Raw genomic sequence first — 115,343 nt, 5'->3', positions numbered from 1 at the left:
CCACGAGGATCACGCGCACGCGGACCCCCGCGGCGCGCGCCCGGGCTGCGGCGACCTCGACCGACGCGAGGCAGCGGCCGACCAGCTCCTCCTCGTCGCGCGCCGGGATGACGACCGTGACCGCGCGGATCCGCGCGGCCGGCTCCGCCGCCGCCGCCGACCCGCCCGTCATCGCAGCCCCGTGCGGGTCGCGACCGAGCGCGGATCCGCCGACAGCACCTCGAGCAGGAAGTCGTCCTCCTCGTGCCGCGCCAGCACGTGCAGGCCGGGGACGGCGGCCAGCCGCGCGTGCACCTCGTCGCCCGTGCGCCGGAAGTCGCCCTCCGGGTGCCGCCAGTGGCAGGCGACGAGCGTGCCCGTGGCGCCGAGGGCGTCGGGCAGGGCGGCGAGCACGCGGTCGAACGCGGCGTCGTCGAGGTAGTAGCCGACCTCGCTCATCACGACGAGGTCGAAGGCTCCGTCCGGCCAGTCGGCGCCCACGTCGCGCACCTCGAGGCGCACGTGCGGGGCGTCGGCGAGGCGCGCCCGGGCCCGCTCGACCGCGGTCGGCGCGACGTCCACCGCGAGCAGCTCGTCCACGCGCTCGGCGAGGCCCGCCGTCGTCACGCCGATGGAGCAGCCGATCTCGAGCGCCCGGCCGTACCGCTCGTCCGGCAGCGCCGCGAGGGTGGCGAGGCGCTTGCGGCGCTCGTACCAGCGCGTCTGGACGCGCCACGGATCCTCCGCCCGGGCGTACGCGGCGTCGAAGCGCTCGGCGGCGGTCGGGGTCGCGGGCGCGTCCTCGCCCACGATCAGCACCTCCCGGTCGCGGTCGGCGTGCCGGAGGAAGCCGGGCCGCAGCACGGCCGCGTCCTCGGGGGCGTCGGAGAGCGGATCCACCTGGCTGGCGTGCGCGCGGATCGCCGCCCGCTTGGCCTCCCGCGCGGGCTCGTCGAGCGGCAGGGCGCGCATCGCGGCCCACGGCACGCGCGGGTCGGCGGGCGTCGCCCAGTGCCACATCCAGACCGGGTACTCCACCAGCCGGATCCCGCGCGCGGCGGGCAGCGCGCCCACCAGCTCGGCGACGACCTCGCCCGTGACGCGGTGGTCCCGGTGCCCGTCGCCGCGCCACGGCGCCGCGACCCAGGTGCCCGGCGCGGCGTCGGCGAGGAGCGCGGCGAGGTCATCGCGCACGGCGTCGCGGCGCTCGCGGATCCCGCCGTCCGGGTGGCCGAGGAGCACGAGCCGGGCGTCGGGCGCGACGGCGTCGAGGGCGGCGCGGGCCTCGTCGCGGCGGAGGGCGACGAGCTGGTCGGGCGTGCGCGTGGGGGATCCGGGGTGCGAGGCGGCGCCGTCCGTCACGATCACGAGGGTCACCGGCACGCCGCGCGCGGCCGCGGTCGCCATGAGGCCCGCGGCGCCGATGGACTCGTCGTCGGCGTGCGCGGAGACCACGAGGAGCGCGGCCATCCCCGCGAGGTCGGGGGCGGCGAGCGCGTCCCAGCGCGGATCCGCGTCCCAGGCGTCCGCGTCGGTGCCGGGCTCGCGCGCGTCGAAGGCGACGCCGCCCGCGGGGCTCGGGGCGGGCGCGGACACCTGCTCGGTGCCCGTGGGCGCCCCGGAGGCAGGGGCGCCGGCATCCGCCGCCGTCGCCTCCGCCGTCCGCCGCCTGGCCCCCTCCGCGAGCGCGCCGCCGAGCGAGGCGTCGTCGCGCTCGGCGTGGTGCTGCCGCACGTACAGCTCCAGGTCGGCCACGCGCTTGGCGTGATCCGCGTCCTGCGCGAGCGGCGCCGGGCCGAGCGCGTGCGCGACGTGCGTCAGCGTCTCGTCCACCGCCCGGGCGACGACGGCGCGCACGCGCTTGGCGAGAAGGCGCCCCTCCTCGCCCTCCGCGAGCCCGCGGTCGACCAGCAGGGACGCCTCGGCGAGGGACGCGCGCGCGCCGTCGAGCGTCGCGTCGACCGCGCCCAGGTGCATGAGGAGCAGGCGGTCGGCGCCCTCGCGGGAGGCGGCCCGGAGCAGCGTGCGCGCCAGCCCGACCGCGCCGCCGTACCAGCAGGCCGCGACCTGGATCCCGCCCCAGTGGAACCCGGGCCGCTCGAGGTACCAGCCGGGCGCGCCCACGCGTCGCGCCGGCACGTCGCGCATGCGCAGCGGCCCGCTGGGGACCTCGGTCAGCCCGCGGGCGACCCATGCGCCGGGCACGACCTCGACGCCCGCGTGCCGCAGGTCCACCGCGAAGAGCCCGCGCGTGCCGTCGGCGACGGCGGCGGTGATGAGCGCGTGCGTCAGCGACCCGGCGAGCGAGCACCACGGCTTCGTGCCGGACAGCAGCACCGCGTCGGACCCGTCGGCGTCCGCCACGGCCGTCAGCGGATCCCCGCCGCCCTCGGCCGCGAAGACGCCCCACGTGCGCGCCTCGGGTCCGTCCTCCCCGTCGGCCGGGAGCCCGGAGCCGCCGCCGCCCGCGGCGTCCCGCTCCTGGTCGAGGATCGCGAGCGCGTCCAGGTGCGGCTCGACCGTGCGCGCGATGCCCAGATCCGCGGCGGCGAGCGTCGCGAGCGCCTCCCACAGGTCCGCCGTGCCGCCGGATCCCGGCCGGGCACCGCTCTCGCCCAGCGCGACCGCGAGCGCCAGCGCCCGTTCCGTCGTCCAGCCAGGCCCCGGGGGCGTCGCCGCGAGCGCCTGGCGCACGAGGGCGACCGCGGTCCCCGGAGCGTCCTCGCTCGGCGGCACCGCGCCGGAGGCGAGGCGGACGCGCGGCGGCACGCTCGCGTCGAGGGCGGATGCGGGTAGGGGAGCGGATGTCACGAGAGGGGCGCCGAATCGTCGAGGGGTCGTCCGGGCGGGGCCCGGTCGTCCCTCGAACCTACAAGCGTCCGCGCCCGGCTGCCGGCGGGCGGCGTGGCCCGCGCGGATGTGGCAGTCTGGCGGCCTCGGATCCCCCGGCCATGCGGGTGTGGGAGCCTGACGGCAGGGCTGGGGCGCGATCCGCACCGGCCGCGCACGACAGAGGGGACCCACCATGGACCAGCACATCGACCCGCACGCCGACGACGCCGCACCCGAGGGCGCGACCGCCGAGCCCACGCCCGAGGCCGTCGAGGAGTTCGAGCGCCTCGCCGTCCTCCGCATGGGAGGACAGGACATCGAGGGCGCGCTCGACGAGCTGCCCGACGCGGACGCCCGCGAGGTGGCCGAGGTCGCCATAGACCGCGTCGTCCGCGGCTACGACCACCTCTAGGCGGGATCCGCTCCGGGTCCGCTCCGGGCGCCGGCCCGGCCGACGCGCCCCTAGCGCCCGGTGAGCCGCGCGATGAGCTCCCGGTACCGCTCGGCCGTGCGCTCCACGATCTCCTGCGGCAGGACGGGCGGGGTGCCGGTGCGATCCCAGTTCGCCGCGAGCCAGTCGCGCACGATCTGCTTGTCGAAGCTGTCGGTGCGGTTGCCGGTCGCGTACGCCTCGGCGTCCCAGTAGCGCGACGAGTCGCTCGTGAGCACCTCGTCGGCCAGCGTGGTGACGCCCGTGCGCGGGTCGATGCCGAACTCGAACTTGGTGTCCGCGAGGATCACGCCGCGCTCCTCGGCGATGGCCGACGCACGGCGGTACACGTCGAGGGACAGGTCGCGGAGACGCGCCGCCTCCTCGTGCCCCACGAGCTCCTCGGTGCGCGCGAAGGTGATGTTCTCGTCGTGCTCGCCCTGCGGCGCCTTCCACGCGGGCGTGTAGATCGGCTCCGGCAGGCGGTCGCCCTGCGCGAGCCCGGCCGGCAGCGGGATGCCGCACACCGTGCCGTGCTGCCGGTACTCCTCCCAGCCGGATCCCGCGAGGTAGCCGCGCACCACGCACTCGATGGGCAGCATCTCGAGCACCCGGCAGAGCATCGCGCGCCCGCGCACCTCGTCCGGGATGCCGATGCGGTCGAGGGTGGCGCCGTCGACCAGGTGGTTCGGCACGTCGAGCCGGTCGAACCACCAGAGGCTGAGCTGCGTGAGGAGCTCGCCCTTGCCGGGGATCCCCGGCTCGAGCGCGAAGTCGTAGGCGCTCACGCGGTCGGTCGCGACCACGAGCACGTGCGGCTCGCCCTCGAGCGCGCGGTCGTCGGTGTCGTCGATCGCGGGGCTGAACAGCTCGCGGACCTTGCCCGAGTACGCGTGCTCCCAGCCCGGCAGGTCCCACTCGGCGGCGTGGCCCGCGGGCGTCCCGGCGCTCATCGGATCACCTGCGCGGCGATGTCGGTGCGGTGCTGCGACCCGTCGAGCGACAACCGCCCGACCGCCTCGTAGACGCGGGACCGCGCCTCCGCGAACGAGGGACCCGTCGCGACGACGCTGAGCACGCGCCCGCCGGTGGCGACGAGCCCGGCGTCCGACTCGGCGGTGGCGGCGTGCGCGATGCTCACGCCCTCGACCCGCTCCGCCTCCTCCACGCCCCGGATGACGCGGCCCGTCCGCGGCGCCTCCGGGTAGCCCTCGCTCGCGACGACCACGGTGACGGCGACGTCGTCGGAGAACTCCGGACGCGCGACCCCGCCGAGCTCGCCCGAGGCCGCCGCGAGGAGCAGCTGCGAGAGCGGCGTGACGAGGCGGGGCAGCACGACCTGCGTCTCCGGATCCCCGAAGCGCGCGTTGAACTCGATCACCCGGATGCCGTCCGCGGTCAGGATGAGGCCGCAGTAGAGCAGCCCGATGAACGGCGTCTGCTCCGCCGCGAGCGTCCGCACGGTGGGCAGCGCGATGGTGTCGATGACCTCGTCGACGAAGCCCTCCGGCAGCCAGGGCAGCGGCGAGTACGCGCCCATGCCGCCCGTGTTCGGTCCCGCGTCGCCGTCGCCCAGTCGCTTGTAGTCCTGCGCGGGGGAGAGGGGGACCACGTCGTGCCCGTCGGAGAGGAGGAAGAGCGACACCTCCTGCCCGGCGAGGAACTCCTCGACGAGCACCGTGCCCTGGCCGAGGTAGTGGCGGGCGTGCTCGAGCGCCAGCGTGCGGTCGGCGGTGACGAGCACGCCCTTGCCGGCGGCGAGGCCGTCGGCCTTGATGACGTAGGGGGCGCCGTACTCGTCGAGCGCGGCCTCGACCTCGTCGATCGTGCCGGCCTGGGCGGCGCGGCCCGTGGGCACGCCCGCCTCCTCCATGATGCGCTTGGCGAAGGTCTTGGATCCCTCGAGCGCGGCGGCCGCCCGGCCCGGCCCGAAGACGGGGATGCCGCGGGTGCGGAGCGCGTCCGCGACCCCGGCGACGAGCGGCGCCTCCGGTCCCACGACGACCAGCTCGACGCCCTCCGCGAGCGCGTGCTCCGCGACGATGGCGGGGTCGTCGATGTCCATCTTCACGACGGGCACGACGCGCGCGATCCCGGCGTTGCCGGGCGCCGCGACGATCTCATGACCCGCGTCCTCCCGGAGCAGGGCCGTGACGATGGCGTGCTCGCGCGCACCGGAACCGAGTACCAGGATCTTCACGCCCCCACCCTATCGACGGGATCCCGCCGGTCCGGGCCCCTGAGGGCGGCGGCGGGCGCACGGCATCCGCCCGTCGGGAGGACAGGGGAGGGGGAGCCGACCCTCCGCGGGAACGGGTGGGGTCGGCTCCCTGCCGCGCCGGCGTTCTTCGGGTCCGCCGGCGGGCACGTCGTCCGTCCCCTCCCGCCGCCCGGGGAGGCGACGGGAGGGAGGACGTCCTGCCGTGCCGGGCGGGTCGTGTCACCGCCGGGCACTTCCATACACGGTAATGGATGTCCCCCAAAGGACGGACACGACGCGACGCCCCAGTAGGAGGGGTGCGGCGACCCCGGGCGGGCCGAGGGGCCGCGCCGCTCTGGCATCCTGGGACGATGGCCAAGGCGCGCATCCACCCCACCGTCGGACAGCCCGCCGTGCGGGCCGCGCTCGCCCGGGGCGCCGACGCCGACCGGGAGACGCGGGCCACCGCCGTGCGGTTCCTGCTGCAGTCGCTGGCGGATCTCGCGCCCGGCGGCACCGTCGAGGTGCGCGTACCGCCCTTCGGCGCCGTCCAGTGCATCGAGGGCCCGGGCCACACGCGCGGCACGCCGCCGAACGTCATCGAGACGGACCCCGCCACGTGGATCGCGCTCGCCACGGGCGGCACGAGCTGGGACGCGGGCGTCGAGGCGGGCGCCGTGCGCGCGTCCGGGCTCCGCGCCGACCTGCGCGGCCTCCTCCCCGTGCCGTGGGAGCTCCCGGCCGACCGCTGAGCGTCGCCTGCGCGGCCGCGGTTCGCCCCGCGTCCGCGGCGCGGGGGATGATGGACCCATGACCGACGCCCGACCCCAGCCCGACGACGAGCGCCGCACGGAGGTCCTCGTGCGGCGGTCCCCCCGCTACTTCCGCTTCATGGGCGTCGGAGCGGTCCTCGGGATCGTCGTCGCGATGATCCTCACGCTGACGTTCCCGCCGAACCCGGAGTTCTCCGAGGCCCAGGTGCTGGCGTTCCTCGCGCTGTTCGCGGTCGTCCTCTTCGGCGGGCTCGCCGCGCTCATCGCGCTGGCGCTGGATCGCGCGGCCTCGCGCCGCTCCCGCGTGCTCACGGCCGAGCGCGAGCAGGGCGAGCCGGGCGCCTGATCCGGCGCCCGAGCCACGGGCCCGCCGCGCCGATCAGCTGAGCTGCGTGCGCTCCAGCCAGGACAGGTACTCCGGCGTGACGTCGCCGGTGATGTACTCGCCCGTGAAGCAGCTCATCTCGAGGTCCTCCACGCCGGTGGACCCCTCGAGGATGGCGTCGCGCATGTCCGCGACCTCCTGGTAGATGAGGTGGTCGGCGCCGAGCTCGGTCGCGATCTCGGGGATCTTCCGCCCGTGCGCGATGAGCTCCTGCCGCGACGGCATGTTGATCCCGTACACGTGCGGGTAGCGCACGGGGGGCGCCGCGGACGTGAACGTCACCTTGTTGGCGCCGGCCTGCCGGGCCATGTCCACGATCTCGCGGCTGGTCGTGCCGCGCACGATGGAGTCGTCGACGATGAGGATGTTCTTGCCCTGGAACTCCGAGCTCATGGCGTTGAGCTTCTGCCGCACCGACTTCTTGCGCTGCGCCTGCCCCGGCATGATGAAGGTCCGGCCGACGTAGCGGTTCTTGTAGAAGCCCTCGCGGTACTCGATGCCGAGCGTCTGCGCGACCTGCATGGCCGACGGGCGCGACGAGTCCGGGATCGGCATGACCACGTCGATGTCGCCCGCCGGGCTGTGCTCCGCGATGGTGGCGGCGAGCCGGTTGCCCATGCGCAGGCGCGCGTCGTAGACGCTGATGCCGGACATGACCGAGTCGGGCCGCGCCAGGTACACGAACTCGAACGCGCAGGGGATCAGGCGCGGCCTCGGGTGGCACTGGCGCGCGTGCATCTCGCCGTCCATGGTGATGAAGACGGCCTCGCCGGGCGCCACGTCGCGCACGATCTCGTAGCCGAGCGACTCCATGACGAGCGACTCGCTCGCCACGACCCACTCCATCCGACCGCCGGCGAGCTCGCGCCGGCCGAGGGTGAGCGGGCGGATCCCGAACGGGTCGCGGAACGCGAGCAGCCCGTGCCCGGCGATCATCGCGATGGAGGCGTACGAGCCCTCGACGCGCTCGTGCACCCGCTCGACGGCGGTGAACACCTGGTCGGGATCCAGCGCCATGCCCGACACCTGCGACTGCAGCTCGTGCGCGAGGACGTTGACGAGCAGCTCGGTGTCCGAGCTCGTGTTGGTGTGGCGGCGATCCACGTGGAACAGCTCCTGCGCGAGCTCGCGGGTGTTGGTGAGGTTGCCGTTGTGCACCAGGACGATGCCGTAGGGCGCGTTCACGTAGAACGGCTGCGCCTCGTCCTCGTCGGCCGCGCTGCCCTTGGTGGCGTAGCGCACGTGGCCGAGGCCCATGGTGCCGAGGAGCGATCGCATGTCGCGCGTGCGGAAGGCCTCGCGGACCTGGCCGCTGAGCTTCTTCACGTGGAAGGTGTTGCCCTCCGCCGTGGCGATGCCGGTGGAGTCCTGACCGCGGTGCTGCAGGAGCAGGAGGCTGTCGTAGACGAGTTGGTTGACGGGTTCGGACGATACGACGCCGACGATGCCGCACATGCTTCGGCTGACTCCTGAAGAGTAGAAGAGGTGGGGGAGCGGCCAGTCTCCCACACGGGAGCGGCGCGCCCGGCCGCTACTCTGTCCCGGTGACCACCAAGAGCTCGTATGCAGAGGCCGGCGTCGACACGGAGGCCGGCGATCTCGCGGTCCAGCTGATGAAGGAGGCCGTGTCCCGCACGCACGGCCCCGAGGTCATCGGCGGATTCGGCGGCTTCGCGGGGCTGTTCGACGCGAGCGCCCTCACCCGCTTCCGCCACCCGCTCCTCGCCACCTCGACGGACGGCGTCGGCACCAAGGTCGCCATCGCGCAGGCCATCGACAAGCACGACACCATCGGCCAGGACCTCGTGGGCATGGTCGTCGACGACATCGTCGTGGTCGGCGCGCGTCCCCTCTTCATGACCGACTACATCGCCTGCGGCAAGGTCGTGCCCGCGCGCATCGCCGACATCGTCGCCGGCATCGCGCGCGCCTGCTCCGCCACCGGCACCGCGCTCGCCGGCGGCGAGACCGCCGAGCACCCGGGCCTCCTCGGCCCGGACGACTACGACGTGGCGGGTGCCGCGGTCGGCGCGGTCGAGGCCGACTCCGTGCTCGGATCCGACCGCGTCCGCGACGGCGACGTCGTGCTGGCCCTCGCCTCCAGCGGCCTGCACAGCAACGGCTTCTCGCTCGTGCGCCACATCCTCGCCACCGCCGGCATCGGCTTCGGCGACACCTCGGCCGAGCTCGGCGGCGTGGTCGGCGAGGTGCTGCTCGAGCCCACGCGCCTCTACACGACCCCGCTGCTCGACGTGCTCGCGCAGCCGGAGCTCGGCCCCGGCGTCCACTCCATCAGCCACGTCACCGGTGGCGGCATCGCGGCGAACCTCGCGCGCGTGCTGCCGCGCGGGTCGTTCAGCGAGCTCGAGCGCTCCACCTGGTCGCCGCCCGCGGTCTTCCGCGCGCTGGCCGGCATCGCGGGCTCCACGCTCGAGAGCGCGGAGGGCACCTGGAACCTCGGCATCGGCATGATCGCCGTGGTCGACGCCGCGGCCGCGGACGGCATCGCGCACGCGCTCACCGCCGCGGGCATCCCGACGTGGGAGGCCGGCCGCGTCACGATCGGCGACGCCCCGGCGGGCGCCGGCTTCGAGCAGGGCGCCAAGGGCGTCGACGGCGGGGCCGTGCGCCTCACCGGCCGCTACCGCGACTAGATCCGCGTCGCGCCCCGTGCGTCGGCTCTCGCGGGTCCGCCGCGGGACGACGCGGACGCGGACGCACATGAGCGGACCCGCCTCGCGAGGAGGCGGGTCCGACGCTCATCCGGCGGGGCCGGAGGCGGGATCAGGCGCGCTTCTGCTCGTCGCCCGGGACGTAGGCGTCCGGCTCGTCGGCGTACTCGTCCCACTTGGCGGCCTCGGCCGCGTACTGCTCGTCGACCGCCCCGTGGGTGGTCAGCTCGCGCTCCAGCTGCGTGTAGTCCACATTGGGACTGAACGACTTCAGCTCTCGCGCGATCTTGGTGTGCTTAGCTTTTTGACGGCCGCGCCCCATGCGAGACCCCCTCACGACTCAGGCCCCGACGGGCGGTGACAACGCTGGATGCAGCGGACAGGGATTGGAGAAAACCTAGGGGCTACCCTAACATGTGGCCCTCGTCGTCCCGGGCGTGTCCCCCTCGTCCGAGAGCGTGCACGGGCATCGTACGACCTCGTCCCGTGATCGGCCTCCGCCGGGGAGCGGGCGTTAGCCTGGTCGTCCCATGAGCTCCGAACCGGCAGAGACCCAGGTCGTGGTCATCGGCGCCGGACAGGCCGGCCTCTCGGTCGCGTACCACCTGCAGCGGCTCGGCCTCCGCATGGGGACCGACGCCGTCGTGCTCGACCGCGGGCCGACGACGGGCGGGGCCTGGCAGCACCGCTGGGCGGCGCTGCGCCTCGGATCCGCGCACCGCGTCGCCGACCTGCCCGGCATGTCCGAGCTCGGCATCTCGTTCGCCACGGCCGACCGGCGCCTCCCCGCGCGCGACGTCGTCCGCGACCACTACGGCCTGTACGAGCGGCACTTCGACCTGCGGGTCGCCCGCCCCGTGGAGGTGCGCGCCGTGCTGGACGCGGACGTGCCGCCGCCGGCCGCGTCGCGGCGCCGGGCCGCCCATCCGTCGGACTCCGCCCTCCCCCTCCTCGTGCGCGCCACCGACGGCGACCGGGTCTCCCGGCTGGTCGTCAACGCCACGGGGACATGGGGCGCGCCGTTCATCCCCTCGTACCCCGGGCTCGCGACCTTCCGCGGCCGGCAGCTCCACACATCCGGCTACCGCGCGGCGGCCGACCTGCGCGGGCTCCGCGTGCTCGTCGTGGGCGGTGGCACCTCCGCCATCGGCTTCCTCCTGGAGCTGGAGGGCGTGGCCGCGCGCACCCTGTGGTCGACCAGGCGCCCCGTCGACTTCCTCGAGGCGGGCGAGCTCGACGTCGAGGCCGCCGTGCGCGCGGTGGACCTGCAGGACCAGGCCGCGCGCGCGGGGGAGGCGCTGCCGAGCATCGTCAGCGGGACGGGCGTGCCGCGCACGCGGCGCATCGTCGCCGGGATCCGGCGCGGGGTGCTCGACAGCCGCGGTCCCCTCGCGCGCTTCGAGGAGGACGGGGTGGTCTGGGCGGACGGCGGGCGCGACCAGGTCGACGCCGTCATCTGGGCCACCGGCTTCCGGCCGGAGATCCGGCACCTCGCGCCGCTCGGCCTGCGCGAGAAGGAGGGCGGCGTGCGGGTCGAGTCGGGGGTGTCGGCGCGGGATCCGCGGGTGTTCCTCGCGGGCTACGGTCCGCAGGCCTCGACGATCGGCGCGAACCGCGCGGGACGCCGCGTCGCGCGGCAGGTCGTCGCGGCCCTGGGCTGAGGGCCGGCCGCGGGCTGCGTCGGACGACCAGCTCGGCGGGTGGGGGCGGGGGCCCGGCGCCGTTCGCGGGTACTCGCGACGCGGACCCCCGCGACACGGGCCTCTCGGGCCGACCCGGTCACCGCGATCCGACCGCCTGGCGCATGCGCGCAGGGGGTCGGGCCGGTCGGCACAACCTCTCGGGGGAAGAGTTCGTGCACTAACCACCCTAACCGCATGTCCTCCATTCGGAGGACACCCGCCGTCGTCGGGGAGTCGCGGCTACGGCGTCTCGCGGCCGCTCGTGTGCTTCACCGGCGTGACCGGCGGGCCGGGCCGGCGGATGGCGGGGCGCACGGGCTCGCCGCGGCGGTCCTGCCCGGGGACCGGACGCGACCGGCGGCCGTAGATGAGCTCGGACGAGTCGAGCAGCCACGGCACCAGCGCCAGCGTGACGCCGTGCACGAGGAGCAGCTTCTGGCGGATCCGGCGGGCCTTGTGGTTGTGCAGCAGCGTCTCCCACCAGTGGCCGACGATGTAGACGGGGGTGTAGACCGTGATGATCTCGCTGCCGTGCTCCGCCCGCCGGGACTTCAGGTACTTGATGAGCGGGAAGCTGATGTCGCGGTACGGCGAGGCGACGATGCGCAGCGGCATCTCGATCCCCATCTCGACCCACTGGCGCTCCAGGAGCCGGGTCGCCTCGTCGTCGACGGAGACGTGCACCGCCTCGATGCTGTCGTGGTTCGCCGCGATGGCGTAGTCGAGGGCCTTGAGGACCGGCTTCTGCATCCGGCCGACGAGGACGACCGCGTGGTCGCCCGTGGAGCCGAAGACGGTGACGGGATCGACCTCGATCTCCTTCTCCACGTCGCGGTAGTAGCGGTTCACGCCGAGCATGAGGAGGAAGAGCACCGGCATGATCGCGAACACCAGCCAGGCGCCGTGCGTGAACTTCGTGATGGTCACGACGATGAGGACGAGCGCGGTGAGCAGCGCGCCGAACGCGTTGATGGCGAGGCCGCGGATCACCTCCCCGCGGTTGGCGCAGCCCTCGCGGAGCATGCGGGTCCAGTGCACGACCATGCCGGTCTGCCCGAGGGTGAACGACACGAAGACGCCGATGATGTAGAGCTGGATGAGCTGCGTGAGGTTGGCCTGGTAGACGACGAGGATGAGCGTCGCGCCGAGCGCCAGGAGCAGCATGCCGTTGCTGTAGACGAGGCGGTCGCCGCGGGTGAGCAGCGACTTGGGCGCGTAGGCGTCCTTGGCGAGCACGGACCCGAGCAGGGGGAAGCCGTTGAACGCGGTGTTGGCCGCGAGCAGCAGCACCGCGGCGGTGGTCGCCTGCAGCAGGTAGAACATCACGCTGCCGTTCCCGAACGTGGCCCCCGCGACCTGCGCCATGAGGCTCTTCTGCGGCTCGGTGGCGCAGCCGGCCCAGCCGATGAGGTCGCACGGCTTCTCGCCGTAGTGCACCTGCGCGATGAGCGCGAGGGCCGTGAGGCCGACGAACAGCACGATGGCGGTGCCGCCCATGATCACGAGGGTCGCCTGCGCGTTCTTGACCTTGGGCGTGCGGAACGCGGGCACGCCGTTGGAGATGGCCTCGACGCCGGTGAGCGCGGAGCAGCCGCTCGAGAACGCGCGCAGCAGCAGGAGGATGAACGCGACCTGCGACAGGCTCGGGGTCTCGACCGTGTACGCGGCAGACTCCGCGACGGGCGGGTCGCCGAGCGCCGTGCGGACGAGGCCGACCACGATCATGAGGCCCACGCTGGCGATGAAGAGGTAGGTCGGCACGGCGAAGGCCTTGCTCGACTCGCGCACGCCGCGGAGGTTCACGGCCGCGAGGACCGCCACGAAGAAGACCGCGATCTCCACGCGGAAGGGGGCGATCTCCGGGATCGCGCTGATGATGTTGTCGACGCCCGAGGCCACCGACACCGCCACCGTGAGGATGTAGTCGACGAGGAGCGCGGACGCGACGACGAGGCCGGCCTTCTCGCCGAGGTTCTTGTGGGCGACCTCGTAGTCGCCGCCGCCGGACGGGTACGCCTTGATGAGCTGGCGGTAGCTGAGCACCACGACGACCAGCAGGATCACGACGCAGGCCGCGACCCACGGCGCGAAGCTCAGGAAGGCGAGGCCGCCGAGCGTGAGGATGAGGAGCAGCTCCTGCGGCGCGTAGGCGACCGAGCTGAGCGGGTCGCTCGCGAAGATGGGGAGCGCGAGGTGCTTGGGGAGCAGCTGGCCCTCGAGCTTGTCGCTGGCGAGCTTCTCGCCGATGAGCAGCCGCTTGGCGGGACTGCTCTCGGGAGCCTGGGGGTCCGGAGTCACGAGCGGCAACGATACCCCGCGACGCGCCCGGGCCGCGACGGCGCTGGGCGCGGCCCGTGACCCCGCTGGATCCCCGTCGCCCCGCGGACTACCGGACCGTCGCGACGGGGCCCGTGGGGAGCGTGCCCGCCGGGTCGTCCGGGGTGGCTCCGCGCCCCCGACCGCGGGGGCGGCGCGCGGGCACCGGCAGGTCGAACAGGGGGAGCGTGCGCTGGACGATGGGGCCGATCAGGAGGGCGAAGGCGAGCGTCCCGATGCCCACGTTCCCGCCGAGCGCCCAGCCGATCGCGAGCACGACCAGCTCGATGCCCACGCGCACGCGCCACACCGGCCAGCCCGTGCGGCGGTGGATCCCGGTCATGAGGCCGTCACGGGGACCGGGGCCGAAGTGCGCGCCGATGTAGAGGCCCGTCGCGAATCCCAGGAGCACGAGGCCGGCGGCGAAGAGCGGGACGCGGATCCAGAGGCTGTCGACCGCGGGGATGACGGCCAGCCCGACCTGCGCGCTGTAGCCGACGAAGAGCACGTTGAGCACGGTGCCCCAGCCGGGACGCTGGCGGATGGGGATCCAGAGCAGCAGCACGAGCGCGCCGATGATGTTGGTGACGACGCCGAACGGCAGGCCGCTCTGCAGGGCGACGCCCTGGGACAGGACGTCCCACGGCGAGACGCCGATGGCGGCCTGGAGCATCATGCCGATGGCGAAGCCGTAGAGGAAGATGCCGATGGCGAACTGGACTGAGCGACGGAGCATGTGGGAGATCCAATCGTGCCCGGGGGTTGCGGGACAAGAGGCCAATCGACAGGCTGTGGCCTCATGACCCTCGCTGGATCCGCTCCCTCCGCCGTGCTCGGCCCGACCGCCCTCACGGCGCTGCTGGGCGAGTGGGCGCGACCCGGGGCGCCGGCGTACCAGGCGCTCGCCGACGGGATCCGGCACCTCGTGCTCGACGGGCGCGTGCCCGTGGGGGCCCGGCTGCCCGCCGAGCGGGAGCTCGCGGCCGCGCTCGGCCTCAGCCGCACCACGGTCGCGGCGGCCTACGCGGCGCTGCGCGCGACCGGCCACCTCGCGAGCCGCCGCGGCTCGGGCAGCGTGACGCGGATCCCCCGGAGCCCGCTCCGCGCGGAGGGCGACGGCCGCGAGGTGGCGGACATGAGCCGCGCCGCCGTGCCCGCGGCGCCCGCGCTCGCCGACGCCGCGATGCGCGCCGCCGCCCGGCTGCCCGCGAACCTCGAGGGGCACGGCTACGACGTCGACGGCCTCCCGGAGCTGCGCGAGGCCGTCGCGGCCCGCTACCGCGCGCGCGGCCTGCCGACCGAGGCCGACGACGTCATGGTGACGGTCGGTGCGCAGCACGGGATCGGCCTCCTCGCCTCCGTCCTCGTGCACCGCGGCGACCGCGCGCTCGTCGAGCAGCCGAGCTACCCGCACGCGATCCAGGCGCTGCGCGACGCGGGCGCCCGGCTCGTCGGGGCGGGCGTCGGCGCCGGCGGCTGGGACGAGGACGTGCTCGAGCAGACGATCCGCCGCACGCGGCCCGCGGTCGCCTACCTCATGCCGGACTTCCACAACCCCACCGGCCGGACGATGCCCGAGGACCAGCGGGCGCGGATCGTGGCGCTCGCCGAGGCGCACGGCGTCACCGTGGTCGCGGACGAGACGACGGCCGAGCTCGACATCGACCGGCCGACCGCGCATCCGCCGCTCGCCGTGCACGGGTCCCCCGGCGCGGTCGTGCTCGTCGGGTCGGTGGGCAAGACGGTGTGGGGCGGGCTCCGCGTCGGCTGGATCCGGGCCGGCCGGCCGCTCCTGCGCGACCTGGCGCGCGCGCGATCGTCCCGCGACCTCGGCACGCCCGTGCTCGAGCAGCTCGTGGTGGCCGACGTCCTCGGTGGGATGGACGGGATCCTCGCCGAGCGCCGCGCGCGTCTGCGGGAGACACGCGACCACGTGGAGGCCGAGCTCGCGCGGCGGTTCCCCGGCTGGGAGGTCCCGCACGTCGACGGCGGGCTCGCGGTGTGGGTCGGGATCGGCGCGCCCGTGAGCACGGAGCTCGCGCTGGCCGCCCGGTCGCGCGGGCTGGCGATCACGGGCGGCGGCCGCTTCGGTCACGACGGCGCGTTCGAGCGGTTCCTCCGGATCCCCATCACGGCGCCGCCCGCCGCCACCGACCGCGCGCTCGACATCCTCGAGGACTCCTGGCGCGGGCTCGCGCCCTCGGCCGGCCGGCTCGACGGGGGCCGCGAGCACGACGTCGTGGACCGGTCGGTCCTGGTCTGACGGCCGCGCCCCGGCCCTGGGGACGTGGCCGACGACGAGCGGGCCGATCCCGGTACCGTGCCGGCGTCCGCGCGTCCCCCGAGGGCTGTCCGTCTCGACGTCCGCGTCGGCGAGCGACGTCCCCGCCGGGTCGCGAGCCGCACGAGCCTGGAGGAACGACATGCGCATCCGTCCGCGATCCACCACCGCATCTACCCCGGCGGCCTCGGCCGCCTCCCGCCCCCGATCCCTATCCCGACGCCGGGCCGCCGCCGGCGTCGCGCTGGCGCTCGCCGGCGGCCTCACCTCGTCGGCCGTCCTCGCCGCGCCCGTCGCGGCGTCGGCCGAGGAGGCGTCCGTCGTCGTCGCCCCGGCCTCCGCCGACCGGGTCGCCGCCGCCGCGCACTGGACGCCCGAGCGTCGCGCCGCCGCCCTCGCCGCCAGCCCCGCGGTCGCCGGGGGCTCCGTGTCGTCCGCCCCCGCGACCGCATACACGGAGTCCGCGTCCGACGCCGCCTCCGACTCCACGCCCGTGCCCCACCCGGACCAGCCGTTCGTCGGCGTCCTCTTCTACGTCGACGGCGGACGAGATCGCGCCTGCACCGCGAGCGTGGTGGCCACGCCCGACGGCGACGCCATCGCGACGGCCGCCCACTGCCTGGTCGACCGCCGGACGCACGCCGCCTCCGCGCTCGCGACCTTCGTGCCCGGCGCCCAGGGCGCCACGGCGCCGCACGGCATCTGGCCGGTGCGGATCGCCGCGGTGTCCTCCGCGTGGACGACCACCGGCCGTGCCGCGGACGACGCGGGCTTCGCGCGCGTGAGCGGCCCGGCAGGCGAGGTCCTCGGGGCCGAGGTCGGCGCCGCGAAGCCCGTGTTCGGATCCACGCTCGTGCCGGCGACCGGGCTAGCGCCGCGACTCGCGATCCTCGGCTACCCGAGCGCGGGATCCCCGACCGCGGCGCTCGAGGCCTGCGCGGGACGCCCGCAGCGCGACGCCGGCGGCCAGACCTCCCTGCCGTGCGCGCTGGGCACGGGCGCCGCCGGATCTCCGGTGGTCACGGCCGCGGGCGAGCAGCGCGCGGTCGTCGCGCGTCCCTCCGCGGGGCGCGGCGTGCTCCTCGCGACCTGGGGCGCCGGCGCCGAGCGGGCGCTGGCCTCGCTGCGCGGACGGTAGCGACCGCCTGGGCGGCGGCCCGGTGTCCGGCCAGCGCCGGCTTCGGACCGCTGCCTGGGGATCGCCCTTCGTGCACGAAGGAGTTGGGCGAGCGCGAGCATACTGAACCCGTGACCATCGACCTCCCTCCCATCAGCCGTTCCTACATCAGCCGCCCGTACCCGCTCGGCGCGACCGTCGTCGCGCGTGACGGAGGGCTGCCCAGCGGCCTCAACGTCGCCGTGTACTCCGAGACCGCCGAGGCGGTGGAGGTGTGCGTCTTCGACGACGACGGCACCGAGACCCGCACGCGCCTCTCCGAGCGCACCGGCCACGTGTTCCACGGCCTCGTCGAGGGCGCCGGCATCGGCACCCGCTACGGCCTCCGCGTCCACGGCGAGTGGGACCCGTCCCGCGGCCTCCGCCACAACCCGGCCAAGCTCCTGCTCGACCCCTACGCCATCGCGATCGAGGGCCACCCCACCTGGGGCGAGGACGTCTTCGCGCACACCTTCGACGACCCGGACGCGATCAACGAGGCCGACTCCGCCGCGTCCATGCCCCGCTCCGTCGTGGCCGACCGCCGCTTCGACTGGGAGGACGACGAGGCCCCGCGCACCCCGCTCGACGAGACCGTCGTCTACGAGGTGCACGTGAAGGGCTTCACGCAGCAGCTCGAGTCGGTGCCCGAGGAGATCCGCGGCACCTACAAGGGCCTCGCGCACCCGAGCGCCATCGAGTACCTCACCGACCTCGGCGTCACGAGCGTCGAGCTCCTGCCGGTGCACCACTTCATGCAGGACTCGCACCTCGAGGAGAAGGGCCTCCGCAACTACTGGGGCTACAACTCCATCGGCTTCCTCGCGCCCTACTCCGATTACAGCTCCGCGGGTGACGGCGGCCAGCAGGTCGCCGAGTTCAAGGAGATGGTGAAGGCGCTGCACGCCGCCGGCCTCGAGGTGATCCTCGACGTGGTCTACAACCACACCGCAGAGGGCAACCACATGGGTCCGTCGCTGTCGCTCAAGGGCATCGACAACGCCTCCTACTACCGGCTCGTGGAGGGCGACGAGGCGTCGTACTTCGACACCACCGGCACCGGCAACAGCCTCAACGTCGGCCACCCGGCCGCGCTCGCGCTGATCATGGACTCGCTCCGCTACTGGGTCGAGGAGATGCACGTCGACGGCTTCCGCTTCGACCTCGCCACCACGCTCACGCGCCAGGACGGCGACGCCGAGATCCACAGCGCGTTCCTGACCCTCATCCACCAGGACCCGGTGCTCGCGCCCGTGAAGATGATCGCGGAGCCCTGGGACACCGCCGGCTACCAGGTCGGCGGCTTCCCCGCGGACTGGTCGGAGTGGAACGGGAAGTTCCGCGACGACGTGCGCGACTTCTGGCACAGCGGGCAGAACGTGCTCGGCGCGCTCGCCCAGCGGATCACCGGCAGCCCGGACGTGTACGAGTCCGACCGCCGCTCGCCGCTGTGCAGCGTGAACTTCATCACGGCGCACGACGGCTTCACGCTCGCGGACCTCACGGCCTACGACGAGAAGCACAACGAGGCCAACGGCGAGGACAACAACGACGGCGAGAGCGACAACCGCTCCTCCAACGCCGGCGTCGAGGGCCCGACGGACGACCCCGAGGTCAACGCGATCCGCGACCGCCAGCGCCGCAACCTCCTCGGCACGCTGCTGCTGTCCTCGGGCGTCCCGATGCTGCTCGGCGGCGACGAGATCGCGCGCACGCAGGGTGGCAACAACAACGCGTACTGCCAGGACGACGAGATCTCGTGGTTCGACTGGGCGAACGCGGACCGCGAGCTGCAGGACTTCACGCGGAAGCTGATCCGCCTGCGTCGCGGCAACCGGGCGCTGCGTCCCATCTGGTTCCGCGGCGACGACGTCGAGGGCCAGGAGGAGGCCGTGCGCTTCATCCGGGCCGACGGCGCGACGCTGGAGCCCGAGGACTGGACGGACCCGAACGCGTTCAGCATCGGCGTGATCATGAAGGGCAAGGACAGCGACGCGTTCTTCGTCGCGTTCAACGCGGCCGAGGGTCCCGTCGAGTTCCAGCTGCCCGAGGGCCTCGGCGTCTCGTGGCACCTCGCCATCTCGTCGGACTCCGAGCAGAACACGGACGAGGACGCGACGAGCATCCTCGTGCGCGACCGCTCGTTCACCGTCCTGCGGGCCGCGCGCTCCTAGCCGCACCCGCGGGATCCATCGACGCGCCCTCGGGAGACCGGGGGCGCGTCGGCGCGTCCGGGGGCGGCGCCGGGCGGGCGTAGCGTGGGGAGGCCCCGTTTCCGCTCCCGGGGAGATCGGACCCCGTGTGACGTCATCGCCCGCCCCCCGGCCGCCGTCGACCCGCACGCTCGACCTCGAGGCCGCGGTGCGCGCGAGCGTCGGGCTCCTCGTGCCGCTCGTCGTGCTGCTCGCGATCGACCGGCTCGACCTCGCGCTGTACGCGTCGTTCGGGGCCTTCACCGGGCTCTACGGGCGGAACGAGCGGTACCGGCTGCGGCTCGCGAGCGTGGGAGCCGGGGCCGCGATGATGCTCGTCGCGATCACGACGGGCGTGCTGCTGTCGCTCGCCGACGCGCCGCTCGCGCTCGGTGCCGTGGGCCTCGCGATCGTGCTGGGCGGGGCGTCGCTCGTGTCCACCGCGATGAGCCTGGTGCCGCCGCATCCGCTCTTCCCCGTGTTCGGTCTGGTCGTGTGCGCGGCCGTGCCGGTGGACGGCGCGCAGGCGCGCGACGCGCTCGTGACGGCGGTCGCCGCGATCCTCTTCTCCGCCGGCGTCTGCATGTCCGGCTGGCTGCTCCGCCGCTGGGTGCCCGACGCGCACGCGCACCGGTTCCGCGCGCTGCCCCGGATCCCCGTGCGCGACGCCGCCGTGCACCGCGACCCGGCCGCGTGGACCGCGGTGGTGGCGAACGTCGTCGGCGCCCTCGTGGCGGGCGCGATCGCGGTGGCGCTCGGGCTCGGGCACCACTACTGGGCGGTCGTGACGCTCGTCGCCGTGCTGCCGGTCGTGCGCGGGCCGCTGTCGTTCACGCGCGTGGCGCACCGGGTGCTCGGGACGCTCGCCGGGTCGGTCGTGGCCGCGGGGATCCTCGCGCTGCACCTCCCGGCGCCCGCCGTCATCGCCGTCGCCGTCGCGTGCCAGTTCGCCGCCGAGCTCGCGGTCGGCCGGCACTACGGGGTGGCGCTCGTCTTCATCACGCCGCTCGCGCTCGTGATGGGCGGCCTGGGCCGGACGCTGCCGGTGCTCCCGCTCGTGGCCGACCGGGTGGTCGACACGGTCGTGGGTGCGGCGGTCGGCGTGGTCGTGATCCTCGTGCTGCGGGCGCTGGCGGCGCGGCGTCGGCGGGACGCGGGAGAGGCTGGCGAGACGAGCCCGGCCTAGCCGACGACCGTGGAGCTCCAGCCGTAGATGCGGCCGTTCGCGCCGAAGAGGTTCCAGCCGTCGGCGCACGTGACGCTCGCGGGGTCGATCTCCGGCGGCCACCAGGTGTCCTGGATGGTGGTCATCTGCAGGTCGGTGCAGCCGCCCGGGGCAGGAGCGGCCGTCGCGGTCTGGACGGCGACGATGGTGCCCGCCTTCGACTCCGACTTGATGCGGATGAGCGTGCCGTCCTCCGGGATCCACGTCGGCGCGGACGCGCCGAGCGCCGTCTGGGCCTCCGCGGTGGTGGCGTAGATCTCGGTCGTGGGCGTCTGGAACTGCGACTGGACCCCGCATCCGGACAGGAGCACCGCGCTCGCGATGGCGGCCAGGACGGTCAGGGTCGGTCGATGCATCCCCCTAGTGTGCCTCGTCAGCGACGGCGGCGGATGCGGATGGGCCCCTTGGCCGTGGAGGGATCGACGACCGAGCCCTTCTGGGTGATCTCCACCTCGCCCGCCTCGACGAGCCGCCGGGCCGCACGGCGGGCCGGCTCCATGAGGTCGCGCCAGTCCTCGGGCGACTCCGCGCGGGCGACCTCCGACGGGCAGATGGTGGCGCCGCCGGCGCGGTGCGCGAGGAGGTCGAGGATCCGTCGCTCGAGCCGCTCGTCGACGTCGGTCACCCCACGACGTCGGCACGCGTCGCTGCAGTAGCGCACCTCGTCCCAGTCGCGCTCCCACTTCCTCCGCCACTCGATGGTGCGGCCGCACGAGACGCAGGTCTTGGGCTCGGGGACGCGGTCCTTCGTGCTCGATGCCCGGTGCGCCATCCCTCCAGCATGCTCCGTGGAGAGGGGCGTCGGCTGGATGCGGTGACGCATTGCCGAAAACCCTTCGCGAGCGGGGATTTCCCGACCCCGGGTGCGATACTTCCCCCACGGGGCGGGTTCCCGGTGCGGGCGATCAGCGGCCCGCGCGACCGCCGCACCCGCGGCCCGCGTCCCACAAGGAGCACCCCCTGCATCTCCTCTCCGTCTTCAGCCTCCGCAACCGGGCCCTGATCGCGCTCATCACGATCGTCATCGGGGTGTTCGGCGGCATCGCGCTGACGACGCTCAAGCAGGAGCTCATCCCGTCGGTGACGTTCCCGCAGCTCGCGGTCGTCACGGCGTACCCGGGCGCCTCGCCCGCGGTCGTCGACTCGGACGTGTCAACGCCCATCGAGCGCGCGATCCAGGCGGTGCCGGGCCTGGAGTCCTCCACGGCGACCTCGCGCACCGACTCGTCCGTCATCTCCGCCTCCTTCACATACGGCACCGACCTCGCGACGGCCGAGCAGAAGATCGACCAGGCCATCAACCGGATCCGCACCACGCTCCCCGACGGCATCGACCCCGTGGTCATCGCGGGCAGCATCGACGACCTGCCGGTGATCCAGATCGCGGTGACCAGCGACCTCAGCCCGCAGGACCTCACGGCCGCGCTCGAGCGCTCGACCCTCGCCGACATCCGCAAGCTCGCGGGCGTGCGCGACGCGAGCCTGCTCGGCACGGTCGGGCAGCGCGTGGTCATCACGCCGGATCCCGCGGAGGTGCAGGCCGCGGGCCTCTCCAACCAGGCGATCCGCGACGCGCTCGACGCGAACGGGTCGCTCCTGCCCGCGGGATCGGTGACGGAGGACGGCACCACGCTGTCGGTCCAGTCGGGCACGCGCCTCGGATCCACCCAGGACCTCGCGTCGCTGCCGCTGCTCGGTGCCGCGGGCGGGCGGCAGCTCACGATCGGCGACGTCGCCACCGTGGAGCTCGGCCAGGACCCGACCACCGGCATCTCGCGCGTCGACGGCCAGCCGTCGCTCACCATCGCCGTGACGAAGACGCCCGCGGGCAACACCGTGGACGTCTCCCACCTCGTGACGGAGCTCCTGCCGCAGCTCTCGGACGACCTGGGCAGCAATACGAAGTTCACGGTCGTGTTCGACCAGGCGCCCTTCATCGAGCAGTCGATCTCGAGCCTGACCACCGAGGGCCTGCTCGGCCTCGTGTTCGCCGTGCTCGTGATCCTGGTGTTCCTGCTGTCGATCCGGTCGACCATCGTCACCGCGATCTCCATCCCGGCGTCCGTGCTCATCACCTTCATCGGGATGCTCGCCTCGGGCTACACGCTCAACATCATCACGCTCGGCGCGCTCACGATCGCGGTCGGGCGCGTGGTGGACGACTCGATCGTGGTGATCGAGAACATCAAGCGGCACCTCTCCTTCACGCCCGACCGGCTCGAGGCGATCCGCGCGGCCGTGCGCGAGGTCGCGGGCGCGGTCACGGCGTCCACCGCCACGACCGTCGCGGTGTTCCTGCCGATCGCGCTCGTGGGCGACATCACGGGCGAGCTGTTCCGGCCGTTCGCCCTCACGGTGACCATCGCGCTCGCCGCGTCCCTATTCGTCGCGCTGACGATCGTGCCGGTGCTCGCGTACTGGTTCCTGCGGCCCGAGGGGGAGTCGCGACGGGCGCTCCGGAAGGCAGCCGCCGCCGCGGCGGCCGAGACCGCGCGCACGGGCGCGCACGTCGCCGTCCGCGGATCGGTCGACGCCCGCGGGGGATCCGGCCGCCGGGCGCGCGGATCGCACGCCGCCGCCGGCGCCGCCCCCGCCGAGGGCGACCGCGAGGGCGGCGACGCGCCCACGCGCCTCCAGCGCGGCTACCTGCCGATCCTCGCGTGGACCCTCAAGCACTCGGCGGTCACGCTCGTGCTCGCGATCCTCGTGCTCGGCGGCACCGTGGCGCTCATCCCCAGCATGAAGACCAACTTCCTCGGCGACAGCGGGCAGAACACGCTGACCGTCTCGCAGGAGCTGCCGAGCGACACGAGCCTCGAGGCGCAGGACACCGCGGCGACGGAGGTGGAGCAGGCGCTCATCGGCGTCACGGGCGTCGAGACCGTGCAAACCTCGATCGGCGCGGACAGCACCTCGCTCACGTCCGCCTTCGGGGGCGGCGGCGGCATCACGTTCGCGCTGACGACCGACCCGGACGCCGACCAGGACGCCATCCGCGAGGGCGTGCGCTCCGCGGTCGACGGCCTCACCGACGTGGGCGACGTGTCGCTCGCGGCGGCGTCGGGCGGGTTCTCCTCGAGCGACATCGAGGTGCAGATCACCGCGAACGACGCCGACGACCTCAAGGCGTCGGCCGACGCGATCCTCGCGGCCGTGCAGGACATCCCGTCCATCGAGCAGGCCACGAGCAACCTCTCCGAGACGCAGCCGTACATCGCCGTGACCGTCGACCGAGCGAAGGCCGCGGCCGCCGGGCTCAGCGAGCAGGCCGTCGGCGGCATCGTCACCGCGAGCCGGCTGCCGGCCGCGGTCGGGCAGGTCGTGATCGACGAGAAGACGCTGTCCGTCTACATCCAGGACCCCGACGCCGCGCAGAGCCTGCAGGGGCTGCGCGACTTCCGGATCCCCACCGCGCGCGGCTCCGTGCCGCTCAGCGACCTCGCGACCGTCGAGGTGGCCGACGGCCCGGCGACCGTCACGACCACGGGCGGCTTCCGCAGCGCGACCGTGAGCGCGACGCCCGGCAGCGACGACGTGGGCTTCGCCTCGTCCGAGGTGTCGCAGGCCGTCGCGGACGTGCAGCTGCCGGCCGGCGCGCAGGCCTCGCTCGGCGGCGTCGCGTCGCAGCAGTCCGACGCGTTCGGGCAGCTGGGGCTCGCGGTGCTGGCGGCGATCCTGATCGTCTACATCATCATGGTCGCGACGTTCCGGAGCCTCATCCAGCCGCTCGTGCTGCTCGTCTCGGTGCCGTTCGCGGCGACCGGCGCGGTGCTGCTGCAGGTCGTGACGGGGATCCCGCTGGGCGTCGCGTCGATCATCGGCCTGCTCATGCTCGTGGGCATCGTGGTGACCAACGCGATCGTGCTCATCGACCTCGTGAACCAGTACCGGACGCGCGGGCTCGAGCTCCGCGAGGCGATCCTGCAGGGCGCCGGACGACGGCTCCGGCCCATCCTCATGACGGCGCTCGCGACGATCTTCGCGCTGCTGCCGCTCGCGATCGGGCTCACCGGGCACGGCGGGTTCATCTCGCAGCCGCTCGCGATCGTCGTGATCGGCGGCCTGCTGTCGTCCACCGTGCTGACCCTGCTGGTGCTGCCGTCGCTGTACTCGATCGTCGAGCGCGCGGGCCTGCGGATCCGGGCGCGCGGCGAACGGCGTCGGGCCGAGCGCGGGCTGCCCACGGGCGGATCCGCGACGACGACCGAGGCCGGCGTCGCCGGCTGATCCCGGTCCCGACCCCGCCCGGGGGCGCCGCGGGGCGCGCCCGGGCGGAGCGCCGCCCTGGTGCGCGGGGCCCTCGTCCGGTAGTGTTCTCCAGTCGGCTCTTGACACCGCTACCGGACCATCCATCCGGGCGGATCGGATTTGTCAGTCAGGTGGGCCGGTTTCCCCCTCTCGTTCCGCAGAGGGGTACGTCACGCGATGACACGGCCCCCGGTCGACGACTGCCCGGGTTGAGAGCAGCTCTGCGCACCCTGATCCTGTAGCGCGCTGCTTCGCACATGCGCATTGTCATGCATCCGAGCAGAACGAGGAATCCCTCATGCCCTACAACAACGACTCCCCGCGCGGCGCCAAGCGCGCCCCCGCGGGATCCCGCAGCCCGAACCACCGCGGCTACAACTCCGATCCCGCGCCCAAGAAGCAGCGCTGGAACGCCGACGAGCGCGCGCAGCGCTCCGGCCAGGACGACCGCCCCCAGCGCGGCGGCGCAGCCCGCCCCGCGCGCGGCGGCGACCGCCCCAACTGGGAGCCCCGCGCCGAGCGCCCCGCCGGTCGCGGCGAGCGTCCCGCGTACGGCGACCGCCCCAACCGCGCCGGCCAGCGCCCCGAGCGCGGCGACGCCCGCCCGCAGCGCGGCGAGCGCCCCTCCTACGGCGGCGGCAACGACCGCGGCCAGCGCAGCGAGCGTCCCTCCTACGGCGCCGAGCGCGGACAGCGCTCCGAGCGTCCGTCGTACGGGAACTCGCGTCCCGAGCGTGGCGGCGAGCGATCCGAGCGTCCCGCGTACAACGACCGCGCGCCGCGCAACGACCGCCCGTCGTACGGGAACGACCGGCCGCAGCGTTCGGAGCGTCCCGCGTACAACGAGCGGAACGAGCGCCCCTCGTACGGCAACCGCGCCCAGCGGTCCGAGCGTCCCGCGTACAACGACCGCGCGGCTCGCACGGAGCGTCCGTCGTACGGCGACCGCGCCGAGCGCCCCTCGTACAACGACCGTCCCGCTCGCACCGAGCGTCCGTCCTACGACGACTCCCGCCCGGCTCGCACCGAGCGCCCGTCGTACGGCGACCGCGCCGACCGTCCGTCGTACAACGATCGCCCGGCCCGCACCGAGCGTCCTTCGTACAACGACCGCCCGCAGCGGTCCGAGCGTCCGTCCTACGATGACCGCCCGCAGCGGTCCGAGCGTCCGTCCTACGATGACCGCCCGCAGCGGTCCGAGCGCCCGTCTTACGGTGACCGCCCCCACCGGAGCGAGCGCCCGTCCTACGACGATGCCCGCCCCAAGCGCGACAGCGACTTCTACCCGAGCAAGGAGGGCGCCCCGCGTCACGCTCCCGCCGAGGACGTCGTGCTCGAGCGCCTCGAGGCCCAGGCCACCACGGCCAAGGACGTCGACGGCGTGACCTTCGCGGCCCTCGGCCTCGGCCAGAACATCGTCCGGGTGCTCGAGGAGCTGGGCGCGGCGAGCCCGTTCCCGATCCAGGCCGCCACGATCCCCGACGTGCTCGCGGGTCGCGACGTGCTCGGCCGCGGCCGCACCGGATCCGGCAAGACCATCGCGTTCGGCGCGCCCCTCGTGGAGCGCCTGCTCGAGAACGACGGCGCGAAGAACCGCAAGATGGGCCGCAAGCCCCGCGCGCTGATCCTCGCCCCGACGCGCGAGCTCGCCATGCAGATCGACCGCACCGTGCAGCCCATCGCCCGCTCGGTGGGCCTGTTCACCACCACGATCTTCGGCGGCGTGCCGCAGTTCAAGCAGGTCGGTGCGCTGCAGCGCGGCGTCGACATCCTCATCGCGACCCCCGGCCGCCTCGAGGACCTCATCGACCAGGGCCGCCTCGACCTCTCGGAGATCGTCGTCACGGTCCTCGACGAGGCCGACCACATGTGCGACCTCGGCTTCCTCGAGCCCGTCCAGCGGATCCTCCGCCAGGTGAAGCCCGACGGCCAGCGCCTGCTCTTCTCGGCCACGCTCGACAAGGGCGTCGCGACGCTCGTCAACGAGTTCCTGCCGTCGCCCAGCGTCCACGAGGTCGCGGGCGAGGACCAGGCGTCGTCGACCATCGACCACCGCGTGCTCCTCATCGAGCAGCGCGACAAGGCCGCGATCATCGAGCAGCTCAGCTCGGGCGAGGGCAAGACGCTGATCTTCGCCCGCACCCGCGCGTTCGCCGAGCAGCTCGCCGACCAGCTCGAGGACGCCGGCATCCCGGCCACGTCGCTCCACGGCGACCTCAACCAGGCGCGCCGCACGCGCAACCTGCAGCTCCTCACGAGCGGCAAGGTCCGCGTGCTCGTGGCGACCGACGTGGCCGCCCGCGGCATCCACGTCGACGACATCGGGCTGGTCATCCAGGCCGACGCACCGGACGAGTACAAGAGCTACCTCCACCGCGCCGGCCGCACGGGCCGCGCGGGCAAGCAGGGCACCGTCGTGACGCTGATCACGAAGGCCCGCCGCCGTCGCATGGACGACCTCCTGGGTCGCGCCGAGATCACGGCGACGACGGTCATGGCCGCCGCCGGGGACCGCATCATCGCGGACCTCGCGCGCGCCTAGCGCCCACGCACGACCACGACGGCCGTCCCATCCCTCAGAGGGGTGGGGCGGCCGTCGTCGTGCGCGGGCCGGGCGGTCGGGCATCCTCGAGTCGTGCGCGATGGGGTACTGGCTCGCGACCTCCGCCGCCGAGGCCGCGGTCGCCCTCGCGTTCGGCGAGCTCGGGCTGCACCGGGTCGACGCCGGCACGCTCCTCGGCAACCGCGCGTCGCAGGCCGTGCTCGCGCGGGCGGGCTTCACGCGGTACGGGCTCGCGCCGCGCTACCTCCGCATCGCGGGGGAGTGGCAGGACCACGTGCTCTTCCAGCGGCTGGCGGACGACCCGCCCGCCTGATCCGGGATCAGCGCGACCCGCCGTACGCCGCCGGCACGAGGTCCATCCGCGCGTCGCCGCTCGCGATGAGCGCGAGGACCGCGTCGGCGACCGTCTCCGGGGTGTCGAAGGCCGCGCCCGCCGTCATCGCCTCCGCCTCGGCGCGGCCCGCGCGGATCGAGGCCATGAACTCCGTCTCCGTGGCGAAGGGGATCAGGGTCGAGACGACGACGCCCGTGCCCTCCAGCTCCGCGCGCGCGATCGCCGACAGGCGCTCCAGCGCGATCTTCGACGCGACGTAGCCGCCCGTGCCCGGCACGTCGGCGAAGGTGGTGCCCGAGCTGACGTTCACGATCGCGCCCGCGCCCTGGGCGCGCATCGCCGGCAGGACCGCCTGCATCGCGGCGAGGGGCGCGACGAGGTTCAGCTCGAGGACGGCGCGGAGGTCGTCGAGCGCCAGGTCCTCGATCGTCGACTGGAGGCCCTGGCCCGCGTTGTTCACGAGCACGTCGATGCGGCCGAAGGCGTCCAGGGCGGCCTGCGCGAGCGCGGCGACGTCGGCCGCGTCCGTGACGTCGCAGCGCACGGCGATCGCGCCGCCGCCGATCTCCATCGCCAGCGCGCGGATCCGCCCCTCCCGTCGAGCCGCGAGCACGACCCGCGCACCCGCCCGCGCCGCCGCCCGGGCGGTGGCCGCGCCGATGCCCGACGACGCTCCCGTGACGACGACGACCGCGTCCTGGATCTGCATGGCTCCTCCTCCTGCGGCCGCGACGCGGCCTGCGAGGAGTAACGCTGTTCCTGAGTAGCGGAATACCGCGACGGGCCTATCCTGGACGGGATGGACATGCCGACCGACGCCCCGCGGCCCCGCGTCGGCCGCCCCGTCGACCGCTCGGGGGACGCCGCGATCCTCGCCGCCGCCCTCGACCTCGTCGCCGAGCGGGACTACGACGGCATGGCACTCGACGAGGTCGCCGCCCGCACCGGACGCGCGAAGACCACGATCTACCGGCGCTGGGCGACGAAGGAGGACCTGGTGCTCGCCGCCGTCCGCAGCGTCGGCCGCCCGCCGGAGGCCGAGGCCCTGCCCGACACCGGATCCCTGCGCGACGACCTCCTGGCCGTCGTCGACTCGGGCTGGCTCGGCGGGCCCGACCGCCGCGCCGCCGTGTTCGCCGGCCTCGCGCCCGCGATGCGCGGCTCCGAGCGACTGGCGCGGGCGATCCGCTCCGAGGTCACGGACCCCTACGTCGACGTCTACGGCCGGCTCCTGCGCCGCGCCGTCGAGCGTGGCGAGGCGCCCGCGCGCTCGGACGCCGCCCTCGCCGTGCTCGCCGAGGTCGTCCCGGCGATGAGCACGCAGCGCCTCGCGGCCGGCCGCGGGCCGGTGTCGCGCGCGTTCTTCGTCACCGTGATCGACGAGGTGCTGCTGCCGGCGCTCGGCGTCGCGGGCGCCGCCGGATAGCCTCGACCGCATGCAGATCCGCCCCGCCACGGACGCCGACTGGCCCCTGATCCACCCCTTCTATCGCGCGATCGTCGATGCCGGCCGCACCTACGCGCTCCCGGCTGGGCAGTCGCTCGAGGAGGCGCGGCCGAACTGGATGGCGGAGGCGCCGGCCCGCACCTTCGTGGCCGTGGATGACGACGGCACCGTGCTCGGATCCGCCAAGGCCGGCCCGAACCGCCCGGGTCGCGGCGCGCACGTCGCCACGGGCTCCTTCCTCGTGGATCCCGCGCACGGCGGTCGCGGCGTCGGCCGGGCGCTCGGCGAGTTCGTGTTGGCGTGGGCGCGCGCGGAGGGCTACCGGGCGATCCAGTTCAACGCCGTCGTCGAGACCAACCACGCGGCCGTGCATCTGTGGCGGTCGCTGGGGTTCCGGATCATCGGCACCGTCCCCGAGGCCTTCGACCACGCGGAGGACGGGCTCGTCGGCCTGCAAGTGATGCACCTGCCGCTCGACTGAGCGGGTCGCGACCCTGCCCCCGATAAGGCATGTGCCTATGTCAGAACATGCGCTACGTTGGACGGACAGCAGCACCCGCCCACCGCCCTCCATCGCCGGAGAGGAAGCAGCGCCGCCATGAGCCCTGCCATGAACGCAGTCCCCGCCTCGACCCCGATCCACGACGTGATCACCATCGGCCGCGTCGGCGTCGACCTCTACCCGCTCCAGGACGGCGTGGGCCTCGAGGACGTCGAGACCTTCGGCAAGTACCTCGGCGGGAGCGCGGCCAACGTCGCGGTCGCGGCCGCCCGCCACGGCAGATCCGCCGCCCTCGTCTCGCGCGTCGGCGACGACCCGTTCGGCCGGTACGTCACGCGGGAGCTCGAGCGGCTCGGCGTCTCCGCGGAGTTCGTGACGCCGGTCGACGACCTGCCGACGCCCGTCACCTTCTGCGAGATCTTCCCGCCCGACGACTTCCCCCTCTACTTCTACCGCCGCCCGAAGGCGCCCGACCTCTGCATCGAGGCCGACGCGCTCGACACGACGGCGATCCAGGACGCGCGCGTCCACTGGTCGACCGTCACGGGTCTCAGCGAGGACCCGAGCCGCACCGCCCACCACGCCGCGTGGGCCGCCCGCGCGCGCCGCCCGCTGACCGTGCTCGACCTCGACTACCGGCCGATGTTCTGGTCGTCGCCCGCGGACGCGACCCGCGAGGTCGGCCGCGCGCTCGAGCACGTGACCGTCGCGGTCGGCAACCGCGAGGAGTGCGAGATCGCGGTGGGGGAGACGGATCCGCTGCGGGCCGCCGACGCCCTGCTCGACCGCGGCGTCGAGCTCGCGATCGTCAAGCAGGGCCCGAAGGGCGTGCTCGCGAAGACGCGCGACGAGACCGTGGAGGTGCCGCCGTATCCGGTCGAGGTCGTCAACGGGCTCGGCGCGGGCGACGGCTTCGGCGGCGCGCTCGTGCACGGGCTGCTCGCCGGGTGGGACCTCGAGCGGATCCTGCGCTTCGCCAACGTCGCGGGCGCCATCGTCGCGTCCCGCCGCGAGTGCTCGACCGCCATGCCGACGACCGCCGAGGTCGAGGCCGTGCTGGAGGGGATCCGATGACCGCCGTCGACGAGACGTCGCCCGCCGAGCTCGTCCGCGCGGGCGACCTGCCCGGTGCGTTCCAGGCCCTTCGCGACCTGCGCGCCACGGATCCCGCCGCCGTCGCCCGCGCGCTCGCCCGCCGGGTCCGCCGCCCGCTGATCCGCGACGACGGCCGCCTCCTCATCGTCGCCGCCGACCACCCCGCCCGCGGCGCGCTCGGCGTCGGCGACGACCCGATGGCCCTCGCCGACCGCTACGAGCTGCTCGCCGGACTCGCGACCGCCCTCACGCGCGACGGGGTCGACGGCGTGCTCGGCACCCCGGACATCGTCGACGACCTCGCGCTCCTCGGCCTCCTCGACCACAAGGTGGTCGTCGGATCCATGAACCGCGGCGGCCTCCGCGGCGCCGCCTTCGAGATGGACGACCGCTTCACCGCCTACGACGTCCCGGGGATCGTGCGCGACGGCCTCGACTTCGCGAAGACGCTCGTGCGGATCGCCCTCGGCGACGCCGGCACGGCCGCCACCCTCGAGGCCAACGCCCGCGCGGTCGACGACGCGGTGCGGGCGGGCCTCCCGATCATGCTCGAGCCGTTCATGAGCGCGTGGCAAGACGGCCGGATCGTCAACGACCTCACGCCCGACGCCGTCATCACGTCCATCGCCATCGCCTCCGGCCTCGGCTCCTCCTCCGCGCGCACGTGGATGAAGCTGCCCGTCGTCGACGACATGGCCCGCGTCATGGCCGCGACCACCCTGCCCACGCTGCTGCTCGGCGGGGATCCGCAGGGCGCGAGCGAGGACACCTGGGCCGGCTGGGAGCATGCGCTCGGCCTCCCCGGCGTCCGCGGCCTGGTCGTCGGCCGCACGCTGATCCACCCCGCCGACGGCGACGTCGCGCGCGCGGTCGACCAGGCCGTCGACCTCGTGCACGGCCGCGCCCGCCCCTGACCCCGAAGACCGACCCGTCCACCACCCGCCACCGCCTGAGGACACCATGACCGACACCGCCCCGCTCCCCGTCGTCCCGCACTGGATCGACGGCGCCCGCTCGCCCTCGACCTCCGGCCGCACGGCGCCCGTCTACGACCCGGCCCGCGGCGTCGTCACGAAGGAGGTCGCGCTCGCGGACGCCGACGAGATCCAGCGCGCCATCGCGTCGGCGAACGCCGCGTTCCCCGCCTGGCGCGACCTGTCGCTCGCCAAGCGGCAGGCGATCCTCTTCCGCTTCCGCGAGCTGCTCGAGGCCGAGAAGGGGGAGCTCGCGGAGATCATCACCTCGGAGCACGGCAAGGTCGTGAGCGACGCGCTCGGCGAGATCACGCGCGGCCAGGAGGTGGTGGAGTTCGCGACCGGCCTCGCGCACCACCTCAAGGGCGAGTACTCGGAGCAGGTGTCCACGGGCGTCGACGTGTACTCGACCAAGCAGCCGCTCGGCGTCGTCGGGATCATCTCGCCGTTCAACTTCCCGGCGATGGTGCCGATGTGGTTCTTCCCGATCGCGATCGCGGCCGGCAACACCGTGGTGCTGAAGCCGAGCGAGAAGGACCCGAGCGCGGCCATCTGGATCGCCGAGCTGTGGAAGCGCGCCGGGCTCCCGGACGGCGTCTTCACCGTGCTGAACGGCGACAAGGAGGCGGTGGACGGGCTGCTCACGCACCCGGACGTGCGGGCGATCTCGTTCGTCGGATCCACGCCCATCGCGCAGTACGTCTACGAGACGGGCACCAAGCACGGCAAGCGCGTGCAGGCCCTCGGCGGCGCCAAGAACCACATGCTCGTGCTGCCGGACGCCGACCTCGACCTCGTCGCCGACTCGGCCGTCAACGCGGGCTTCGGCTCGGCGGGCGAGCGCTGCATGGCGATCTCCGTGGTCGTCGCGGTCGATCCCGTCGCGGACGCCCTCATCGAGCGGATCACCTCGCGCATGTCCGGCCTCCGCGTCGGCGACGGTCGCCGCGGCTGCGACATGGGGCCGCTCGTCACGGAGGCGCACCGCGACAAGGTCGCGTCCTACATCGCCATCGCCGAGGAGGACGGCGCGCGCGTCGTCGTCGACGGCCGCGGCATCGAGGTCGACGGCGAGCGGGACGGCTTCTGGCTCGGCCCGACGCTCATCGACCAGCTCCCCACGAGCTCGCGCGCGTACACGGAGGAGATCTTCGGGCCCGTGCTCGGCGTCGTCCGGGTGCGGACGTACGAGGAGGGCGTCGCGCTCATCAACGCCGGCGCGTTCGGCAACGGCACCGCGATCTTCACCAACGACGGCGGGGCCGCGCGCCGCTTCCAGAACGAGGTCCAGGTGGGCATGATCGGGATCAACGTCCCCATCCCCGTGCCCGTCGCCACGTTCTCGTTCGGCGGCTGGCGCTCCAGCCTCTTCGGCGACACCAAGGCGCACGGCGCCGAGGGCGTGCGGTTCTTCACGCAGCAGAAGGCGATCACCAGCCGCTGGCTCGACCCGTCGCACGGCGGCGTCGACCTGGGCTTCCCGCAGAACTGATCCACCCCCGCCCGGCCGGGCACCCGACGACGACGACGGAGACGCGCATGACGACGAACGAGTGGCTGCACCCCCGCGGCAGCATCGGCCGCGACGGCTGGGAGAGCGTGGTCGACGGATCCCTCCCCGGCTGGGAGCACACAGGCCTCCGGGTCGCGGTGCTCGGCGACGGCGACGCGCTCGAGCTGCCCGCCGCGGGCGTCGAGCGCATGGTGGTGCCGCTCGCGGGATCCTTCGCCGTGCGGCACCGCGAGGGCGACGGCGACGAGCGCGTGACCGACCTCGCGGGCCGCGCGTCGGTCTTCGCCGGCCCCACCGACGTGCTGTACCTGTCGTGCGTGTCGAGCGCGGTGCTCACCGGATCCGGCCGCGTGGCCGTCGCCGAGTCGCCCGCCACGCGGCACGTGCCGAGCCGCAGGATCGCCCGCGAGGAGGTCCCCGTCGAGCTGCGCGGCGCCGGCCGCTCGAGCCGCCAGGTGCACAACTTCGGGACGCCCGGCACGCCCGGATCCCTCGACGCCGAGCGCCTCATCGTCTGCGAGGTGCTGACGCCCGCCGAGAACTGGTCGAGCTACCCCGCGCACAAGCACGACGAGGAGAGGCCGGGGGAGGAGTCGCGGCTCGAGGAGATCTACTACTTCGAGACCGCCGTCGGCCGCGGTCTCGACGCGCCCGCGGGCGCGGATCCGTTCGGCCTGTTCCACACCTCGTCGTCGCCCGCGGGCGAGATCGCGATCGACGCCGTCGTGCGCACGGGCGACGTCGCGCTCGTGCCGTACGGCTACCACGGGCCCGCCGTCGCGGCGCCCGGCTACGACCTCTACTACCTCAACGTCATGGCGGGACCGGGCGCCGACCGCGCCTGGCTCATCAGCGACCACCCCGCGCACGGCTGGATCCGCGGCACGTGGGCCGGGCAGGCCATCGACCCGCGCCTGCCGTTCGCCCCCGACGCCGCGACCGATGACGCCGCCCCCGCATCCGCCCCCGACCAGGAAGCACCCGCCCGATGACCGAGCCCACCGTCCGCATGACCGTCAGCCAGGCGCTCGTCGCGTTCCTCGCCAACCAGTGGACGGTCGACGGCGACCACCGCGAGCGCACCATCCCCGGCGTCTTCGGGATCTTCGGCCACGGCAACGTGGCCGGCATCGGCCAGGCGCTCATGCAGGCGAACGCGCAGGATCCCGACCTCATGCCGTACCACCAGGCCCGCAACGAGCAGGCGATGGTGCACCAGTCCGTCGGCTTCGCGCGCATGCACCGGCGCCTCGCGACCTACGCGAGCGCCGCGTCGGTCGGGCCCGGCGCCGCGAACATGCTCACGGGCGCGGCCCTCGCGACGGCCAACCGGCTGCCGGCGCTGCTCCTGCCGAGCGACACGTTCGCGACCCGGGTGGCGGATCCGGTGCTGCAGCAGCTCGAGCACCCGCACGACACCGGCATCTCGGTGAACGACGCGTTCCGCCCGCTCTCGCGCTTCTTCGACCGCGTGCAGCGGCCCGAGCAGCTCTACTCGATCGCGCTCGCGGCCATGCGCGTGCTCACCGATCCGGCCGAGACGGGCGCCGTGACCATCGCGCTGCCCGAGGACGTGCAGGCGGAGGCGCTCGACGTGCCGCTCGCGTTCCTCGCGCCGCGCGAGTGGCACCTGCGCCGTCCGCTGCCGGAGCGCGGGCCGCTCGCCCGCGCGGTCCAGGCGATCCGCGACGCGCGCACGCCGCTCGTCGTCGCGGGCGGCGGCGTCATCTACTCCGCGGCGGAGGAGGCGCTGCTGCGCTTCGCCGCGGCCACCGGGATCCCGGTCGGCACCACGCAGGCCGGCGGCGGATCCCTGGCCTGGGACCACCCGCAGCACGTCGGCGGCATCGGCGCGACCGGATCCACCGCCGCGAACCGCCTGGCCGCCGAGGCCGACGTCGTGATCGGCATCGGCACGCGCTACTCCGACTTCACCACCGCGAGCCGCACGGCCTTCCAGCGCCCTGACGTGACCTTCGTGAACGTCAACGTCGCGGCCTTCGACGCGTACAAGCACGGCACGCAGCTGCCCGTGGTCGCCGACGCGCGCGAGACCCTGGAGGCGCTCATCGAGGCGCTCGCCGGCACGCGCGTCGACGCCGCCTACGCCGACCGCATCGCCCGCGAGAAGCGCGAGTGGGACGCCGCCGTCGACCGCGCCCTCGCCCCCATGGGCGGCGCGCTGCCCGGGCAGCCCGAGATCATCGGCGCCGTGCAGGCCGCGAGCGACCCGCGCGACGTCGTCGTGCAGGCGGCCGGATCCCTGCCGGGCGACCTCCACAAGCTCTGGCGCGTGCGCGACGCGCTCGGCTACCACGTCGAGTACGCCTTCTCGTGCATGGGCTACGAGATCCCCGGCGGGCTGGGCGTGAAGCGCGGCGCGGAGGCGTACGGCGACGACCGCGACGTGATCGTCATGGTCGGCGACGGCTCCTACCTCATGCTGCACACCGAGCTCGTGACGGCGGTGGCCGAGGGGATCAAGATCATCGTCGTGGTGATCCAGAACCACGGCTACGCGTCCATCGGCCACCTCTCCGAGACCGTCGGCACCGAGCGCTTCGGCACCCGCTACCGCCAGCTCGACCCGGCGACGCGGGCCTTCGAGGGCCGCGAGCCGCTGCCCGTGGACCTCGCGGCGAACGCGCGCAGCTACGGCGTGGACGTGATCGAGGTCGCCCCCGGCCCCGGCGCGACGACCGCGCTCGGCGAGGCGGTGCGGCGCGCGAAGGCCTCCGACCGCACCACCGTGATCCACGTCGAGTCCGACCCGCTCGTCTACGGCCCCGACGGCGAGGGCTGGTGGGACGTGCCCGTCCCCGGCGTCTCCGAGATGCCGTCGACGCAGGCGGCGCACGCGGAGTACGTGGAGCGCAAGAGGGCGCAGCGGCCGCTGCTCGGCTGACGCGGGATCGGCTCCGGAGCGACCCGGGCGTCAGGATGCTATTTCCTATAGGATCTTGACCCCGGGCATCCGGGACCCGACGACCGCGATGGAGCAGCATGCCGGACACACCCGCGACGACACCCGAGCCGGCGTTCCGCGCCGCGGACTGGCCCATCGCCACCTGCCTGCACTCCTTCGCCACCGTGGGCCGCGACGGCACCGCCCTCCACGACGCGGACGCCGCGGTCTGGGATCGCATGTTCGCCGACATCGCGCGCGAGGGCTTCACGCTCGCCGAGCTCGCCGACAGCCACGTCCGCCCCGCCGACCTCGAGCCCTCCCGGCGCGACGAGCTCGTCTCCGTCGCGCGGGCGCACGGCGTCGGCATCCCGTCGGTGCACCTGCAGCGGCAGAGCGTCATCATGCCGGGCCACGAGGAGAAGAACCTCGCCTACGCGCACCGCACCATCGACGCGATCGCCGAGATGGGCATGGAGGTCTTCTCGACCGGACTGCACCAGCCGTTCAGCGACGCGCAGCGGAAGGCCCTGTGGTTCTGGACCGCCGAGGGCCCGAAGGACCCCGACGACCCCGAGGTGTGGGACGCCGCCGTCACGCGCCTCCGCGAGCTCGGCCGGCACGCGGCGCAGCTGGGCCTCCGCATGGCGCTGGAGATGTACGAGGACACGTACCTCGGCACCGCCGACAGCGCGGTGCGGCTCGTGGAGGAGATCGGCCTCGACAACGTGGGGCTCAACCCCGACGTCGCGAACCTCATCCGCCTGCACCGCCCGGTCGAGAGCTGGCGCGAGCTGTACGCGAAGACGCTGCCGTACGCCAACTACTGGCACGTGAAGAACTACATGCGCGACGAGGCGGCCGACGGCAGCTGGGCGACCAGCGTGCCCACGACCATGAAGGCCGGCCTCATCGACTACCGGCAGGTGATCCGCGACGGGGTCGAGCTCGGCTTCGACGGGATCATCCTCACCGAGCAGTACGGCGGCGACAGCCTCGGCGTCTGCGCGGAGAACCGCGACTACATCCGCACGCTGCTGCCGCAGACGCGCGACGCACAGGGAGAGGCATCATGACCGCACGCAGCATCGCCATCGTCGGGTCCGGGTACATGGGCGGCGGGATCGCGCAGGTCCTCGCGCTCGCCGGGCACCGGGTGCTCATCGCCGACATCTCCGAGGAGATCGCCGTCGCGAACCACGCGCGCCTCATCGCGGAGGCCGAGCGGTTCGTCGCCGACGGGCTGTTCCCCGCCGACGCCGTGGAGCGGATCCGCGCGAACGTCGCCCCGGCCGCGTCCATCGAGGAGGCGGTCGCCGACGCCGACTTCATCGAGGAGGCCGTCCCCGAGAAGATCGAGATCAAGCACGCCACGCTGGCCCGCATCTGCGCCGCGGCCCGGCCGGACGCGGTCATCGGATCCAACACCTCCACCATCCTCATCGGCTCGCTCGCGGAGGCGGTCACCCACCCGGAGCGCTTCCTGGGCGTGCACTTCTCGAACCCGGCGCCCTTCATCCCGGGCGTCGAGCTGATCCCGCACGCGACGACCGACGAGAGCGCCGTCGCGATGGCCGAGGCCATCGTGGCGGAGACCGGCAAGGAGACCGCGCGCGTCACCGACTCGACGGGCTTCGTGCTCAACCGCCTGCAGTACGCGCTCTTCCACGAGGCGACGCAGATCGTCGAGGAGGGCATCGCGACCCCCGAGGACATCGACACGATCGTCCGCACGACCTTCGGCTTCCGCCTGCCGGTGTTCGGCCCGTTCGCGATCGCCGACATGGCCGGCCTCGACGTCTACGCGTTCTGCTACGCGTCGCTCCAGACCCGCTGGCCCGAGCGCTTCGCGACCCCGGCGTCGCTCCAGGAGCACGTCGACGCGGGCGAGTACGGCACGAAGACCGGATCCGGCTACCTCGACGTGCCCGCCGAGCGCACCGAGGCGCTCGTCGCGTACCGCAACAAGGCGTACGTGGCGATCAAGCAGCTGATGGACGAGCTGGGGCCGGCGCCGATCGGGTAGGCGCCGGACCCGCCGGGTCGCACGGAGGCGATGCCGTGCGGCCGCGCGTCATCCAGCGGCCTCAGTGGCTCCGCTGCGCGAGCAGCGCGAGGACGTCCGCGTGGCGCCCCTCGGCCTCGGCGTCGCGGAGGAACCGCACGCGCTGCACCAGCACCTCCTCCACCTCGGGCTGCCCCTCGAGGATCCGCATCACCTCGTCGAGGAACTCGTCCAACGGCATCGCCGACTCCTCGTCCTGCTGGCCCATGAGCGTCGTGCGCACGGCCGGCGGGACCAGCTCGATCACCTGGAGGGGCGTGGCGGCCCACTGCACGCGCAGGCTCTGCGTGAACGAGTGCACGGCGGCCTTCGTCGCCGAGTAGGTCGGCGTCGCGGGCAGCGGCACGGAGGCCAGGCCCGAGGACACGGTCATGAGCACGCCGTCGGGCTTCGCCGCGAGCCAGGGCCCGAAGGCCGCGGCCGTGCGGATGGTGCCGAGCAGGTTCGTCGTGATGGTCGACTCCGCGACCTCGAGGTGCGCCGGGTCGCGCAGGTCCTCGGGGAGCATGATGCCGGCCATCGTGACGACCGCGTCGAGGCCCGGGTGCTCGCGGGTGACCCGCTCGGCGGCCGCGGCGATCGACGCGGGATCCGTGACGTCGAGCTCGAGCGCGTGCATGCCGGGGTGCGCCTCGACGATCTCGTCGAGCAGCGCGCGTCGGCGGCCGGCGACGATGACGGTGTCGCCGCGGGCCCGCAGGCGCTCGGCGAGGCCGAGGCCGATGCCCGACGTCGCTCCCGTGATCAGGACGGTGCTGCCGGTGGTCTTCATGGTGCCTCCTCCGCGGGGCCGTGCGCCCCGTCGTCGTCCAGCCTGCGTCGCGCCCGACCGGCCGGGAAGGGAGCGCGCATCGGGGGAGCGGCGGTCCCTGGATGCGCGGCCCGGCGGGGGCGAGGATGGGGCCATGGACCGTCCCGGACTCGCCGACTTCCTCCGTGCGCGCCGGGAGGCGCTGCAGCCCTCCGACGTGGGCCTGCCCCCGGGCGCCCGTCGCCGCACCGCGGGTCTCCGCCGCGAGGAGATCGCGGCCGTGGTCGGCATGTCGGCCGACTACTGGGCGCGGCTCGAGCAGCGCCGGGGCCCGCAGCCCTCCGACCAGATGCTCACCGCCATCGCCCGCGGGCTCCGGCTCGGCCTCGACGAGCGCGACCACCTCTTCCGCCTGGCCGGCCAGGGGACGCCCCGGCGGGCCCGGCGGTCGCCGCACGTGAGCCCCGGCCTGATGCGCGTGCTCGACCGCCTCGACGACGCCCCCGCCCTCGTCATCACCGAGCTCGGCGAGACGCTCGTCCAGAACCGCCTCGCCTCCGCCCTGTTCGGCGACGACACCACCTGGAGCGGCCTCGACCGCAGCGGCGTGCACCGCTGGTTCGCCCATCCCGAGGAGCGCGGGCACTACCCCGAGCGCGACCACGAGCGGCAGGGGCGCCTCCAGGTCGCCCAGCTGCGGGTCGCCGCGTCCCAGGCCGACCCGGATCCGCTCGCCGCCGAGGTGCTCGCGAGCCTGCTCGCGACGAGCGCGGAGTTCCGTCGCTACTGGGAGCTCCAGGAGGTGGGGAGCAGGTTCGACGAGCGGAAGACCCTGGTGCATCCCGAGGTGGGCGAGATCGAGGTCCACTGCCAGGCGCTCTTCACGGAGGACCAGTCGCAGGTGCTGCTCGTCCTGACCCCGGTGCCGGGATCCGGGGCCGCGGAGGCGCTCGCGCTGCTCGGCGTCGTGGGGGAGCAGCGGTTCACCGGGTCGTGAGCGGTCCGCGCCGGACGCCCTACCCGCCGAGCACGCGCTGCGCGACGCCCATGGCGCCCATGCCCTTCGGCCAGCCGGCGTAGAAGGCGACGTGGGTGATCGCCTCGACCAGCTCCTCGCGGGTCAGGCCGTTCTCCACGCCGCGGCCGAGGTGGAACGCGAGCTGGTCGAGGTCCCCGCCCGCGGCGAGCACCGCCACGGTGACGAGGCTGCGGTCGCGCGGCGACAGCTCGGGGCGGTTCCAGACGTCGTCGAAGAGCACGTCGTCCGTCAGGGCGGCGAGCTTCGGGGCGAATCCGCCCAGCGTCCGCCGGCCGCCGCCCGCCTGCCTCGGCCGGGGATCCCGCTCGGGGCGCTCGGTCATGGGGTCTCCTCCGTCGTGGGTCATGGATCCAGCCCACACCCCGGCGCGGCCGGGTGGGAGGCACCGGCGATGCACGTACTCCCCGTGCCTGTCACCGGCGGCGGACCGGGCCTAGCGTGAGGCGCATGGACAACAGCGACGAGGTGCGCGCCTTCCTCACGTCCCGGCGCGCGCGGCTCCGTCCCACCGAGGTCGGCCTGCCCGACCTCGGCGGCCGGCGCCGCGTGCAGGGGCTCCGCCGCGAGGAGGTCGCCATGCTCACGGGCGTCTCGCCCGAGTACTACGCGCGGATGGAGCGCGGGCGGATCGCGGGGGTGTCCACGCAGGTCCTCGAGTCGCTCGCGGGGGTCCTCCGGCTCGACGCCGCCGAGCGCGCGCACCTCGCCGACCTGGCGCGCGGCGCGCAGGCGTCGGAGCGGTCGCGCCCGCGCCGCCGCCCGTCCCCCGGGGTCCGGCCGGGGGTCCACACCGCGCTCGCCGCCATCACGGGAGCCCCCGCGTTCGTCCGCAACGGCGCGATGGACATCCTCGCGGCCAACGCCCTGGGCCGCGCCTTCTACGCGCCCGTCTTCGACGGCGCCGGGGACGGCGTGCCGAACCTCGCGGAGTTCAACGTCTTCGATCCCGCCGCGCGCGCCTTCTACCCGGACTGGATGGCCGCGGTCGACGCGACCGTCGCCGTGCTGCGGCTGGAGGCCGGCCGCGACCCCTTCGACGAGCGCATCACCGCGGTCATCGGCGCGCTGTCGACGCGGAGCGCGGCCTTCCGCGACCGCTGGGCCAACGCGGACGTCCGCCGGCACGACGGCGTCCGGAAGGACGCGCACCACCCGGTCGTCGGCGACATCTCGCTGCAGCTCGTCGGCACCGAGCTGCTCGCCGACCCCGGCCTGTCGCTCATGATCTACGCGGCCGCGCCCGGCAGCCCCGCCGAGGACCAGCTGCGCCTCCTCGCGACCTGGGCCGCGACGGACGCCGGCGACCGCTCGGCCCCCGCCTCCCTGACCCGCCACGACCCGACCCCCGGAGGAGCCCCATGATCATCGAACCCGACCGCCCCGCCACCAGGAACCCGCCGGAGCGGTTCGCCGGCGAGGTCTGGCTGGAGCCGATCGTCGCCCCCCACGACGGCGACCAGCGCACCGTCGTCGGACGGGTGCGCTTCGCCCCCGGCGCCCGCACCGCCTGGCACTCGCACGCGCGCGGCCAGTACCTCCACGTCACCGCCGGGATCGGCCGCTTCGGCACGCGCGACGGCCGCATCCTCGAGGTCCACGCCGGGCAGACGCTCTACACGCCGCCGGGCGAGGAGCACTGGCACGCCGCCGCGCCGGGATCCGCCATGGAGCACCTCGCGATCCTGGAGGGCGCGGACGACCCGGCGGACACGACCTCCTGGGCCGAGCACATCACCGACGGCGAGTACGACGGCCGCTGAGGCCGACCCCACCACGAGAGGAGCCACCATGCACACGCGCACGCTCGGACAGGGACTCGAGGTGTCCGCCATCGGCCTCGGCTGCATGGGCATGTCCCAGAGCTACGGCCCGAACCCCGGCACCCGCGACGACATGACCGCCGTGATCCGCTCCGCCGTCGACCTCGGCGTCACGTTCTTCGACACCGCGGAGGTGTACGGGCCGCACGTGAACGAGGAGCTCGTGGGCGAGGCCATCGAGCCGGTCCGCGACCGCGTCGTCGTCGCCACCAAGTTCGGCTGGGACATCCGCGACGGCGCGAGCGTCGGTCTCGACAGCCGCCCCGAGCGGATCCGGGCCGTCGCCGAGGCGTCCCTCCGCCGCCTCCGCACCGACGCGATCGACCTCCTCTACCAGCACCGCGTCGACCCGAAGGTCCCGATCGAGGACGTCGCGGGCACGGTCGGGGAGCTCATCGCGGAGGGCAAGGTGCGGCACCTCGGGCTGTCCGAGGCCTCCGCCGAGACGATCCGGCGCGCCCACGCCGTGCATCCCGTGACCGCCGTCCAGAGCGAGTACTCGCTGTGGACCCGCGACCCCGAGGCCGACGTCCTGCCGACCCTGGCGGAGCTCGGCATCGGCTTGGTGCCCTTCAGCCCGCTCGGCAAGGGCTTCCTCACGGGCGGGGTCGACGCGTCGACGACCTTCGCGGAGGGCGACGTCCGCGGCACCATCCCGCGCTTCACGGCGGAGAACCGCGCCGCCAACCAGGCGCTCGTCGACCACGTCTCCGCCCTCGCGGCGGCGAAGGGCGCCACGTCCGGACAGGTCGCGCTCGCCTGGCTGCTCGCCCGGCAGCCGTGGATCGTGCCCATCCCCGGCACGCGACGCACCTCGCGCATCGAGGAGAACGCGGGCGCCACGGCGGTCGGCCTCTCCGCCGACGAGGTCGCCGACCTGTCGTCCCTCGCGGAGCGGGTGGGCGTGCGGGGGGACCGCTACAACCAGATCCACATGGGGTACGTCGACCGCTGAGGCGGGCCGGCCGTCGCGCCGGAGCGCGAGGGGACAGGACCCGGCACGCGCGGGGGTGGGGGATGTCGCGTGCCGCGTCCCTCTCCCTGCTCCGCCTCGGGTCCGGAGGAGGGAGGTCGGGTGACGCCCGAGGACGCCGGGTCAGACGGCCGGAGGAAGCGTGGCGCGGTCGTGGGACAGCGCGGGCGCGCGGGCCCGCGGCGTGAGGTGCTCAGGGGATCGCCTTCCGGGCGGCGGGCCACCCGCGACGGACGCGGTCCGTCGAGGTGGTGCGCGATGGACCCCCGAGGCCGAGTCGGACCCGGGGCAGGACGGGCTCGATGCGGGATCGGGCTCCGGTGTGCGCTGCGGGGACTGGGCTGGTACGCGATGCCTTCGTGCACTCGCGATGTATTGCGGGGGCCTGGGTGCGCGCCAGCCCCAATCCGCTAGCCAAGATCCCCCGGCCCCATCTCGGCGGCTCATCGCGCCGGCTCCCCGTCGCCCGGCCGCGGACGCGCCCTAGGCGGGGGATCCGGCCGCGTCATCGCGCGACCGCTCGCGCACGCGCTCGATGTGCGCGCGCATGGCGGCGGCGGCCGCCTCAGGTCCCTCGGCGACGGCGTCGATGATCGCCCGGTGCTCGTGCACGGCGTCGTCGGCGTCGTGCACGCCCGTGCGCATCGTCTGGCGCATGCGGTGCACGCGGGTGGAGATCGCCTCGGACATGTCGAGGAGGAACGGGTTGCCGGTGGCCGCGAAGATGCGGTGGTGGAAGTCCCAGTCCACGACGAAGTACTCGCGGATGAGGCCCACGGGCATCTCGGCGCCGTCGGCGGACGCGCGGATCCGGCGGGTCGTCTCCTCGTGCGCCGCGAGGGCGTCCTCGAGCGCGGGCACGAGGCGCGCGGGATCCGCCGCGGCCAGGGCCGTCGCGCCGCCCTCGAGCACGATCCGCGCGTCGAACAGCGCCTCGAGCTGCTCGCCGGCGATGGGCGGGGCCACCCGGTAGCCCTTGTGCGCCTCGCGCGCGACGAGTCCGGTGCGCTCCAGCTGCACGAGCGCCTCGCGGACGGGCGTGGGCGATACGTGCAGGTCGCGCGCGATCTGGTCGATGGCGAGGCGCGAGCCCGGCTCCATCGCGGATCCCATGAGCATGTCGAGCACGAGGTCGTAGACGCGGTCGCGCAGGCCCTGCCGCGCGGGCATCGAGGTCGCGTCGAACGGGAGGCCGGTGGTCACCAGGACAGTCTGCCGTCAGCGGGAGGCGTCGGGCGCCGGCGGGGCCGCGGCGCGCGCGTGCACCTCGTCGAGGATCGCGGCGACCGCCCGCGGATCGTGCGCGAAGCGGCCGAGGAACAGGCCGTCGACGTCGTCCCCGATGCGGGTGAGGAGGCCCGGCCCCGCGCTGCCGCCGTAGACGACGGCGGACCCCGGGTGCGCGTCGAGCGCCCCGACGTGCGCGCGCAGCTCCCGGCAGACGCCGCGGATGTGCGCGTCCGAGGCGGGCTCGGCTGCGCCGATCGCCCACCGCGGCTCGTACGCGACCACGATCCGCCCGCCGTGCCCGCGCTCGGACGCGAGGGCGAGCGCGTCGTCGAGCTGCCGGACGCACTCCCGGGCGGCGTCGGCGGGATCCCCCTCCGCCTCCTCGCCGAGGCAGATCATCGGCACGAGCCCGGCCCGCAGGGCCGCGTCCGCCTTCCGCCGCACGACCGCGTCCGTCTCGCCGAAGAGGCGCCGCCGCTCGGCGTGCCCGACCTCGACGAACGCGCCGCCCAGCTCCCGGATCTGCCCGCCCGACACCTCGCCCGTGAAGGCGCCCGCGTGCTCGGTCGCGAGGTCCTGCGCGCCGACGGCGGCGACCCCGTCGAGGATCCCGACGGCGGCCGGCACCGACAGGTACGACGGCAGCACCACGATCTCGGCCTCGCCGCCCGCGGTCGCCGGGTGGGCGCGCGCGATGCCCGCGACCGCCCGGCACCACGCGACCGTGTCGGCGTGCCCGAGGTACATCTTCAGGCTCACGCCGACGAACGTCGGCCGCGCGGTCGGCTGCGGGGGCACGGCCCTACTTCGCCTCGTACGCGCGGATCTCGTCGACCTTGTCGTTCGACGCGCTCGACGTGTCGAACTCGTACGTCAGCCACTCGCGCACGTTCCGCCGCGCGAGCTCCAGGCCCACCACGCGCTGCCCCATGCAGAGCACCTGCGCGTCGTTGGAGAGCACGCTGCGCTCCACCGAGAAGCCGTCGTGCGCGGTGACGGCGCGGACGCCGGCCACCTTGTTCGCCGCGATCGCCATGCCGAGTCCCGTGCCGCAGATCAGCACGGCCCGGTCGGCCTCGCCGCGCGCGACCATCTCGGCCGCGGTGGTCGCGACGGTCGGGTAGTTCGTGTGGCCGTCAGCGTCGACGCCCACGTCCACCACCGAGGCGACCAGGCCGCTCGCCTCGAGGTCGGCCTTGATCGCCTCCTTGTGCTCGTATCCCGCGTCGTCCGCGCCGACGACGATGCGCCAGGTCCTGGTCATCCGGTCCTCCTCATGGTGGTGCTGATCGTGCTGATGGGGTCGCCGGACCTCACCGGTCGGCGATGGCGCGGCCGACGGCCGCGGTGATGAGCGCGAGCGATATCGCGCCCGGGTCGGCGGTGCCCACGGAGCGCTCGCCGTGGGAGCGGGCGCGTCCGATGCCGGGCGTCATGGCGGCGGTCGCGTCGGCGGCCTCGTGGGCGGCGTCGCTCGCGACGGCCCAGGCCTCGGCGAGCGGCGCGCCGGATCCGACCCGCTCGGCGAGGACGTCGGCGAACGGCACGAGCGCGTCGACCATGGTCTTGTCGCCGAGCGCGGCCTTGCCGTGGCCAATGACCGCGTCGCGCGCGGCGCCCACGCCCCGGGCCACCCGGTCGGCGGTCACCGGATCCGCGCCCTCGTCGTCGAGCGCGTCGCCGACCGCCTGCAGGATGAGCCCCCACAGCGCGCCCGACGTGCCGCCGCCCTTGTCCGACCACGCGTCGCCCGCGAGCCGGAGCGCGGTGCGCGCGCCGGCGCCCTGCTCCACCGCGGCGGTCGCCCGCTCGGAGGCGGCGCGGGATCCCCGCAGCATGCCGATGCCGTGGTCGCCGTCGCCCGCGACCGCGTCGAGGCGGCCGAGCTCGTCGGCGTGCTCCGCGACGACCGCGTGCACGGCGTCGAGCGCGGCGGCGATGCGCCCGGCGGCCTCCCGCGACGCGTCGCTCGCGTCCGGGATCGCGGCGTCGACCTCGTCGTCCTCGCGCGCGTCGACCGGCTGGAGCGCGGATCCGTCGAACGCGCCGCTGCGGAAGGCGGGGGTGTCGGCCGGCGCGGTCCACAGCCGCTCCAGCTCCTCGTCGAGCCAGAGCAGCGTGAGCGACGCGCCCGCCATGTCGAAGCTGGTGCAGAACTCGCCGACCTGCGGATCCACGAGCGTGATCCCGGCCTCCTCGAGCAGGTCCGCGACGCGCGTGAACACGACGAACAGCTCCTCGCTCTTCACGGAACCGAGGCCGTTGAGCACGGGCACGACGCGGGCGCCGCGCACCGTCACGCCGTCCGGGATCTCGGCGTCGGCGAGCAGCTGCCGCACGAAGAGCTCGGCCAGGCCGTCGGCGGACGGGATGTCGGTCTCGTCGATGCCGGGCTCGCCGTGGATCCCGAGCCCGATCGCCATGCGCCCCTCCGGCACCGAGAACAGCGGCTCGTCGGCGCCCGGCAGCGTGCAGCCCGTGAAGGCGACGCCCATCGAGCGCGTGCGCGCGTTCGCGAGCCGGGCGACGCGCTCGGTGCCGTCGAGGTCGTAGCCCGCGGCGGACGCGCCGCCCGCGACCTTGAATACGGTGAGGTCGCCCGCGATGCCGCGGCGCTTGGCCTGCTCGTCGGGCGAGGCGCTGAAGATGTCGTCCGTCACGACGACCGTGCGGCAGTCGATCCCGTCGCCGCGCACGCGCTCCTGCGCGTCGTCGAAGTGCAGCACGTCGCCCGCGTAGTTGCCGTAGAGGAGGAGCGCGCCGCGCCCTTGCTCGCTGGAGCGGATCACCGACTCCACCTGGTGCGCGGAGGGCGACGCGAAGAGGTTGCCCATCGCGGCGCCGTGCGCGAGGCCGGGGCCGACGAGCCCGCCGAACGCGGGGTAGTGGCCCGAGCCGCCGCCGATGACGACCGCCACCTCGGGCTCGGCCGCGCGGGTGGAGCGGGAGACGCCGCCGTGCACGCGCCGGACCCACCGGGCGTTGGCGCGGACGAAGCCCGCCGTCATGTCGTCGGCGAAGTCAGCGGGGTCGTTCCAGAGCCGGGTCATCCGTGGTGTCCTCCTCATCGAGCACGTGAGGAGATCCTATAGGATATTGGATCCCGTGGGGCGGGTCGTGGGACGCGGCTCAGCCGCGCGCCGCCCACTCCTCGGCGAGCAGCGCGTAGCCGACCCCGTCGATCCAGCCGAGGTCGCGGTGCAGCGAGTCGGCGACCGCGTACGACTCCCGCCGCATGCCGACGCGCTCGGCCAGCCGGAGCGACGGCGCGTTGTCGGCGAAGGCGCTCGCGACGACCCGGCGGACGCCGAGCCCCTCGAACGCGATCCGCAGCGCCGCCCGGACCGCCTCGGTCGCGAGGCCGCGCCCGCCGACGGCCGGATCGAGGGTCCAGCCGAGCTCCGCCTGCGTGCCGACCGCGAGGTGCGCGACCTCGCGCTGCGCCCACGCGTCCTCGACCCGCACCATGACGTCGCCGACCACGCGGCCGTCGAGCTCGAGCACGAGCTGGTCGCGGAGCATGGCGGCGCTCCCCGCGATCCACGCGGCCTCGTCGACGGGCCGGGACGTGACCCAGCGGGTGACGTCGTCGAGCCGCCGGTACGCCCACATCGCGGGCGCGTCGGCCGTGGTCATGCGGCGGAGGAGCAGCCGCTCGGTGCGGACGGGCCACGCGACGCGGTCGAGCGGCGCGGCGGCGGTCGGGTCGTCGTCGGGGGTCATCCGCCCATCGTGGCAGCGCCCGCGCGCGACGCGGTCCGGGCGACCCGCCGCGCTACCGGTCGACGAGCGTGATCTCGAACGAGTACAGGTCCGGGCGGTAGCAGTGCTGGCCGTGCTCCACGGCGCGGCCCGAGCTGTCGAACGCCGTGCGCGACATCGTGAGCACGGCCCCGCCGCGCGGCAAGTCGAGCAGGCGCGCCTCGGACGCGGTGGCCGCGCGGGCGCCGATGCGCTGCTTGGCGACCCGCATGATCACGCCGCGGCCGCGCAGCAGCTGGTACAGGCCGTGGGTGGCGAGCTCCTCGGGATCCAGGTCGACGAACGGCTCGGGGAGCACGTTGTCGAGGATCGCGAGCGGCACCCCGTCGGCCGTCCGGAGCCGGGTGAGGTGCAGCACGGGGCTGCCGACCGCGACGCCGAGCGACTCCGCGACCCTCTCGTCGGCCTCGCCGCGCGACGACGACAGCATCTCCGTGCGCGGCGTCTGGCCCTGCCGCTCGAGGTCCTCGTAGAGGCTCGTGAGCTCGACGTTGCGGGTGACCCGGCCGTGCACGACCTGCGTGCCGATGCCGCGGCGGCGCACGAGCAGGCCCTTGTCGACGAGGTCCTGGATCGCCCGGCGGATCGTGGGCCGGGAGAGCCCGAGGCGGGCGCCGAGCGCGATCTCGTTCTCGAGCCGCGCGCCGGCCGGCAGCGTGCCGTCGTGGATCGCCGTCTCGAGCAGGTTGGCCACCTGGTAGTAGAGGGGGACCGGACCCGAGCGGTCGAGCGCGAGGAACAGGTCGGGGGGCAGGATCTGCTCCGGTTGCGTCACGTGGATCGCTCCCTCGTAGGTCAGGTCAACGCCTCATCCTGGCATGGGGCGCATCCGGCGTCGGCCGGTCAGCGGCCCCCGTCCGGGTCCGGTGCCTCCGCCCCCGGGTCGCGCGCGAGCTCGTGCGCGAGCGAGTCGAGCTCGGCGCCGCCGGCCATGAGGCTCGTCAGCTCGCCGAGGGTGATCTCGTCCTTCTCGAACGTGCCGAGGCTGGATCCGCGGTTGAGCAGCAGGAACCGGTCGCCCACCGGGAACGCGTGGTGCGGGTTGTGCGTGATGAAGACCACGCCCAGCCCCCGGTCGCGCGACCGGGCGATGTACCGGAGCACGACGCCGGACTGCTTGACGCCGAGGGCGGCGGTCGGCTCGTCGAGGATCAGCACGCGGGCGCCGAAGTGCACGGCCCGCGCGATGGCGACGCACTGGCGCTCGCCGCCGGACAGCGTGCCGATGGGCTGGTCGACGTCGCGGAGGTCGATGCCCATCTGCGCGAGCTGCTCGTGCGTGATGGCCTTCATGGCCGCCACGTCGAGCCGGCGGAACGGCCCCTTCCCCTTCGTGATCTCGGAGCCGAGGAAGAAGTTCCGCCACACGGGCATGAGCGGCACGACCGCGAGGTCCTGGTACACGGTCGCGATGCCGGCCTGGAGCGCGGCGCGGGGGGATCCGAGCGTCACGGGCTCGCCGTCGAGCAGCATCGTGCCCTCGCTCGGCGCGTGCACGCCCGCGAGCATCTTGATGAAGGTCGACTTGCCGGCGCCGTTGTCGCCGAGCACGCACGTGACCTGGCCGGCCGCGACCACGGTCGAGACGCCCGTGAGCGCGTTGACGGCGCCGTAGCTCTTGCCGATGTCGCGGACCTCGAGGATGGTCGTGCCGGCGGGCGGCAGCGGGGGAGTGGGGCGGCCGCCGGCCTCCTCCGCGGCTCCCGGGATCGCGCCCGCGAGGGGCTCGGACGCGGCGCTGGCGCTCGTCTCGGTGGTCATCGTCCGCCTCCCGCCCGCGTGCGCACCAGGTTGTTGAGGAGCACGGCCGCGAGGAGCATGCCTCCGAGCACCGTGCGCAGCCAGTTCGTGTCCCACTGGGCGAACGTGATGCCCTGGAAGACCATGCCGTAGATCAGGGCGCCGAGCGCCGCGCCGATGGCCGAGCCGAAGCCGCCCGTGAGCAGGCACCCGCCGACGACCGCGCAGATGATGTAGATGAACTCCTGGCCGACGCCCGTGTTCGCCTGCACCGTGGAGGTGCGGAACAGCGAGATCATGCCGACGAGCCACGCGGCGCCCGCCGTCCCCATGAAGAGGCCGACCTTCGTCTTGAAGACGGGCACGCCCACCTGGCGGGCGGACTCCTTGGCGCCGCCGACCGCGAAGATCCAGTTGCCGGCGCGGGTGCGCAGCAGGATCCAGGTGGCGACGGCCGCGACGAGGAACCACCACAGCACCGAGACGTAGAAGTTGCCGCCGCCGATCTGGAGCGACGAGCCGAAGATCGGCTGGATCTGGTCGTAGGACGGCACCTTCGTCATGCCCTGGATCGCGACCTGGCCGGTGATGAGCTTCGTGACGGCGAGGTCGACGCCCGCGAGCGCGAAGAACGTGCCGAGCGTGACGATGAAGCTCGGCAGTCCCGTCTTCATCACGAGGAAGCCGTTGAGCGCGCCGACCGCGAGGGCCGCCGCGAGCGAGACGAGCACCGCGACCCAGATGCTGAGGCCGTAGTGCGACGTGAGGATGCCGACCACGAGGGCCGAGAAGCCCGTCATGACCCCGGCGGAGAGGTCGAACTCGCCGCCGATCATGAGCATCGCCACGGCGACCGCCATGATCCCGAAGGTCGAGGCCGACTCGAGCCACACGCCCGCGCCGGCGAGGGTGAGGAACTGCGGCGTGTAGAGGGAGAAGAACAGCAGCACGGCGAGGGCGGCCACGAGGGCGCCGATCTCCGGGCGGGCGAGGATCTTGCGGATCGGCCTGTTCTCGAGGCGCGGCCTCGTGGCGATCGTCACGATGTCCGTCGTGGTCAACGCGGGCTCCTTCGATGAGCGTCGGGGAAAGCGGTGCGGTGCGGGGGTGATGGGGAGGCGGCGGGCCGGGCGCGTCGTGCGCGCCCGGCCCCACCGCCTACCGGGTGCCGTTCTTCGCGAACTCGGCGACCTGCGCCGCGTTGTCCTCCGTCACGAACGCGGGGCCGGAGTACACGGGCTGGCCGCCGCCGATCACGTTGCCGTTGGTGGCGTAGAGGTCGAGCGCGGTGATCCCGAGGAAGCCCTGCACGTACGGCTGCTGGTCGACCGCGAACAGGATCGTGCCGGCCTCGACCGCGCTCACGACGTCCTCCGAGAGGTCGAACGTGCCGATCTTCGCCGAGCTGCCCGACTCCTCGACCGCGCCGACCGCGTCGATGGCGTACTGGCCGCCGAGCGTGAGCACGCCGTCGATGGAGGGATCCGCCTGCAGCTTCGACTTGATGGTCGCCTTCACGTCGGCGTCGTTCGTGCCGTCGACCTGCAGGTTCGCCATCTGGCCGGAGAAGGCGCTCGCCGCGGAGGAGCAGCGCTCCTCGAGGCCGACGTTGCCGGCCTCCTGGATCACGCAGAGCGCGTTCTTGAGCCCCGCGTCGCCGAGGCGCTTGCCGACGGCCTCGCCCGCGACCGTCTCGCTCTGGCCGATGTGGGTGAGGGCGCCGAACTCGGCCGAGCGCTCGATCCCGGAGTTGATGGTGACGACGGGGATGCCCGCGGCCACGGCCTTCTCGACGCTGTCCTTCACGCCGTCGGGGTTCGCCATCGAGACCACGATCCCATTCACCTTCTGCGCCACCGCGTTGTCGATGAGCTGGGACTGCTTGGCGGGATCCGGGTCCGCGTTGTACGTGACGGTCGCGCCGTACTGGCCGCCGGCGGTCTCGGCGCCCGACTTCACGCGGTCCCAGAAGGCGTCGCCCGGGCCGGAGTGCGTGACCACCGCGAAGGTGAGGTCGCCGCCGCCGCCGTTCGCGCCGCCCGCGGTGGGCGCGGCCTCCTGGCCGGTGCCCGCGCACGAGGTGAGGAGGAGCCCGGCGGCGACCGCGAGGCCGAGGGGGGCGAGGAATCTGTTCTTCATCGAATGCTCCTTGTCGGGCGGACGCCCGCGCGCGGGGTCCTGGACGTCGTCGTCGGGGCGATCATGGCTCCGCCCGACGTGCTTTGTCAACACATGCTGACAAGACGGATCCTCGTCGTGATCCGACGTCGTCCGGCGGGCTCCCCGACCGGTCCGACCCTCCAGTGTGGCGCCTCCCCGGCCCCTCCTGCGCGCGCGAGGGCGCCCGACCGCGGCGCGCGCGGTCGGGCGGGTCCCTCGGCCGGGATCAGAGCGAGACGGGCACCGCCACGCGCTCCTCGGCGGAGCGCTGCGCCGCGTCGGCGAGCACGAGCGCCGCGCGGCCGTCGGCGAACGTCGGGCTGTCCGAGGCCTCGCCGCGCGCCAGGCGGATGAAGGCGCGCAGCTCCGCGACGTACGCGGCGGCGTAGCGCTCGAGGAAGAAGTCCTGGTACGGCGGCTTGCCCTCGACGCTCGTGGCGGTCGAGACGCTGACGAGGCTCGTGAGCGCGTTCGACACCTGCAGCGATCCGAGGGAGCCGAACGCCTCGATGCGCTGGTCGTAGCCCACGGCGCTGTGCCGTGAGTTCGTGATGACGACGAGCGCGCCGGTGGACGCGCGGAGCGTCACGACCGCGGTGTCGAAGTCGCCGTGCTCGCGGGCGCCGGGGTCGAAGGTCGTGGACCCGGTCGCCTGCACCTCGACGATGTCGGGCAGGAACGCGCGCGCCATGTCGAGGTCGTGGATGGTCATGTCGCGGAAGATCCCGCCGGACACCGCCACGTACGCGGCGGGCGGCGCCGCCGGGTCGCGGCTGACGATCGACAGCTGCTCGAGCTGGCCGATCTCGCCGGCGGCCACGCGGGCGCGCGCCTCCGCGAACGCCGGGTCGAAGCGGCGGTTGAAGCCGAGCGCCACGGGCACGCCGGACGCGAGCACGCGGGGGAGGAGCGCGTCGACGCGCGCGATGTCGAGGTCGATGGGCTTCTCGCACAGCACGGGCAGGCCGTGGTCGATCGCGGCGGCGATGAGGTCGACGTGCGTCGGCGTGGGCGACGCGATGAGCACGGCGTCGACGCCGCCGGACGCCATCATCTCCGCGGCGTCCTCCGTGACCGTGCCGCCGAGCCGCGCGGAGAGGGCGCGGGCGCCGTCGACGAACGGGTCGCAGATCCAGGCCAGCTCGGCGTCGGGATCCGCGGCGATGTTCGCGGCGTGGACCTGGCCGATGCGGCCGGTGCCGATCAGTCCGAAGCGCAGGGGGGTCGTGGTCATGTCGTCGGTCCTCGTTCGTCGTGGTGGTGGTGCCGGTGCGCGGCGGGTCGCGCTCCGGATCAGGCCCAGGTGCGGAGCGCCTCGCGGTTGACGCGCTGGTCCTCCGTGCGCTCGGCCCGGAAGCGGCGGATGTCGGCGTCGGGCGCGTTGAGCACGTCCTGCTCCACGACCACCCAGCCGTCGTAGCCCTGCGCCTCGATCGCCGTCATCACGCTCGCGAGGTCGACGTCGCCGCGGCCGAACGCCACGAACGCGCCGGAGGACCAGACCTCGCGCATGCCGCCGCCCGCCGCGAGCACGCGGCGGAGCTCCGCGCCGTCGACGTCTTTGAGGTGCAGGTGCGTGATCCGCGCGCCCCAGCGGGAGATCGCCGCGAGCGGGTCGCCGCCCGCGATGACGAGGTGGCCGGTGTCGAGCGTGAGCCCCACGTCGACCTGGTCGAGGAACCGGTCGATCTCCGCGGGCGACTCCACGAACGTGCCCGCGTGGTGGTGGAAGGTCGGCTCGAAGCCCGCGGCGCGCGTGATCTCCGCGGCGCGCGCGGTGTTGCGGACGAGGCGCGACCACGCGGCGTCGTCGAGCGGGTCGGCCTCGGCGCCGCGGCCGGGGGCGGCGGCGCGGGTCGCGGATCCGGCGTCGGCGAGCGTCGGCAGCGGCAGGCGCGCGGGGCCGGCCTCGGCGGCCTCCTGGAACACGCGCAGCGACGCCTCGAGCTCGGGGAGGGACGCCTGGAACGCGTCGTCGTCGGAGAGGGGGAGCTGGATCCAGCCGCCCGCGAGCTCGAGGCCCGCGCCGGCGAGCCGGTCGCGCAGCTCGCGGCCGCGGCCGAGGTAGCCCACGGGCCCGAGGTCGATTCCCGCGTACCCGGTCTCGGCCAGCGCCTCGACCATGTCGTCGGGCGTGACGACCTCGGCGCCCTCGGGCGTCAGCTCGAACACGCCGAAGCTCACGGGCGCGCCGGCGACGGTGGCCCTCACGCGGCGGATCCGCTCGGGCGGGCCGTCACGGCGGCGCGGGATGCGGGGGTGGTGCGGGTCTGGACCATGCGTCGTCGCACTGCTCCTCGGGCCGGCGGGCGAATGTTTGTCCTGACGATAGTACGTGGAGGAGGTGGTCCGCCATCGCCTCGGCCGCGCGGCGAGCCCTGCCGCGACGATCGCATGACGAGCCGATGACGATCCGGTTGCGGCCCGCCGCCCGGCGTCGCCCCCGGCCTACGCTCGACGGGTGATCCCCCATGCGGGGGAACCCGCGACGCCGAGGGGGACGACGCCATGCACGACACCGAGACCGCACCCGCCACCGCATCCGGATCGGGGGCCGCCTGGCCGGCCCGTCGTCCCGCGGGAGCCCGCCGCGTCGCCCGCCCGCTCGCCGTCGCGAGCGCGCTGGCCCTCGGCCTCTGCGCGCTCGTCGCGTCGCCCGCCGAGGCCGCGACCGCGACCGTCGCGATCGCCGACGTGCAGGGCACCGGCAGCGCGACCCCGTTCGCCGGCCGCGTCGTCACGGTCGAGGGCGTCGTCACCGCCGACTACCGCGGGGCGAGCGGCTACGCGGGGATCGTGATCCAGACCCGGGGCTCGGGCGGCGCGATCGACGCGACGCCCGGCGCCTCCGACGGGATCTTCGTCTACCTGGCGAGCGCGGACCCGGCCGTCGCCATCGGCGACCTCGTGCGCGTCACGGGCACCGCGTCCGAGCGCCAGGGCCAGACCCAGCTCGCCGCGACCGCGACCGACCTCGTCGAGGCCGTTGTCGGCGTGCCCGCCGCCACCCCGCTGCCCGACACCCTGCGCGGCGCCGACCGCGAGTCGCTCGAGAGCATGCTCGTGACGCCCACGGGCGACTACCGCGTCGGATCCGCGCACCAGCTCGACACCTTCGGCACGCTCTGGCTGAGCGCCGGCGCGGACCTGCCCGTCAAGGCCACCGACGTCGTGCGCCCGGGCGCCGAGGCCGACCGGATCGCCGCCGACAACCGCGCGCGCCGTCTCCTCCTCGACGACGGCTACAACATCCAGCTGACGAACGCCGCGTACCCCGCGGGCGCGACGCAGCCGTACTACACGGCCGACCGCGTGGTGCGGAACGGCGACGTCCCGGTCTTCCCGGCCACGCCCTACGTGCTGGCCTACGGCTTCGACGACTGGCGCCTCCAGCCCACGACGCCCGTCACCTCGCTCGACGCGGCCGGCCGCGTGCCGACCTTCGCGAGCGCGGACCCGCGCCCCGCGTCCTCGCCCGAGGTCGGCGGCGACGTCCGCATCGCCGGCTTCAACGTCCTCAACTACTTCACGACCCTCGGGGAGCGCGGCGCGCAGACCGCGGACGAGCTCCAGAGGCAGCGCGCCAAGATCGTCACGGCGATCACCGGGCTCGACGCGCAGGTCGTGACCCTCATGGAGATCGAGAACTCCACGAGGTTCGGCGAGCCCGCCGACACCGCGACGGCCGACCTCGTGCGCGGCCTCAACGACGCCGCCGGATCCCGCGTCTGGGACTACGTGCGCACCCCGGTCGCGCTGCAGTCCACGCCGACCGACGAGATCCAGAACGCGATCGTCTACCGCACCGACGCCGTCACCCCCGTGGGCGCGGCCGCCACGCAGATCGACGAGACGGTCTGGGGCAACGCCCGCGAGCCCGTCGCGCAGTCGTTCCGCGGCGGCGACCGGACCTTCACGGTGGTCGCGAACCACCTCAAGTCGAAGTCCGGCTCGGGGACGCAGCCGGCCGACGGCCAGGGCTTCTTCAACGCCGACCGCGTGGCGCAGGCGAAGGCCGTCGCGCGCTTCGCGTCCGAGCTGCAGGCGTCGAGCGGATCCGACCTCATCTACCTGCTCGGCGACTTCAACGCCTACTCCGAGGAGGACCCGATCCAGGTCCTCCGCGACGCCGGCTTCGTCGACCTCGTCGCGGCGAAGGCGCCCGGCGAGCGCACCTACTCCTTCGACGGCGAGGTCGGATCCCTCGACCACGTCCTCGCGACCCGCGCCGGCGCCGCGGCGGTCACGGGCGTGGGGGTGTGGGACATCAACGCGCCCGAGTGGGCGGCGCGCGAGTACGGCGGGGCCGCGACCGACGGATCCAGCGCCTTCCGCTCCAGCGACCACGACCCCGTGAAGGTGGGCCTCGACACGATCCGCGACGCCTCGACGCTCGTGGGCTACGCCGACCGCCTGCTGGTCCGCAGCGGGCAGCCGGTGAGGTACACGGTCAAGCTGGCCGCCGGCGCGACCGCGCCGACCGGCCGCGTGCAGATCCTCGACCGGGGCCGCGCCATCGCCACGGTCGACGTCACGGCTGCCGACGCCGGCCGCGCGACCGTCACCCTGCCGCGCCTGTCCCGCGGGATCCACCTGCTCACCGCGAGCTACGCGGGCGACGACGAGGCGAAGGGGTCGAGCACCGTCTGGCCCTCGATCGTCCTCGTCTGGTAGCCGCGGGACGCACGTGGAATGCGCGGGCGGCATGCCCGGTTGGACCCCCTGACCGCACGAACCGAGCACGAGAAGAGGACGCACCATGGCCACCACCGAGCTGACCGCCGAGAACTTCGAGAGCATCGTCGACTCCAACGGCATCGTCGTCGTCGACTTCTGGGCCGACTGGTGCGGCCCCTGCAAGCAGTTCGCGCCCGTCTTCGACAAGTCGAGCGAGAAGCACGCCGACATCGTCCACGGCAAGGTCGACACCGAGGCACAGCAGTTCCTCGCGCAGCAGGCGAACATCTCCGCCATCCCGACGCTCATGATCTTCAAGGACCAGACGCTCATCTTCAGCCAGGCGGGCGCGCTGCCCGCCCCGGCGCTCGAGTCGCTCATCGAGGAGGTGCGCGCCGTCGACGTGGCCGCCCTCAAGGAGCAGGCCGCCGCCGAGGCCGCGCAGGCCACCCCCGGCGCGAGCGCCGACCCCACCGCGATCTGAGCAGCGCCCGATCCGCATCCGCGCCTGATCCGCGCCGACGGCCCCTCCCCATCCGGAAGGGGCCGTCCGCGTCCCCACCGCCCTCCTCCCCGCCGCCGGCCGACCGGCCCCCGGATACGATTGCCCCGATGACCTCCACCCCTCCCGTTCCCGCCGGCACGGCGCCCTCCGACGGCGCCCTGGCCCCCGCCCTCGAGCGCCTCGGCACGGTGTTCGGGTACGACGCCTTCCGCGGCGACCAGCAGGAGATCGTCGAGCACGTCATCGGCGGCGGCGACGCGCTGGTCCTCATGCCCACGGGCGGCGGCAAGTCGCTCTGCTACCAGATCCCGAGCCTCGTGCGCGAGGGCACGGGCGTCGTCATCTCGCCGCTCATCGCGCTCATGCAGGACCAGGTCGACGCGCTGCGCGCCGTCGGCGTCCGGGCCGCGTTCCTCAACTCCACGCAGGACCTCGAGACCAGCCGCGAGGTCGAGCGGGCCCTGCTCGACGGCGACCTCGACCTGCTCTACCTCGCGCCCGAGCGCCTCATCCTCGACCGGATGGGGCGCCTCCTCGACGAGGCGCGCATCGCCCTCTTCGCCATCGACGAGGCGCACTGCGTCTCCCAGTGGGGCCACGACTTCCGCAAGGACTACCTCGCGCTGTCGATGCTGCAGGAGCGCTGGCCGGAGGTGCCGCGCATCGCGCTCACCGCCACGGCCAACGAGGCCACGCACGCCGACATCACCGCGCGCCTGGGCCTGCAGGACGCGCGCCACTTCGTCTCCTCGTTCGACCGCCCGAACATCCGCTACCGCATCGTGCCCAAGGCGGAGCCGCGCAAGCAGCTGGTCGACCTCATCCGGAACGAGCACGCGGGCGACGCCGGCATCGTCTACTGCCTGTCGCGGAAGACCGTCGAGCAGACGGCGGAGGCGCTGAACAAGCAGGGCATCACCGCGCTCCCGTACCACGCGGGCCTCGACGCGGCCGTCCGGCAGCGCAACCAGGCGCGCTTCCTCCGCGAGGACGGCATCGTCATGTGCGCCACCATCGCGTTCGGCATGGGCATCGACAAGCCCGACGTGCGCTTCGTCGCGCACATCGACCTGCCGAAGTCCATCGAGGGCTACTACCAGGAGACGGGGCGCGCGGGCCGCGACGGCCTGCCCTCCACGGCCTGGCTCGCCTACGGCCTGCAGGACGTGGTCCAGCAGCGCCGCATGATCGACCAGTCCGAGGGCGACGCGCAGCACCGCCGCCGGCTCTCGCAGCACCTGGACGCGATGCTCGCGCTGTGCGAGACGGTCGGCTGCCGGCGCGTGCAGCTCCTGCGCTACTTCGGCGAGGAGACGGGTCCGTGCGGCAACTGCGACACGTGCCTCGAGCCCGTCGAGACGTGGGACGCCACGGTCCCGTCGCAGAAGCTGCTGTCCACGATCGTCCGGCTGCAGCGCGAGCGGAACCAGCGCTTCGGCGCCGCGCACCTCATCGACATCCTGCTCGGCAACGAGACCGACCGCGTCCGCCAGCAGGGGCACGACCAGCTCGCCACCTTCGGCATCGGCGGCGAGCTCACCGACGTGCAGTGGCGCGGCGTCGTCCGCCAGCTCCTCGCGCAGGGCCTGCTCGGCGTGAGCGACGACGGCTACGGCACCCTCGTCATCACCCCGGGCAGCGGCGACGTGCTCACCGGATCCCGGCAGGTGCCCATGCGGCAGGAGCCCGAGCGCCTCGTGCGCGGCCGCGGCACCCGCACCACCCGGGCGAAGGGCGGCCAGGTGGTCGACCTCCCCGAGGAGGCGCAGGGGCTCTTCGAGGCGCTCCGCACGTGGCGCTCGGAGCAGGCCAAGGAGCAGGGCGTCCCCGCGTACGTCGTGTTCGCCGACGTCACGCTGCGCGAGGTCGCGACGGTGCGCCCGCAGGACCTCGGCCAGCTCGCGGGCATCACGGGGGTCGGCCAGAAGAAGCTCGACACCTACGGCGAGGGGCTGCTCGCGGTCGTCGCCGCCGGATCCGCCGCGGCCGAGTAGGACGCGGGCGCGCCGCCGCGGCGGCGGGGAGGGGACCCGGTCCCGAGCCTCGAGGGCTGCGGGACCGAGCCGCGCACACGGCCGACTTTTACCCGAAGACCGGCCCGGCGCTGGCGGGACAGCTCACCCGAAGAGCTGTCGCCGTTGCCCACGATCGTACTGGTCCGGCCGTGCGCTCCACGCGGGCTGTGGGGAGCGGCCGGGCCGTGGTAGCGGGCCGGCCCGTCGGCGGGGGCGCGAGCGGGTCCCCATGTAAACAGCGTGTAACGGGAGGCCGCAGACGCTTCATCGGGATTGCCAACACCGTATGGCGTATTTGTAATATGTCACCTACCACCGGCTGCCCGAGGCCGGACGAGGGAGCGCCATGGCAGTCACAGGAGCAGATGCGGATGCTATCCGCGCGGCCGCGAGCCGCGCTGCCGTCCTCCCCAGCACCGGATCCCGACGACCGCTGGGCACCGACGCCGTCACCCTGGAGGGCGGCCTGCTCGGGGCATGGCAGGAGCGCAACCGCGTCCGCACGATCCCCCACGCGATCGCGTCCATGGCCCGGGCCGGCAACCTCGACGACCTCCGCGCGGCCGTCGACGGACCGGGCGAGCGGCTCGTCCCGCGCTACCCGTTCCTCGACACCGACGTCTACAAGACCCTCGAGGGCGTGGCCTACGAGGTCGGCCGAGGCGACGCCAGCCCGGAGATGCGCGCCTTCCTCGAGGAGGCGACCGACGTGCTCGAGCGCGTGCAGGCGGAGGACGGCTACATCGGCTCCTACGTGCAGCGGCCCGGATCCGAGCGCGCGCCCTGGTCCGACCTCGCCTGGGGCCACGAGCTCTACAACCTAGGGCACCTGATCCAGGCCGCCGTCGCCGACTCCCGACAGGGCGGCGACGGCCGGCTCCTCGCCGTGGCCCGCCGCTTCGCCGACGCCGCGGTGCGGGAGTTCGGCCCGGGTGGGCGCGCCGAGGTCTGCGGCCACCCCGAGGTCGAGATGGCGCTCGTCGAGCTGCATCGCGAGACGGGGGAGCGCTCCTACCTCGACCTCGCCTCCGCGTTCGTCGACCGTCGCGGGCACGGCACGGTGGCGACGCGGGTCTTCCCCGCCGAGTACTTCCAGGACGCGCACCCCTTCCGCGAGATGCCGGCCGTCACGGGGCACGCCGTCCGCATGGCCTACCTCGCCGCTGGCGCGACGGACGTGGCGACGGAGACGGGCGACGCCGAGCTGCTCGCGGCCTCGATCCGCCTCTTCGACGACGCCGTGCGCACCCGCCTCTACGTCACCGGCGGGCTCGGCAGCCGCCACTCGGACGAGGCGATCGGCGACGCCTACGAGCTGCCGAGCGAGCGCTCCTACAGCGAGACCTGCGCGGCCATCGCCGTCATGCAGTGGGCGTGGCGCCTGTTCCTCGCGACGGGCGAGCCCCGGTTCCTCGACACCCACGAGACCGTGCTGCTGAACGCCTACGCGGTGGGACTCTCCGCCGACGGCACGGGCTTCTTCTACGACAACCCGCTCCAGCGCCGCCCCGACCACCACGCGCAGTCCGGCGCCGAGACCGAGGGCGAGCTGATGCGGCGCCCGTGGTTCACCTGCCCGTGCTGCCCGCCGAACATCGTCCGCTGGATGAGCGAGCTGCAGGACCACGTCGCGGTGCGGGACGGCGACGACCTCGTCATCGCGCACCCGGCCGCGTGCGTGATCCGCACCGACGCGATCGACGTCCGCGTGACGACCGCGTACCCGTGGGACGGCGCCGTGCGCGTCGAGGTGCTGCGCGCATCCGGCGCGGAGACGGGCATCGTGCTGCGCCGGCCCGGCTGGTGCCGGTCGGCGAGCGCCGTGGTGTCGGGCGCCGACGGGTCCACCGCCGAGGTCGACGCGGAGGCCGACGACCGGTGGATCCGCGCCACGCGCGCCTGGGTCGCCGGCGACGCGCTCGTGGTCGAGCTGGACATGCCCGTGCGGGCCCTCGGATCCCACCCGCACCTCGACGCCACGCGCGGCAGCCTCGCGGTGGCGCGCGGCCCGATCGTGTTCGCCGTCGAGCAGGAGGACGCCGGCGCCCCCGTCGACGACCTGCTCCTCGACCCGCGCGACCTCGCGTCGGCGCGGACCGTCCCGCTCCCGCTCGCCGCGCCGTGGGGTCCGGCGTCGGACGCCGCCGATCCCGCGTCGGGCGTCGCGCTCGCCGTGCGCCTCCGCCGCGCGGTCCCCGCACCCGACGAGCTCTACCCCGAGGTCGTCCCCGGCGCCGTCGCCCCCGCCGCGTCGGCCGATCCCGTCGACGCCGTGCTCGTGCCGTACGCCCTCTGGGGCAACCGGTCGCCCGCCGCCATGCGGGTCTGGATCCGCGCCGCCGACACCGGCTGACGCCTCGGCCCGCGCGCGCGGCTCCCCGGATCGACCCGATCCGGGGCGGTCGCACGCACCTCCGCTCCCCCCCATCCCCTCCCATCGCACGACCCCGTCCGTCACTCCCCACCCGGTGCGCCACGGCCGCCATCCACGAAACGAGAGTCCGATGAACCGACGAATCACCGCAGTAGGGCTGGCCGTCGCCGCCAGCCTCGCCCTCACGTCCTGCGCCGGCGCCGGAGGCGGCGCCGCGGCAGGCGGCGTCACCGGCCCCGCCGACACGGGCGGCACGATCCAGGTGCTCGCCAGCGCCGACTTCTCGCACCTGGATCCGGAGATGGGCTACGACACCGGCGTCCAGAACCTCTACCGGCTCATCTACCGCACGCTGACGACGGTCTCCGGGAAGGACGGCGCCACGATCGCCCCCGACCTCGCCACCGACACGGGGACCCCGAACGCGGACGCCACCGTCTGGACCTTCACGCTCAAGGACGGCCTCAAGTTCGAGGACGGCTCGCCGATCACGAGCGAGTCCGTGAAGTTCGGCGTCGAGCGCGCCTTCGAGCCGTCGCTGGCCATCGGCTCCCCGTACTCCCGCATGTACCTCGCGGGCGGCGACTCCTACCAGGGCCCCTACATCTCCGGCGACCTGCCCTCCATCGAGACCCCCGACGAGAAGACCATCGTCTTCCACCTCAACCGCTCCGTGCCGGAGTTCGCGAGCGTCGCCGCGCAGAGCACCTTCACGCCGTTCCCCGCCGATCCCGCGAAGGTCACGGCGACGAGCATCGACCAGCAGCCGATCGCGTCCGGGCCCTACAAGGTGACGGCGCGCACGCCCGGCTCCTCCCTCACCCTCGAGCGCAACACCGAGTGGGACCAGGCCACCGACGACGTGCGCACGGCGAAGCCCGACGTCTGGCAGTTCGACGTCGGCCTCGACCAGGCGACCATCGACGAGCGCATGATCGCGGGCCAGGGCGACGACAAGAACGCCATCGCCGGCGGGATCACGGCGGCCTCCGTCTCCCGCATCCAGACCCCGGAGATCAAATCGCGGACCGTGACCGGCGACGGCGGCTGCACGACCTACCTCGCGCTGAACACGACCAAGCCCCACCTCGACGACCCCCGCGTCCGCCAGGCCATCGCCTACGCCGTGGACAAGAAGTCGGTCATCGACGTCATCGGCGGGCCGTCTCTCGCCGTCCCCGCCTCGACGATGCTCACGCCCACCGTGCCCGGCCACAAGGACTTCGACCTGTACCCCAGCACGGACAGCGCGGGCGACGTCGAGAAGGCGAAGGCGCTCCTCAAGGAGGCGGGCGTGGAGGACGGCTTCACCATCACGCTCGACCAGCGCAACCTCCCCACCCAGCAGAAGATCGGCGAGTCGCTCCAGCAGTCGCTCGCGAAGGTCGGCATCACGGTGGAGTTCAACATCATCGACACGGCGACCTACTACGAGACCATCGGCACGACCTCGCAGCAGCACGACGCCGCCGTCACGGGCTGGTGCCCGGACTGGCGCTCGGCCAGCACGGTCCTCCCGACGCTCTTCGACGGCCGGCAGATCAGCGCCAAGGGCAACAACAACGTCGCGCAGCTCAACGATCCGGCCGTGAACGCGAAGATCGACGAGATCTCGTCCATGACCGACCTCGACGCGGCGAACGCGGCGTGGGGCGACCTCGACGAGCAGATCCAGGAGCTCGCGCCGACCGTCCCGCTCTACTTCGGCAGCGCGCTCCTCGTGCTGGGCGCCAACGTGCGCAACGCCTACGCGGACCCGTACTTCGCGGGCGGCGTGGACTTCGCCACCGTCGGCCTCCACACGGGGAAGTAGGCGGTGACCGCCACCCTCCAGGGCGCGTCGGCGCCCGACGCGACCTCCGCCTACCCGACGGGACGGCCGCCCGCCGTGACGCCGGCCAAGCGCGTGGTCGCGGCCCTCCGGTCGAAGCCGTCCGTGATCGCCAGCACCGCGTTCGTGGTGCTGGTCCTGGTCCTGGCGGTGTTCGCGCCGCTCCTGAGCGGGATCACCGGCTGGGGTCCGACGACGTTCGACGCGACGGCCGTGGACCCCGTCCTCGGCGGCCTGCCCATCGGCCCGTTCGGCGGCGTCAGCGCCTCGCACTGGTTCGGCGTCGAGCCGCAGAACGGGCGCGACATCTTCGCCCGCATCGCGTACGGCGCCCGGGTGTCCCTGCTCATCGCGGTCTCCGCGACGGTCGTCACCACGGCCGTCGGCATGGTCGCGGGCATGGTCGCCGGCTACTTCGGCGGGATCGTCGACCAGATCGTGTCGCGCGTCATGGACTTCCTCATGGCCTTCCCGGCGCTGATCTTCATGATCGCGATCCTCTCGGCGCTGCCCGCGGGCAACCGCCCGGCGCTGCTCGTCCTGGTGCTCAGCGTCTTCGGCTGGCCGTACACGGCGCGCATCGTGCGCGGCCAGACCATGACGATCCGCACGCGCGACTTCGTGGAGGCCGCGCGCGCATCCGGCGCCTCGTCGATGCGCGTGATCTTCCGGGAGGTGCTGCCGAACCTGCGCGGCACCATCATCGTGCTGGCCACGCTCTCGGTGCCGGGGTACATCGGCACCGAGGCGAGCCTGTCGTTCCTCGGGGTGGGCGTGCTGCCGCCGACGCCCTCGTGGGGTCAGATGATCGCCGACTCGGTCGCCTGGTACACGGTCGACCCCGCGTACTTCATCGTGCCGGGCTCGTTCCTCTTCCTCACGGTGCTGTCGTTCACGGTGTTCGGCGACCACCTCCGCACCGCGCTCGAGCAGGGGGAGGCGGCATGATCGGCTACCTCCTCCGCCGGGCCGGGGCGGCGCTGATCGTGCTCGCGCTCATCAGCCTGTTCACCTACATGATCTTCTTCCTGCTCCAGCCGGATCCCGCCGTCACCATCTGCGGCAAGACCTGCACGCCGGACAAGATCGACTCCATCCGCCAGCTCCTCGGCCTCGACCGGCCGTTCTGGGCGCAGTACGGCGACTTCATCGCGGGGATCTTCACGGGCCGCACCTACGGCGACGGCCCCACGGCGATCCAGTGCGCCGCGCCGTGCCTCGGCTTCAGCTTCCAGACGCAGCAGCCCGTGCTCGACCTGATGCTGTCCCGCCTGCCCGTGAGCATCACGGTCGCGGTCGGCGCGGCGGTCCTCTGGGTCGTCTTCGGCGTGGCCGGCGGCCTCGTCAGCGCGATCAAGCAGGGCACCGGATGGGACCGGGCCGCGATGACGGCGGCGCTCACCGGGATCAGCGTGCCGACGACCTTCGCCGCGCTGCTCCTGCAGTACGTGCTCGTCGTGCAGCTGCAGATCCTGCCGTTCCCGCAGTCCGTGGCGTTCGCCGACGACCCGGTCATGTGGTTCGACTCGTACCTCATGCCGTGGATCGTGGTCGCGCTCGGGTACGCCTCGGTGTACGCGCGCATCGTGCGGGCCAACGTCCTCGACACGCTCGAGGAGGACTACCTGCGCACCGCGCGGGCCAAGGGCCTGTCCGCGGCGCTCGTGATCCGGCGCCACGCGCTCCGGCCGTCGCTCACGCCCGTCGTCACCCTGTTCGGCATGGACTTCGCCGGCCTGCTCGGCGGCGCCCTGATCGCCGAGAGCATCTTCGGCCTCAACGGCGTCGGCAAGCTCGCCGCCGACTCCATCGCCAAGAACGACCAGCCCGTCATCATGGGCGTCACGCTCCTCGCCGCGGCCTTCGTGGTCGTCGGGAACGTGGTCGTCGACGTGCTGTACACCGTGCTCGACCCCCGAGTGAGGATCACCGCGTGACCGCCACCGCACCGCACCAGCCGCCCGCGCGGGCCGTCCCCGGGACGCCGCTGCTCGAGGTCGAGCACCTCACCATCGCGTTCCCCACCTCGCGGGGGCCGGTGGAGGTCGTGAAGGACCTCTCCTTCCGCGTGGAGCCGGACAGCACCCTCGGCATCGTGGGGGAGTCGGGCTCCGGGAAGTCGATGACCTCGCTCGCCGTGATGGGGCTCGTGCCCCGCGGAGGGAAGGTCACCGGCAGCATCAGGCTGGCGGGCGAGGAGCTCGTCGGTCGGACCGACCGGGAGCTGCGGGCCATGCGCGGCGACCGCATGGCGATGGTCTTCCAGGACCCGCTGTCGTCGCTCAACCCGTACTACACGGTGGGCCTCCAGATCGAGGAGGCCTACCGGGCGCACCGCGGCGGATCCCGCCGGGCCGTGCGCCAGGTGGTCGTGGAGGCGCTCGAGCGCGTGCGGATCCGCGAGGCCGGCACGCGCGTCGACCACTACCCGCACCAGTTCTCGGGCGGCATGCGGCAGCGCATCATGATCGCGATGGCGCTCTGCCTCGAGCCCGAGCTGCTCATCGCCGACGAGCCGACCACGGCGCTCGACGTGACGGTGCAGGCGCAGATCCTCGACCTGCTGCGGGAGATCCGCCGCGACACGGGGATGGGCATGCTCGTCATCACCCACGACCTCGCCGTGGTCTCCTCCCTGGCCGACGAGGTGCTCGTCATGCAGGGCGGGCACCGCGTCGAGAGCGGCACGACCGAGCGCGTGTTCACCGCGCCCGAGGATCCGTACACGCACGCGCTGCTCGAGGCGATCCCCCGCATCGACGCCGCCTACGACCGACCGACGACGGGAACCGCCTCATGAGCACCTCCGCCACCGCGCCCGAGCCGTTCCTCTCGGCCCGCGGCCTCACCAAGGAGTACGTGACGCGCGGCGGCTCCGGCCTCCGCCCGCCGGTCCGGCGGTTCCTCGCCGTCGACCACGTCGACCTCGACGTGCCGACCGGGCAGACGCTCTCGATCGTGGGGGAGTCCGGATCCGGCAAGTCGACGACCGCGCGCATCGTCGCCCGCCTGCTCGACCCGACCTCCGGCACGTTCTCGCTCAAGGGCGAGGACGTGACGCACGCGAAGGGCGCGGCCCTGCGCGAGTTCCGGCGGCAGGTGCAGGTGGTGTTCCAGGATCCGGCGTCGTCGCTCAACCCGCGGCACACGGTGGAGCAGATCATCAGCGCGCCGCTGCGGTACCAGGGCGTCACGACGCCGGGCGGGCACGGGAAGCTCGTGCGCGACCTGCTCGACCGGGTGGGCCTCAACCCCGACCACGCGCAGCGCTACCCGGCGCAGTTCTCGGGCGGGCAGTGCCAGCGCATCGGGATCGCGCGGGCGCTCGCCGTGAGCCCGGGCCTCATCGTGTGCGACGAGGCGGTCTCCGCGCTCGACGTGACGGTGCAGGCGCGCGTCATCGCGCTGCTCCGCGACCTCCAGCGCGAGCGCGGCCTCAGCTACGTCTTCATCGCGCACGACCTCGCGGTCGTCCGGCAGCTCTCCGACCGGGTCGCCGTGATGAGCGCCGGCAAGGTCGTGGAGGAGGGCACGCGCGACGACGTCTTCGAGCGGCCGCAGCACCCGTACACGCGCTCGCTCCTCGACGCCGTGCCGCGCATCGACCCCGAGTGGGACCGGAGGCGGACCGCCGCGCGCGCCGCGGCCGGCCTCGACGCCGCCGGGCTCGACGCGGCGGGCGGGTCGGCCGCGTGATCGTCGGATCCGCGACCGTCCCGGGCGTCCACGTCACCGACCACGAGATCGAGGTCCCGCTCGACTGGGGAGCGGCCCGCGACGGCGAGCCCACCGCCACGATGACGGTGTTCGCCCGCGAGCTCGTCGCCCCCGACCGCCGCGGCGACGACCTGCCCGCGCTCCTCTACCTCCAGGGCGGCCCGGGCGGGAAGTCGCCGCGCGTGCTCGACGACGGCGGCTGGATCGGCCACGCCCTCCGCACGCACCGCGTCGTGCTCCTCGACCAGCGCGGCACCGGCAGGAGCACGCCCGTCACGGCGCGCACCATGATCCGGTTCGGCGACGACCACGCGTCCGCCGCCCGGTACCTCGCGCTGTTCCGCGCCGACTCGATCGTGCAGGACGCCGAGGCGCTGCGGCAGCACCTCGAGGGCGGGCGACGCTGGTCGACGCTCGGCCAGAGCTACGGCGGCTTCCTCACGCTGACGTACCTGTCGCTCGCGCCCGAGGCGCTGTCGGCCTGCTACGTGACGGGCGGCCTCGCCTCGCTCGACCCGGACGCCGAGGAGGTCTACCGCCGGACCTACCCGCGCACGGTCCGGAAGAACGCCGGCTACCACGCGCGCTATCCGGCCGACGTGGGGATCCTGTCCCGCCTCGCCGACCGGCTGGCGGCGGGCGACGTCACGCTCCCAGACGGCGACGCGCTCACCGTCCGGCGCCTGCAGACCATCGGCATCGACCTCGGCATGGCGCCGGGGCGCGAGCGGATCCACGCCCTCCTCGACGAGGCCGTCGACGACCGCGGCGAGCCCACCGACGTGCTCCTCGCCGAGGCGCTGCGCCTCACCTCCTACGCCGCGAACCCGCTGTTCGCCGCGATGCAGGAGAGCATCTACGCGTCGGGAACCCGGCCCGCCACCGCGTGGGCCGCCGAGCGGGAGCGCGGCCGGCACCCGGCGTTCGCGCCGACTGCCCGGCCGCTGCTGCTCACCGGCGAGATGATGTACCCCTGGATGTTCGAGGAGATCCGGCTGCTGCGCCCGTTCCGCGGCGCGGTCGAGGTCATGGCCCGCCGCGACGACTGGCCGGAGCTCTACGACCCGGCCCGCCTCGCCGCCAACGAGGTGCCCGTCGCCGCCGCGATCTACCACGACGACATGTACGTGGACGCGGGTCTGCAGCAGGACACGGTCGCGCGCGTGGGCAACGTCCGCGCGTGGATCACGAACGAGCACGAGCACGACGGCCTGGGAGCGCCCGGCGTCCTCGGGCGCCTGATGGACACGATCGCCCGCGATGGAGGAGGCCTGCCCCGATGACCGACACGACGCCCCGCACGACCCCCGCGTCCGTCACCCCGGAGGACCGCCGACCCCCGCGCCTCGCGCAGGTGCCCGCCTTCCGCGACCTCATGGCCGGCGGCTGGATCACCCCCGACCGCACGCCGACGACCGTGCCCGGCGCGGTCGAGGCCGGCGCCGCGCACCGGGCCCGGCTGAGCGCCGCGATGCCCGGCGTCACGCTCGCCGTCGCGAGCGGCTACGCGCCCACGCGCAACGACGACTGCCGCTACGCGTTCCGCGCCGACAGCGACTTCGTGTGGCTGACCGGCGTGCAGATCGAGGGCGCCGTGCTGGTGATGCACGCGGTGCCGGGCGGCCACGACGCCGTGCTGCACGTGCCCGCGCCCGCCCACCCCGGCGATCCGCGCTTCTTCTCCGACGCCGACCACGGCGAGCTCTGGGTCGGCCCCGCCCCCGCGCACGCCGACTGGCAGCGAGCGCTCGGGATCCCGGTGCGCGACCCCGACCGCATCGCGCGCGACCTCGCCGGCGTCCGCGACGTGCGCCGCGCGGGAGCCGTCACCGGCGTGCCCTCGGCGCTCGCCGACGTGCCGCGCGACCCCCGCCTCGTGGCGGCGCTCGGCGAGCTGCGCGTGCTCAAGGACGCGTGGGAGGTCGAGGAGCTGCGCCGCGCGGTCGACGACACGGTCGAGGGCTTCGCGGAGGTCGTGCGGGAGATCCCGCGGGCGCAGGCCCACGGCGGCGAGCGCTGGCTGCAGGGCACCTTCGACCGGCACGCGCGCACGGTGGGCAACGGACCCGGCTACGCGACGATCGTGGGCGGCGGCGGCCACGCGACGACGCTGCACTGGGTGCGCTGCGACGGGCCGCTCCGCGACGGCGAGCTCGTCCTCCTCGACATGGGCGTGGAGGCCCGCAGCCTCCACACGGCCGACGTCACCCGCACGTTCCCGATCTCCGGCTCCTTCACGCCCGAGCAGCGGCTCGTGCACGACGTCGTGGAGCGCGCCCACCGCGCGGGCCTCGACGCCGTGGCGCCCGGGCGCCCGCTCGTCGACTTCCACCACGCGTCCATGGAGGTGGTGGCGCAGGGCCTGCACGACATGGGGATCCTGCCCGTCTCGGTCGACGAGGCGCTCTCGCCCTCGGGGCAGCACCACCGGCGCTGGCTCGTCTGCGGGATCGGGCACCACCTCGGGCTCGACGTGCACGACTGCTCGGGCGCCGGCCACGCCGGCTACGACCGCGCGGTCGAGGCGGGCATGGTGCTGACGGTCGAGCCGGGCCTGTACTTCCCGCCGGACGACGCGATGGTGCCCCCCGAGCTGAGGGGCATCGGCGTGCGGATCGAAGACGATATCGTGGTGACGCAGACGGGGTCCGACGTGCTGTCGGACGCGCTGCCGATCGACGCCCGGGGCCTGGAGTCCTGGATGCGGGAGCAGCGGTCCCCGTCCTGAGCCGAGGAGGAGGATCCGCATGAGCCTCTCCGCACTGCGTCCCGCACCGCCGCGCGCGAGCCTGCGCGAGCACGTGCACCAGGCCCTGTCCGCGGCCATCGTCTCGGGCGAGCTGGAGCCGGGCACGCTCATCACCGTGCCCACGCTCGCCGTGCGCTTCGACGTCTCGGCGACGCCCGTCCGCGAGGCGGTGCTCGAGCTCGAGAAGCGCGGCTTCGTCGAGACGGTCCGCAACAAGGGCTTCCGGGTCACCGCCGTGAGCGACGAGGAGCTCGGCCACCTGGTGCAGGTGCGCCAGCTCCTCGAGGCGCCCGCCATGGAGCGGCTCGCCGGCCAGCTGCCGGACGGCGCGCTGCCGGGGCTGGAGGCGCTCGCCGACCGCATCGAGGAGGGCGCGCGCGAGGGCGACCTCCGCGCGTACCTCGAGGCCGACCAGGAGTTCCACCTCTCCCTCACGCGGATGCTCGGCAACCCCGTGCTCACCGAGGCCATCGCGGACCTCCGCTCGCGCACGCGCCTCGTCGGCCTCGCGTCGATGAAGGCGAGCGCCATGCTCGACGCGTCGGCGGCCGAGCACCACGAGCTGCTGCGGGCGCTCGTCGCCGGCGACGGCCCCGGGTCGCACCAGCTGATGGTGCGGCACATCCGACACGCCACCGGCTGGTGGGCGGGGCGCGGCGAGGACGAGGCCGCGGGCGTCGCGGATCCCGAGCCCGCGGACACCGTCGCCTGATCCGTCCGGCGACGGAGGGGCTTCCCCTCGTCGACGATGTGTGACATATTACTGTCATCGCCGACCGCCGCACCGCCTCCCGAGGCGCATCCACCCGTGAGAGCAGGGACACCATGACGCGTCACGTGGTCGTCGTCGGCGGGGGCATCGTGGGTGCCGCGTGCGCCCGGTCGCTCGCTCGGGCGGGGATCCGCGTCACGGTCGTCGAGCGGGCCGCCGTCGCCTCCGGCACGAGCGCGCAGGGCGAGGGCAACATCCTCGTCTCCGACAAGGGCCCCGGCGCGGAGCTCGAGCTCGCGCAGCTCGCCGCCCGCCGCTGGCCCGAGGTCGCCGACGAGCTCGCCGACGAGCTGGGCGACGCGCTGCCCTCCATCGAGTACGAGCCCAAGGGCGGGCTCGTCGTCACGACCACCGACGAGGGCGCGGATCCGCTCCTCGCGTTCGCCGCCACCCAGCGCTCCGCGGGGGTCGACGCGATCCCCGTGGACGCGCGCCGGGCCCTCGAGCTCGAGCCGTGGCTGAACCCGGCGATCACCGCGGCCGTGCACTACCCCGAGGACGCGCAGGTGCAGCCCGCCATCGCCACCGAGGCGCTCGCGGCGTCGGCCCGGCGCGCGGGCGCGGTCGTGCGCACGGGCGTCGAGGTGACGGGGCCGCTGCTCGACGCCGACGGCGCGCTCCGCGGCGTGCGGACGAGCGCGGGCGACATCCCGGCGGACGACGTGCTCGTCGCCGCCGGCCCCTGGTCGGGCGAGGTGGCGCGCGCCCTCGGCGTCGAGCTGCCCGTGCTGCCGCGGCGCGGGGTCGTGCTCGTGACCACGCGCATGCCGCACCGCGTCCTCCACAAGGTCTACGACGGCGACTACGTGGGCGCGGTCGGATCCGGCGACGGCGCGCTGCAGACCTCGGGCGTCGTGGAGTCGACGCCGTCCGGGACGGTGCTCATCGGATCCAGCCGCGAGCGCGTGGGCTTCGACGCGTCGCTGCGCGTCGCCGTGCTCGAGGAGCTCGCCGCGAAGGCCGTGCGGCTCTTCCCCTTCCTCGCCGAGGCGAACGCGATGCGCTCCTACGGCGGCTTCCGGCCCTACCTGCCCGACCACCTCCCGGTCGTCGGCCCGGATCCGCGGCTGCCCGGCCTCTGGCACGCGAGCGGGCACGAGGGCGCGGGCATCGGGCTGTCGGTCGCGACGGCGGACCTCATCACCGCGCAGATGACGGGCGCCGCGACGCCGCTCGACGTGCGGCCCTTCTCCGTGGCGCGCGCGTCGCTCGGGCTCGCGATGCCCGGGGGCGCCGCGTCCGGGGGCGCCGCGTCGCCGACCCACGCCGCCGGGGTGCGCGCATGACGCCGCGGCGCGTGGATCCGGCGCGCGACCCGGTCCGCCCGGGACCCGCCGAGGCGGTGCGCTTCACCGTGGACGGGGATCCCGTCGAGGGCGTGCGCGGCCAGACCATCGCCGGCGCGCTGCTCGCCTCGGGCACGCTCGCCTGGCGCACGACCGCGAGCGCGGGCCGTCCGCGCGGCGTCTTCTGCGGGATCGGCGTGTGCTTCGACTGCACCGTCACCGTCAACGGGCTGCCGGACGTGCGCGCCTGCCAGCGCCGCGCGGTCGAGGGCGACGTGGTCGAGACCGGGCCCGGCGCGACCGTGCCGGACGCGACCGCGCAGGACGCCGGATCCGCGGGACCCGCCGGATCCACCGGACCGGCCGAGCGCGCGGGGGAGCCGTCGTGAGCGGCGCGGACGACCGGCGTCACGTCGTCGTCGTCGGCGCGGGACCGGCCGGGCTCGCCGCCGCGGCCGCCGCCCGCGGACGCGGGTCCCGGGTCACGCTGCTCGACGCGTCCGACGAGCTGGGCGGCCAGTACTGGCGGCACCTGCCGGAGTCGCGTCCGGCGGCGCGCGAGCGGATCCTGCACCACGGCTGGGACGCGTTCACCGCGCTCCGCTCCCGGCTCGCCGCCGACGACGGCTGCGCGATCGTCACGGGCGCGCAGGTGTGGGCGATCGAGCGGCCGACGCCGGACGCCGATGCTGACGCGCCCGCCACGCCCGCCGCCGTCGTCCACGTGCTCGTCGGCCAGGTCGACGGATCGCGCCGCGAGCCCCTCGCGCTCCGTCCCGACGGGCTCGTGCTCGCGACCGGCGCGCACGACCGCACGCTGCCCTTCCCCGGCTGGGACCTCCCGGGCGTCTTCACCGCGGGCGCCGCGCAGGCCCTCGCGAAGGGCGAGCGCGTGCGCATAGGCGACCGCATGATCGTCGCGGGTGCCGGCCCCTTCCTCCTGCCCGTCGCGGTGTCGCTCGTGCAGGCGGGGGCGCGCGTGGTCGGGATCCACGAGGCCGCGCGTGTGCCGGGGCTCGCCCGCGGCTGGCTCCGACGTCCGGCGGGCCTCGCCCGCGCGCCGCACAAGGCCGCCGAGCTCGCCGGGTACGTCTCCGTGCTGGCGCGCGAGCGCATCGGGTACGCCACGGGCAGCGCGGTCGTCGCGGCGCACGGGACCGACCGGGTCGAGGCCGTCACCGTGCAGCGCCTCGACGCGTCGTGGGCGCCGATCCCGGGCACCGAGCGGCGGATCGCGGTGGACGCCGTGTGCGTCGGCCACGGGTTCACGCCCCGGCTCGAGCTGCCCATCGCGGCGGGCTGCCGCATCGGCTCCGACCGCTTCGTCGAGGTCGACGCCGACCAGGGCGCGGGTCCCGTGGGCGTGTACGCGGCCGGCGAGATCACCGGCATCGGGGGAGTGGACCAGGCCCTCGCGGAGGGCGAGGTCGCCGGGCACTGCGCCGCGGGCGGATCCCCGTCCGACGCCGCCGTCGCGCCCGCCGTCCGCCGCCGGGCCGTGGCCCACGACGTGGCCGGCCGCATCGAGGCCGCGCACGGGATCCGCCCCGGCTGGACCGGCTGGCTGCGCGACGACACGCTCGCCTGCCGCTGCGAGGAGGTGCCCGTCGGGCGTCTCCGCGCGACCGCCCGCGCCGCGTCGTCCACCGACCTCCGCTCCATGAAGCTCGCGACGCGCGCCGGCCTCGGCATCTGCCAGGGCCGCGTCTGCGGGCGGACCGTCGAGCAGCTGCTCGCCGCGGAGGCGCCGGCGTGCGGGGGATCCGCCCACGCGCCCGCCGCGCCGGGCCCCGGATCCGACCGCCGCCCCATCGCCTCGCCCGTGCGCCTCGGCGAGCTCGCCGCCGCGTACGACCGCCGCGACGCCGGACCCCCGTCCCTCGCCGCGCCCGGCGCCGACGACCCGCCGACCGGGGAGGATCCGCCCCGCGAGCACGCGCCCCCGACCACCCCCGCACCGCCTCGCACCACCGACCGGAAGGACATGCCATGACCGCACCCGCCCTGGACCTCGGAGGCGTCGTCGTCGCCACCACGCTGCCGTTCCGCGAGGACGCGTCGGCCCCCGCCGGCCTCGCCGTCGACTACGACGCGTACGCCGCCCACTGCGACTGGCTCATGTCCAACGGCTGCCGCGGCGTCGGCCCGAACGGATCCCTCGGCGAGTACTCCTCGCTCACCGACGAGGAGCGCCGGAAGGTCGTGCAGGTCGCGGTCGAGACCGTCGGCGACCGCGGGATCGTCGTGGCCGGCGTGCACGGCGTCGGCTGGCACCAGGCCAAGAAGTGGGCCGAGATCGCGGCCGAGGACGGCGCCGACGGCGTGCTGCTCCTCCCGCCCACCATCTACCGGGCGAGCGACGACGAGGTCGTCGAGCACTACGCGCGCGTCGACGAGGTGGGCCTGCCGATCATGGCCTACAACAACCCGTTCGACACCAAGGTCGACCTCACGCCGCAGCTCCTGCAGCGCCTCGACGCGCTCGAGAACGTCGTGGCGATCAAGGAGTTCTCGGGCGACATCCGGCGCGTGACGGAGATCCAGGACCTCACGGGCCTCGACGTCATCGCGGGCGCCGACGACCTGCTGCTCGAGTCGCTCATCATGGGCGCCGTCGGCTGGTTCGCGGGCTACCCGAACGCGTTCCCGCGCGAGGCCGTCGAGCTGTACGGGCTCGCGACCAGCGGCCGCATCGACGAGGCGAAGGCGCTGTACCAGCACCTCGTCCCCGTCTTCCGCTGGGACTCGCGCACCGAGTTCGTGCAGGCCATCAAGCTGTCGATCGACGTGGCCGGCGAGAGCACGGGCGGCCCCACGCGACCGCCGCGCGCGCCGCTGCCCGCCGCCGTCGCCGAGCAGGTGACGCGCGACACGCGCCGCGCGCTCGACCACCTCGCGGGGCGATGATCGAGGGATGAGGTCCTCCCGCGTCTTCCACGCCGTCGACTCGCACACCGAGGGCATGCCGACCCGCGTCGTCACGAGCGGGTTCGGCGTGATCCCCGGCTCCACCATGAACGAGCGCCGCCTGCACCTCATCGAGCACCTCGACCACCTGCGGCTCCTGCTCATGACCGAGCCGCGCGGGCACGCGGCGATGAGCGGCGCGATCCTGCAGCCGCCCACGCGCGACGACTGCGACTGGGGCGTCCTCTACATCGAGGTGTCCGGCTGCCTGCCGATGTGCGGCCACGGCACCATCGGCGTGGCGACCGTGCTCGTGGAGACCGGGCTCGTCGAGGTGCAGGAGCCGGTCACCACGATCCGGCTCGACACCCCGGCCGGGCTCGTGATCGCGCGCGTCGACGTGGATGGCGGACGCGCCGCGTCCGTCACGATCGAGAACGTGCCGTCGTACGTGGAGCGGCTCGACGCCTCCATCGACGTGCCGGGCCACGGCACCGTCCCGTACAGCCTCGCGTTCGGGGGCAACTTCTACGCCGTCGTCGAGCTAGACGCGCTCGGGCTGCCGTTCGACCGCGAGCGGCAGCAGGAGATCCTCCAGGCCGGGCTCGCGATCATGGGCGCGATCAACGACCAGGACGCGCCGTCGCACCCGGAGATCTCCGGGGTCGACCACTGCCACCACGTGGAGTTCCTGGCGCCCGGATCCGACGCGCGGCTGTCGCGGCACGCCATGGCGATCCACCCCGGCTGGTTCGACCGCTCGCCGTGCGGCACCGGCACGTCCGCGCGCATGGCCGAGCTGTGGGCGCGCGGCGAGCTGGCGGTCGGCGACGACTTCGTGAACGAGTCGTTCATCGGCAGCCGCTTCACCGGCCGGATTCTCCGCGAGACGACCGTCGCCGGCCGTCCCGCGATCGTCCCCGCCATCACGGGGCGCGCGTGGATCACCGGCATGGGACAGTACCTGCTGGATCCCACCGACCCGTTCCCGAGCGGCTTCCGGTTCTGACGGATGAGCCCCCACCGAGGAGAGACATGACCCCGCACGAGATCGATGCGACCACCGACCCGACCGCGCAGGCGACCGTGGACGCCGTCGCCGCGCGCGCCGCCCGGGCCGCCGCGCCGCTCGCCGCGCTGGCGCCGGCGGCCCGCGCCCGCGCGCTCGACGCCGTCGCCGACGCGCTCGAGGCGATCCGCCCCGAGCTGCTGCCCGTCGCCGAGCGGGAGACCGCGCTCGCGCCCGGCCGCCTCGCCGGCGAGCTGACGCGCACGACCGTGCAGCTGCGGATCCTCGCGGCCGCCGTACGCGACGGCCGCTACCTCGACGCGCGCATCGACCACGCGGACGCCGACGCGGCACCCGCCCCGCGCCCCGACATCCGCCGGTACCTCGTGCCCGTCGGCCCGGTGCTCAACTTCGCGGCGTCGAACTTCCCGTTCGCCTTCTCCGTCGCGGGCGGCGACACCGCGTCGGCGCTCGCGGTCGGCTGCCCGGTGGTCGTGAAGGCCCACCCCGGCCACCCCGAGCTGTCGCGCCTCGTCGCGGCGGCCGCATCCGCCGCGCTCGTCGAGGCGGGCCTCCCCGAGGGCACGCTGCAGCTCGTCGAGGGCGAGGAGGCTGGGCTCGCGATGCTGCGCGATCCGCGGATCCGCGCCGCCACCTTCACGGGCTCGCTCCGCGCCGGCCGCTTCCTCGCCGACGTCGCCGCAGCCCGCCCCGACCCGATCCCGTTCTTCGGCGAGCTCGGCAGCGTCAACCCCGTCGTGATCACCGAGCGCGCCGCCGCCGAGCGCGGGGAGGACATCGCGTCGGCCCTCGTGGCCAGCGCGGCCGGATCCGCCGGACAGCTCTGCACCGCGCCCGGGATCGTGCTGATCCCCGCGGGCCACGGCCTCGACGCGGTCCTCGCGGAGGAGGCCGGCACGGTCGCCCCGCACGGGATGCTGAACCGCAAGATCGCCGAGGGCTACGCGGGCGGCCGCGCCGCCGCCATCGCGGTCGACGGCGTGCGCCTCGTCGCGGAGGGCCGCGCGCCCGCCGGCGACGACGGATCCGTGACCCCCACCGTCGCCGCCGTCGCGCTCGCCGACTTCGAGGCCGCGGGCGACGCCCTCCGCCACGAGGTCTTCGGCCCGTTCGCGCTCCTCGTCGAGTACCCCGCGGGCACCGACCTCGCCGCCCTCGCGGCGCGCACCTTCCCGGGCGAGCTGACCGCGAGCGTCCACCTCGGCGAGGGAGAGGCCGACCAGGCCGCGGCCGAGCTGATCCGCGTGCTCGCCGCCCGCGCCGGCCGCGTGCTCGTCGACGCCTGGCCGACGGGCGTCTCCGTCACCGACGCGCAGCAGCACGGCGGACCCTGGCCCGCCACCACGCTCGACCGCGGCACGAGCGTCGGCACGGCGTCGCTCGACCGGCTGCTCCGCGGCGTCGCGTTCCAGGGCGTGCCCGACGCGCTGCTGCCCGAGCCGCTGCGCACCGCGAACCCGTGGGGCGTGCCGCAGCGGGTGAGCGCGCGCGGCGCCCGCGCCTGACGACCGGCACGATCGATCGGGCGGTCCGGGCTCCCGGGCCGCCCGCCGCTGAGGGTTCCCACAACGCGCGACCGCCTGCCGCGGGAGCGCGTTGGAGGCCCGCGACGTGATTTTCGGCAGCCGGGGGATCCGTGCATAGCGTGGCCGGTGCCGGCAGGGATGCCGGTCCAGGCGACGGCACGGAGGATCCATGGTCGACACGGCGGCACGAGGACGCACCACCCGCGGCACGAGGGGACGAGGCCCCGCCGCGGGCCCGCAGGGCGGCGCGGCCGAGGAGGGCTCGGTGCACGAGGGCGCGCTGCGCGAGGCGGGCGTCCCGGTCGCGGGCGACGTGGACGCCGAGGTCGCGCGCGAGCTCGACCGCGCCGACGGCGACGCGGGGACCGACGCCGGCCCCCGCGTCGACGTGGAGGCGCTGGGGCGCCTGCTCCTCGGCCGCTGGGCCGACGTCCGCCGCTCCTCCCGTGAGCTCACCAGCCGTCCCGAGCTCCACCGCGTCGAGGGACTCGACATGCACCAGCACCGGGCGCGCGTGAGCGAGCAGCTCAAGATCCTCGTCGAGCACGGCGGCGTGCACCGCGCGTTCCCGCGGATCGTCGGCGGGCTCGAGGACCACGGCGGCAACATCGCGGGCTTCGAGGAGCTCGTGGCCGCGGATCCGTCGCTGCAGATCAAGGCGGGCGTGCAGTGGGGGCTGTTCGGCTCCGCGGTGATGCACCTCGGCACCGAGCGCCACCACCGCGAGCTGCTGCCCGGGATCATGACGCTCGAGACGCCCGGCGCCTTCGCGATGACCGAGACGGGCCACGGATCCGACGTCGCCAGCATCGGTACGACCGCGACCTACGACCCCGAGACCGGGGAGTTCGACCTGCACACCCCGTTCCGCGCGGCGTGGAAGGACTACCTCGGCAACGCGGCGGTCGACGGCCGCGCCGCGACGGTGTTCGCGCAGCTCGTGACGCAGGGCGTGAACCACGGCGTGCACTGCTTCTTCGTGCCGCTCCGCGATGCGACCGGCGCGTTCCTGCCCGGCGTCGGCGGCGAGGACGACGGCCTCAAGGGCGGCCTCAACGGGATCGACAACGGCCGGCTCCACTTCGACCACGTGCGCGTGCCGCGCGCGAACCTCCTCAACCGCTACGGCGACGTGGCCGAGGACGGCGCCTACACGTCGGAGATCGCCAGCCCCGGCCGCCGCTTCTTCACGATGCTCGGCACGCTCGTGCAGGGCCGCGTCTCGCTCGACGGCGCCGCCACGAGCGCCGCCAAGATCGCGCTGCAGATCGCCGTCACGTACGGCAACCAGCGCCGCCAGTTCGTCGCCGGCGGCACCGACGAGGAGGTGCTGCTCGACTACCAGCGCCACCAGCGCCGGCTGATCCCGCGCATCGCCACCACCTACGCCGCGTCCTTCGCGCACGAGAAGCTCCTCGGCCAGTTCGACTCGGTGTTCTCGGGGAAGACCGACACCGACGAGGACCGGCAGGACCTCGAGACGCTCGCCGCCGCCCTCAAGCCGCTCAGCACCTGGCACGCGCTCGACACCATCCAGGAGGCGCGCGAGGCGACCGGCGGCCAGGGATTCCTCGCCGAGAACCGCCTCGTCGGGCTCCGCGCCGACCTCGACGTCTACGCGACCTTCGAGGGCGACAACACCGTGCTCCTGCAGCTCGTCGCCAAGCGCCTGCTCACCGACGTCAACCGACGGTTCGCGAAGGCCGACTTCGGGGTGCTCGCGCGCTACGCCGTTGAGCAGGCCGCGGATCGCACGCTCCGCTCGACCGGCCTGCGCACGCTCGGGCAGGCGCTCGCGGACCGGGGATCCACCGCGCGCTCCGTCGGCCAGCTCCGCGAGCCGGACACGCAGCGCGCGCTCCTGACGGGCCGCGTGGAGGCCATGGTCGGCGAGATCGCCACCGCGCTCCGCGCCACCCGCAAGATGCCGCCGGCCGAGGCCGCGGCGCTGTTCAACCGGCACCAGCACGCGCTCATCGAGGCGGCCCGCGCGCACGCGCAGCTGCTCCAGTGGGAGGCGTTCACCGAGGCGCTGGACCCCGCGTCGGAGACCGGCCGGGCGATGGACGACGGCACCCGCCGCATCCTCACCTGGACCCGCGACCTCTTCGGCCTCCGCCTCATCGAGGACGACCTCGCCTGGTTCCTGATCCACGGCCGCCTCAGCGCGCCCCGCGCCCGCGCGGTCACCGCCTACATCGACCGGCTCGTCGCCCGCCTCCGCCCGCACGCGCAGGACCTCGTGGACGCGTTCGGCTACACGCCCGCGCACGTCCGCGCGGCGGTCGCCTCGGGCCAGGAGAGGGACCGCCAGGACGAGGCGCGCGCCTACCGCGACGCGCGGATCGCCGACGGCTCGGCGCCGCGGATGGAGAAGAGCGAGAAGAAGAGGTAGGGGGCCAGCGCCCGCTTCTGGCGGGTCCCGCGGCCGTCGGTCAGCGGGTTGACGCCCCCACCGCGCCCGGGTGCGGCCGCCGTCCGCCGAGGGCGCCCGCCAGGAGGGCGGCGGCGACGCCCACGACGATCACGAGGCCGAGGCCCAGCCGGAGGTCGACGGCGTCCGCGAGGCCTCCGATCAGCGGGCTGGTCACGAGGAAGCCCAGGCGCATGAGCCAGCTCACGATGGTGACGCCGGCGCCGGCGCTCACACCGGGGATCTCCGCGGCCGCGCTCATGGCGCTCGGCACGAGCGTCGCCGAGCCGTAGCCGGCGAGGGCGAGGCCGACGAGCAAGGTGGCGACCTGACCCGTCGTGCTGACCACGAGGATCGCGCCGAGCGCGATGAGCGCCCCACCGAGCCGGGCGACCGCCGCGCGGCTGGTGCGCTGGATGAGCGCGTCGCCCGTGAACCGGCCGACGCACTGGCTGCCGATCACGACGATGAAGGCGACGCCGGCCACGTCGACGGGCAGGCCGCCGATCCGCACGGCCGAGAGCGCGGCCCAGTTGTTGGCGACGTCCTCGACCATGGTCCCGCAGATCGCCACGGCCACGAGGGGCAGCGAGACCACGAGCGCGCGACGGAGGCGGGATCCGCGACGGACGGGCGCCGCCGGATCCGCGGATGCCGCCGGGCGCGCGTCGCCGGGGGCCCGGGCGGCGGGGCCGATCAGCCGGCCGCCGAGGAGCACCAGCGCGAGGCACGCGGCGCCCGTCAGCGCGAGGTGCAGCCGCACGTCCGCGCCCGCCGCCGCCGCGAGGGTCGCGACCCCGCCGCCCGCCACGGCCCCCAGGCTCCACAGCGCGTGCATGGAGGAGAGGATCGAGCGCCCCGCGGCGTCCTGCACCCGGATGCCGGCGACGTTCTGGGCGACGTCGACGACCGCGTCCAGGAAGCCGGCCGCCAGGAGCGCGAGCGCGAGCATCCACCCGGCGGCGGCCCAGGCCGCCGCGGCGACCGCGACGCCGACGAGCGCCGTGCCGACCACGGCGACGGGCACGGCGCCGAAGCGCGCGATCAGGGGCGCCGGCAGCGCCGACGACGCGATGGACCCGACGGCGAAGCACGCGACGATCAGCCCGAACTGCGCCGCGCCGAGGTCGAGCCGCTCGGAGAGGAGCGGGTACCAGGGCAGGAGGGAGGCGAAGATCGCCCCGTTGCTGGCGAAGGCGAGGCCGACGCCCGCGGTCGCGCGCCGCATGGGCGGGGTGGGAGGGGTCATGGCGGTCACGCTAGGGACCAGGATGATCACGTGCAACGATCAGAACGCCACCGAACGATCATCCGCGCGCTCGACTCCGGCCGCCGCACGGTCGACGAGCTCGCGACCCTCACGGGCGCGTCGACCATCAGCATCCGCCGCGACCTGGTCGAGCTCGCCGAGCAGGGCGCGCTGCGCCGGGTCCGCGGCGGGGCCGAGCCGGCCACCCGGCGCGGCGTCGAGTACCCGTTCGCCCTCCGGCGGGACGAGGACGCGTCGCTCAAGGCGGCGCTCGGCCGCGCGGCTGCCACGCTGATCCGGCCGGGTGACGCCGTGCTCATCGACAACGGCACGACCGCGCTCGCCGTGGCGCGCGAGATCGCGGGCACGGGGATCACGGCGCTCGCCCTGTCCCTGCACGCCGCCGCGGCGCTCGCCGCCCGGCCCGGGGACCAGGTGATCGTCCCCGGCGGCGCCGTCGACCACGACGACCTCGCCTTCACGGGCGCGAGCGCGGTGGACGCCGTGCGGGGGATGCGGTTCGACGTCGCCGTCCTGGGCGCGTGCGCGGCGGATCCTGACACCGGGCTCACCGTCGCCGGCTGGGGCGACGCGCTCGTGAAGCGCGCCGCGCTCGCGGCGTCCCGCCGGGTGGTGCTCGTGGCCACGCCCGACAAGTTCGCGCGGACGGCGGCCCACCGCTTCGGCGGCATAGCGGACCTCGACGCCATCGTCACGACCCGGGACGCCCCGATCGCCCTCCTCCACGACGCCCGGCAGGCCGGCGTCGAGGTCGTGCTCGTGGACGCGGACGCGGATGCTGACGGAGCCCGGCCGCGGTAGCGCGCCTAGTCGTGCAGCGCCGCGTCCGCCGGGCCCGTGCGCCACGACGCGAAGCGGGCCGTGAAGCCCGCACGGGTGGGCGCGCAGCAGAAGGGGCCCGCGGTCACGGCGGCGTCGGGATCCAGCGGCGCGACCCGCACGAGGCGCCATGGCTCGTCGTCGACCCGGGCGCGCACCGTGAGGGCGTCGCCGGAGCGGCTCGCGCGGATCGTGACGAGGCGGCCCGACCAGCCCGGCACCGGGGCGAGCGACCAGTCGGAGACGCCGCGCGTGACGACCGCGCCGAGGCCGTCCTCGCCGTCGCTGCGCTCGACGCCCGCCTTGGTCCACGTCTCCGCGTCGACCCGCACGAAGACGCCGGCCTGGTCGAACTGCTCGCGGAGGTCGAGCGTGAACGCGACCTCCACGGCCGACCCCTGCGGCAGCGGCGCGAGGAGCGCGTGCTCGGTGTCGTGCACGAAGCCGTACGAGGTGATGCGCCAGGCGTCGCTGCCCTCGCGCGCGGTCACGTCCATCCCCCCTTCGTGGATCCGCACGGCCTCCGGCTCGGTGGTCCAGGTGCCGCCGGTCCAGGGGACGTCGGCGAGGGGGGCGGCGGACGCGGGGAGATCGCTCATGCGACGAGGCTACGGCTGCCGGACGTCAGTCGGCGACGGGCTGCGGGTCGCCCAGGAACGGCATGATCGCCTCGGCCCAGTGCGCGTGCATCACGCGGTAGGAGAAGCGGTCGCGGACGTGCAGGCGCGTGCCGGAGATGTCGGGGTAGGGCGCGTGGATCACGCCGCGCCCCGGGTCGTCGAGCAGGGCCGTCGCGCGGTTCAGCCGGCCGACCTGCGCCTGCAGGAGCTTCCGGGCGACCATCGGGATCGGCTGGAACCGGTCCATCGGCGGGATGCCCGTGACGACGATGCGGCAGCCGTCGCCCGCCTGGGCGCGGATGCTCGCGATGATCCCCGTCAGCCGGTCGGTCCACTCCTCGACCGACGTCGCGACGAGCACGTCGGGGATGCCGAGCGCGACCACCGCGAGGTCGAGGGGCGCGGCGTCCCGGTCGGCGATGGCGGCGGCGGCGTTCCGCGCGGTCATGTCGTACGCCGCGACGCTCTCCCACTCCATGCCGCGGCCCGTCGCCGAGGTGCGCCGGGCGGCGACCTGCGCGGGCATCGCCATCCCGGCGAGGAGCACGCCGTACCCGGCGACGCCGATGTCGCCGACGAACAGGACGCGCTCGGGATCCGGTCCCGCGATCGCGGAGACGTCGTCGTGCTGCGGGAAGATCCCCGCCTCCATCTCGCGCATGTAGAGGTGGAGGTGCAGGCGCAGCGTCGGCCGCGCCAGGGCCATCGCGGCGCCGTGGGCGAGGGGCACCAGCGGCCGCAGGACCGTGCGCGGGACGCTCCCCGGCGACGGTCGCCTCGTGGGCAGGGCGGGCAATGGGTCCTCGTCTCCGGGGGATGCGGTCGGGTCCCTGGAAGGCTACGCGGCGGCGGCCGGTGCGCCGACCCCGTCCGGGGGTGGACGGCGTCCGGGCGCCCGTAGGCTCGACGCATGCAGAGCCTCTTCCCCGAGATCGACCCGCACGACACCGGCATGCTCGACGTGGGGGACGGCCAGCTCCTCCACTGGGAGGTCTCGGGGAACCCGGACGGGATCCCCGTCGTCTTCCTGCACGGCGGGCCCGGCGGCGGGACCAGCCCGGCGCACCGGCGCCTCTTCGACCCGGCCAGGTACCGCATCGTGCTCGTCGACCAGCGCGGCTGCGGCCGGAGCACGCCGCACGTCTCCGACCCCTCGGCGGATCTGTCCGTCAACACCACCTGGCACCTCGTGGCCGACCTCGAGCGGCTGCGCGAGCACCTCGGCGTCGAGCGCTGGCTGGTGTTCGGCGGATCCTGGGGCTCGACCCTCGCGCTCGCCTACGCCGAGACGCACCCGGCGCGCGTGACGGGCCTCATCCTCCGCGGCATCTTCACGCTGCGCGCGACCGAGCTCGACTGGTTCTACGAGGGGCCCGCCGGCATGGTCTACCCCGACGGCTGGGAGGCGTTCACGGCGCCCGTGCCCGGGGTGGAGCGCGGCGGGATCATCGACGCGTACGCGCGGCTGCTCGCGGATCCCGACCCCGCGGTGCACGGGCCGGCCGCGGTGGCGTGGTCCACGTGGGAGGCGTCGGGCATCACGCTGCTGCCGAAGCCCGAGGTGGTGGCGCGCTTCGCCGAGCCGACGTACGCGCTCGCGTTCGCGCGCATCGAGAACCACTACTTCACGCACGGCGGGTGGATGGAGGACGGCCAGCTGATCCGCGACGCGCACCTCATCCGCGACATCCCCACGGAGATCGTGCAGGGCCGCTACGACATGTGCACGCCGGCCGTCACCGCGTGGGACCTGCATCGGGCGTTACCCGAGGCGCGCTTCACGATGGTGCCGGACGCCGGGCACGCCTTCGACGAGCCGGGGATCCTCGACGCGCTGATCCAGGCGACCGAGCGCGCGGCGGACCGGCTGACGGCCTAGCGGCGCGGCGGCCCGTCCGCGCGCCGACCTGCTGGCGCCCTGACGCCCTGACGCCCTGGCGGCGCTGCGGCCTAGCGGCCGACCAGCGCGGGGGAGCCGTGCGCGGCCGGCTGCGCGAGCGTCGCGGCGGGGGCCGCCGCGGGCGCGCCGACGCCGCTCAGGATGTCGAGCGCGCGCCGCAGCCGCGTGCTGGAGGTGTGCATCGTGTACGGGAAGTACACGACCTCCACGCCGACGGCCGCGAACTCGGCCTCCAGGCGCTCGCCCTTCGGGGTGCCGCGCCAGTCGTCGCCTTTGAAGAAGACGTCGAAGCCGACGTCGCGCCAGGTGTCGAGCTTGTCCGGCAGCGTCTCCGCGCGGGCCTCGTCGACGTAGCTGATGTGGCTGACGATCTCCAGGCGCTCGGCGAGCGGCACCACGGGCGTGATTCCCTTGTTGCGCTCGAGCATCTCGTCGGAGACGACGCCCGCGATGAGGAAGTCGCACTGGCTCTTGGCGTGCTTGAGGATGTTGAGGTGTCCGACGTGGAAGAGGTCGAAGGCACCGGCGGCGTAGCCGATTCGGGTCATGGCACACGTGTCTCGGGTCGTCCGCGTTCCGGGCGCGGGTACGCGCGGATGCGGGATCGGGTGCAGCCCGGTGCGGGTACGCCGGGCGGGGTCCTCCTGCTCCGCGACGCGGGTACGTCGGCCGCCCTGGGTGGGGGCGACGGGGAGCGGGTGGACCTCCGCCGATCTTACGGGCGACCCGGCCGACCGCGGAAGCGGGATACCCGAACGGGGGGGCATGCCGGTGATCCAGGGGGCGCGGGACCCCCGCCCCCGCCATGACCTCCTTTCGGGGGACACAACAGGCTGTTTCTGGGTTACATTCACTCAACCCCACCTGTCTGGTGGGTGTTCACCAGCCTGTCTGACGGACAGATCCGAGCGAGGACCCGCCCGCATGCGCCACCGCACCCCATCCAGTCGATCGACCCGCCGCCGCACTCCGAAGCACGTCGCCCCCGCATCCCGCCCCCGGCCCGCCCGCCACCTGATCGCGATCGCCGTCGCCGTCGGCCTCGCCGTCCCGGCCGCGCTCGTCGCCCCGCAGACCGCGGGCGCCGCGACCGGGCAGGACCTCACCGCGGGCAGCCCCGTCTTCTCCGACTCCTTCACCCGCAGCGCCACCGGCGGCTGGGGCACCGCCGCCGGCTCCGCGGCGTACTCCTACGACGGCGTCTCGGCGTTCCGCGCGAACGGCGGGCAGGGCGTCATCGACCTCGCCCGGGCCGGCACCGCCGCGTCCGCCGCCGTGCCGGTCGCCGCTCCCGTCGACAGCGAGACCACCGTCCGCGTGCTGATCCCCCGCGTCCCCGCGCAGGGCAACGGCGTCTACGCCGGGCTCCAGCAGCGCGTGTCCGGCTCCTCCTACTACCAGTCGAGCGTGCGGGTCGACAGCGCGGGCGACGCGCGGCTCTCGGTCGTGCGCGTCACCGGATCCACCGCGGCGCAGACCACCGTGGTCGGCGACACCGTCGTGGCCCGGGGCGTCGTGCCCGGCCGCGTGGTGAACATCCAGTCGCGCGTCTCGGGCTCCACCGCGGTCGCGATCGACGCCCGCGCGTGGGTGGACGGCCAGTCCGTCCCCGGCTGGCAGGCCGCGGCCGTCGACACGAGCGCGTCGCGCCTCACCTCGGGCACGGGCACGCGCCTGTGGTCGTACCTCTCGAAGTCCTCCGGGCCGCAGGCCGTCGCGTTCGACGACGTGGCGATCCGACCGCTGACGGCGCAGGCCGCGGCCCCCGCGCCGACCCCGACGCCGGCGCCGACGACCCCGGCTCCCGCGCCCGCCCCGGCACCCGGCACCGGTTCCGGCTCGGGCTCGTCCGACGCCGAGCAGGGCGTCTCCCTCGGCGACGCGCGCACGGGCTCCGGCTCCGCGCCCGTCGGATCCACCTCCTACGGCGTCCCGTCCGACGCGGTGTACGTCGCGCCGACCGGCTCGAACGGCGGATCCGGCTCCAAGTCGTCCCCGTACGCCACCATCCAGAAGGCCGTCGACGCCGCCCCCGCCGGGCGCACCGTCGTCGTCCGCGCCGGCACGTACCACGAGTCGGTGGTGATGCCGCAGGGCAAGGCCCTCACGCTCCAGTCGTACCCGGGCGAGGCCGTGTGGCTCGACGGCAGCCGCCAGGTCTCGTCCTGGACGGCCTCCGGGTCCACCCGCTACGCGAGCGGCTGGACCGTCGCGTTCGACGCGAGCCCCACCTACACGCGCGGCAAGCCCGACGGCACCGCGACCGGCTGGCAGTTCGTGAACCCCGCGTACCCGATGGCCGCGCACCCCGACCAGGTCTGGATCGGCCAGACCGCCCAGAAGCAGGTCGCCTCGCGGGCCCAGCTCGTCGCCGGCACGTTCTTCGTCGACACCGCCGCGGACCGCCTCTACCTCGGATCCGACCCGGGCAGCCAGACCGTGCGCTCGAGCGACCTCGTGCAGGCGCTCAGTGTCCGCGGCGACGGCAGCACGGTGCGGGGCATCGGCATCCGCCGGTACGCGCCCTCGGTGCCGGACCTCGGCGCCGTCGTCGTGCAGGCCAGGAACGTCACGGTCGAGAACCTCGTGATCACCGACAACGCCACCACGGGCATCTCCATCACGGCGACCGGCGCGAAGGCGACCGCGCTCACCGTGGCCCGCAACGGCATGCTCGGGATGCACGCGAACTACGCCGACGGGCTGCGCGCCACGCGCCTCCTGGTGGCCGACAACAACACGGAGCGCTTCAACCGGGCGCCCGTGTCCGGCGGGTTCAAGATCACCCGCAGCCGCGACGTGGACGTGAAGGACAGCGCGATCCTCCGCAACGCCGGCAACGGCCTGTGGTTCGACGAGTCCGTGTACGACGCGAACGTCACGGGCGACGACGTGATGGACAACGCGGGATCGGGCATCGCCTTCGAGCTGTCGGCCCAGATCGCCATCGTGGACAACGTGGTGGCCCGCAACGGCGAGGAGGGCGTCTGGATCGACGACACCGGCCACGTGGACATCTGGAACAACACGTTCGTCGCCAACGACCGCAACGTCGACATCTCGCAGGGCACGCGACGCGCGTCGAACCTCTCGACGCCCGGCCACGATCCGCGCCAGAAGCTGCCGGACCCCACCGTGACGTGGGTGGTGACCGACATCGACATCGCGAACAACGTGATGCAGGGATCCACCGGCAACGCCCTGCTGGCCGTCGAGGACCACTCGCACCAGCGCTCGGCCGGGCAGATGGGGATCACGACCTCCGGCAACGTGTACCAGCGCGACGCGGGGAACCGCCCGGGCTGGGCCGTGATCTGGTCCCGCGGCGCCGGCGACCCGGCCGTCTACGGATCCGTGCAGGCGTTCAGCGCCGCGACCGGCAACGACCGCACCTCGCTCGCGATCGACGGACGCCCCGTCGTGGGATCCGGCTTCCGGCTGACCGACGAGGTCCGTCGCGTCGAGACCCAGGTGGCCGTGCCGCTCATCGGCGCTGTTGCGGGCCTGCTCGGCTGGCTGACCGGCGCGCGCGAGCTCGGGGCCGACGTGGGCTGACCCCGCGCGCACGAAAGGACGGGCCGATCCCCTCGGGGGTCGGCCCGTCCTGGCGTACGCGGCGTCACCGCGTCCGTCGCGGTGCCCGCCGGTAGGGGCGCCGGTGGCCGGGGCGGCGGCGTCAGGGCGCGAACCAGTGCGGCGGCGCGGCGGATGAGTACGACTACTGGCCCCTGCGCGACGAGCGGCGGACGGCGGAGACGGAGCCTGGGATCGCACCCACGAGCCCGTCCCCGGACGGGCATCCACCGCCATCCGCCGCCGCGCACACGCAAGGACCGTCCCATGAACGGCACGTCCCGCACCTCCCGTCCCCCGGTCCGCCGCCGGCACGCGATCGCCCTGGCCGTCGCGGCCGGGCTCGTCCTCCCCGCCGCGCTCGTCGCCGCGGGTCCCGCGTCGGCCGCGACCGGCCAGGACCTCGTCGCCGGCGCCGCCGTCTTCTCGGACGCGTTCACCCGCAGCGCGACCGGCGGCTGGGGCACGGCCGCCGGCGCCGCGGCCTACGGGTACGACCTGCCGTCGGCGTTCCGGGTCAACGGCACGCAGGGCGTCGTCGACCTGCCGAAGGCGGGGACGTCCCTGACGGCGAGCGTGCCGGGCGCGGTCTCGGCGGACGCCGAGGCCACCATGCGCGTGATGCTGCCGCGCATCCCGGCCGTCGGCGGCGGCGTCCACGCGGGCCTCCAGCAGCGGGCGACCGGGTCGTCGTACTACCAGGCGAGCGTGCGCGTCGACCCGGCGGGGGACGCGTGGCTCTCGGTCGTGCGGGTGAACGGATCCACGGCGGCGCAGACCACGATCGCCGCCGAGGTCGTCGTGGCGCGCGGGCTCGTGCCCGGGCAGGTGCTGGGCATCCAGACCCGCGTCTCCGGATCCTCGCCGGTGGCCGTCGACGCGCGCGCCTGGCGGGTGGGGCAGGCCGTGCCCGCCTGGCAGGTCGCCGCGTGGGACGCGAGCGCCGCGCGGCTGACCGCCGGATCCGCGACCCGCGTCTGGTCGTACCTCTCGTCGTCGTCGCGCCCGCAGGCGCTCGCGTTCGACGACCTGGCGGTGCGGCCGCTGACGCGGGCGGGAGCGACGCCGACGCCGACCCCGACGCCCACGCCGACGCCCACGCCGGCCCCCACGCCCACGCCGACCGCCACGCCGACCCCGACGCCCACCCCGACCGCTCCCGCGCCGACCTCCGCGGACCCGGAGCAGGCCGTGCCCCGCGGCGACGCCCGGCCCGGCACGGGATCCGGCTCCGCCGCGGTCGGCACCGCGACCTACCCGGCGCCCGCCGACGGCGTCTACGTGTCGCCCACCGGCTCGGACGGCGGCGCCGGCACGAAGGCGTCCCCGTACCGGAGCATCCAGAGGGGGGTCGACGCGGCGCCGTCGGGACGCACCGTCGTCGTCCGCGCCGGCACGTACCACGAGACCGTCGTGATGCCCGCGGGCAAGGCGCTCACGCTGCAGTCGTACCCGGGCGAGGCGGTCTGGCTCGACGGCAGCCGCACGCTGACGTCGTGGACCGCATCCGGATCCACCCGCTACGCCTCCGGCTGGGACGTCGCCTTCGACGCGAGCCCCACCTACACGCGCGGCGCGCCCGACGGCACGCGGGAGGGCTGGGCGTTCGTGAGCCCGGCCCGGCCGATGGCCGCGCACCCCGACCAGGTCTGGATCGGCCAGGCGGCGCAGCGGCAGGTCGCCTCGCTCGCCCAGGTGACCGCGGGCACGTTCTTCGTCGACACCACCGCCGACCGCCTCTACCTCGGCTCGGATCCGGGCGGCCGGACCGTGCGCGCCAGCGACCGCGTCAGCGCCCTCGCCGTGCGCGGCGACGGCAGCACCGTGCGCGGCATCGGCATCCGCCGGTACGCGCCGTCGGTCCCCGACATGGGCGCGGTCGTCGTCAGCGGCAGGGACGTGACCATCGCCGACGTCGCGATCACCGACAACGCGACCACGGGCCTCTCCGTGCAGGCGACGGACGCGACCCTGCGCGCGGTGACCTCGGCGCGCAACGGCATGCTCGGGATCCACGCGAACTACGCCGACCGGCTCCGCGCCTCCCAGCTCCTCGTCGCGGACGACAACGCGGAGGGCTTCAACCGGGCACCCGTCTCGGGCGGGTTCAAGATCACCCGCAGCCGCGACGTGGACGTGACCGACAGCGCGTTCCTCCGCAACGACGGGAACGGCCTCTGGTTCGACGAGTCGGTGTTCGACGCGACGGTGGCGGGGAGCGACGTGCTGGCGAACACGGGCAACGGCGTCGTCTTCGAGCTGTCGGCCCAGCTCGCGTTCGTGGACGTCGTCTCCGCGGGCAACGGCGCCGCGGGTCTCTGGATCGACGACTCCGGCCACGCGCAGGTGTGGGCCAACACCTTCTCGGGCAACAGGCGGGACGTCGACATCGCGCAGGGCACCCGGCGCGCGGCGAACCTGGGGGAGGCCGGGCACGACCCCCGGCAGCAGCTGCCGGACCCGACGGTCACGTGGATCGTCACCGACATCCAGGTGGCGGACAACGTGATGCAGGGCAGCACCGGCAACGCGCTGCTCGCCGTGGAGGACCACTCGCACGAGCGCTCCGCGACGCAGATGGGGATCACGACATCCGGCAACGTCTACCAGCGCGACCAGGCGGCGAGCCCCCGGTGGGCGATCGTGTGGGCGCGCGGTCCCGGGGATCCGGCCGTCTACGACACGATCGGGGCGTTCGCCGGAGCGACGGGGAACGACCGCACGAGCCTCGACGTCGTCGGGCGGACGGCGCTCGGATCCGGCTGGCGGCTGACCGACGAGATCGCGGGCCGGCAGGCGACCGTCGCGGTGGGGGTGCCCGCCGCGGTGGCGGCGCTCCGGGGGGTGGCGACCGGCGCCCGCGTGCTCGGCGCGTCGGCCGGGTGAGGGCGGCCGACGGGGCCGGGGGGCGTCCGTCCCCCGAAGGGGGAGGGGCGACGGGGCACAGGGAGCGTTTAGCATTGCCACCGTCACCACCCGGTGTTCACCCGTCGTACCCGCGATGGACGCTCTCGGACGAGGCCCACCCAGCCCGTCCGTCCCCGAGCCGTGAACCGGACGAGGTCTTCCCGGACCGCGTCGCACCCCGCACCACCCACCTGTAACCCGAAACGCAGGCACACACCCGATGAACCCGTCATCGGCGCAGGACAGTACCCGCCGTCCGCGCCCGAACGCGCCCACCCGCCCCTCCGACATCCCGCGACCGCTCGACGCGCTGCACGGCACGCGATGAGCACCACGAGGAACCGTCCCGCGACCCGGGACGAGCGCACCCGCCTGCGCACCGAGCGCCGCTCCGCGCACCGCCCGATCATCGGATCCGGCGTCGCGGCGGCCACCCCCGTCGTCCCCTCGGGCCGCCGCTGGGCCCGCGACTACCGCACCCGCCTCATCGCGAGCGACTACGCGATCATCATCGCGACCGTCCTCGTCGCCCAGCTCACGCGCTTCGGCACGGGGGACGCGGCGGTCGACGCCGGCTCGCTGCAGCTCGACTACGGCGTCGTCTCGGTGATCGTCGTGGCCGCCTGGATCGCCGTCCTCGGCGCCTTCCGCACCCGTGACGCCCGCATCGTCGGGGTCGGCGTCTCCGAGTACAAGCGGGTCGTCAACGCGTCGGCCATCACGTTCGGCGCGCTCGCGATCGGCTTCCTGCTCCTCAAGGTCGACATCGCCCGCGGCTACGTCGTGATCGCCTTCCCGCTCGGCGTGGTCGCCCTGCTCCTCGCCCGCTGGAGCTGGCGCCAGTGGCTCATCCGCCGCCGGCTGCAGGGCGCGCACCTCTCCCGCGTCGTGGTCGTGGGCGCCCGCGCCGACGTCGAGGACGTGGCCGCGCAGATCCTGCTGCGTCCCGCCTCCGGCTACACGGTGGTGGGCGTCGCGATCGACGAGCACCTCGAGGGCCTCGAGGTCGCCGGGCGCACGATCCCCGTCGTCTCCGACCTCGGATCCGTCGCGGCGGCCGCCGCCCGCACCGCCGCCGACGCCGTCATCGTCGCCAGCCAGCCGCGCGCCGGCAGCAACGCCGTCCGCACGCTCGGCTGGGAGCTCGAGGGCTCGTCGATCGAGCTGGTGCTCGCGTCGCGCCTCACGGACGTCGCCGGCCCCCGGATCCACTTCCGCCCGGTCGAGGGCCTCCCGCTCATCCACGTGGAGATCCCGCAGTTCGAGGGCGGCAAGCACGTGATGAAGCGGGCCCTCGACATCGCGGTGGCCGGCCTCGCGCTCGTGGTGCTCGCGCCCGTGATGCTCGTCATCGCGTGCATCGTGCGCATCGACAGCCCCGGCGGCGCCATCTTCCGCCAGGAGCGCGTGGGGAAGTCCGGCCAGGAGTTCCACATGCTCAAGTTCCGCTCGATGCGGGTGACCGCCGAGGCCGAGCTCGAGGCGCTCGCCGCCGCGAACGAGGGATCCGGGCCGCTCTTCAAGATGCGGAGCGACCCGCGCGTGACCCGCGTGGGCACCGTGCTCCGCCGCTACTCGCTCGACGAGCTGCCGCAGCTGTGGAACATCCTCGTCGGCGACATGAGCCTGGTGGGCCCGCGCCCGCCGCTGCGCCGCGAGGTGCAGGGCTACGAGAGCCACGTGCACCGCCGTCTGTTCATCAAGCCCGGCCTCACGGGCATGTGGCAGGTGAACGGCCGGAGCGACCTGAGCTGGGACGAGAGCGTCCGGCTCGACCTGTACTACGTCGAGAACTGGTCCCTGACCGGCGACGTGATGATCATGTGGCGCACCTTCCGTGTGCTCACCCGACCCGTGGGGGCCTACTAACAATGTCTGCTATCGAACCGCGTCGACTCCGCATCGCCATGGTCGGGACCCGGGGGGTCCCCGCCGCGTACGGCGGATTCGAGACCGCCATCGAGGAGATCGGGCAGCGCCTCGCCGCCCGCGGCCACGACGTCACCGTCTACTGCCGCTCGGCGAACCGCGCGCGCCCGCGCACCCACCTCGGCATGACGCTCGTGCACCTGCCCGCGCTCAAGACCAAGTCGATCGAGACCCTCAGCCACACGGCGCTGTCCGCGATCCACCTGGCCCTCGGCAAGCGCCAGGACGCGGCCTTCGTCTTCAACGCCGCCAACGCGCCGTTCGTCCCCCTCATCCGCTCGCGCGGCGTGGCCACGGCCGTGCACGTGGACGGCCTCGAGTGGAAGCGCGGCAAGTGGGGCCGCATGGGCAAGAAGTACTACCGGATCGCGGAGCAGATGGCCGTGAAGAACGCCGACGCGCTCATCTCGGACGCCCAGGGCATCGCCGACTACTACGACCACGAGTTCGGGATCCCCACGGAGCTGCTCACCTACGGCGCCAACATCCTGCGCGACCCCGCGAGCGACCGCCTCGCCGAGCTCGGCCTCGAGCCCGGCCAGTACCACCTCGTCGTCGCGCGCTTCGAGCCGGAGAACCACGTCGACGTCATCGTCGACGGGTACACCGCGTCGAACGCGACCCTGCCGCTCGTCGTCGTCGGATCCGCGCCGTACTCCGCCGCGTACACCGACCGCATCGAGCAGGTCGCCACCGCCGACCCGCGCATCCAGCGCCTCGGCGGGGTGTGGGACCAGGAGCAGCTCGACCAGCTCTACGCCCACGCGCTCACCTACATCCACGGCCACTCGGTCGGCGGCACCAACCCGTCGCTGCTGCGCGCCATGGGCGCCGCGACCGCGACGCTCGCCAACGACAACGTCTTCAACCGCGACGTGCTCGGCGAGGACGGCCGCTTCTGGTCGGACGCCGCCGGCGTCGCCGCGCTCGTCGAGGGCGCGGAGGCGAACGCCGAGGAGGCCGTCGCGATCGGCCGCCGCCTGCAGGAGCGCGCCGAGGAGACCTACGACTGGGACGCCATCGCCGACGGCTACGAGGAGCTCGCGGCGCGCATGACGCGCGGCTACTCCACGCACGGCATGAGCCGCGGCGTCCGCTCGGCCACCCGCTGGGAGCCGGAGCTCCGTCCGAGCGACGCCGGCCGCACCTCCTTCCTCCTCGAGGAGAGCCGATGACCGCCGCGACCGGCACCACGGCGCCCGCGCGCGACGAGTCGTACCTCGACGTCGTCCGCCGCCTGGCCTCCGCGCAGAAGAAGGCCGCCCGCGGCGCGCCCGCGTACTCGATCCGCGTGAACCGGCCGGCCGGCCGGCTGCTCGCCGCGTGGGCCTACCGCGCGGGGCTGACCCCGAACCAGGTGACCGCGATCAGCGCCGCCTTCACGTTCACCGGGATCGCCCTCATCGCGCTCGTGCAGCCCGCCGCCTGGCTCGGCATCGCCGTGTGGCTGCTGCTCGCGGTCGGCTACGCGTTCGACTCGGCCGACGGCCAGGTCGCGCGCCTCCGCGGCGGCGGCTCGCTCTCGGGCGAGTGGCTCGACCACGTCGTCGACTGCATCAAGATCTCGTCCCTGCACCTCGCGGTGCTCGTGTCGATGTTCCGCTGGCCCGCCACGGACTCCGACGCGTGGCTGCTCGTGCCCGTCGCCTACGCGATCGTCGCTGCCGCGAGCTTCTTCGCGATGATCCTCAACGACCAGCTGAAGCGCGTGCACCAGGTCACCGGCGCCTCCGCGCCCGAGGCCGGCCGCTCGACGCTCCTGCGCTCGCTGCTCGTGATCCCCACCGACTACGGCTTCCTCTGCATCGTGTTCGCGCTGCTCGGCGCCCCCGTCGTCTTCCTCGCGGTGTACACGCTGATGATGCTCGCCAACGCCGGCCACCTCGCGCTCGCGTCGGTCAAGTGGTTCCGTGACATGGGCGCGCTCGACGCGCGCCGCGCCGAGGCCGCCGCCGGCTCCGCGCGGGTGACCGCGTGACCGCGTTCGCCGGCACGGAGCAGGCGATCGCCCGGGCCGACGACGAGGGCGCGGACCTCCGCGGCCGCACGATCCTCGTCGCGCACCCGAGCGCCGAGCTCTACGGATCCGACCGCGTGCTGCTCGAGAGCGTCGCGGGCCTCGTGGCCGCCGGCGCCCGCACGGTCGTGACCCTGCCCTCCGACGGCCCGCTCGTCGCCGCGCTCACGGGCGTCGGCGCGAGCGTGCAGCACACGCCCACCCCGGTCCTCCGGAAGTCGATGCTGCGCCCGCGCGGCTTCGCGGCCCTCGTCGGTCAGTCCGTCCGCGGCCTGTCGGCGGGCCTCGGGCTCGTGCGCCGCGAGCGCCCGGACGCCGTCTACGTCAACACCGTGACGATCCCGCTCTGGATCCTCGTCGGCCGCCTCGCCGGCCGCCCGGTCCTCGCCCACGTGCACGAGGCGGAGGGATCCGCGTCGCGCGCCGTCGGCACCGCGCTCGCCCTGCCGCTCGCGCTCGCCACGAGCGTCGTCGCGAACAGCCGCTACAGCGTCGACGTGCTCGCCCGCGCCCTCCCGCGGGTCGCGCGCCGCGCCGAGGTCGTCTACAACGGCGTGCCCGGCCCCGCCGCGGTCGTCCCCGCGCGCGAGGCGCTCGACGGCGGCCTCCGGGTCCTCTACGTCGGCCGCCTCTCCGACCGCAAGGGCGTGGACGTCGCGGTCGAGGCCATCGTCGAGCTCCGCGACCGCGGCGCCCTGGCGACCCTCGACATCGTGGGCGCCGTCTTCCCCGGCTACGAGGCCTACGAGGAGCAGCTGCGCACGACGATCCGCGTGCTGGGCCTCGAGGAGCGGATCACGATGCACGGCTTCCACGCCGACGTCACCCCGTTCGTGGCCGCCGCCGACGCGTGCGTCGTGCCCTCCCGGGTGGACGAGCCGTTCGGCAACACCGCCGTCGAGGCGCTGCTGGCCGCGCGGCCCGTGGTGGTCAGCGACACCTCCGGCCTCCGCGAGGCCGCGGGCGGATACGAGTCGGCGCAGCTGGTGCCGCCCTCGGATCCCGCCGCCCTCGCGGACGCCCTCCAGGACATCGCGACGGACTGGGACGCCTACCGCGCCCGGGCCGCGCGCGACCGCTTCCGCGCCGAGCACCGGCACGGACCCGAGCTCTACCGGCAGCGCATCGCGCGGTCGGTGGGCACGATGCTCCGCGCCACGACGCGCACCGGCAGCCCCCGACCGGCCAGCGACCGCTGACCACCGGCACTCCCTCACCCGCTCCACCCACCCGAAGCAAGGACACCATGAGCATCATCTCCACCGCGGGACGCCGCCTGGCCGCGATGACCGCGGCCGCCGCGGTCATCCTGTCCGCGGTCGTGATCGCGCAGCCCGCCCTGGCGGACTCCGCGCCGGTCGACCCGACCGACCCCAAGACGCCCGTCACGGTCACCGCCGACCCGCTGCCCACGACCCAGATCGACGGCGTCGCCTGGTCGCAGGTCGTCGTCGGCAACACGGTCTACGTCGCCGGCAAGTTCCAGAACGCGCGCCCCGCGGGCGCCGCGGCCGGCACGAACCTCACGCCGCGCAGCAACCTCCTCGCGTACGACATCCGCACGGGCGCGCTCATCACGTCCTTCGCGCCGAAGCTCAACGCGCAGGCGCTCTCGGTCACCGCGTCGCCCGACGGCTCGCGGATCTACGTGGTCGGCGACTTCACCGACGTCGACGGCCAGGGCTACTACCGCGCCGCGGCGTTCAGCACCGCGACCGGCAAGATCATCCCCTCCTTCCGCCCCATCATGGGCAGCCAGACCCGCACGGTGAGCGCCTCGAACGACACCGTGTACCTCGGCGGGACCTTCCAGAGCGTCAACGGCGCCGCTCGGAAGTACCTCGCCGCGGTGTCCGCGACCGACGGCAGCACGAAGCCGTTCGTCGCGGACGCGGACACCGTCGTGGACGCGCTCACCCTCACCAAGGACGCGTCCAAGCTCATCGTCGGCGGCCGCTTCACGCAGCTGTCGGGCACGCCGACCTACGGGCTCGGCGCGGTCGATCCCGCCACGGGCGCCTCGCTCCCGTGGGCCGCGAACCAGCAGGTCAAGAACGCCGGCACCGAGTCGTCGATCACGAGCCTGTACGCGACCGACGACCGGGTCTACGGATCCGGCTACACGTTCGGCAACGGCGGCAACCTCGAGGGCGCCTTCTCGGCCGACCCGAACACGGGCGTCGTGAACTGGGTCGAGGACTGCCACGGCGACACCTACTCGGTCTTCGCGACGAGCAAGGTCGCGTACGTCGCGGGCCACCCGCACTACTGCGGCAACATCGGCGGCTTCCCGCAGACGGACCCGTGGACCTTCCAGCACAGCCTCGCGTTCTCCAAGACCGCGACCGGCACGGCCACGGCCGACCCGTACGGCTACGCGAACTGGGCCGGCACGCCGTCCCCGTCGCTGCTCAACTGGTTCCCGAAGTACGTGACCGGCTCCTTCACGGGACAGGGCCAGGCGGCCTGGAGCGTCAACGGCAACGAGGACTACATCGTCGTCGGCGGCGAGTTCCCGTTCGTGAACACCACCGCGCAGCAGGGCCTCGTCCGCTACGCCATGGCCAAGGACGCCCCGAACAAGGTCGGCCCGAACGGCAACGACCAGCTCGTCCCCAAGTCGATCTCGTACACGAAGGGCGAGGCCCGCGTCTCCTGGCAGGCCACCTTCGACCGCGACAACTCGCGCCTCACCTACAAGGTGATCCGCGACGGCAAGACCGCGACGCCCGTCTACCAGGTCACGCAGGACTCGACCTTCTGGAACCGGCCGTCGATGGGCTTCATCGACAAGGGCCTCGTGCCCGGCAGCTCGCACACCTACAAGGTCGTCGTGACCGACTCCTCGGGGAACTCCACCGACCGCAACGGCGCCTCGCCCGTCACCGTCACCGACCAGTCGGGCAGCGACGCGTACGCCACGAGCGTGAAGGACGACGGCGCGACCGCGTACTACCCGCTCGACGAGAAGGACGGCACCGCCGGCCTCGACCACGTCGCGTTCGAGGACCTCCGCGTCGACAACGCCACGCGCGGCGCCGCGGGCCCGATCGACGGATCCACCGCCACCACCTTCTCCGGCCAGGATGGGTCCTTCGCGGTCACGCCCCAGGCCGTGCAGGCGCCGGACACGTTCAGCGTCGAGTCGTGGGTCAAGACGTCCTCGACGAACGGCGGCAAGGTCGTCGGCTTCGGCGGCAGCAACACGGGCACGTCGGGCAACTACGACCGCATGGTCTACCTCGACAACGACGGCCGCGTCCTCTTCGGCGTCTACACGGGCGCGACCCAGACCCTGAGCTCGGCCCCCGGGTTCAACGACGGGAAGTGGCACCAGATCGTCGCCACCATGGGCGCCGAGGGCATGAAGCTGTTCGTGGACGGCAAGCTCGCCGGCCAGCGCGCGGACACCACGCGCGGCCAGGACTACAAGGGCTACTGGCGCGTCGGCGGCGACAACCTCGGCGGCTGGCCCAACCAGCCCCGGAGCTACTACCTGGCCGGCGACATCGCTCAGGTGTCGATCTACCCGACCGCCCTCACGCGCGCCGACGTCGTCGACCACCTGGTCGCGTCCGGCCGCACCTCGCCCATCCCGCCGGCGCCCTCGGACGCCTACGGCAAGGCGGTCTACGCGGCCGACCCGTCCTCCTACTGGCGCCTCGACGACGCCGACGGCTCGTCGACGCTCAAGGACGCGGGCCAGAACGACGTCGGCGCCAACGTCGGACGCAACGTGCGCTTCGGCCAGGCGGGCGCCCTCTCGGGCTCCGTCGGCCAGGCGGCGGCGTTCTCCGACAGCATCGCGGTGAGCCAGCAGCGGGTCGCGAACCCGACCTCCTACTCGCTCGAGATGTGGTTCCAGACGACCACCACGCGCGGCGGCAAGCTGATCGGCTTCGGCGACAACGCGGATCCGTTCAACTTCTCCGGCAGCTACGACCGCCACGTCTACATGCAGGACGACGGACGCCTGCAGTTCGGCACGTGGACGGGCCAGACCAACCTCGCGAGCTCGCCCCGCGCCTACAACGACGGCCAGTGGCACCACATGGTCGCGTCGCAGGGATCCGACGGCCTGAAGCTCTACGTGGACGGCGACCTCGTCGGCCAGAACGGCCAGACGCAGGCGCAGGCCTACGACGGCTACTGGCGCATCGGCGGCGACAACACGTGGGGCTCCTCCAGCGGCACCTTCGAGGGGCGCATGGACGAGGTCGCGGTCTACCCGACCGTGCTCGCGGCCAGCACCATCGCGACGCACTACTCCCTCGGGACGACCGGCCGCGTGCCGAACCAGGCCCCCAAGGCCGCGTTCACGCAGACCGCCGACTTCCTGACGGCGTCGTTCGACGCGACCGGATCCACGGACACCGACGGCACGGTCACGGGCTACGCCTGGGACTTCGGCGACGGCGTCCAGGCGTCCGGTGCGACCCAGTCGCACACGTACGCCGCGGCGGGCACCTACCCGGTGGTCCTCACGGTGACGGACGACCGCGGCACCACGAACCGCACGCAGCAGGACGTCACGGTGAAGGCGGCCCCCGCCAACATCGCGCCGACCGCCGTCGTGACGGCCACGGCGACCGACCTCACGGCCAAGCTCGACGGATCCGCATCGACGGACGCCGACGGCACCGTCGCCTCCTACGCGTGGGACTTCGGCGACGGCGGCACGGGCACCGGCCCGACGCCGACGCACGCCTACGCCGCGGGCGGCACCTACACGGTGACGCTGACGGTCACGGACGACAAGGGCCTCACGGGCACCGCGTCCACGCAGGTCCAGGTCACGGCGCCCCCGGTCAACCGGGAGCCCACCGCGGTCATCGCGTCCACCACGACCGACCTCGTCGCGAACCTCGACGGCCGCGGATCCAGCGACCCGGACGGCACCATCGCGTCCTGGGCGTGGGAGTTCGGCGACGGCACGACCGGCACCGGGGCCTCCATCGCCCACCCGTACGCGAAGGCCGGCACCTACACGGTCGCGCTGACGGTGACGGACGACAAGGGCGCGACCGGTCGCACGACCGCGAGCGTCACGGTCACCGCCCCGCCCGTGAACCAGGCGCCCGTCGCCGCGTTCACGAGCACCGTGGCGAACCTCGTCGCCTCGCTCGACGCCTCCACGTCGAGCGACCCCGACGGCACCGTGGCGTCCTACGCCTGGGCCTTCGGTGACGGGACCACCGGCACGGGCCGCACCACGACCCACGCCTACGCCGCGGCCGGCACCTTCGCGGTGTCGCTCACGGTCACGGACGACAAGGGCCTCGCCACGACGACCACCTCGCAGGTGACCGTCCAGGCGCCCGCGTCGAACGTGCTGGCGCAGGACTCGTTCGGCCGCACCCTCGCGACGGGCTGGGGCACGGCCGACCTCGGCGGCGCCTGGCGCGTCACCGGCGGCACGAACATCGTCAAGGTGCAGGACGGCACGGGCCAGGTCGTCTCGCCCAAGGGCGAGACCCGCACGATGACCCTCGACGCGGTCTCCACCACGTCGTCGGACGTCAGCGCGACCTTCTCGCTCGACTCCGTCCCCACGGGCGGCGGCTCCTACACCCGGGTCAACTCCCGCCAGGTGGGCTCGGCCTTCTACCAGACGCAGGTCTGGATCAAGGCGACCGGGCAGATCCAGCTGGTGCAGTCGGAGGGGGCGACGACCATCGGGTCGTACATCCTCCCCGGCACGACCTACCAGGCCGGCCAGCAGCTCCGCGTCCGCGTCCTGACGACCGGCACCTCGCCGACCACCGTCAAGGCCAAGGTGTGGGTCGCCGGCCAGGCCGAGCCCGCCGCCTGGCAGACGAGCGTCACCAGCTCGACCGCCGCGCTGCAGGCCGCCGGCTCCGTCGGGATCCAGACCTACCTCTCGGGGTCGGCGACGGCTCCCGTCACGACGCGGATCGACGACCTGGTCGTCGCCCGCGACGGCCAGGCGCCCGCCGCCAACCAGGCCCCGACGGCGGCGTTCACGTCGACCGCCAAGGACCTGACGGCCTCGTTCGACGGATCCGGCTCGACGGACGCCGACGGCACGGTCGCCTCGTACGCCTGGGCGTTCGGGGACGGGACCACGGGCACGGGCCGCACCGCGACCCACGCCTACGCCGCGGCCGGCACCTACGCGGTCTCGCTCACGGTGACGGACGACAAGGGCCTCGTCTCGGCGAAGAAGGACGGCACCGTCACGGTGACCGCTCCCGTCGCGGCGAACCAGGCCCCGACGGCGGCGTTCACGTCGACGGCCAAGGACCTGACCGCCTCGTTCGACGGATCCACGTCGACCGACGCCGACGGCACGGTCGCGTCCTACGCCTGGGCGTTCGGCGACGGGACGACGGGCACCGGCAAGACGGTGGACCACGCCTACGCCGCCGCGGGCACCTACGCGGTGTCGCTCACGGTGACGGACGACAAGGGCCTCGTGTCGGCGAAGAAGGACGGCACGGTCACCGTGACCGCCCCGGTCGTCACGCCGGCCAACCAGGCCCCGACGGCGGCGTTCACGTCGACCGCCAAGGACCTGACGGCCTCGTTCGACGCATCCACGTCGACCGACGCGGACGGCACCGTCGCCTCCTACGCCTGGGCGTTCGGGGACGGCACGACGGGCACGGGCCGCACCGCGACCCACGCCTACGCCGCCGCGGGCACCTACACGGTGTCGCTCACGGTCACGGACGACAAGGGACTGGCGTCGGCGAAGAAGGACGGCACCGTCACGGTGACCGCCCCGGTCGTCACGCCGCCCGCCACCGGGATCCTCGCGCAGGACACCTTCACCCGCACCGCCGCCAACGGCTGGGGCACGGCGGAGACCGGAGGCGCCTGGCGCATCACGGGCAACGCGTCGATCCTCAAGGTGCAGGACGGGAAGGCGCAGGTCGCCAGCCCCGCGGGCGAGACCCGCACCGCCAGCCTCGACGCCGTGAGCACCACCACCTCGGACGCCCAGGTGAGCTTCGCGCTCGACAAGGTGCCCACGGGCGGCGGCGCGTACGTGCGGATCAACTCGCGCCAGGTCGGCACGTCGTTCTACCAGACGCAGGTCTGGGTGCGGTCGACCGGCCAGGTCATGATCGTGCAGTCCGAGAACGGCACCAACCTGAAGTCGGTGGTCGTCCCGAACCTCACGTACACGGCCGGGCAGCAGCTGCGGGTCCGCGTGCAGGTCACGGGCACGTCGCCCACCACGATGAACGCGAAGGTCTGGCCCGTCGGCCAGGCCGAACCGACCGCGTGGCAGTCGACGACGACCGGGACCCTGGCCGCCCTTCAGACCGCGGGGACGTTCGGGATCCAGACCTACCTGTCGAGCTCGGCGACCGCGCCGGTCGCGTTCACGCTCGACGACCTGCTGGTGACGGACGGCACGGCCCGGTGAGCTAGGAGCCGGAAGACGACGCCCCGGCGGGCGGGTCCCACGTGGACCCGCCCGCCGGGGCGTCGCACTGACATGATCGATGAGGGCCGTCCCGCGGCCGGGGGAACGAAGGAGGGGGGAGACATGGCGCCATCACGCCCGCGCGCGCTCCCGGGGGAGGGGAGGCGATGAGCGCCCTGCTCGCCGGATCCGGCCTCCAGACCCTGCTCGTGCTCGGCATCGCGCTCGCGGGCGGCGCCCTCCTCCTGCTCGTCCTGCGGCGCCTGCCGCGCACGGCCGTCGCCCTGTGGCTCGTCGTGCTCTCCTTCGTGCCCGTCTGGTCGGGGGTGCCGCTCGGCGGCTACTACCTGCCGCCGTCGACGGTCGCGGCCGTCCTCGTGATCCTCGCGATCGTGCCGGTGCCGGGCTTCCGGGTCTCGCCGCTGGACGCGCTCGTGGTGCTGATGACCGCGGCGGGCATCGCCGGCGTCGTCGTCGGCGGCAGCGCGGGCATCGGCATGTCCACGCTCGTGACGTTCCTCACCTACGCGCTGCCCGGCTACCTGCTCGGGCGCATGGCGGCGCACCGGATCGGCATGGCCTCGCTGGAGCGGATCGTCGCGGTCGTCTTCACGGTCGTCGCCGCGCTCGCGATCGTCGAGTTCGCGACCGGCTGGAACCCGTTCGTGCTCCTCCCCGGCAACGCGGGCCTCCGCGAGACGTGGGCGACGCTGCAGGGGCGCGGCGGGATCCTGCGGGCCGAGGGCGCGTACGGGCACTCGATCGCGCTCGGCTCGGCGCTCGCCATCGCGATCCCGCTCACGCTCGCGTCCCGCTTCGGCCTCGTGGCGCGCCTCGGCATGACGGCCGTGATGATGCTCGCCGCCGTCCTCACGTTCAGCCGCGTCGGCATGCTCGGCGCCGTGCTCGGCCTCGTCCTCTCCATCGTCTTCCTCCGCGACGCCATCTCGCTCCGCGTGCGCGCCGCCGTCACGGCCGGCGTGGTCGTGGTCGCGGCCGCGGTCGCGCCCTTCGTGCAGGCCGTGTTCGTCGACGCGGGCACGGAGGCGAGCGCCAGCTCCGACTACCGCGGCGACCTCTACAGCCTCGTCCCCGGCATGGGCATCCTCGGCACGACCCCCGAGGCCCACCGCGGCAGCGACGGCCGCGTCTTCTACGGCCCGTTCCGCTCCATCGACAGCCAGCTCGTGCTCACGGGCCTCACGTTCGGCCTCCTCGTGGCGGGCGCCGTGCTCGTCGCCCTCGCGGTCGGCGTCTGGCTCGTGCTGCGGGGGCACGCGACCGCGGCCACCATCGCGCTCGTCGCGCAGATCCCGGCGCTCGCGTCCGTCGCGCTCATCACGCAGTACGCGACGCTCGTGTGGTTCCTGGCGGGCGTGGCGGCGACCAGCCAGATCCTCCGCCGCGACCGCGCGCCCCTGCCCGAGCCGCCGCCCGACCCCGTGGCGGCCGTCGCCGCCGACCGCCCCGATCCCGCCCGCACCACCGCCCCGCCGCTCCTACCCGGAAGAACCCCCTCACGATGACGCTCCACGAGTTCACCGCCCTGCTCCGCCGACTCTGGTACGTCGTGGTCGCCGCCACGCTCGCGGGCGGCGCGGTCGCGTTCGGCCTGTCGCAGCTCGCGACGCCCGTGTACACCGCGCAGTCGCGCCTCTACTTCTCGCTGAGCAGCGGATCCAGCGCGAGCGACCTCAACCAGGGCGCCACCTACACGCAGAGCCAGATGCTCTCCTTCGGCGAGCTCGCCGAGTCGCCCGCGGTGCTGGAGCCCGTGATCACGCGCCTCGGCCTCGACCTCACGCCGCAGCAGCTCGCGCGCGCCGTCACGGTCACGACGCCCCAGAACACCGTGGTGATGGAGATCAGCGTCACCGAGCCGTCGCCCGCGCAGGCCGCGGACATCGCCAACGCCGTCGCGACGAGCCTCCGCGACACGGCGGAGGCGTATGCGCCCACCGGCGCCGAGGGCTCGCCCACCGTCTCCGTGCGCGTGATCCAGGAGGCCCCCGAGCCCGAGTTCCAGTCGGCGCCGAACGGCCGAACGAACACGCTCGCCGGGCTCCTCCTCGGGCTGCTCGCGGGGCTCCTCGGCCTCGCGCTCGTGCGCCTGCTCGACACCCGCGTCCGCTCCGCCGAGACCGTGGCGCACCTGACCACGGCGCCGCTGCTCGGGTCGCTGGAGCGCGAGCGCGGCGTCACGGGCCTCGCGATGGCGCTCCGGCCGCTCTCGACCGCCGCCGAGGGCTTCCGCCAGCTCAAGGCGAACCTCCGCTTCGTGCTCCTCGGGGAGCGGGCGTCGAGCTTCGTCGTGACGTCGTCCATCCCCGGCGAGGGCAAGTCCACGGTCGCCGCGAACCTCGCGATCTCGCTCAGCGAAGGCGGGCGCCGCGTGCTGCTCGTGGACGCCGACCTCCGCCGTCCCGTCATCGCGCAGTACCTCGGGCTCGAGGGCGACGCCGGCCTCACGACCGTGCTCGTCGGCCAGGCGCTGATGGAGGACGTCGTGCAGCCGTGGGGCGAGGGCTCCCTCGAGGTGCTGACCTCGGGCGAGATCCCCCCGAACCCGAGCGAGCTGCTGGCCTCCGGGCGCATGGAGGACCTGGTCGCGCAGGCGCGGGCGACCTATGACGTGATCGTCCTCGACACGGCCCCGCTCATCGCCGTCGCCGACGCCGCCTTCGTGGCGCGCATGACGGACGGGGCCATCGTGGTCACCGACCAGACGCGCGTGCACCGCGGCCAGCTCACCGAGGCGCTCGACGCGGTGGAGAAGTCGGGGGGATCCGTGCTCGGCGTCGTGCTCAACAAGGTGCGGCCCACGAAGGACAAGCGTGCGTACTACCGAGCGGAGACGGAGAAGACGTCTCGTGCCCCGCGTCCGGCGGCGGCGCCGACCCTATCCCAGGGGTCCTCGACGGCTCCGGAGCGGGAGTCCGCGAGCCCGAGCTGACGCGCGCACGACGACACGAGAGGGGCGCGGCCGGATCATCCGGCCGCGCCCGTCTCGTCGGTGCGGGTGGTGCGCCCGCGCTATTGGAACACGACCACCGGCGAGCCGGCGTCGCGCGCCACGACCACGCTGATCGCGTCGGCCGACGCCGCGGGCACGCTGAACACGTAGTCGCCGGTCGCGGACGCGCCGGGCTCCAGCGTGCCGCGGATCACGGTGTCGGAGTCGGCGGGAGTCGCGGGCGTGCGATCGGCGCCGTAGAAGACGTTGACGGCCACGGAGTCCACCGGGACGGCGGCGTCCGTGACGTTCACGAGCTCGAGCCGCACGTCGACCGCGTCGCCGCTCAGCTCGCCCACGCGGCCGCCGTCGGTGCTGGTCGGCGTGACGGAGACGATGCGCGCCTGGATCGAGCCGGGGAACGTCGCGGTCTCGTCGAGGCCCACGGTGGTCGCCACCTCCTGGCCGAGCGTCGCGGTGTCGCCCTCGGGGAGCGGCGCGGGGGTCTCCGTGGCGCCCGCGGTGGGCGCGACGTCCGACCACTCCTTCGTGTCGGCGGCGGACGCGGGGGAGTCGGATCCGGATCCGCTCACCACCACGGTGCCGACCACGGCCGCGACGGCGAGGACGGAGGCGGCGCCGATCACGGCGACGGTGGTGCGGCGGCTGCGGGCGCGGCGCTCGCGACGTGGACGCAGGTCGGACGGGGTGCTCTCGGGTGCGGGCATGGCCTTCTTCGCTCTTCGGGTACGCCGAAGACGGAGCCCGACGACCAGGGCGGGTCGGCGGCGCGGTGCGGGCGGGCGATGGGTGGTCGACCGACGCAGGATTCCGGGTCTTCTGCCCTCGCATCGTACGTCGGCGGGCGCGCGCCGACGAGTCCCCCGTCCAGGGGAGGGCGGGCGGGCGCCCGCGCAGATCCGCTCAGTCGCGCCGCGCGTACTCCTGGTACGACCAGCCGAACGCGCCCGCGACCATGCCGGCGCCGCGCGCGAGCGTGCGGGTGCCCTTGGCGCGGTGCGCGACGCTGCCCGTGACGGCGCCCACCGCGATCCGCCCGGTGCCGCCGAGCGCCCGCACGAGCCCGCGGGCGGTGGCCTCGGCGCGGATCCGCGTGCGCGCGGGCGTCGAGGCCGGGGCGAGCGCGACCGAGGTGAGGCTCCACGAGTTCCCGCTGCTGAAGGCGCGGAGCACGACCCAGCGGCGCGTGGTGCGGGCGCGCGGCACGACGTCCACGACGCCCGCCTCGGCGCACCAGGTGAGCAGCCCGCCGGACGCGACGAGCTGCCGCGTGAAGAGCGTGTCCTCGCCGCCCTGCGTGCCGAGGTCCACGTCGAAGCGGAGGCCCGCCGCGCGCACGGCGCGGAGGTCGAGCAGGAGGTTGTTGGTCGCGGCGACCTCGAGGCGCGTGCCGGTCGCGGGCCGGCGGCGCGTGAAGAAGCCGCCCGCGCGCACCCATGCGTCCGGCTCGACCTCGTACTCGCTGCGCACGGGGCCGGCGACGCCCGCGCTGCCCGTCGCCTGGCGGGCGCGGACGAGGGCGGCGAGCCAGCCCGGATCCGGCCGCTCGTCGTCGTCGAGGAACACGAGCAGGTCGTCGTCGCCCGCGGCGTCGAGCGCGCGGTTGCGGGCGGCGGAGATGCCGGGGGTCGGCTCGTGCACGTAGGCGATCGGCACGGGGGAGTCCGCGGCGGCGTCCTCGACGGCCGCGCCGGCTCCCCCCGCTGGGTCGTTGTCGACCACGACGATCCGCACGGCACGGGGGAGCGCGGCATCGGCCTCCGCGGCCTCCCGCAGCTCGGCGGCCTGGGCGGCGACGAGCGGGAGCACGGCGCGGATGTCCTCGGGCCGCCGGTAGGTGAGGATCGCGACCACGAGCGAGGAGGCGGGCGCGATCGGGCGGGCGGGTGCCGGGGTCGTCGGCGCGGCGGCCGTCGGCGCGGGGGCCGGCACCGCGCGCCAGCCGCCGGAGAGCCGGTAGCCGTCGCGGATCCCGCGCAGGGCCGCCGAGACGGGCGCCACCGGATGCGCGAACTGCCGTCGCCCGCCCTGCAGCAGCACCTCGTACGCGATCACGGGCGTGAGCAGCCGCCACCGGCGGAGCGTCGCCGCGTCGAGGTGCCGGGCCCCGTAGAGGAGCCGGTTCCGGATGTTGTGGTAGTAGTACGTGCCCGACTTCGCCTGGCCCGCGCTCTCGTGGCCGGCGCTCTGCGTGCCGCCCTCCGCGTGCACGGCGACGGCCTCCTCCACGACCGCCAGGGATCCGCCCGCCTCCACGACCTTGCGCGAGAGGTCCACGTCCTCCCAGTACAGGAAGTAGTCGTCCGAGAAGCCGCCGACCCGCGTCCACAGCTCGTCGGTCACGAGCAGGCAGGCGCCCGTGAGCCACGGCTCGGTCGCGAGGCCGGGGTGCTGCGCGCGGCGGGCGGCGGAGCGGATCCGGCCGTCGGCGAGGTAGAGGTCGGAGCCGCGGAACCACGTGCTGCCGTCCGGCCGGAGGATGGTCGGGGCCGCGAGCGTGAGCGGATCCGCCGCCACGACGCCCCGCAGGATGCCGAGCTGGTCGGGCGCGATGGTCGCGTCGGGGTTGAGCAGCAGGAACTCGCGGGCGCCGTGCGCGCGGGCCGCGTCCACGCCGATGTTCATGCCGGTGCCGAAGCCCGTGTTGCCGTCCGGGTAGACGCCGTGCACGCGCGTCGACGGGTGCGCGGCGAGGTCGCGGACGCGCTCCCGCTCCGCGTCGGTGGTGCGGTTGTCGACGACCACGAGCAGCGCGTCGTCGAGGCGCTCGACGAGCGGCAGCACGTTCTCGCGCACGAGGTCGGCGGATCCGTAGTTGACGACCACGACGGCGAGGAGGGCGGGGCGGGGCATGCGGGTCCCATCGGTCGGGCGCGCGGCGGGCGGGGCGTCGCCGGCGGGGACCGCCCTCGGGTGCGGGCGGGTGGTGGCATAGTCTATTTCCTCGACCGATGACCCCGTGGTCGTGCCCGACGAACCGCCGCCGGTCATCCCGCTCAGGAGCGCCATGACCGTCCCCGCCCGTCCGCCCGGCCGCGACCTCGTCGTCCTCCAGTCGTCGCAGGCGCCGCGCCCCACGACGAACCCGTACATCGTGATGCTCGGGCGCGCGCTCGCCGCGACCCCCGGCGTCCGCCCGCTGCACTTCAGCTGGCGCACCGCGCTGCTCGGGCGCTACGACGTGTTCCACGTGCACTGGCCCGAGATCCTCGTCGACGGGCACAGCCCGCTGAAGAAGGCGGTCCGCCAGGCGTTCACCGTCGCGCTCCTCGCGAAGCTGGCGCTCCGCCGGATCCCGATCGTCCGCACCGTGCACAACCTCGAGCGGCCGCAGGGCATCAGCCGCCGCGAGTCGCTGCTGCTCGGGCTCATGGAGCGGACGACCACGTTGCGGGTGCGCGTGAACCCGATCACGGAGATCCCCGCCGACCAGCCGCACGCCACGATCCTGCACGGCCACTACCGCGACTGGTTCCGCGACGAGCCGCGCGCCGACGCGGTGCCCGGCCGCCTCGGCTACGTCGGCCTCGTGCGCCGGTACAAGGGCGTCGAGCAGCTCGTCGCGGCGTTCCGCGGCGCGGGCGACGCGGGCGCCGACCTGTCGCTGCGCATCGGCGGCAACCCGTCCTCCGAGGAGCTGGCCGGGACGATCCGCGCGCTCGCCGCGGGCGACGACCGGATCCGCCTCGACCTCCGCTTCCAGTCCGACGCCGAGCTCGTCGACATCGTCACCTCCTCCGAGCTCGTCGTGCTGCCGTACCGCTTCATGCACAACTCCGGCGGCGCGCTCGCGGCGCTCTCGCTCGACCGGCCGGTGCTCGTGCCCGACAACGCCGTGAACCGCGCGCTCGACGAGGAGGTCGGCCCGGGCTGGATCCACCTCTTCGACGGCGACCTGACCCCCGAGGAGCTGCTGCGCGCGACCGAGGCCGTGCGCACGGGCGCGCGCGCGGCGTCGCCCGACCTCGCCGCGCGCGACTGGGACCGGGCGGGCACGGCGCACGCGTCCGCGTACCGGCGCGCGCTCCGGATCCGCCGCGGGGTCGAGCGAGGCTGACGCGCCCACCCCGTTCGGGGGCTGGATCCTCGCGCCCGCGTGGATAGCATCGGACAGGGCCCGCATACCCGGCCGGCCCGCCCGACACCCGAGCTCGCGGTGATCCGGCTGTCACCCGCAGCCGACCCGATCGCCACCCCCTCCTCGACCCGACGACGGAGCCCCATGCATTCCGCCCTGCCCGGCGATCCGCGCGACCCCGCCGCCGATCCCGCGGCGGACGCCGTCGCCTCCCGCGCCGTCGCTGCGGCGAGCGTGCCCGCCTCGCCCGCCGCCGCGCCCGCCCCGGAGACGCCGCCCGCCGCCACGCAGGGCCTCGGAGCCCGCGCGGCCCGCGGCGCGATCGTCACGATCGGCGCGCAGCTCGTCCGCATCCTCATCCAGGTCGCGTCCGTCGTCGTCCTCGCGCGGCTCCTCACGCCCACCGACTACGGCCTGCTCGCGATGGTGCTCGCCATCATCGGCGTCGGCGAGATCTTCCGCGACTTCGGCCTCTCCAACGCGGCCATCCAGGCGCGCGACCTCAGCCGCGGCCAGCGCGACAACCTCTGGTGGATCAACGCCGGCATCGGCCTCGTGCTCGCCGCGCTCGTCTTCTGCGCCGCCTGGCCGCTCGCGGCGATCTTCGGCCACGACGAGCTGATCCCCATCGCGCACGCCCTCAGCCTCACCTTCGTCTTCAACGGCCTCGCGACCCAGTACCGCGCGAGCCTCACCCGCAGCCTCCGGTTCCGCGCGCTCGCGACGGCCGACGTCACGGCGCCCGCGGTCGCGCTCCTCGTCGCCATCGGCGGCGCGCTCCTCGGCTGGGGCTACTGGGCGCTGGTCGCGCAGCAGCTCACGCAGACGCTCGTGCTGCTCGGCCTCGCGGTCGGCTTCGCCCGCTGGATCCCGCGCCTCCCGCGTCGCGGCGAGCCCATGGGCCCGCTGCTGCGCTTCGGCTGGAACATGGTGTCCAGCCAGATGGTCGGCTACGTCAGCAACAACATCGACACGTTCCTCGTGGGCCTCCGCTTCGGCGCCGGGTCGCTCGGCATCTACAACCGCGCGTTCCAGCTCCTGATGACGCCGCTCGCGCAGATCCGCAGCCCGCTCACCACGGTCGCGATCCCCGTGCTCTCGCGCCTCGCCGACGAGCAGCGCCGCTTCGCCGACTACGTCGCGCGCGGCCAGCTCGCCCTCGGCTACACGCTCGGCGCGGGCCTCGGCCTCGTCGCGGCCACGGCCGTCCCCATCACCGCGGTGTTCCTCGGGCCGCAGTGGGACAGCGTCGCGCCGATCCTCCGCCTCCTCGCCATCGCGGGCATCTTCGACACCCTCGCGTTCGTCGGCTACTGGGTCTACGTGTCGCGCGGCCTCACGGGCGACCTCTTCCGCTTCTCGCTGCTGAGCGCCGTGATCAAGGTGAGCTGCATCCTCATCGGGTCCACCGGCGGCATCGTCGGCATCGCCGCCGGGTACGCCGCCGCGCCCGCCATCTGCTGGCCGATCTCGCTGTGGTGGCTCTCGCGCAAGGCGCCGATCCCCACGCGCCGGCTCTACATGGGCGCGCTCCGGATCATCGGGGTCGTGGGGACGGTGAGCGTCGCGACCGGCGCGCTCCTCGCCCTCGTCGACACCGGGTCCGCCGTGCTGCAGCTCCTCGCGGGCGTCGGCACGACCGCGGTGCTGTACGCGCTCGCCGTCGCGCTCGTGCCGGCCGTGCGCCGCGACGTGCGCGGGGTGCTCGACCTCGCGCGCGTGCTGCCGAAGGCCCGCCGGGGGAGCGCCCCGGCGCCGGCGCCGGCCGCGGAACCCGTCGACGTCGATCCCGTCCGCGACGCCGCCGACCGGTCCGCCGACGCCCGCGTCCCGTCCTAGCCCAGCACCGCCTCCACCGCCGACGCGCCCGCCGCCACGGCGACGACGGCCTCGCGCCCGGCGTGCGCCACCCGCACGCCCCCCGCGAACGCCGTGACGCGCATAAGGCCCTCCGCGTCCGTGCGCAGGGTGGTCGGGGCGAGCCGCCACTCCTCGCGGATCAGTCGGCGGAGCGCGTCGTACGAGGGCTTGGGCGTGCCGTCCGCGCGCACCAGGCCGCCGGGCGCGCCCAGCCACATGCCGTCGTCCGCGAGCCCCCAGTAGGTGATGGCCGCGACGGCCGGGTGCCCGACGAGCGAGCGGTAGTGCCGCTCGACCTCCTCCGCCTGCCGCTCCTCGCCCGCGGGCGTGGACGGCCAGCTCGTGACCCGGTAGTCGTTGAGGTCGGTGATCTCGGGAGGCATCGGGTCGCCGGAGAGGAGCGTCGTCTCCGTCATGTGGATCGGCAGGCCGAACCGCGCGAACCGGTCGACGATCCCGATCACCTCCTCCTCGCCGCGGTAGCCCTGGTGCATGTGCGTCTGCAGCCCGATCGCGTCCACCGGGATCCCCGCGCCCAGCACCTCCTCGATGAGCTCCTCGTACGCGGGCGAGAGGTCGAAGTCGTTGAGCACCAGCGTCGCCGTCGGATCCGCCGCCCGCGCCTCCTCGAAGGCCATGCGCACCATCGCGCGCCGACCGCGCGCCGCCGCGAGCCGGGTGATGCCGTTGTCCTCGCGGTCGAACACCGGCATGATCACGGCCTCGTTGATGGCGTCCCACGTGTCGACGAGCCCGGCGAAGTCGCCGACGTCGCGCCGGATCCGCTCCCGCTGCACGCGCTCCACCTCGTCGAGCGGCAGGTCGAGCAGCCACGGCGCGGTGACCGTGTGCCAGACGAGCGGGTGCCCCTTCACGGCGACGCCGCGCTCGCGCAGCCAGAGGGCGGTCGCGAGCAGCCGCGCGGTGTCGGGCCTCCCGCGCACGGGCTCGAACCGGCCCCAGTAGAAGGGGAGCGTGGCCGTGTCGAACACGCCGAGCCACTGCTCCGCGAGCCGCTCCAGCCCCTCGAGGCGCGCGCCGCCGAAGGTCTCGACGCCGGCCGCCTCGGGATCCGTCTCGCCGTTCGCGAGCGGGATGAGGTCGAAGCCGATGTTGCCGAACGCGATGTCCCGGCTCGCCTGCTCCACCCGCACCTCGGCGTGCGCGAGCGGCTGCCCGTCGGCGCCGCGGACCGTGATCACCGCGTCCGCGCGGCGGGCCTCGGGGATGGCGGTCGGGCGCCACCCGGCGGTCGACGGGTCGAATGGCGTGGCGGGCATGGATCCCCTCGAGGGTGTGCGCCGCGCGCCCGGCACCCGCACGCGGCGAGGCGGCGAGGAGGCGGGCCGCGGGCGGGTGCGTCGGTGCGGTCGCCAGGAACCTACGCGGGCGCCGCGACGGGCGTCCACCGCGCCCCGGATGTCCGCAACCTTTCCCCCTCCGCCGCGGGTGAGGAGGGGCGGCCGCGGGCGTAGCGTGCACGCAGGGCGCGGATCCGACCGGCGCCCCCGCTTCGATGACGAGGACCCGATGACCCCCGATGCCGCCACCCTGTCCGTGCTCTACCTCGGGGGGACGGGGACCATCAGCGCCGCGTGCGTCCGGGCCTCCGTCGCCGCCGGGATGGACGTCACGGTCGTCAACCGCGGCGCCGACGCGAAGGGCCGGGGCACGCCCGCGGGCGTGACGACGCTCGTCGCCGACGTCCAGGACCCGGACGCCCTCCTCGCCGCGATCGGCGACCGCACCTACGACGCGGTCGTCGACTTCCTCTCCTTCGACGCCGCGGGCGCCGACCGCCGCGTGGAGCTCTTCGCCGGCCGCACCCGCCAGTTCGTGGCCATCAGCTCGGCGTCGATCTACCGCAAGCCCGCGCTCCAGACCCCCATCACCGAGTCGACGCTCCGGGCCAACCCGTTCCTCTCCTACGCGCGCGACAAGATCGCGATGGAGGACGCCTTCCTCCGCCACCACGCGGAGAGCGGCTTCCCCGTCGTGATCGTGCGCCCGTCGCACACCTACGACGAGGCGAGCCCGCCGCTCGCGGGCGACTGGACGGTCGTCGACCGCATCGCGCGCGGCGAGGAGGTCGTGGTCCCGGGCGACGGCACCTCCCTCTGGACGCTCACGCACGCGGACGACTTCGCCGTCGGCCTCGTCGGGATCCTCGGCGACGAGCGCGGGGTCGGCGAGGCGCTGCACATCACGAGCGACGACGTCTCGACCTGGGACCGGATCCACCGCCTCGTCGCCGACGCGCTCGGGGTCGAGGCGCGGCTCGTGCACGTGCCCGCCGAGCAGTTCCCGATCGTCGAGCCCGACTGGGGCTGGTCCGAGCTCGTGCTGGGCGACCTCTCGCACAGCGCCGTGTTCGACACCACCCGGATCCGCCGGCTCGTCCCCGCGTTCCAGCCGCGGATCCCGTTCCACCTCGCCGTCCGCGGCATCGTCGCGTGGCGGGCCGCGCACCCCGAGCTCACCCGGCCGGACGCGGACACCGACCGCCGGATCCAGCGCCTCGTCGACGCGAAGCACGCGGCCGACGCCGCCTACCGGGCGGCCGCGGCGGGCTGAGCCGGCGAGCGGAGGAGCGGGGGAGCCGCCCCGCTAGCGGGCGGCGACCGCGGGACGCGCGGCGACCCGCCCGGCCCAACCCGCCCGTGCGCGGGCGACGAGCGTCAGGACGACGACCGCGGCGGCCGCCACGATCGCGGCCACGGCGGCCGGCGTCGACAGCAGCTCGCCCGTGAGGCGTCCGACGGCGACCCACGCGAGGCCCCACGCGATCGCCGCGGAGGGCGCGAGCCGCCCGCCGTCGCGGAGCGCGAGCACCGCGCCGACGACGCCGGCGACCGCCAGCAGCGCCACCGCCCACGCGTCGCGCCCGGCGGTGCCCGGCTGGAGGCCCGCCGCCGTGAGGATCGACGCGATGTTCGCGATGGTCGCGACGCTCACCCAGCCGAGGTAGAGGCCCATCGTGCCGTCGAGCACGACGCCCTCGACGAGGCTCCGCGGCCGCGTCGCCATCAACGCCCGGAAGGTCCACATCAGCGTCACGAGCAGCGCGACGATGACGACGCCGCTGAGGACGAGGAACCCGGCCTGCGCGGTGAGGATCCACACGGCGTTGAGCACGAGGGTCACGGCGACGGGGTAGCCGATCCGGCGCTGGCGCTCGTCGGCGCGCTGGGCGGGGAGCGCCTGCCAGACCGTGTACGCGACGAGCCCGAGGTAGACGACGCTCCAGATGGAGAAGGCGGGGCCGGCCGGGGCGACGGGCGTGTAGCTCGCGCTGAGGGCGCCGCTCGACGCGCTCTGGATGCTCTGGCCGCTGAACGCGCCCGAGCCGAACGCGGAGCCGATGACGGCGAACGCCATGCTCGAGATGACGACGATCTGCCGGACGATGTCCTTCACGGTGCCCATGCGGCCTGCTCCTCTACGATGGGAATGTCAGCAGGCGGATAGTAAGCCTGCTGACGATCACTGTAGCAGGAGGGCGCCCATGCAGGACGACGAGCTCGCCAGCTGGCCCACCGGGCGGCTGCTGTCCACGGCCGCGCGCGCGGTCGAGCACGCCTGGTCGGAGGCTCTCGCGACCCTCGGCGTCACGCACGCGGGCCTCATCGCGCTGCACCTCCTGCGCGACGGGCCGCTCAGCCAGATCCAGCTCGCCCGCTCCGCGCACGTCGAGACGCAGACCATGTCGCGCACGCTCGAGCGGCTGGAGCGGGAGGGGCTCGTGTCGCGCGCGCCGGATCCCCACGACCGCCGCCGCCACGTCGTCGCCCGCACCCAGGCCGGCGCCGACGCGTGGGAGCGCGCGCAGGCGCTCGAGCAGGACGTCGTCCCCGAGCTCGCCCGCTCCGCCGAGATGCGCCGCGGCCTCATCGACGTGATCCGCGCGGCCGGCCGCCCGGCGCCCGCCGCGGAGACGATCGACACGCCCGCGCCCGCGACGGCGACTCCCGGGCGCGCCCGATGACCCGCCCCGCGGATCCGGTCTCCGCCGCCGCCCCCGACCTCCCCGGCCGCGCGGTCATCCGCCAGGTGTGGAGCGACCTCGCCTTCGTGCACTGGTGCGTGGATCCCGCGCTCGTCGCCCCGCTCCTCCCGCCGGGCACGCGACCGGACGTCCACGACGGATCCAGCTGGGTCGGCCTCATCCCGTTCGTCCTGTCGCGCAGCGCCTTCCCGCCCCTGCCGGCCGTGCCGTGGGCCGGCACGTTCGCCGAGCTCAACGTGCGCCTCTACAGCGTCGGCGACGACGGCCGCCGCGGCGTGGTCTTCCGGTCGCTCGAGGCCGCGAAGCTCCTGCCGGTGATCGGGGCGCGCGTGGGCCTCGGCCTGCCGTACATGTGGGCGTCGATGACCCACGACGAGCACGACGGCGTGGTCACCTACACCTCACGAAGGCACACGGGCTCGCGTCCGTCGTCGCGCCTCTCCGTGCGGCCGCTCGGCGAGGAGGTGGAGGGGGATCCGCTCGCCGACTTCCTCACCGCGCGCTGGGGTATGCACGTGGCCCGCGGCGGCGTGACGCGCTACTGGCCGAACACGCACGACGCGTGGACGCTGGAGCGGGCCGAGCTCGTGGACCTCGACGACGAGCTGGTCGCGGCCGCTGGCCTCCCCGGGGTCGTCGACCGCGCGCCCGACTCGGTGCTGTTCTCCCGCGGCGTTCGCACGGAGTTCGCCGGCCCGCTCCGCCCGCGCGCCTAGCGCCGGACCGCTACCGCTTCGCGCGCGGCGTGCGCGTCGAGCGCTTCCGCCCGCTCGACAGCTCGTCGATCGTCAGCGCCGCGCTCACCAGCGCGAGGTGGCTGAGCCCCTGCGGCAGGTTGCCGAGGAACGCGTCGTCGTCGGCGTCGATCATCTCGGCGTACAGCCCGACGTCGTTGCCGAGGTCGACCAGCTGGTCCATGAGCTCGCGCGCCTCGTCCATCCGCCCGAC

The 115,343-nt window shown here is 74.4% G+C and carries 93 protein-coding genes (2 of these 93 running past the window's edge); 60 read left to right on the top strand and 33 right to left on the bottom strand.

The window, feature by feature from the left end; all coding sequences use genetic code 11:
* Nucleotides 1-172 carry the start of a glycosyltransferase family 2 protein gene (locus FGI33_RS09665; protein WP_237581772.1) on the bottom strand. Its footprint begins 620 nt before the window's first position, so the window shows 172 of its 792 coding nt (coding positions 1-172); the start codon lies at nt 170-172; its stop codon lies beyond the left edge, outside the window.
* Nucleotides 169-2,790 (bottom strand): PIG-L family deacetylase, encoded by a 2,622-nt coding sequence (locus FGI33_RS09660; protein ID WP_237581770.1) that lies wholly within the window; start codon nt 2,788-2,790, stop codon nt 169-171. Before FGI33_RS09660 ends, FGI33_RS09665 begins: the two co-directional genes overlap by 4 nt.
* A gap of 214 nt (nt 2,791-3,004) precedes the next feature.
* Here FGI33_RS09660 and FGI33_RS09655 point away from each other — a divergent pair, with 214 nt between their 5' ends.
* Entirely contained in the window at nt 3,005-3,223 is a 219-nt protein-coding gene (locus tag FGI33_RS09655) for a hypothetical protein (RefSeq protein ID WP_119434585.1), read from the top strand.
* Between the two features lie 50 nt (nt 3,224-3,273).
* Here the strand turns inward: FGI33_RS09655 and FGI33_RS09650 are convergent, their stop codons facing one another.
* Both FGI33_RS09650 and purD read right to left on the bottom strand, forming a co-directional pair.
* Nucleotides 3,274-4,194 (bottom strand): phosphoribosylaminoimidazolesuccinocarboxamide synthase, encoded by a 921-nt coding sequence (locus tag FGI33_RS09650; protein WP_119434584.1) that lies wholly within the window; start codon nt 4,192-4,194, stop codon nt 3,274-3,276.
* On the bottom strand, nt 4,191-5,441 hold the full coding sequence (gene purD, locus FGI33_RS09645; RefSeq protein ID WP_119434583.1) for a phosphoribosylamine--glycine ligase: 1,251 nt from the start codon (nt 5,439-5,441) through the stop codon (nt 4,191-4,193). Before purD ends, FGI33_RS09650 begins: the two co-directional genes overlap by 4 nt.
* A gap of 371 nt (nt 5,442-5,812) precedes the next feature.
* Between purD and FGI33_RS09640 the strand changes: the two genes are divergently transcribed.
* On the top strand, nt 5,813-6,193 hold the full coding sequence (locus tag FGI33_RS09640) for a sterol carrier family protein (protein WP_119434582.1): 381 nt from the start codon (nt 5,813-5,815) through the stop codon (nt 6,191-6,193).
* 58 nt (nt 6,194-6,251) lie between these two features.
* Nucleotides 6,252-6,560 (top strand): hypothetical protein, encoded by a 309-nt coding sequence (locus FGI33_RS09635; protein WP_119434581.1) that lies wholly within the window; start codon nt 6,252-6,254, stop codon nt 6,558-6,560.
* 33 nt (nt 6,561-6,593) lie between these two features.
* Here the strand turns inward: FGI33_RS09635 and purF are convergent, their stop codons facing one another.
* Entirely contained in the window at nt 6,594-8,054 is a 1,461-nt protein-coding gene (purF, locus tag FGI33_RS09630) for an amidophosphoribosyltransferase (protein ID WP_119402801.1), read from the bottom strand.
* Between the two features lie 89 nt (nt 8,055-8,143).
* Between purF and purM the strand changes: the two genes are divergently transcribed.
* A complete protein-coding gene (purM, locus tag FGI33_RS09625) occupies nt 8,144-9,253 on the top strand; it encodes a phosphoribosylformylglycinamidine cyclo-ligase (RefSeq protein ID WP_237581768.1) in 1,110 nt (369 codons plus the stop codon).
* Nucleotides 9,254-9,383: 130 nt separating this feature from the next.
* Here the strand turns inward: purM and FGI33_RS09620 are convergent, their stop codons facing one another.
* Nucleotides 9,384-9,593 (bottom strand): DUF3073 domain-containing protein, encoded by a 210-nt coding sequence (locus FGI33_RS09620; RefSeq protein WP_012037444.1) that lies wholly within the window; start codon nt 9,591-9,593, stop codon nt 9,384-9,386.
* A gap of 208 nt (nt 9,594-9,801) precedes the next feature.
* Here FGI33_RS09620 and FGI33_RS09615 point away from each other — a divergent pair, with 208 nt between their 5' ends.
* Entirely contained in the window at nt 9,802-10,932 is a 1,131-nt protein-coding gene (locus FGI33_RS09615) for an FAD-dependent oxidoreductase (RefSeq protein WP_119435593.1), read from the top strand.
* A 261-nt stretch (nt 10,933-11,193) separates the two neighbouring features.
* Here FGI33_RS09615 and FGI33_RS09610 read toward each other — a convergent pair whose 3' ends face one another.
* Nucleotides 11,194-13,251 carry an APC family permease gene (locus FGI33_RS09610; RefSeq protein WP_119435308.1) on the bottom strand — a complete coding sequence of 686 codons (2,058 nt, stop codon included), beginning with the start codon at nt 13,249-13,251 and terminating at the stop codon, nt 11,194-11,196.
* 88 nt (nt 13,252-13,339) lie between these two features.
* Nucleotides 13,340-14,005 (bottom strand): membrane protein YczE, encoded by a 666-nt coding sequence (gene yczE, locus FGI33_RS09605; protein ID WP_119435307.1) that lies wholly within the window; start codon nt 14,003-14,005, stop codon nt 13,340-13,342.
* Nucleotides 14,006-14,068: 63 nt separating this feature from the next.
* On the opposite strand from yczE, the gene yczR reads away from it, so the two are divergent.
* The 4 genes from yczR to FGI33_RS09585 all read left to right on the top strand — a co-directional run bounded on the left by yczR (nt 14,069) and on the right by FGI33_RS09585 (nt 20,084).
* A complete protein-coding gene (gene yczR / locus FGI33_RS09600) occupies nt 14,069-15,532 on the top strand; it encodes a MocR-like transcription factor YczR (RefSeq protein WP_237581766.1) in 1,464 nt (487 codons plus the stop codon).
* Between the two features lie 160 nt (nt 15,533-15,692).
* Nucleotides 15,693-16,688, top strand: a complete 996-nt coding sequence (locus tag FGI33_RS09595) for a trypsin-like serine peptidase (protein WP_237581764.1) — start codon at nt 15,693-15,695, stop codon at nt 16,686-16,688.
* A gap of 110 nt (nt 16,689-16,798) precedes the next feature.
* Nucleotides 16,799-18,880 carry a glycogen debranching protein GlgX gene (glgX, locus tag FGI33_RS09590; RefSeq protein ID WP_119435383.1) on the top strand — a complete coding sequence of 694 codons (2,082 nt, stop codon included), beginning with the start codon at nt 16,799-16,801 and terminating at the stop codon, nt 18,878-18,880.
* A 127-nt stretch (nt 18,881-19,007) separates the two neighbouring features.
* Nucleotides 19,008-20,084, top strand: a complete 1,077-nt coding sequence (locus FGI33_RS09585) for an FUSC family protein (RefSeq protein ID WP_237581762.1) — start codon at nt 19,008-19,010, stop codon at nt 20,082-20,084.
* Here FGI33_RS09585 and FGI33_RS09580 read toward each other — a convergent pair.
* A complete protein-coding gene (locus FGI33_RS09580; protein WP_119435444.1) occupies nt 20,081-20,479 on the bottom strand; it encodes a hypothetical protein in 399 nt (132 codons plus the stop codon). The genes FGI33_RS09585 and FGI33_RS09580 overlap by 4 nt on opposite strands.
* Before the next feature lie 17 nt (nt 20,480-20,496).
* Nucleotides 20,497-20,895, bottom strand: coding sequence for a DUF2256 and DUF3253 domain-containing protein (locus FGI33_RS09575; RefSeq protein WP_119435443.1), 399 nt, complete (start codon nt 20,893-20,895; stop codon nt 20,497-20,499).
* A gap of 188 nt (nt 20,896-21,083) precedes the next feature.
* On the opposite strand from FGI33_RS09575, the gene FGI33_RS09570 reads away from it, so the two are divergent.
* The 3 genes from FGI33_RS09570 to FGI33_RS09560 all read left to right on the top strand — a co-directional run bounded on the left by FGI33_RS09570 (nt 21,084) and on the right by FGI33_RS09560 (nt 27,247).
* On the top strand, nt 21,084-24,350 hold the full coding sequence (locus tag FGI33_RS09570; protein WP_237582470.1) for an efflux RND transporter permease subunit: 3,267 nt from the start codon (nt 21,084-21,086) through the stop codon (nt 24,348-24,350).
* Nucleotides 24,351-24,669: 319 nt separating this feature from the next.
* Nucleotides 24,670-26,913: a DEAD/DEAH box helicase gene (locus FGI33_RS09565; RefSeq protein WP_237581760.1), complete on the top strand. Its 2,244-nt coding sequence runs from the start codon at nt 24,670-24,672 to the stop codon at nt 26,911-26,913.
* Between the two features lie 100 nt (nt 26,914-27,013).
* On the top strand, nt 27,014-27,247 hold the full coding sequence (locus FGI33_RS09560) for a GNAT family N-acetyltransferase (protein ID WP_391510306.1): 234 nt from the start codon (nt 27,014-27,016) through the stop codon (nt 27,245-27,247).
* Nucleotides 27,248-27,254: 7 nt separating this feature from the next.
* Here FGI33_RS09560 and FGI33_RS09555 read toward each other — a convergent pair whose 3' ends face one another.
* Complete coding sequence (locus FGI33_RS09555) at nt 27,255-27,977, bottom strand: SDR family oxidoreductase (RefSeq protein WP_119435686.1); 723 nt, start codon at nt 27,975-27,977, stop codon at nt 27,255-27,257.
* A 96-nt stretch (nt 27,978-28,073) separates the two neighbouring features.
* Between FGI33_RS09555 and FGI33_RS09550 the strand changes: the two genes are divergently transcribed.
* The 9 genes from FGI33_RS09550 to FGI33_RS09510 all read left to right on the top strand — a co-directional run bounded on the left by FGI33_RS09550 (nt 28,074) and on the right by FGI33_RS09510 (nt 37,730).
* On the top strand, nt 28,074-28,694 hold the full coding sequence (locus FGI33_RS09550; protein ID WP_237581758.1) for a TetR/AcrR family transcriptional regulator: 621 nt from the start codon (nt 28,074-28,076) through the stop codon (nt 28,692-28,694).
* Between the two features lie 10 nt (nt 28,695-28,704).
* On the top strand, nt 28,705-29,196 hold the full coding sequence (locus FGI33_RS09545) for a GNAT family N-acetyltransferase (protein ID WP_119435578.1): 492 nt from the start codon (nt 28,705-28,707) through the stop codon (nt 29,194-29,196).
* A 117-nt stretch (nt 29,197-29,313) separates the two neighbouring features.
* On the top strand, nt 29,314-30,291 hold the full coding sequence (gene iolC / locus FGI33_RS09540) for a 5-dehydro-2-deoxygluconokinase (RefSeq protein WP_119435579.1): 978 nt from the start codon (nt 29,314-29,316) through the stop codon (nt 30,289-30,291).
* Nucleotides 30,288-31,226 (top strand): class I fructose-bisphosphate aldolase, encoded by a 939-nt coding sequence (locus FGI33_RS09535; protein ID WP_237581756.1) that lies wholly within the window; start codon nt 30,288-30,290, stop codon nt 31,224-31,226. Before iolC ends, FGI33_RS09535 begins: the two co-directional genes overlap by 4 nt.
* 46 nt (nt 31,227-31,272) lie before the next feature.
* Nucleotides 31,273-32,778 (top strand): CoA-acylating methylmalonate-semialdehyde dehydrogenase, encoded by a 1,506-nt coding sequence (locus tag FGI33_RS09530; protein ID WP_119435069.1) that lies wholly within the window; start codon nt 31,273-31,275, stop codon nt 32,776-32,778.
* A gap of 47 nt (nt 32,779-32,825) precedes the next feature.
* On the top strand, nt 32,826-33,791 hold the full coding sequence (iolB, locus tag FGI33_RS09525; protein WP_119435068.1) for a 5-deoxy-glucuronate isomerase: 966 nt from the start codon (nt 32,826-32,828) through the stop codon (nt 33,789-33,791).
* On the top strand, nt 33,788-35,704 hold the full coding sequence (iolD, locus tag FGI33_RS09520) for a 3D-(3,5/4)-trihydroxycyclohexane-1,2-dione acylhydrolase (decyclizing) (RefSeq protein WP_237581754.1): 1,917 nt from the start codon (nt 33,788-33,790) through the stop codon (nt 35,702-35,704). Before iolB ends, iolD begins: the two co-directional genes overlap by 4 nt.
* A 98-nt stretch (nt 35,705-35,802) precedes the next feature.
* The gene (locus FGI33_RS09515; protein ID WP_119434692.1) at nt 35,803-36,780 is read left to right on the top strand and encodes a sugar phosphate isomerase/epimerase family protein; all 978 of its coding nucleotides are present in this window, start codon (nt 35,803-35,805) and stop codon (nt 36,778-36,780) included.
* Nucleotides 36,777-37,730 (top strand): 3-hydroxyacyl-CoA dehydrogenase family protein, encoded by a 954-nt coding sequence (locus FGI33_RS09510; RefSeq protein ID WP_119434693.1) that lies wholly within the window; start codon nt 36,777-36,779, stop codon nt 37,728-37,730. The genes FGI33_RS09515 and FGI33_RS09510 overlap by 4 nt, the downstream gene beginning before the upstream one ends.
* Before the next feature lie 61 nt (nt 37,731-37,791).
* On the opposite strand, the gene FGI33_RS09505 is transcribed toward FGI33_RS09510, so the two are convergent.
* Complete coding sequence (locus FGI33_RS09505; RefSeq protein WP_119434694.1) at nt 37,792-38,541, bottom strand: SDR family oxidoreductase; 750 nt, start codon at nt 38,539-38,541, stop codon at nt 37,792-37,794.
* Between the two features lie 133 nt (nt 38,542-38,674).
* Here FGI33_RS09505 and FGI33_RS09500 point away from each other — a divergent pair, with 133 nt between their 5' ends.
* Nucleotides 38,675-39,517, top strand: coding sequence for a helix-turn-helix transcriptional regulator (locus FGI33_RS09500; protein ID WP_119434695.1), 843 nt, complete (start codon nt 38,675-38,677; stop codon nt 39,515-39,517).
* A gap of 19 nt (nt 39,518-39,536) precedes the next feature.
* Here FGI33_RS09500 and FGI33_RS09495 read toward each other — a convergent pair whose 3' ends face one another.
* Nucleotides 39,537-39,881: a carboxymuconolactone decarboxylase family protein gene (locus FGI33_RS09495; protein WP_119434696.1), complete on the bottom strand. Its 345-nt coding sequence runs from the start codon at nt 39,879-39,881 to the stop codon at nt 39,537-39,539.
* 125 nt (nt 39,882-40,006) lie between these two features.
* Between FGI33_RS09495 and FGI33_RS09490 the strand changes: the two genes are divergently transcribed.
* From FGI33_RS09490 to FGI33_RS09480, 3 genes are read left to right on the top strand one after another with little or no spacing between them, the layout of a single operon-like run.
* The gene (locus FGI33_RS09490; protein ID WP_237581753.1) at nt 40,007-40,921 is read left to right on the top strand and encodes a helix-turn-helix domain-containing protein; all 915 of its coding nucleotides are present in this window, start codon (nt 40,007-40,009) and stop codon (nt 40,919-40,921) included.
* Nucleotides 40,918-41,319 (top strand): (R)-mandelonitrile lyase, encoded by a 402-nt coding sequence (locus FGI33_RS09485; protein ID WP_119434964.1) that lies wholly within the window; start codon nt 40,918-40,920, stop codon nt 41,317-41,319. The genes FGI33_RS09490 and FGI33_RS09485 overlap by 4 nt, the downstream gene beginning before the upstream one ends.
* Before the next feature lie 28 nt (nt 41,320-41,347).
* On the top strand, nt 41,348-42,334 hold the full coding sequence (locus FGI33_RS09480; RefSeq protein ID WP_119434963.1) for an aldo/keto reductase: 987 nt from the start codon (nt 41,348-41,350) through the stop codon (nt 42,332-42,334).
* Between the two features lie 501 nt (nt 42,335-42,835).
* Here the strand turns inward: FGI33_RS09480 and FGI33_RS09475 are convergent.
* The 11 genes from FGI33_RS09475 to FGI33_RS09425 all read right to left on the bottom strand — a co-directional run bounded on the left by FGI33_RS09475 (nt 42,836) and on the right by FGI33_RS09425 (nt 53,455).
* The gene (locus tag FGI33_RS09475) at nt 42,836-43,555 is read right to left on the bottom strand and encodes a GntR family transcriptional regulator (RefSeq protein WP_237581751.1); all 720 of its coding nucleotides are present in this window, start codon (nt 43,553-43,555) and stop codon (nt 42,836-42,838) included.
* Nucleotides 43,556-43,570: 15 nt separating this feature from the next.
* Entirely contained in the window at nt 43,571-44,329 is a 759-nt protein-coding gene (locus FGI33_RS09470; RefSeq protein ID WP_220453075.1) for a triose-phosphate isomerase family protein, read from the bottom strand.
* 55 nt (nt 44,330-44,384) lie between these two features.
* Entirely contained in the window at nt 44,385-44,846 is a 462-nt protein-coding gene (locus FGI33_RS09465; protein WP_116052935.1) for a ribose-5-phosphate isomerase, read from the bottom strand.
* Nucleotides 44,847-44,895: 49 nt separating this feature from the next.
* On the bottom strand, nt 44,896-46,632 hold the full coding sequence (locus tag FGI33_RS09460; RefSeq protein WP_237581749.1) for a dihydroxyacetone kinase family protein: 1,737 nt from the start codon (nt 46,630-46,632) through the stop codon (nt 44,896-44,898).
* A 79-nt stretch (nt 46,633-46,711) separates the two neighbouring features.
* Nucleotides 46,712-47,305 carry a GNAT family N-acetyltransferase gene (locus tag FGI33_RS09455; protein ID WP_119434658.1) on the bottom strand — a complete coding sequence of 198 codons (594 nt, stop codon included), beginning with the start codon at nt 47,303-47,305 and terminating at the stop codon, nt 46,712-46,714.
* Nucleotides 47,306-47,357: 52 nt separating this feature from the next.
* Nucleotides 47,358-48,119, bottom strand: a complete 762-nt coding sequence (locus tag FGI33_RS09450) for a GntR family transcriptional regulator (protein WP_119434657.1) — start codon at nt 48,117-48,119, stop codon at nt 47,358-47,360.
* A 68-nt stretch (nt 48,120-48,187) separates the two neighbouring features.
* The gene (locus FGI33_RS09445) at nt 48,188-49,105 is read right to left on the bottom strand and encodes an ATP-binding cassette domain-containing protein (RefSeq protein ID WP_119434656.1); all 918 of its coding nucleotides are present in this window, start codon (nt 49,103-49,105) and stop codon (nt 48,188-48,190) included.
* Nucleotides 49,102-50,145: an ABC transporter permease gene (locus FGI33_RS09440; RefSeq protein WP_119402648.1), complete on the bottom strand. Its 1,044-nt coding sequence runs from the start codon at nt 50,143-50,145 to the stop codon at nt 49,102-49,104. Before FGI33_RS09440 ends, FGI33_RS09445 begins: the two co-directional genes overlap by 4 nt.
* Before the next feature lie 97 nt (nt 50,146-50,242).
* A complete protein-coding gene (locus FGI33_RS09435) occupies nt 50,243-51,223 on the bottom strand; it encodes a sugar ABC transporter substrate-binding protein (protein ID WP_119434655.1) in 981 nt (326 codons plus the stop codon).
* A gap of 247 nt (nt 51,224-51,470) precedes the next feature.
* Complete coding sequence (gene iolG / locus FGI33_RS09430; protein WP_119435604.1) at nt 51,471-52,478, bottom strand: inositol 2-dehydrogenase; 1,008 nt, start codon at nt 52,476-52,478, stop codon at nt 51,471-51,473.
* 59 nt (nt 52,479-52,537) lie between these two features.
* A complete protein-coding gene (locus tag FGI33_RS09425) occupies nt 52,538-53,455 on the bottom strand; it encodes a sugar phosphate isomerase/epimerase family protein (protein WP_237581747.1) in 918 nt (305 codons plus the stop codon).
* A 297-nt stretch (nt 53,456-53,752) separates the two neighbouring features.
* Here FGI33_RS09425 and FGI33_RS09420 point away from each other — a divergent pair, with 297 nt between their 5' ends.
* From FGI33_RS09420 to FGI33_RS09330, 19 genes are all read left to right on the top strand, one after another.
* Nucleotides 53,753-55,918, top strand: coding sequence for an ExeM/NucH family extracellular endonuclease (locus FGI33_RS09420; RefSeq protein WP_237581745.1), 2,166 nt, complete (start codon nt 53,753-53,755; stop codon nt 55,916-55,918).
* A gap of 85 nt (nt 55,919-56,003) precedes the next feature.
* Entirely contained in the window at nt 56,004-56,405 is a 402-nt protein-coding gene (gene trxA / locus FGI33_RS09415; protein ID WP_012037481.1) for a thioredoxin, read from the top strand.
* 128 nt (nt 56,406-56,533) lie between these two features.
* Nucleotides 56,534-58,420: a DNA helicase RecQ gene (gene recQ / locus FGI33_RS09410; RefSeq protein WP_119434549.1), complete on the top strand. Its 1,887-nt coding sequence runs from the start codon at nt 56,534-56,536 to the stop codon at nt 58,418-58,420.
* A 367-nt stretch (nt 58,421-58,787) separates the two neighbouring features.
* Nucleotides 58,788-60,794 (top strand): glycoside hydrolase family 127 protein, encoded by a 2,007-nt coding sequence (locus tag FGI33_RS09405; protein WP_237581743.1) that lies wholly within the window; start codon nt 58,788-58,790, stop codon nt 60,792-60,794.
* 151 nt (nt 60,795-60,945) lie between these two features.
* Nucleotides 60,946-62,628, top strand: a complete 1,683-nt coding sequence (locus FGI33_RS09400; RefSeq protein ID WP_119434709.1) for an ABC transporter substrate-binding protein — start codon at nt 60,946-60,948, stop codon at nt 62,626-62,628.
* A 3-nt stretch (nt 62,629-62,631) separates the two neighbouring features.
* Nucleotides 62,632-63,594 carry an ABC transporter permease gene (locus FGI33_RS09395; RefSeq protein ID WP_119434708.1) on the top strand — a complete coding sequence of 321 codons (963 nt, stop codon included), beginning with the start codon at nt 62,632-62,634 and terminating at the stop codon, nt 63,592-63,594.
* Complete coding sequence (locus FGI33_RS09390) at nt 63,591-64,583, top strand: ABC transporter permease (protein WP_119456717.1); 993 nt, start codon at nt 63,591-63,593, stop codon at nt 64,581-64,583. Before FGI33_RS09395 ends, FGI33_RS09390 begins: the two co-directional genes overlap by 4 nt.
* A complete protein-coding gene (locus tag FGI33_RS09385; RefSeq protein WP_119434707.1) occupies nt 64,580-65,446 on the top strand; it encodes an ABC transporter ATP-binding protein in 867 nt (288 codons plus the stop codon). The genes FGI33_RS09390 and FGI33_RS09385 overlap by 4 nt, the downstream gene beginning before the upstream one ends.
* Nucleotides 65,443-66,342 carry an ATP-binding cassette domain-containing protein gene (locus FGI33_RS09380; protein ID WP_237581741.1) on the top strand — a complete coding sequence of 300 codons (900 nt, stop codon included), beginning with the start codon at nt 65,443-65,445 and terminating at the stop codon, nt 66,340-66,342. Before FGI33_RS09385 ends, FGI33_RS09380 begins: the two co-directional genes overlap by 4 nt.
* Nucleotides 66,339-67,646: an alpha/beta fold hydrolase gene (locus tag FGI33_RS09375; RefSeq protein WP_119434911.1), complete on the top strand. Its 1,308-nt coding sequence runs from the start codon at nt 66,339-66,341 to the stop codon at nt 67,644-67,646. The genes FGI33_RS09380 and FGI33_RS09375 overlap by 4 nt, the downstream gene beginning before the upstream one ends.
* On the top strand, nt 67,643-69,091 hold the full coding sequence (locus tag FGI33_RS09370; protein WP_119434910.1) for an aminopeptidase P family protein: 1,449 nt from the start codon (nt 67,643-67,645) through the stop codon (nt 69,089-69,091). Before FGI33_RS09375 ends, FGI33_RS09370 begins: the two co-directional genes overlap by 4 nt.
* Nucleotides 69,092-69,110: 19 nt before the next feature.
* Nucleotides 69,111-69,824: a GntR family transcriptional regulator gene (locus FGI33_RS09365; protein WP_119434909.1), complete on the top strand. Its 714-nt coding sequence runs from the start codon at nt 69,111-69,113 to the stop codon at nt 69,822-69,824.
* A 113-nt stretch (nt 69,825-69,937) separates the two neighbouring features.
* Nucleotides 69,938-71,170 (top strand): NAD(P)/FAD-dependent oxidoreductase, encoded by a 1,233-nt coding sequence (locus FGI33_RS09360; RefSeq protein WP_119434908.1) that lies wholly within the window; start codon nt 69,938-69,940, stop codon nt 71,168-71,170.
* Nucleotides 71,167-71,559 carry a (2Fe-2S)-binding protein gene (locus FGI33_RS09355; RefSeq protein ID WP_237581740.1) on the top strand — a complete coding sequence of 131 codons (393 nt, stop codon included), beginning with the start codon at nt 71,167-71,169 and terminating at the stop codon, nt 71,557-71,559. The genes FGI33_RS09360 and FGI33_RS09355 overlap by 4 nt, the downstream gene beginning before the upstream one ends.
* Nucleotides 71,556-73,163: an FAD/NAD(P)-dependent oxidoreductase gene (locus tag FGI33_RS09350; protein ID WP_237581738.1), complete on the top strand. Its 1,608-nt coding sequence runs from the start codon at nt 71,556-71,558 to the stop codon at nt 73,161-73,163. Before FGI33_RS09355 ends, FGI33_RS09350 begins: the two co-directional genes overlap by 4 nt.
* Nucleotides 73,160-74,077: a dihydrodipicolinate synthase family protein gene (locus FGI33_RS09345; protein WP_119434714.1), complete on the top strand. Its 918-nt coding sequence runs from the start codon at nt 73,160-73,162 to the stop codon at nt 74,075-74,077. Before FGI33_RS09350 ends, FGI33_RS09345 begins: the two co-directional genes overlap by 4 nt.
* Nucleotides 74,078-74,084: 7 nt before the next feature.
* A complete protein-coding gene (locus FGI33_RS09340; protein WP_119434713.1) occupies nt 74,085-75,086 on the top strand; it encodes a proline racemase family protein in 1,002 nt (333 codons plus the stop codon).
* Nucleotides 75,087-75,112: 26 nt separating this feature from the next.
* Nucleotides 75,113-76,612 (top strand): aldehyde dehydrogenase family protein, encoded by a 1,500-nt coding sequence (locus FGI33_RS09335; RefSeq protein WP_237581736.1) that lies wholly within the window; start codon nt 75,113-75,115, stop codon nt 76,610-76,612.
* 190 nt (nt 76,613-76,802) lie between these two features.
* Nucleotides 76,803-79,028, top strand: coding sequence for an acyl-CoA dehydrogenase family protein (locus tag FGI33_RS09330; RefSeq protein WP_237581734.1), 2,226 nt, complete (start codon nt 76,803-76,805; stop codon nt 79,026-79,028).
* Nucleotides 79,029-79,068: 40 nt separating this feature from the next.
* Here FGI33_RS09330 and FGI33_RS09325 read toward each other — a convergent pair whose 3' ends face one another.
* Complete coding sequence (locus FGI33_RS09325; RefSeq protein ID WP_237581733.1) at nt 79,069-80,295, bottom strand: MFS transporter; 1,227 nt, start codon at nt 80,293-80,295, stop codon at nt 79,069-79,071.
* 30 nt (nt 80,296-80,325) lie between these two features.
* Between FGI33_RS09325 and FGI33_RS09320 the strand changes: the two genes are divergently transcribed.
* Complete coding sequence (locus FGI33_RS09320) at nt 80,326-81,117, top strand: DeoR/GlpR family DNA-binding transcription regulator (protein WP_119435110.1); 792 nt, start codon at nt 80,326-80,328, stop codon at nt 81,115-81,117.
* A gap of 5 nt (nt 81,118-81,122) precedes the next feature.
* Here FGI33_RS09320 and FGI33_RS09315 read toward each other — a convergent pair whose 3' ends face one another.
* Nucleotides 81,123-81,734 (bottom strand): DUF1349 domain-containing protein, encoded by a 612-nt coding sequence (locus FGI33_RS09315; protein WP_119435111.1) that lies wholly within the window; start codon nt 81,732-81,734, stop codon nt 81,123-81,125.
* A gap of 25 nt (nt 81,735-81,759) precedes the next feature.
* On the bottom strand, nt 81,760-82,551 hold the full coding sequence (locus FGI33_RS09310; RefSeq protein WP_119435112.1) for an SGNH/GDSL hydrolase family protein: 792 nt from the start codon (nt 82,549-82,551) through the stop codon (nt 81,760-81,762).
* A 114-nt stretch (nt 82,552-82,665) separates the two neighbouring features.
* On the opposite strand from FGI33_RS09310, the gene pip reads away from it, so the two are divergent.
* Complete coding sequence (gene pip / locus FGI33_RS09305; protein WP_119435113.1) at nt 82,666-83,634, top strand: prolyl aminopeptidase; 969 nt, start codon at nt 82,666-82,668, stop codon at nt 83,632-83,634.
* A 71-nt stretch (nt 83,635-83,705) separates the two neighbouring features.
* Here pip and FGI33_RS09300 read toward each other — a convergent pair whose 3' ends face one another.
* Nucleotides 83,706-84,203 carry an FAD synthase family protein gene (locus FGI33_RS09300; RefSeq protein WP_194674563.1) on the bottom strand — a complete coding sequence of 166 codons (498 nt, stop codon included), beginning with the start codon at nt 84,201-84,203 and terminating at the stop codon, nt 83,706-83,708.
* Between the two features lie 376 nt (nt 84,204-84,579).
* On the opposite strand from FGI33_RS09300, the gene FGI33_RS09295 reads away from it, so the two are divergent.
* The 9 genes from FGI33_RS09295 (at nt 84,580) to FGI33_RS09255 (ending at nt 104,430) form a co-directional block, all read left to right on the top strand.
* On the top strand, nt 84,580-87,210 hold the full coding sequence (locus FGI33_RS09295) for a right-handed parallel beta-helix repeat-containing protein (RefSeq protein WP_119435014.1): 2,631 nt from the start codon (nt 84,580-84,582) through the stop codon (nt 87,208-87,210).
* 285 nt (nt 87,211-87,495) lie between these two features.
* Nucleotides 87,496-90,114 carry a right-handed parallel beta-helix repeat-containing protein gene (locus FGI33_RS09290; RefSeq protein ID WP_237581731.1) on the top strand — a complete coding sequence of 873 codons (2,619 nt, stop codon included), beginning with the start codon at nt 87,496-87,498 and terminating at the stop codon, nt 90,112-90,114.
* Nucleotides 90,115-90,459: 345 nt separating this feature from the next.
* The gene (locus tag FGI33_RS09285; protein ID WP_182623263.1) at nt 90,460-92,004 is read left to right on the top strand and encodes a sugar transferase; all 1,545 of its coding nucleotides are present in this window, start codon (nt 90,460-90,462) and stop codon (nt 92,002-92,004) included.
* Between the two features lie 2 nt (nt 92,005-92,006).
* Nucleotides 92,007-93,239: a DUF1972 domain-containing protein gene (locus FGI33_RS09280; protein ID WP_119433964.1), complete on the top strand. Its 1,233-nt coding sequence runs from the start codon at nt 92,007-92,009 to the stop codon at nt 93,237-93,239.
* Nucleotides 93,236-94,042: a CDP-alcohol phosphatidyltransferase family protein gene (locus FGI33_RS09275; protein WP_119433965.1), complete on the top strand. Its 807-nt coding sequence runs from the start codon at nt 93,236-93,238 to the stop codon at nt 94,040-94,042. The genes FGI33_RS09280 and FGI33_RS09275 overlap by 4 nt, the downstream gene beginning before the upstream one ends.
* A complete protein-coding gene (locus FGI33_RS09270) occupies nt 94,039-95,280 on the top strand; it encodes a glycosyltransferase (protein ID WP_119433966.1) in 1,242 nt (413 codons plus the stop codon). Before FGI33_RS09275 ends, FGI33_RS09270 begins: the two co-directional genes overlap by 4 nt.
* A gap of 47 nt (nt 95,281-95,327) precedes the next feature.
* Nucleotides 95,328-101,477, top strand: a complete 6,150-nt coding sequence (locus FGI33_RS09265; RefSeq protein WP_182623264.1) for a PKD domain-containing protein — start codon at nt 95,328-95,330, stop codon at nt 101,475-101,477.
* Between the two features lie 167 nt (nt 101,478-101,644).
* A complete protein-coding gene (locus FGI33_RS09260) occupies nt 101,645-103,003 on the top strand; it encodes a hypothetical protein (RefSeq protein ID WP_119433967.1) in 1,359 nt (452 codons plus the stop codon).
* Nucleotides 103,000-104,430 carry a tyrosine-protein kinase domain-containing protein gene (locus FGI33_RS09255; RefSeq protein WP_237581729.1) on the top strand — a complete coding sequence of 477 codons (1,431 nt, stop codon included), beginning with the start codon at nt 103,000-103,002 and terminating at the stop codon, nt 104,428-104,430. The genes FGI33_RS09260 and FGI33_RS09255 overlap by 4 nt, the downstream gene beginning before the upstream one ends.
* Nucleotides 104,431-104,510: 80 nt before the next feature.
* On the opposite strand, the gene FGI33_RS09250 is transcribed toward FGI33_RS09255, so the two are convergent.
* The gene (locus tag FGI33_RS09250; RefSeq protein WP_119433968.1) at nt 104,511-105,158 is read right to left on the bottom strand and encodes a hypothetical protein; all 648 of its coding nucleotides are present in this window, start codon (nt 105,156-105,158) and stop codon (nt 104,511-104,513) included.
* A gap of 196 nt (nt 105,159-105,354) precedes the next feature.
* Nucleotides 105,355-107,304, bottom strand: coding sequence for a glycosyltransferase family 2 protein (locus tag FGI33_RS09245; protein WP_237581727.1), 1,950 nt, complete (start codon nt 107,302-107,304; stop codon nt 105,355-105,357).
* Nucleotides 107,305-107,458: 154 nt separating this feature from the next.
* Between FGI33_RS09245 and FGI33_RS09240 the strand changes: the two genes are divergently transcribed.
* Together FGI33_RS09240 and FGI33_RS09235 are read left to right on the top strand one after the other, a co-directional pair.
* Nucleotides 107,459-108,508, top strand: coding sequence for a glycosyltransferase family protein (locus FGI33_RS09240; RefSeq protein ID WP_237581725.1), 1,050 nt, complete (start codon nt 107,459-107,461; stop codon nt 108,506-108,508).
* Between the two features lie 255 nt (nt 108,509-108,763).
* Nucleotides 108,764-110,368, top strand: coding sequence for a lipopolysaccharide biosynthesis protein (locus FGI33_RS09235; RefSeq protein WP_420022561.1), 1,605 nt, complete (start codon nt 108,764-108,766; stop codon nt 110,366-110,368).
* Here the strand turns inward: FGI33_RS09235 and FGI33_RS09230 are convergent.
* Entirely contained in the window at nt 110,365-111,669 is a 1,305-nt protein-coding gene (locus FGI33_RS09230) for an endo-1,4-beta-xylanase (protein WP_119435446.1), read from the bottom strand. The two genes, FGI33_RS09235 and FGI33_RS09230, sit on opposite strands and share 4 nt — an antisense overlap.
* A gap of 250 nt (nt 111,670-111,919) precedes the next feature.
* Between FGI33_RS09230 and FGI33_RS09225 the strand changes: the two genes are divergently transcribed.
* A complete protein-coding gene (locus tag FGI33_RS09225; protein ID WP_237581722.1) occupies nt 111,920-112,963 on the top strand; it encodes an NAD-dependent epimerase/dehydratase family protein in 1,044 nt (347 codons plus the stop codon).
* A gap of 33 nt (nt 112,964-112,996) precedes the next feature.
* Here the strand turns inward: FGI33_RS09225 and FGI33_RS09220 are convergent, their stop codons facing one another.
* A complete protein-coding gene (locus FGI33_RS09220; RefSeq protein WP_237581720.1) occupies nt 112,997-113,815 on the bottom strand; it encodes a TspO/MBR family protein in 819 nt (272 codons plus the stop codon).
* Nucleotides 113,816-113,894: 79 nt separating this feature from the next.
* On the opposite strand from FGI33_RS09220, the gene FGI33_RS09215 reads away from it, so the two are divergent.
* On the top strand, nt 113,895-114,374 hold the full coding sequence (locus tag FGI33_RS09215; RefSeq protein WP_204586856.1) for a MarR family winged helix-turn-helix transcriptional regulator: 480 nt from the start codon (nt 113,895-113,897) through the stop codon (nt 114,372-114,374).
* The gene (locus FGI33_RS09210) at nt 114,371-115,111 is read left to right on the top strand and encodes a YqjF family protein (protein WP_119435353.1); all 741 of its coding nucleotides are present in this window, start codon (nt 114,371-114,373) and stop codon (nt 115,109-115,111) included. Before FGI33_RS09215 ends, FGI33_RS09210 begins: the two co-directional genes overlap by 4 nt.
* A 10-nt stretch (nt 115,112-115,121) precedes the next feature.
* Here FGI33_RS09210 and FGI33_RS09205 read toward each other — a convergent pair whose 3' ends face one another.
* On the bottom strand, nt 115,122-115,343 hold the 3' portion of the coding sequence (locus tag FGI33_RS09205) for a glycoside hydrolase family 15 protein (protein WP_119435354.1). Its footprint extends 1,614 nt past the window's final position; only the last 222 of its 1,836 coding nucleotides appear in the window; its start codon lies off the right edge, out of view — the gene reads right to left on this strand; it ends in the stop codon at nt 115,122-115,124.

The sequence above is a fragment of the Clavibacter phaseoli genome (assembly GCF_021922925.1).
GTDB classification, from domain to species: Bacteria; Actinomycetota; Actinomycetes; order Actinomycetales; family Microbacteriaceae; genus Clavibacter; species Clavibacter phaseoli.
Note: the sequence above shows the minus strand (reverse complement) of the source record. Positions and strands in the feature narration are given on the sequence as shown.

What these genes read in the sequence shown, in the direction of transcription:
- FGI33_RS09655 (WP_119434585.1), top strand. Translation starts at nt 3,005, where the DNA reads ATGGACCAGCACATCGACCCGCACGCCGACGACGCCGCACCCGAGGGC.
- FGI33_RS09650 (WP_119434584.1), bottom strand. Translation starts at nt 4,194, where the DNA reads ATGAGCGCCGGGACGCCCGCGGGCCACGCCGCCGAGTGGGACCTGCCG.
- FGI33_RS09640 (WP_119434582.1), top strand. Translation starts at nt 5,813, where the DNA reads ATGGCCAAGGCGCGCATCCACCCCACCGTCGGACAGCCCGCCGTGCGG.
- FGI33_RS09635 (WP_119434581.1), top strand. Translation starts at nt 6,252, where the DNA reads ATGACCGACGCCCGACCCCAGCCCGACGACGAGCGCCGCACGGAGGTC.
- purF (WP_119402801.1), bottom strand. Translation starts at nt 8,054, where the DNA reads ATGTGCGGCATCGTCGGCGTCGTATCGTCCGAACCCGTCAACCAACTC.
- FGI33_RS09620 (WP_012037444.1), bottom strand. Translation starts at nt 9,593, where the DNA reads ATGGGGCGCGGCCGTCAAAAAGCTAAGCACACCAAGATCGCGCGAGAG.
- FGI33_RS09615 (WP_119435593.1), top strand. Translation starts at nt 9,802, where the DNA reads ATGAGCTCCGAACCGGCAGAGACCCAGGTCGTGGTCATCGGCGCCGGA.
- yczE (WP_119435307.1), bottom strand. Translation starts at nt 14,005, where the DNA reads ATGCTCCGTCGCTCAGTCCAGTTCGCCATCGGCATCTTCCTCTACGGC.
- yczR (WP_237581766.1), top strand. Translation starts at nt 14,069, where the DNA reads ATGACCCTCGCTGGATCCGCTCCCTCCGCCGTGCTCGGCCCGACCGCC.
- FGI33_RS09595 (WP_237581764.1), top strand. Translation starts at nt 15,693, where the DNA reads ATGCGCATCCGTCCGCGATCCACCACCGCATCTACCCCGGCGGCCTCG.
- FGI33_RS09580 (WP_119435444.1), bottom strand. Translation starts at nt 20,479, where the DNA reads ATGCATCGACCGACCCTGACCGTCCTGGCCGCCATCGCGAGCGCGGTG.
- FGI33_RS09575 (WP_119435443.1), bottom strand. Translation starts at nt 20,895, where the DNA reads ATGGCGCACCGGGCATCGAGCACGAAGGACCGCGTCCCCGAGCCCAAG.
- FGI33_RS09565 (WP_237581760.1), top strand. Translation starts at nt 24,670, where the DNA reads ATGCCCTACAACAACGACTCCCCGCGCGGCGCCAAGCGCGCCCCCGCG.
- FGI33_RS09560 (WP_391510306.1), top strand. Translation starts at nt 27,014, where the DNA reads ATGGGGTACTGGCTCGCGACCTCCGCCGCCGAGGCCGCGGTCGCCCTC.
- FGI33_RS09555 (WP_119435686.1), bottom strand. Translation starts at nt 27,977, where the DNA reads ATGCAGATCCAGGACGCGGTCGTCGTCGTCACGGGAGCGTCGTCGGGC.
- FGI33_RS09550 (WP_237581758.1), top strand. Translation starts at nt 28,074, where the DNA reads ATGCCGACCGACGCCCCGCGGCCCCGCGTCGGCCGCCCCGTCGACCGC.
- FGI33_RS09545 (WP_119435578.1), top strand. Translation starts at nt 28,705, where the DNA reads ATGCAGATCCGCCCCGCCACGGACGCCGACTGGCCCCTGATCCACCCC.
- iolC (WP_119435579.1), top strand. Translation starts at nt 29,314, where the DNA reads ATGAGCCCTGCCATGAACGCAGTCCCCGCCTCGACCCCGATCCACGAC.
- FGI33_RS09535 (WP_237581756.1), top strand. Translation starts at nt 30,288, where the DNA reads ATGACCGCCGTCGACGAGACGTCGCCCGCCGAGCTCGTCCGCGCGGGC.
- FGI33_RS09530 (WP_119435069.1), top strand. Translation starts at nt 31,273, where the DNA reads ATGACCGACACCGCCCCGCTCCCCGTCGTCCCGCACTGGATCGACGGC.
- iolB (WP_119435068.1), top strand. Translation starts at nt 32,826, where the DNA reads ATGACGACGAACGAGTGGCTGCACCCCCGCGGCAGCATCGGCCGCGAC.
- iolD (WP_237581754.1), top strand. Translation starts at nt 33,788, where the DNA reads ATGACCGAGCCCACCGTCCGCATGACCGTCAGCCAGGCGCTCGTCGCG.
- FGI33_RS09515 (WP_119434692.1), top strand. Translation starts at nt 35,803, where the DNA reads ATGCCGGACACACCCGCGACGACACCCGAGCCGGCGTTCCGCGCCGCG.
- FGI33_RS09510 (WP_119434693.1), top strand. Translation starts at nt 36,777, where the DNA reads ATGACCGCACGCAGCATCGCCATCGTCGGGTCCGGGTACATGGGCGGC.
- FGI33_RS09505 (WP_119434694.1), bottom strand. Translation starts at nt 38,541, where the DNA reads ATGAAGACCACCGGCAGCACCGTCCTGATCACGGGAGCGACGTCGGGC.
- FGI33_RS09500 (WP_119434695.1), top strand. Translation starts at nt 38,675, where the DNA reads ATGGACCGTCCCGGACTCGCCGACTTCCTCCGTGCGCGCCGGGAGGCG.
- FGI33_RS09495 (WP_119434696.1), bottom strand. Translation starts at nt 39,881, where the DNA reads ATGACCGAGCGCCCCGAGCGGGATCCCCGGCCGAGGCAGGCGGGCGGC.
- FGI33_RS09490 (WP_237581753.1), top strand. Translation starts at nt 40,007, where the DNA reads ATGGACAACAGCGACGAGGTGCGCGCCTTCCTCACGTCCCGGCGCGCG.
- FGI33_RS09485 (WP_119434964.1), top strand. Translation starts at nt 40,918, where the DNA reads ATGATCATCGAACCCGACCGCCCCGCCACCAGGAACCCGCCGGAGCGG.
- FGI33_RS09480 (WP_119434963.1), top strand. Translation starts at nt 41,348, where the DNA reads ATGCACACGCGCACGCTCGGACAGGGACTCGAGGTGTCCGCCATCGGC.
- FGI33_RS09470 (WP_220453075.1), bottom strand. Translation starts at nt 44,329, where the DNA reads ATGTACCTCGGGCACGCCGACACGGTCGCGTGGTGCCGGGCGGTCGCG.
- FGI33_RS09465 (WP_116052935.1), bottom strand. Translation starts at nt 44,846, where the DNA reads ATGACCAGGACCTGGCGCATCGTCGTCGGCGCGGACGACGCGGGATAC.
- FGI33_RS09460 (WP_237581749.1), bottom strand. Translation starts at nt 46,632, where the DNA reads ATGACCCGGCTCTGGAACGACCCCGCTGACTTCGCCGACGACATGACG.
- FGI33_RS09455 (WP_119434658.1), bottom strand. Translation starts at nt 47,305, where the DNA reads ATGACCCCCGACGACGACCCGACCGCCGCCGCGCCGCTCGACCGCGTC.
- FGI33_RS09445 (WP_119434656.1), bottom strand. Translation starts at nt 49,105, where the DNA reads ATGACCACCGAGACGAGCGCCAGCGCCGCGTCCGAGCCCCTCGCGGGC.
- FGI33_RS09435 (WP_119434655.1), bottom strand. Translation starts at nt 51,223, where the DNA reads ATGAAGAACAGATTCCTCGCCCCCCTCGGCCTCGCGGTCGCCGCCGGG.
- iolG (WP_119435604.1), bottom strand. Translation starts at nt 52,478, where the DNA reads ATGACCACGACCCCCCTGCGCTTCGGACTGATCGGCACCGGCCGCATC.
- FGI33_RS09420 (WP_237581745.1), top strand. Translation starts at nt 53,753, where the DNA reads ATGCACGACACCGAGACCGCACCCGCCACCGCATCCGGATCGGGGGCC.
- trxA (WP_012037481.1), top strand. Translation starts at nt 56,004, where the DNA reads ATGGCCACCACCGAGCTGACCGCCGAGAACTTCGAGAGCATCGTCGAC.
- recQ (WP_119434549.1), top strand. Translation starts at nt 56,534, where the DNA reads ATGACCTCCACCCCTCCCGTTCCCGCCGGCACGGCGCCCTCCGACGGC.
- FGI33_RS09405 (WP_237581743.1), top strand. Translation starts at nt 58,788, where the DNA reads ATGGCAGTCACAGGAGCAGATGCGGATGCTATCCGCGCGGCCGCGAGC.
- FGI33_RS09400 (WP_119434709.1), top strand. Translation starts at nt 60,946, where the DNA reads ATGAACCGACGAATCACCGCAGTAGGGCTGGCCGTCGCCGCCAGCCTC.
- FGI33_RS09390 (WP_119456717.1), top strand. Translation starts at nt 63,591, where the DNA reads ATGATCGGCTACCTCCTCCGCCGGGCCGGGGCGGCGCTGATCGTGCTC.
- FGI33_RS09380 (WP_237581741.1), top strand. Translation starts at nt 65,443, where the DNA reads ATGAGCACCTCCGCCACCGCGCCCGAGCCGTTCCTCTCGGCCCGCGGC.
- FGI33_RS09370 (WP_119434910.1), top strand. Translation starts at nt 67,643, where the DNA reads ATGACCGACACGACGCCCCGCACGACCCCCGCGTCCGTCACCCCGGAG.
- FGI33_RS09365 (WP_119434909.1), top strand. Translation starts at nt 69,111, where the DNA reads ATGAGCCTCTCCGCACTGCGTCCCGCACCGCCGCGCGCGAGCCTGCGC.
- FGI33_RS09360 (WP_119434908.1), top strand. Translation starts at nt 69,938, where the DNA reads ATGACGCGTCACGTGGTCGTCGTCGGCGGGGGCATCGTGGGTGCCGCG.
- FGI33_RS09355 (WP_237581740.1), top strand. Translation starts at nt 71,167, where the DNA reads ATGACGCCGCGGCGCGTGGATCCGGCGCGCGACCCGGTCCGCCCGGGA.
- FGI33_RS09345 (WP_119434714.1), top strand. Translation starts at nt 73,160, where the DNA reads ATGACCGCACCCGCCCTGGACCTCGGAGGCGTCGTCGTCGCCACCACG.
- FGI33_RS09340 (WP_119434713.1), top strand. Translation starts at nt 74,085, where the DNA reads ATGAGGTCCTCCCGCGTCTTCCACGCCGTCGACTCGCACACCGAGGGC.
- FGI33_RS09335 (WP_237581736.1), top strand. Translation starts at nt 75,113, where the DNA reads ATGACCCCGCACGAGATCGATGCGACCACCGACCCGACCGCGCAGGCG.
- FGI33_RS09330 (WP_237581734.1), top strand. Translation starts at nt 76,803, where the DNA reads ATGGTCGACACGGCGGCACGAGGACGCACCACCCGCGGCACGAGGGGA.
- FGI33_RS09325 (WP_237581733.1), bottom strand. Translation starts at nt 80,295, where the DNA reads ATGACCCCTCCCACCCCGCCCATGCGGCGCGCGACCGCGGGCGTCGGC.
- FGI33_RS09315 (WP_119435111.1), bottom strand. Translation starts at nt 81,734, where the DNA reads ATGAGCGATCTCCCCGCGTCCGCCGCCCCCCTCGCCGACGTCCCCTGG.
- pip (WP_119435113.1), top strand. Translation starts at nt 82,666, where the DNA reads ATGCAGAGCCTCTTCCCCGAGATCGACCCGCACGACACCGGCATGCTC.
- FGI33_RS09300 (WP_194674563.1), bottom strand. Translation starts at nt 84,203, where the DNA reads ATGACCCGAATCGGCTACGCCGCCGGTGCCTTCGACCTCTTCCACGTC.
- FGI33_RS09295 (WP_119435014.1), top strand. Translation starts at nt 84,580, where the DNA reads ATGCGCCACCGCACCCCATCCAGTCGATCGACCCGCCGCCGCACTCCG.
- FGI33_RS09290 (WP_237581731.1), top strand. Translation starts at nt 87,496, where the DNA reads ATGAACGGCACGTCCCGCACCTCCCGTCCCCCGGTCCGCCGCCGGCAC.
- FGI33_RS09285 (WP_182623263.1), top strand. Translation starts at nt 90,460, where the DNA reads ATGAGCACCACGAGGAACCGTCCCGCGACCCGGGACGAGCGCACCCGC.
- FGI33_RS09280 (WP_119433964.1), top strand. Translation starts at nt 92,007, where the DNA reads ATGTCTGCTATCGAACCGCGTCGACTCCGCATCGCCATGGTCGGGACC.
- FGI33_RS09275 (WP_119433965.1), top strand. Translation starts at nt 93,236, where the DNA reads ATGACCGCCGCGACCGGCACCACGGCGCCCGCGCGCGACGAGTCGTAC.
- FGI33_RS09265 (WP_182623264.1), top strand. Translation starts at nt 95,328, where the DNA reads ATGAGCATCATCTCCACCGCGGGACGCCGCCTGGCCGCGATGACCGCG.
- FGI33_RS09260 (WP_119433967.1), top strand. Translation starts at nt 101,645, where the DNA reads ATGAGCGCCCTGCTCGCCGGATCCGGCCTCCAGACCCTGCTCGTGCTC.
- FGI33_RS09255 (WP_237581729.1), top strand. Translation starts at nt 103,000, where the DNA reads ATGACGCTCCACGAGTTCACCGCCCTGCTCCGCCGACTCTGGTACGTC.
- FGI33_RS09250 (WP_119433968.1), bottom strand. Translation starts at nt 105,158, where the DNA reads ATGCCCGCACCCGAGAGCACCCCGTCCGACCTGCGTCCACGTCGCGAG.
- FGI33_RS09245 (WP_237581727.1), bottom strand. Translation starts at nt 107,304, where the DNA reads ATGCCCCGCCCCGCCCTCCTCGCCGTCGTGGTCGTCAACTACGGATCC.
- FGI33_RS09240 (WP_237581725.1), top strand. Translation starts at nt 107,459, where the DNA reads ATGACCGTCCCCGCCCGTCCGCCCGGCCGCGACCTCGTCGTCCTCCAG.
- FGI33_RS09230 (WP_119435446.1), bottom strand. Translation starts at nt 111,669, where the DNA reads ATGCCCGCCACGCCATTCGACCCGTCGACCGCCGGGTGGCGCCCGACC.
- FGI33_RS09225 (WP_237581722.1), top strand. Translation starts at nt 111,920, where the DNA reads ATGACCCCCGATGCCGCCACCCTGTCCGTGCTCTACCTCGGGGGGACG.
- FGI33_RS09220 (WP_237581720.1), bottom strand. Translation starts at nt 113,815, where the DNA reads ATGGGCACCGTGAAGGACATCGTCCGGCAGATCGTCGTCATCTCGAGC.
- FGI33_RS09215 (WP_204586856.1), top strand. Translation starts at nt 113,895, where the DNA reads ATGCAGGACGACGAGCTCGCCAGCTGGCCCACCGGGCGGCTGCTGTCC.
- FGI33_RS09210 (WP_119435353.1), top strand. Translation starts at nt 114,371, where the DNA reads ATGACCCGCCCCGCGGATCCGGTCTCCGCCGCCGCCCCCGACCTCCCC.